Source organism: Streptomyces vilmorinianum, assembly GCF_005517195.1.
Lineage (GTDB): Bacteria > Actinomycetota > Actinomycetes > Streptomycetales > Streptomycetaceae > Streptomyces > Streptomyces vilmorinianum.
This window is the reverse complement of record NZ_CP040244.1, coordinates 6514917-6627681: the sequence shown is the minus strand read 5'-3', so window position 1 is coordinate 6627681 and position 112765 is coordinate 6514917. Positions and strand designations below refer to the sequence as shown.

General features: G+C 72.0%; 104 protein-coding genes and 4 pseudogenes (2 of these 108 only partly in view). 51 read left to right on the top strand and 57 right to left on the bottom strand.

Going from position 1 to position 112765, the window contains the following annotated elements; all coding sequences use genetic code 11:
• The 3 genes from FDM97_RS30650 to FDM97_RS30640 all read left to right on the top strand — a co-directional run.
• On the top strand, positions 1 to 188 hold the final stretch of the coding sequence (locus FDM97_RS30650; RefSeq protein WP_137993733.1) for a hypothetical protein. 976 nt of this gene lie to the left of the window's left edge; only the last 188 of its 1164 coding nucleotides appear in the window; its start codon lies off the left edge, out of view; its stop codon occupies positions 186 to 188.
• A gap of 132 nt (positions 189 to 320) precedes the next feature.
• The gene (locus FDM97_RS30645) at positions 321 to 962 is read left to right on the top strand and encodes a class F sortase (RefSeq protein ID WP_137993732.1); all 642 of its coding nucleotides are present in this window, start codon (positions 321 to 323) and stop codon (positions 960 to 962) included.
• Positions 963 to 996: 34 nt separating this feature from the next.
• Complete coding sequence (locus tag FDM97_RS30640) at positions 997 to 1638, top strand: PH domain-containing protein (protein WP_137993731.1); 642 nt, start codon at positions 997 to 999, stop codon at positions 1636 to 1638.
• 32 nt (positions 1639 to 1670) lie between these two features.
• Here FDM97_RS30640 and FDM97_RS30635 read toward each other — a convergent pair whose 3' ends face one another.
• The 4 genes from FDM97_RS30635 to FDM97_RS30620 form a co-directional block, all read right to left on the bottom strand.
• Positions 1671 to 2855, bottom strand: a complete 1185-nt coding sequence (locus FDM97_RS30635) for a hypothetical protein (protein WP_137993730.1) — start codon at positions 2853 to 2855, stop codon at positions 1671 to 1673.
• Between the two features lie 162 nt (positions 2856 to 3017).
• A complete protein-coding gene (locus FDM97_RS30630) occupies positions 3018 to 4670 on the bottom strand; it encodes a phospho-sugar mutase (protein WP_137993729.1) in 1653 nt (550 codons plus the stop codon).
• Between the two features lie 168 nt (positions 4671 to 4838).
• On the bottom strand, positions 4839 to 5642 hold the full coding sequence (locus FDM97_RS30625; RefSeq protein WP_137993728.1) for a purine-nucleoside phosphorylase: 804 nt from the start codon (positions 5640 to 5642) through the stop codon (positions 4839 to 4841).
• Positions 5643 to 5823: 181 nt separating this feature from the next.
• Entirely contained in the window at positions 5824 to 6261 is a 438-nt protein-coding gene (locus FDM97_RS30620) for a gamma-glutamylcyclotransferase (protein WP_137993727.1), read from the bottom strand.
• A gap of 195 nt (positions 6262 to 6456) precedes the next feature.
• On the opposite strand from FDM97_RS30620, the gene FDM97_RS30615 reads away from it, so the two are divergent.
• Both FDM97_RS30615 and FDM97_RS30610 read left to right on the top strand, forming a co-directional pair.
• Complete coding sequence (locus FDM97_RS30615; protein WP_137993726.1) at positions 6457 to 7896, top strand: NAD(P)H-quinone dehydrogenase; 1440 nt, start codon at positions 6457 to 6459, stop codon at positions 7894 to 7896.
• A 202-nt stretch (positions 7897 to 8098) separates the two neighbouring features.
• Positions 8099 to 9031: a DeoR/GlpR family DNA-binding transcription regulator gene (locus FDM97_RS30610; RefSeq protein ID WP_254705983.1), complete on the top strand. Its 933-nt coding sequence runs from the start codon at positions 8099 to 8101 to the stop codon at positions 9029 to 9031.
• A 4-nt stretch (positions 9032 to 9035) separates the two neighbouring features.
• On the opposite strand, the gene FDM97_RS30605 is transcribed toward FDM97_RS30610, so the two are convergent.
• The 3 genes from FDM97_RS30605 to FDM97_RS30595 form a co-directional block, all read right to left on the bottom strand.
• The gene (locus tag FDM97_RS30605) at positions 9036 to 9485 is read right to left on the bottom strand and encodes a hypothetical protein (protein WP_137993724.1); all 450 of its coding nucleotides are present in this window, start codon (positions 9483 to 9485) and stop codon (positions 9036 to 9038) included.
• 20 nt (positions 9486 to 9505) lie between these two features.
• Complete coding sequence (locus FDM97_RS30600) at positions 9506 to 10051, bottom strand: TetR/AcrR family transcriptional regulator (protein WP_137993721.1); 546 nt, start codon at positions 10049 to 10051, stop codon at positions 9506 to 9508.
• A gap of 73 nt (positions 10052 to 10124) precedes the next feature.
• Positions 10125 to 11879 (bottom strand): acetyl/propionyl/methylcrotonyl-CoA carboxylase subunit alpha, encoded by a 1755-nt coding sequence (locus FDM97_RS30595; protein ID WP_137993719.1) that lies wholly within the window; start codon positions 11877 to 11879, stop codon positions 10125 to 10127.
• 363 nt (positions 11880 to 12242) lie between these two features.
• On the opposite strand from FDM97_RS30595, the gene FDM97_RS30590 reads away from it, so the two are divergent.
• Positions 12243 to 12668: a hypothetical protein gene (locus FDM97_RS30590; protein ID WP_137993718.1), complete on the top strand. Its 426-nt coding sequence runs from the start codon at positions 12243 to 12245 to the stop codon at positions 12666 to 12668.
• Positions 12669 to 12686: 18 nt separating this feature from the next.
• Here FDM97_RS30590 and FDM97_RS30585 read toward each other — a convergent pair whose 3' ends face one another.
• The 4 genes from FDM97_RS30585 to FDM97_RS30570 all read right to left on the bottom strand — a co-directional run bounded on the left by FDM97_RS30585 (position 12687) and on the right by FDM97_RS30570 (position 15551).
• Positions 12687 to 13292: a Maf family protein gene (locus FDM97_RS30585; RefSeq protein ID WP_137993717.1), complete on the bottom strand. Its 606-nt coding sequence runs from the start codon at positions 13290 to 13292 to the stop codon at positions 12687 to 12689.
• Positions 13293 to 13404: 112 nt separating this feature from the next.
• Positions 13405 to 13533 (bottom strand): morphogenic membrane protein MmpB, encoded by a 129-nt coding sequence (gene mmpB / locus FDM97_RS36925; protein ID WP_137993716.1) that lies wholly within the window; start codon positions 13531 to 13533, stop codon positions 13405 to 13407.
• A gap of 186 nt (positions 13534 to 13719) precedes the next feature.
• Positions 13720 to 13932: an acyl-CoA carboxylase epsilon subunit gene (locus FDM97_RS30575; protein WP_137993715.1), complete on the bottom strand. Its 213-nt coding sequence runs from the start codon at positions 13930 to 13932 to the stop codon at positions 13720 to 13722.
• A 17-nt stretch (positions 13933 to 13949) separates the two neighbouring features.
• Positions 13950 to 15551: an acyl-CoA carboxylase subunit beta gene (locus FDM97_RS30570; RefSeq protein ID WP_137993714.1), complete on the bottom strand. Its 1602-nt coding sequence runs from the start codon at positions 15549 to 15551 to the stop codon at positions 13950 to 13952.
• A gap of 133 nt (positions 15552 to 15684) precedes the next feature.
• Here FDM97_RS30570 and FDM97_RS30565 point away from each other — a divergent pair, with 133 nt between their 5' ends.
• From FDM97_RS30565 to FDM97_RS30550, 4 genes are all read left to right on the top strand, one after another.
• Positions 15685 to 16536, top strand: coding sequence for a biotin--[acetyl-CoA-carboxylase] ligase (locus tag FDM97_RS30565; protein WP_137993713.1), 852 nt, complete (start codon positions 15685 to 15687; stop codon positions 16534 to 16536).
• 171 nt (positions 16537 to 16707) lie between these two features.
• Complete coding sequence (locus FDM97_RS30560; protein ID WP_137993712.1) at positions 16708 to 17847, top strand: adenylate/guanylate cyclase domain-containing protein; 1140 nt, start codon at positions 16708 to 16710, stop codon at positions 17845 to 17847.
• Between the two features lie 105 nt (positions 17848 to 17952).
• A complete protein-coding gene (locus tag FDM97_RS30555) occupies positions 17953 to 18741 on the top strand; it encodes an enoyl-CoA hydratase/isomerase family protein (protein ID WP_137993711.1) in 789 nt (262 codons plus the stop codon).
• Between the two features lie 89 nt (positions 18742 to 18830).
• Positions 18831 to 19946 carry a GGDEF domain-containing protein gene (locus FDM97_RS30550; RefSeq protein WP_137993710.1) on the top strand — a complete coding sequence of 372 codons (1116 nt, stop codon included), beginning with the start codon at positions 18831 to 18833 and terminating at the stop codon, positions 19944 to 19946.
• 46 nt (positions 19947 to 19992) lie between these two features.
• Here the strand turns inward: FDM97_RS30550 and FDM97_RS30545 are convergent, their stop codons facing one another.
• Positions 19993 to 20721: a DUF6333 family protein gene (locus FDM97_RS30545; RefSeq protein ID WP_137993709.1), complete on the bottom strand. Its 729-nt coding sequence runs from the start codon at positions 20719 to 20721 to the stop codon at positions 19993 to 19995.
• Positions 20722 to 20871: 150 nt separating this feature from the next.
• Here FDM97_RS30545 and FDM97_RS30540 point away from each other — a divergent pair, with 150 nt between their 5' ends.
• Together FDM97_RS30540 and hutH are read left to right on the top strand one after the other, a co-directional pair.
• Positions 20872 to 23178: an LPXTG cell wall anchor domain-containing protein gene (locus FDM97_RS30540; RefSeq protein WP_254705808.1), complete on the top strand. Its 2307-nt coding sequence runs from the start codon at positions 20872 to 20874 to the stop codon at positions 23176 to 23178.
• Positions 23179 to 23372: 194 nt separating this feature from the next.
• A complete protein-coding gene (gene hutH / locus FDM97_RS30535; protein ID WP_137995123.1) occupies positions 23373 to 24914 on the top strand; it encodes a histidine ammonia-lyase in 1542 nt (513 codons plus the stop codon).
• A gap of 63 nt (positions 24915 to 24977) precedes the next feature.
• On the opposite strand, the gene FDM97_RS30530 is transcribed toward hutH, so the two are convergent.
• Entirely contained in the window at positions 24978 to 25238 is a 261-nt protein-coding gene (locus FDM97_RS30530) for an LAETG motif-containing sortase-dependent surface protein (protein ID WP_137993708.1), read from the bottom strand.
• 109 nt (positions 25239 to 25347) lie between these two features.
• Here FDM97_RS30530 and FDM97_RS30525 point away from each other — a divergent pair, with 109 nt between their 5' ends.
• Entirely contained in the window at positions 25348 to 25719 is a 372-nt protein-coding gene (locus FDM97_RS30525) for a hypothetical protein (RefSeq protein WP_137993707.1), read from the top strand.
• A gap of 193 nt (positions 25720 to 25912) precedes the next feature.
• Positions 25913 to 27181: a L,D-transpeptidase gene (locus FDM97_RS30520; protein ID WP_137993706.1), complete on the top strand. Its 1269-nt coding sequence runs from the start codon at positions 25913 to 25915 to the stop codon at positions 27179 to 27181.
• A gap of 62 nt (positions 27182 to 27243) precedes the next feature.
• On the opposite strand, the gene FDM97_RS30515 is transcribed toward FDM97_RS30520, so the two are convergent.
• Positions 27244 to 28116, bottom strand: a complete 873-nt coding sequence (locus tag FDM97_RS30515) for a helix-turn-helix domain-containing protein (RefSeq protein WP_137993705.1) — start codon at positions 28114 to 28116, stop codon at positions 27244 to 27246.
• Between the two features lie 129 nt (positions 28117 to 28245).
• Between FDM97_RS30515 and FDM97_RS30510 the strand changes: the two genes are divergently transcribed.
• From FDM97_RS30510 to FDM97_RS30495, 4 genes are all read left to right on the top strand, one after another.
• Positions 28246 to 29316: an NAD(P)-dependent alcohol dehydrogenase gene (locus FDM97_RS30510; protein ID WP_137993704.1), complete on the top strand. Its 1071-nt coding sequence runs from the start codon at positions 28246 to 28248 to the stop codon at positions 29314 to 29316.
• Positions 29317 to 29381: 65 nt separating this feature from the next.
• Positions 29382 to 29729, top strand: a complete 348-nt coding sequence (locus FDM97_RS30505) for a DUF1330 domain-containing protein (RefSeq protein ID WP_137993703.1) — start codon at positions 29382 to 29384, stop codon at positions 29727 to 29729.
• Between the two features lie 151 nt (positions 29730 to 29880).
• The gene (locus tag FDM97_RS30500; RefSeq protein ID WP_137993702.1) at positions 29881 to 31869 is read left to right on the top strand and encodes a DUF11 domain-containing protein; all 1989 of its coding nucleotides are present in this window, start codon (positions 29881 to 29883) and stop codon (positions 31867 to 31869) included.
• Positions 31870 to 31971: 102 nt separating this feature from the next.
• Positions 31972 to 32181, top strand: coding sequence for a CGNR zinc finger domain-containing protein (locus FDM97_RS30495; RefSeq protein ID WP_432816262.1), 210 nt, complete (start codon positions 31972 to 31974; stop codon positions 32179 to 32181).
• 2 nt (positions 32182 to 32183) lie between these two features.
• Here the strand turns inward: FDM97_RS30495 and FDM97_RS30490 are convergent, their stop codons facing one another.
• Positions 32184 to 33095 carry an NAD(P)-dependent oxidoreductase gene (locus FDM97_RS30490; protein ID WP_137993700.1) on the bottom strand — a complete coding sequence of 304 codons (912 nt, stop codon included), beginning with the start codon at positions 33093 to 33095 and terminating at the stop codon, positions 32184 to 32186.
• Positions 33096 to 33144: 49 nt separating this feature from the next.
• Between FDM97_RS30490 and FDM97_RS30485 the strand changes: the two genes are divergently transcribed.
• On the top strand, positions 33145 to 33501 hold the full coding sequence (locus FDM97_RS30485; protein ID WP_137993699.1) for a winged helix-turn-helix transcriptional regulator: 357 nt from the start codon (positions 33145 to 33147) through the stop codon (positions 33499 to 33501).
• A 125-nt stretch (positions 33502 to 33626) separates the two neighbouring features.
• Here FDM97_RS30485 and msrA read toward each other — a convergent pair whose 3' ends face one another.
• The 4 genes from msrA to FDM97_RS30460 form a co-directional block, all read right to left on the bottom strand.
• Entirely contained in the window at positions 33627 to 34289 is a 663-nt protein-coding gene (gene msrA, locus FDM97_RS30480) for a peptide-methionine (S)-S-oxide reductase MsrA (protein WP_137993698.1), read from the bottom strand.
• A 123-nt stretch (positions 34290 to 34412) separates the two neighbouring features.
• A complete protein-coding gene (locus tag FDM97_RS30470; protein ID WP_175439441.1) occupies positions 34413 to 35531 on the bottom strand; it encodes a hypothetical protein in 1119 nt (372 codons plus the stop codon).
• A 101-nt stretch (positions 35532 to 35632) separates the two neighbouring features.
• On the bottom strand, positions 35633 to 37246 hold the full coding sequence (locus FDM97_RS30465; protein ID WP_137993696.1) for a M48 family metallopeptidase: 1614 nt from the start codon (positions 37244 to 37246) through the stop codon (positions 35633 to 35635).
• 206 nt (positions 37247 to 37452) lie between these two features.
• Positions 37453 to 38562 (bottom strand): hypothetical protein, encoded by a 1110-nt coding sequence (locus FDM97_RS30460; RefSeq protein WP_137993695.1) that lies wholly within the window; start codon positions 38560 to 38562, stop codon positions 37453 to 37455.
• 73 nt (positions 38563 to 38635) lie between these two features.
• On the opposite strand from FDM97_RS30460, the gene FDM97_RS30455 reads away from it, so the two are divergent.
• Positions 38636 to 39790, top strand: coding sequence for a cystathionine gamma-synthase (locus tag FDM97_RS30455; protein ID WP_137993694.1), 1155 nt, complete (start codon positions 38636 to 38638; stop codon positions 39788 to 39790).
• A gap of 67 nt (positions 39791 to 39857) precedes the next feature.
• Here the strand turns inward: FDM97_RS30455 and FDM97_RS30450 are convergent, their stop codons facing one another.
• From FDM97_RS30450 to FDM97_RS30440, 3 genes are read right to left on the bottom strand one after another with little or no spacing between them, the layout of a single operon-like run.
• Entirely contained in the window at positions 39858 to 40109 is a 252-nt protein-coding gene (locus FDM97_RS30450; RefSeq protein WP_137993693.1) for a hypothetical protein, read from the bottom strand.
• Positions 40106 to 40567 (bottom strand): sigma factor-like helix-turn-helix DNA-binding protein, encoded by a 462-nt coding sequence (locus FDM97_RS30445; RefSeq protein WP_137993692.1) that lies wholly within the window; start codon positions 40565 to 40567, stop codon positions 40106 to 40108. The genes FDM97_RS30450 and FDM97_RS30445 overlap by 4 nt, the downstream gene beginning before the upstream one ends.
• A gap of 45 nt (positions 40568 to 40612) precedes the next feature.
• The gene (locus FDM97_RS30440) at positions 40613 to 41125 is read right to left on the bottom strand and encodes a MarR family winged helix-turn-helix transcriptional regulator (RefSeq protein WP_175439293.1); all 513 of its coding nucleotides are present in this window, start codon (positions 41123 to 41125) and stop codon (positions 40613 to 40615) included.
• 167 nt (positions 41126 to 41292) lie between these two features.
• On the opposite strand from FDM97_RS30440, the gene ilvA reads away from it, so the two are divergent.
• The 3 genes from ilvA to FDM97_RS30425 all read left to right on the top strand — a co-directional run bounded on the left by ilvA (position 41293) and on the right by FDM97_RS30425 (position 44523).
• Positions 41293 to 42522, top strand: a complete 1230-nt coding sequence (gene ilvA, locus FDM97_RS30435; RefSeq protein ID WP_137993690.1) for a threonine ammonia-lyase — start codon at positions 41293 to 41295, stop codon at positions 42520 to 42522.
• Between the two features lie 124 nt (positions 42523 to 42646).
• A complete protein-coding gene (locus FDM97_RS30430) occupies positions 42647 to 43678 on the top strand; it encodes an ATP-binding cassette domain-containing protein (RefSeq protein ID WP_137993689.1) in 1032 nt (343 codons plus the stop codon).
• Positions 43675 to 44523 (top strand): ABC transporter permease, encoded by an 849-nt coding sequence (locus tag FDM97_RS30425; RefSeq protein WP_137993688.1) that lies wholly within the window; start codon positions 43675 to 43677, stop codon positions 44521 to 44523. The genes FDM97_RS30430 and FDM97_RS30425 overlap by 4 nt, the downstream gene beginning before the upstream one ends.
• Positions 44524 to 44534: 11 nt before the next feature.
• Here FDM97_RS30425 and FDM97_RS36920 read toward each other — a convergent pair whose 3' ends face one another.
• From FDM97_RS36920 to FDM97_RS30405, 4 genes are all read right to left on the bottom strand, one after another.
• The gene (locus FDM97_RS36920; RefSeq protein WP_175439292.1) at positions 44535 to 46520 is read right to left on the bottom strand and encodes a protein kinase domain-containing protein; all 1986 of its coding nucleotides are present in this window, start codon (positions 46518 to 46520) and stop codon (positions 44535 to 44537) included.
• A 323-nt stretch (positions 46521 to 46843) separates the two neighbouring features.
• Positions 46844 to 49222 (bottom strand): protein kinase domain-containing protein, encoded by a 2379-nt coding sequence (locus FDM97_RS30415; protein ID WP_254705807.1) that lies wholly within the window; start codon positions 49220 to 49222, stop codon positions 46844 to 46846.
• Positions 49223 to 49344: 122 nt separating this feature from the next.
• Positions 49345 to 49842: a transcription elongation factor GreA gene (gene greA, locus FDM97_RS30410; protein WP_137993686.1), complete on the bottom strand. Its 498-nt coding sequence runs from the start codon at positions 49840 to 49842 to the stop codon at positions 49345 to 49347.
• A gap of 190 nt (positions 49843 to 50032) precedes the next feature.
• Positions 50033 to 50434, bottom strand: coding sequence for a DUF4307 domain-containing protein (locus FDM97_RS30405; RefSeq protein WP_137993685.1), 402 nt, complete (start codon positions 50432 to 50434; stop codon positions 50033 to 50035).
• 97 nt (positions 50435 to 50531) lie between these two features.
• On the opposite strand from FDM97_RS30405, the gene mca reads away from it, so the two are divergent.
• Entirely contained in the window at positions 50532 to 51413 is an 882-nt protein-coding gene (gene mca, locus FDM97_RS30400; RefSeq protein WP_137993684.1) for a mycothiol conjugate amidase Mca, read from the top strand.
• Entirely contained in the window at positions 51406 to 51636 is a 231-nt protein-coding gene (locus FDM97_RS30395; RefSeq protein WP_137993683.1) for a hypothetical protein, read from the top strand. The genes mca and FDM97_RS30395 overlap by 8 nt, the downstream gene beginning before the upstream one ends.
• 87 nt (positions 51637 to 51723) lie before the next feature.
• Here FDM97_RS30395 and FDM97_RS30390 read toward each other — a convergent pair whose 3' ends face one another.
• Entirely contained in the window at positions 51724 to 54939 is a 3216-nt protein-coding gene (locus FDM97_RS30390; RefSeq protein ID WP_137993682.1) for a tetratricopeptide repeat protein, read from the bottom strand.
• A 277-nt stretch (positions 54940 to 55216) separates the two neighbouring features.
• Between FDM97_RS30390 and FDM97_RS30385 the strand changes: the two genes are divergently transcribed.
• A complete protein-coding gene (locus tag FDM97_RS30385) occupies positions 55217 to 55609 on the top strand; it encodes a rodlin (protein ID WP_137993681.1) in 393 nt (130 codons plus the stop codon).
• A 142-nt stretch (positions 55610 to 55751) separates the two neighbouring features.
• A pseudogene (locus FDM97_RS30380) lies at positions 55752 to 55910 on the top strand (DUF255 domain-containing protein); the annotation flags it as partial.
• A 177-nt stretch (positions 55911 to 56087) separates the two neighbouring features.
• On the opposite strand, the gene FDM97_RS30375 reads toward FDM97_RS30380, so the two are convergent.
• From FDM97_RS30375 to FDM97_RS30355, 5 genes are all read right to left on the bottom strand, one after another.
• Positions 56088 to 56621, bottom strand: a complete 534-nt coding sequence (locus FDM97_RS30375; RefSeq protein ID WP_137993680.1) for a hypothetical protein — start codon at positions 56619 to 56621, stop codon at positions 56088 to 56090.
• A gap of 26 nt (positions 56622 to 56647) precedes the next feature.
• Positions 56648 to 58630 carry a hypothetical protein gene (locus tag FDM97_RS30370; protein WP_175439291.1) on the bottom strand — a complete coding sequence of 661 codons (1983 nt, stop codon included), beginning with the start codon at positions 58628 to 58630 and terminating at the stop codon, positions 56648 to 56650.
• Positions 58627 to 59790 carry a 5'-methylthioadenosine/S-adenosylhomocysteine nucleosidase family protein gene (locus FDM97_RS30365; RefSeq protein ID WP_137993679.1) on the bottom strand — a complete coding sequence of 388 codons (1164 nt, stop codon included), beginning with the start codon at positions 59788 to 59790 and terminating at the stop codon, positions 58627 to 58629. The genes FDM97_RS30370 and FDM97_RS30365 overlap by 4 nt, the downstream gene beginning before the upstream one ends.
• Entirely contained in the window at positions 59790 to 60533 is a 744-nt protein-coding gene (locus FDM97_RS30360) for an NUDIX hydrolase (RefSeq protein ID WP_137993678.1), read from the bottom strand. Before FDM97_RS30360 ends, FDM97_RS30365 begins: the two co-directional genes overlap by 1 nt.
• 460 nt (positions 60534 to 60993) lie before the next feature.
• Positions 60994 to 61560 (bottom strand): Uma2 family endonuclease, encoded by a 567-nt coding sequence (locus FDM97_RS30355; protein ID WP_137993677.1) that lies wholly within the window; start codon positions 61558 to 61560, stop codon positions 60994 to 60996.
• A 197-nt stretch (positions 61561 to 61757) separates the two neighbouring features.
• Between FDM97_RS30355 and FDM97_RS30350 the strand changes: the two genes are divergently transcribed.
• Complete coding sequence (locus tag FDM97_RS30350) at positions 61758 to 63791, top strand: thioredoxin domain-containing protein (RefSeq protein ID WP_137993676.1); 2034 nt, start codon at positions 61758 to 61760, stop codon at positions 63789 to 63791.
• A 4-nt stretch (positions 63792 to 63795) separates the two neighbouring features.
• Here the strand turns inward: FDM97_RS30350 and FDM97_RS30345 are convergent, their stop codons facing one another.
• Positions 63796 to 64845 (bottom strand): LCP family protein, encoded by a 1050-nt coding sequence (locus FDM97_RS30345; RefSeq protein ID WP_137993675.1) that lies wholly within the window; start codon positions 64843 to 64845, stop codon positions 63796 to 63798.
• Between the two features lie 152 nt (positions 64846 to 64997).
• Between FDM97_RS30345 and FDM97_RS30340 the strand changes: the two genes are divergently transcribed.
• Positions 64998 to 65201, top strand: a complete 204-nt coding sequence (locus FDM97_RS30340; RefSeq protein WP_137993674.1) for a hypothetical protein — start codon at positions 64998 to 65000, stop codon at positions 65199 to 65201.
• Positions 65202 to 65400: 199 nt separating this feature from the next.
• Positions 65401 to 65634: a chaplin gene (locus FDM97_RS30335; RefSeq protein WP_137993673.1), complete on the top strand. Its 234-nt coding sequence runs from the start codon at positions 65401 to 65403 to the stop codon at positions 65632 to 65634.
• 59 nt (positions 65635 to 65693) lie between these two features.
• Here the strand turns inward: FDM97_RS30335 and FDM97_RS30330 are convergent, their stop codons facing one another.
• Entirely contained in the window at positions 65694 to 66953 is a 1260-nt protein-coding gene (locus tag FDM97_RS30330) for an NAD(P)-binding domain-containing protein (RefSeq protein WP_137995119.1), read from the bottom strand.
• Positions 66954 to 66967: 14 nt separating this feature from the next.
• Positions 66968 to 68266, bottom strand: coding sequence for a carboxylate--amine ligase (locus FDM97_RS30325; RefSeq protein ID WP_137993672.1), 1299 nt, complete (start codon positions 68264 to 68266; stop codon positions 66968 to 66970).
• Between the two features lie 157 nt (positions 68267 to 68423).
• Here FDM97_RS30325 and FDM97_RS36675 point away from each other — a divergent pair.
• Positions 68424 to 69548 (top strand): annotated as a pseudogene (locus tag FDM97_RS36675) (glycoside hydrolase family 26 protein); the annotation flags it as partial.
• Positions 69549 to 70228: 680 nt separating this feature from the next.
• Here FDM97_RS36675 and FDM97_RS30315 read toward each other — a convergent pair.
• From FDM97_RS30315 to FDM97_RS30275, 9 genes are all read right to left on the bottom strand, one after another.
• Positions 70229 to 71371 (bottom strand): GNAT family N-acetyltransferase, encoded by a 1143-nt coding sequence (locus FDM97_RS30315; RefSeq protein WP_137993670.1) that lies wholly within the window; start codon positions 71369 to 71371, stop codon positions 70229 to 70231.
• Entirely contained in the window at positions 71368 to 72048 is a 681-nt protein-coding gene (locus tag FDM97_RS30310) for a YveK family protein (RefSeq protein WP_137993669.1), read from the bottom strand. The genes FDM97_RS30315 and FDM97_RS30310 overlap by 4 nt, the downstream gene beginning before the upstream one ends.
• A 7-nt stretch (positions 72049 to 72055) precedes the next feature.
• Entirely contained in the window at positions 72056 to 73189 is a 1134-nt protein-coding gene (locus FDM97_RS30305) for a glycosyltransferase (RefSeq protein ID WP_137993668.1), read from the bottom strand.
• Positions 73190 to 73195: 6 nt separating this feature from the next.
• Positions 73196 to 73891: a polysaccharide deacetylase family protein gene (locus tag FDM97_RS30300; RefSeq protein WP_432816261.1), complete on the bottom strand. Its 696-nt coding sequence runs from the start codon at positions 73889 to 73891 to the stop codon at positions 73196 to 73198.
• On the bottom strand, positions 73860 to 75518 hold the full coding sequence (murJ, locus tag FDM97_RS30295; protein ID WP_137995118.1) for a murein biosynthesis integral membrane protein MurJ: 1659 nt from the start codon (positions 75516 to 75518) through the stop codon (positions 73860 to 73862). Before murJ ends, FDM97_RS30300 begins: the two co-directional genes overlap by 32 nt.
• Positions 75519 to 76143: 625 nt before the next feature.
• Complete coding sequence (locus FDM97_RS30290; RefSeq protein WP_137993666.1) at positions 76144 to 77460, bottom strand: O-antigen ligase family protein; 1317 nt, start codon at positions 77458 to 77460, stop codon at positions 76144 to 76146.
• The gene (locus tag FDM97_RS30285) at positions 77460 to 78917 is read right to left on the bottom strand and encodes an exopolysaccharide biosynthesis polyprenyl glycosylphosphotransferase (RefSeq protein ID WP_137993665.1); all 1458 of its coding nucleotides are present in this window, start codon (positions 78915 to 78917) and stop codon (positions 77460 to 77462) included. The genes FDM97_RS30290 and FDM97_RS30285 overlap by 1 nt, the downstream gene beginning before the upstream one ends.
• On the bottom strand, positions 78914 to 80068 hold the full coding sequence (locus tag FDM97_RS30280; protein ID WP_254705806.1) for a glycosyltransferase: 1155 nt from the start codon (positions 80066 to 80068) through the stop codon (positions 78914 to 78916). The genes FDM97_RS30285 and FDM97_RS30280 overlap by 4 nt, the downstream gene beginning before the upstream one ends.
• Position 80069: 1 nt before the next feature.
• Positions 80070 to 81146 (bottom strand): DUF3344 domain-containing protein, encoded by a 1077-nt coding sequence (locus FDM97_RS30275; RefSeq protein ID WP_137993663.1) that lies wholly within the window; start codon positions 81144 to 81146, stop codon positions 80070 to 80072.
• A 391-nt stretch (positions 81147 to 81537) separates the two neighbouring features.
• Here FDM97_RS30275 and FDM97_RS30270 point away from each other — a divergent pair, with 391 nt between their 5' ends.
• The 3 genes from FDM97_RS30270 (at position 81538) to FDM97_RS30260 (ending at position 83349) form a co-directional block, all read left to right on the top strand.
• Positions 81538 to 81777, top strand: a complete 240-nt coding sequence (locus FDM97_RS30270; RefSeq protein ID WP_137993662.1) for a chaplin — start codon at positions 81538 to 81540, stop codon at positions 81775 to 81777.
• 258 nt (positions 81778 to 82035) lie between these two features.
• Complete coding sequence (locus FDM97_RS30265; RefSeq protein ID WP_137993661.1) at positions 82036 to 82833, top strand: hypothetical protein; 798 nt, start codon at positions 82036 to 82038, stop codon at positions 82831 to 82833.
• Between the two features lie 249 nt (positions 82834 to 83082).
• Positions 83083 to 83349, top strand: coding sequence for a hypothetical protein (locus FDM97_RS30260; protein ID WP_137993660.1), 267 nt, complete (start codon positions 83083 to 83085; stop codon positions 83347 to 83349).
• Positions 83350 to 84075: 726 nt separating this feature from the next.
• Here FDM97_RS30260 and FDM97_RS36670 read toward each other — a convergent pair.
• A complete protein-coding gene (locus FDM97_RS36670) occupies positions 84076 to 84591 on the bottom strand; it encodes a hypothetical protein (protein ID WP_137993659.1) in 516 nt (171 codons plus the stop codon).
• Positions 84592 to 84625: 34 nt separating this feature from the next.
• Between FDM97_RS36670 and FDM97_RS37160 the strand changes: the two genes are divergently transcribed.
• From FDM97_RS37160 to FDM97_RS30245, 3 genes are all read left to right on the top strand, one after another.
• A complete protein-coding gene (locus FDM97_RS37160) occupies positions 84626 to 84736 on the top strand; it encodes a hypothetical protein (RefSeq protein ID WP_432816260.1) in 111 nt (36 codons plus the stop codon).
• A 203-nt stretch (positions 84737 to 84939) separates the two neighbouring features.
• The gene (locus FDM97_RS30250; RefSeq protein ID WP_254705805.1) at positions 84940 to 85416 is read left to right on the top strand and encodes a hypothetical protein; all 477 of its coding nucleotides are present in this window, start codon (positions 84940 to 84942) and stop codon (positions 85414 to 85416) included.
• Positions 85417 to 85707: 291 nt separating this feature from the next.
• Positions 85708 to 85974 carry a chaplin gene (locus tag FDM97_RS30245; protein WP_137993657.1) on the top strand — a complete coding sequence of 89 codons (267 nt, stop codon included), beginning with the start codon at positions 85708 to 85710 and terminating at the stop codon, positions 85972 to 85974.
• Positions 85975 to 86043: 69 nt separating this feature from the next.
• Here the strand turns inward: FDM97_RS30245 and FDM97_RS30240 are convergent, their stop codons facing one another.
• Complete coding sequence (locus tag FDM97_RS30240; protein ID WP_137993656.1) at positions 86044 to 86910, bottom strand: tyrosinase family protein; 867 nt, start codon at positions 86908 to 86910, stop codon at positions 86044 to 86046.
• Positions 86894 to 87283 (bottom strand): tyrosinase family oxidase copper chaperone, encoded by a 390-nt coding sequence (locus FDM97_RS30235; protein ID WP_137993655.1) that lies wholly within the window; start codon positions 87281 to 87283, stop codon positions 86894 to 86896. Before FDM97_RS30235 ends, FDM97_RS30240 begins: the two co-directional genes overlap by 17 nt.
• Before the next feature lie 150 nt (positions 87284 to 87433).
• Between FDM97_RS30235 and FDM97_RS30230 the strand changes: the two genes are divergently transcribed.
• The 3 genes from FDM97_RS30230 to FDM97_RS30220 are packed head-to-tail and all read left to right on the top strand — an operon-like array spanning position 87434 to position 89603.
• Entirely contained in the window at positions 87434 to 87937 is a 504-nt protein-coding gene (locus FDM97_RS30230) for a DUF5949 family protein (RefSeq protein WP_137993654.1), read from the top strand.
• A gap of 21 nt (positions 87938 to 87958) precedes the next feature.
• Entirely contained in the window at positions 87959 to 88603 is a 645-nt protein-coding gene (locus FDM97_RS30225; RefSeq protein ID WP_137993653.1) for a vitamin K epoxide reductase family protein, read from the top strand.
• A 1-nt stretch (position 88604) separates the two neighbouring features.
• Positions 88605 to 89603, top strand: coding sequence for a glycoside hydrolase family 26 protein (locus FDM97_RS30220; RefSeq protein ID WP_137993652.1), 999 nt, complete (start codon positions 88605 to 88607; stop codon positions 89601 to 89603).
• On the opposite strand, the gene FDM97_RS30215 is transcribed toward FDM97_RS30220, so the two are convergent.
• Positions 89569 to 90183 (bottom strand): TetR/AcrR family transcriptional regulator, encoded by a 615-nt coding sequence (locus FDM97_RS30215; protein WP_137993651.1) that lies wholly within the window; start codon positions 90181 to 90183, stop codon positions 89569 to 89571. The genes FDM97_RS30220 and FDM97_RS30215 overlap by 35 nt on opposite strands.
• On the bottom strand, positions 90180 to 90872 hold the full coding sequence (trhA, locus tag FDM97_RS30210) for a PAQR family membrane homeostasis protein TrhA (RefSeq protein ID WP_137993650.1): 693 nt from the start codon (positions 90870 to 90872) through the stop codon (positions 90180 to 90182). The genes FDM97_RS30215 and trhA overlap by 4 nt, the downstream gene beginning before the upstream one ends.
• A gap of 196 nt (positions 90873 to 91068) precedes the next feature.
• On the opposite strand from trhA, the gene FDM97_RS30205 reads away from it, so the two are divergent.
• Positions 91069 to 92892: a phosphoenolpyruvate carboxykinase (GTP) gene (locus tag FDM97_RS30205; RefSeq protein ID WP_137993649.1), complete on the top strand. Its 1824-nt coding sequence runs from the start codon at positions 91069 to 91071 to the stop codon at positions 92890 to 92892.
• Positions 92893 to 93074: 182 nt separating this feature from the next.
• Here FDM97_RS30205 and FDM97_RS30200 read toward each other — a convergent pair.
• Positions 93075 to 93341 (bottom strand): annotated as a pseudogene (locus FDM97_RS30200) (hypothetical protein); the annotation flags it as partial.
• A gap of 7 nt (positions 93342 to 93348) precedes the next feature.
• Positions 93349 to 94245, bottom strand: a pseudogene (locus tag FDM97_RS30195) (vWA domain-containing protein); the annotation flags it as partial.
• A 104-nt stretch (positions 94246 to 94349) separates the two neighbouring features.
• Between FDM97_RS30195 and FDM97_RS30190 the strand changes: the two are divergent.
• Positions 94350 to 94763: a hypothetical protein gene (locus FDM97_RS30190; protein ID WP_137993648.1), complete on the top strand. Its 414-nt coding sequence runs from the start codon at positions 94350 to 94352 to the stop codon at positions 94761 to 94763.
• A 55-nt stretch (positions 94764 to 94818) separates the two neighbouring features.
• Here the strand turns inward: FDM97_RS30190 and FDM97_RS30185 are convergent, their stop codons facing one another.
• The gene (locus FDM97_RS30185) at positions 94819 to 95211 is read right to left on the bottom strand and encodes an SCO4983 family protein (RefSeq protein WP_137993647.1); all 393 of its coding nucleotides are present in this window, start codon (positions 95209 to 95211) and stop codon (positions 94819 to 94821) included.
• Positions 95212 to 95293: 82 nt separating this feature from the next.
• The gene (locus FDM97_RS30180) at positions 95294 to 96505 is read right to left on the bottom strand and encodes a pyridoxal phosphate-dependent aminotransferase (RefSeq protein ID WP_137993646.1); all 1212 of its coding nucleotides are present in this window, start codon (positions 96503 to 96505) and stop codon (positions 95294 to 95296) included.
• 188 nt (positions 96506 to 96693) lie between these two features.
• On the opposite strand from FDM97_RS30180, the gene FDM97_RS30175 reads away from it, so the two are divergent.
• The 3 genes from FDM97_RS30175 to mptB all read left to right on the top strand — a co-directional run bounded on the left by FDM97_RS30175 (position 96694) and on the right by mptB (position 100975).
• Complete coding sequence (locus tag FDM97_RS30175) at positions 96694 to 97122, top strand: hypothetical protein (RefSeq protein WP_137993645.1); 429 nt, start codon at positions 96694 to 96696, stop codon at positions 97120 to 97122.
• Between the two features lie 350 nt (positions 97123 to 97472).
• The gene (locus FDM97_RS30170; RefSeq protein WP_137995116.1) at positions 97473 to 99506 is read left to right on the top strand and encodes a bifunctional polysaccharide deacetylase/glycosyltransferase family 2 protein; all 2034 of its coding nucleotides are present in this window, start codon (positions 97473 to 97475) and stop codon (positions 99504 to 99506) included.
• Positions 99507 to 99517: 11 nt separating this feature from the next.
• Positions 99518 to 100975, top strand: a complete 1458-nt coding sequence (gene mptB / locus FDM97_RS30165) for a polyprenol phosphomannose-dependent alpha 1,6 mannosyltransferase MptB (protein WP_175439288.1) — start codon at positions 99518 to 99520, stop codon at positions 100973 to 100975.
• A 94-nt stretch (positions 100976 to 101069) separates the two neighbouring features.
• On the opposite strand, the gene FDM97_RS30160 is transcribed toward mptB, so the two are convergent.
• Both FDM97_RS30160 and FDM97_RS30155 read right to left on the bottom strand, forming a co-directional pair.
• Complete coding sequence (locus FDM97_RS30160; protein WP_137993644.1) at positions 101070 to 102644, bottom strand: N-acyl-D-amino-acid deacylase family protein; 1575 nt, start codon at positions 102642 to 102644, stop codon at positions 101070 to 101072.
• A gap of 13 nt (positions 102645 to 102657) precedes the next feature.
• A complete protein-coding gene (locus tag FDM97_RS30155; RefSeq protein ID WP_137993643.1) occupies positions 102658 to 103947 on the bottom strand; it encodes an alanine racemase in 1290 nt (429 codons plus the stop codon).
• A gap of 175 nt (positions 103948 to 104122) precedes the next feature.
• Between FDM97_RS30155 and FDM97_RS30150 the strand changes: the two genes are divergently transcribed.
• From FDM97_RS30150 to FDM97_RS30140, 3 genes are read left to right on the top strand one after another with little or no spacing between them, the layout of a single operon-like run.
• Positions 104123 to 105292, top strand: coding sequence for a sugar kinase (locus tag FDM97_RS30150; RefSeq protein WP_284440305.1), 1170 nt, complete (start codon positions 104123 to 104125; stop codon positions 105290 to 105292).
• Positions 105289 to 106038, top strand: coding sequence for an IclR family transcriptional regulator (locus FDM97_RS30145; RefSeq protein ID WP_137993642.1), 750 nt, complete (start codon positions 105289 to 105291; stop codon positions 106036 to 106038). The genes FDM97_RS30150 and FDM97_RS30145 overlap by 4 nt, the downstream gene beginning before the upstream one ends.
• The gene (locus FDM97_RS30140) at positions 106035 to 106445 is read left to right on the top strand and encodes a RidA family protein (protein WP_137993641.1); all 411 of its coding nucleotides are present in this window, start codon (positions 106035 to 106037) and stop codon (positions 106443 to 106445) included. The genes FDM97_RS30145 and FDM97_RS30140 overlap by 4 nt, the downstream gene beginning before the upstream one ends.
• 54 nt (positions 106446 to 106499) lie before the next feature.
• On the opposite strand, the gene FDM97_RS30135 is transcribed toward FDM97_RS30140, so the two are convergent.
• Entirely contained in the window at positions 106500 to 107837 is a 1338-nt protein-coding gene (locus FDM97_RS30135) for a M14 family metallopeptidase (protein ID WP_137993640.1), read from the bottom strand.
• A 90-nt stretch (positions 107838 to 107927) separates the two neighbouring features.
• On the opposite strand from FDM97_RS30135, the gene FDM97_RS30130 reads away from it, so the two are divergent.
• A complete protein-coding gene (locus FDM97_RS30130; protein WP_137995114.1) occupies positions 107928 to 109181 on the top strand; it encodes a serine/threonine-protein kinase in 1254 nt (417 codons plus the stop codon).
• A 60-nt stretch (positions 109182 to 109241) separates the two neighbouring features.
• Here the strand turns inward: FDM97_RS30130 and FDM97_RS30125 are convergent, their stop codons facing one another.
• Positions 109242 to 110945, bottom strand: coding sequence for a chitinase (locus tag FDM97_RS30125; protein WP_137993639.1), 1704 nt, complete (start codon positions 110943 to 110945; stop codon positions 109242 to 109244).
• Positions 110946 to 111300: 355 nt separating this feature from the next.
• On the opposite strand from FDM97_RS30125, the gene FDM97_RS30120 reads away from it, so the two are divergent.
• Both FDM97_RS30120 and cpaB read left to right on the top strand, forming a co-directional pair.
• Positions 111301 to 112185, top strand: coding sequence for a hypothetical protein (locus tag FDM97_RS30120; protein WP_137993638.1), 885 nt, complete (start codon positions 111301 to 111303; stop codon positions 112183 to 112185).
• Positions 112186 to 112272: 87 nt separating this feature from the next.
• Positions 112273 to 112765 carry the 5' portion of a Flp pilus assembly protein CpaB gene (gene cpaB / locus FDM97_RS30115; protein WP_137993637.1) on the top strand. Its footprint extends 221 nt past the window's final position, so only the first 493 of its 714 coding nucleotides appear in the window; it begins with the start codon at positions 112273 to 112275; its stop codon lies beyond the right edge, outside the window.

Genomic DNA, 112765 nt, shown 5'->3' with positions numbered 1-112765 from the left:
CCTCCGCAGGCCACCAGAACACGCAGACCACCGTCGTGCCCAAGGGCGGCGTCGCGGCCGGTGCCGAGGTCGGCAACGGCACGGACGACACGGCGCTGATCGTGGCCGGCGCGGGCGCGGCCTCCGTCGCCGCCGCGGGCCTCGGCTTCGTCGCGCTGCGCCGCCGCACCGCCGGCGCCCGCGGCTGACCCGCGCCCGCGCCCGCACCCGCACCACCCACCCACCCCTGCCATTGACCCGAGCAGGCGCACCACCCCACCCCAGGGCCGGCCGTCGCACACCCCGTGCGGCGGCCGGCCACACCCCGTTCGGAGCCGCCCGTGAACCGCCGTACCGCCCCCGCCCTCCTCGCCGCCGTCACGGCCGCCGTCGCCGTGGTCGCGCTCGCGGGCTGCGGTGCCGAGAGCGCGCCGCCCCAGACCGCGACCCCGCCCGCGAAGGTGTCGCCGACCGCCGCGCCCGCCCCGACGGCGCGGCCCGCCGCCACGCCCCTGCCGCGCTCCACGCCGGTCCGGGTCCAGCTGCCCGCCGCCGGCGTCGACACCGGCCCCACCGGCCCCGTCCTGGAGCTGGGCCTGGCCGCGGACGGCACGGTCGAGGTCCCCTCAGAGGCGGACGCCGAACGCATCGGCTGGTACGACAAGGGCGTCACGCCCGGCGAGACCGGCCCCGCGATCCTGATCGGCCACTTCGACACCGCGCGCGGCCCCGCCGTACTCAAGAACGTCGCCAAGGTCCGTGTGGGCGACGAGATCACCGTCACCCGCGCCGACGGCACCACCGCCGTCTTCCGGGTGCGCGAGCTGGAGCAGGTGGACAAGAAGACGTTCCCGACGCAGAAGGTGTACGGGGACACCCCGCGGCCCGAACTGCGGCTGATCACCTGCGGGGGAGAGCTGGTCGACGGCCACCGGCCCGACAACATCATTCTCTACGCCGACATGGTCACCCGAGCCGCTTGAGCCGAGCGCCGGGCGCTGAGGCAGAATCGGCCGCATGACGACCCCCGAGCCGCCCCAGCCGTCCGACGAGCCGGCCTCCGCCGACCGCGTCTTCCGTTCGAACTCCGGGATCGCGGGCGGCGTCCTGCTGCTCGGCCTCACCGCCTGGTTCTGCGGTGACGCGATGATCAGGGGCGAGGGCCGCACGCCGTGGCTGGCCCTGGCGGGCCTGCTGCTCGTGGTGCCGCTCGTCGTGGCGTTCACGGTCCGGCCCGCGGTGTACGTCAACGAGGACCGGCTCCGGATCCGCAACCCCTTCCGGTACATCACCCTGCCCTGGGCCGCGGTCGCCGACGTGCGCGCCGGCTACTCCAGCGAGGCCTTCACCCGCGACGGGGCCAAGTACCAGCTCTGGGCCGTCCCCGTCTCGCTGCGCCAGCGCAAGAGCGCGGCCCGCCGCCAGGCGCGCGCCGCCCAGGACGACCCGCACGGCCGCACCTCCGTCTCCGCCGACGTACGGGACTCCAAGTCCCGGCTCGCCCCGGCCGACCAGACCATCGCCGACCTCCGCGACCTCGCCGAGCACTGCGGCTCCCGCCCGACCGCCCAGGGCGAGCCGCAGGTGCGCTGGGCGTACGAGATCATCGCCCCGGCGGTGGCCGGGCTCGTCCTCATGGTGATCCTGCTGGCGGTCTGACCCGGCGGTCGGCAGCCCGCGTCAGGGAGGGCTCACGGCGGCCCCGGCCAGACCAGGAGCATGTGCCCGCCCAGCCACGCCGAGGACAGGGCCGCGCCCGCGAGCACCAGGGCCGCCACATGGCGGCGGGCCCGGCAGATCGCGAGCGCCGGCGGCAGCAGCAGCGGGAAGGCGGGCAGCAGGAAACGGGCGCGCGGGAAGTACACGCCCCCGCTGCCGAGGACCACCAGGAGCAGCACGCCCGCGAAGACGAGCAGAGGCAGCGGCTGGCGGTCGGCGACACAGAGCGGGAACAGCGCCGCGGCGGCGATCAGCACGAGCGAGACGACGACCAGGAACAGCTGAGGATCCTGGGCGTAGACGAGATGGGCGCGCAGCCGCCGCAGGGTCACCGCGCCGCCGTCCCATTCGTTGCTCCAGGCCTTCTGGACCGCGAAGTAGCCGTCCCAGCGGCCCAGTCGCAGCCCCACCCAGCCGACGTAGCCCAGCCAGCCCAGCGGGGCGGCGAGAGCGGCGGCGAGCGCCGGCCGGCTGCCGCGCCGCGCGGCGAGGAGCCCGGCGACGCTCACCGCCGCCGCGACCGCGACACCGGTCGGCCGGGTCAGCCCCGCCGCGACCGCGAGAGAGGCCGCCCACGCCCAGCGCCCGTCCAGGGCCGCGTACAGCGCCCAGGCGGCGAGCGCGGTGAACAGCGACTCCGTGTACCCCATCCACTGGACGGCGGCCACCGGCAGCGCGCCCCAGAGCACCGCGAGGACCGTCCCCGCCCGGCGCCCGTACAGCCGGTCCCCGACCGCGAAGACGCCCCAGGCGGCGGCCAGCGAGCAGAGCACCGCGAGGACGAGACCGACGGAGGCGCGCGAGCCCGGGGTGACGGCCGCGAACGCCTTGACGAGCGCCGGGTAGAGCGGGAAGAAGGCCATGATCCGGTGGCCGCCCGGTTCGCCGGGCTCGGGCTCGTACCCGTGGTCGGCGATGGCGAGATACCAGCGCGAGTCCCAGGAGGTGGCCAGCGTGGGCCAGACGCCGTGCCCCTGCAGATGCACCCAGCGCGTGATCACCAGGAGCCCCAGGAGCCGCACGCCGACATAGCCGAGCAGCGCGGGCGCCGCGTGCCGCAGCGCGCCGCGCACCCGCTCCGGGAGATCCGCGCGGCGCGGGGACGGCAGTCCCCGCGAGGCGGGGACGGTCGGTCGGGCGGTCAGGACCGGGGGCACTGCGGCGGCTCCAGGGGCGCTCGGCGGGATACCGGGGTCACCCTGGCCCGGACCACCTGATCGCGGGACGCGCGTTACCTCCGTTGCCGTACCGAATTCACCCGTACGGGAATGCCGTGAGGCCCGTACGGAACCGTTTCCGTACGGGCCTCACAGGGGGTACTACAGGCCGGCGGCGGCCGACAGGTCCCGCTTGATCGCGGCGAGGATCTCGGCGCCCTTCGCACGGGCCGTCGCCAGCTCGCTCGCGTCGGCGACCGGGACGACGACCTCCAGGTAGCACTTGAGCTTGGGCTCGGTGCCGCTCGGGCGGACGATCACCCGGGCCTTGTGCTCGCCCTCCAGGTAGTAGCGAAGACCGTCCGTCGGGGGCAGCGACTCCGTGCCCTTCGTCAGGTCCTCGGCCGAGGTGACCGTCAGGTCCGCGAGGTGGACCGGCGGCCGCTCGCGCAGCGCGCTCATCGCGTCGGCGATGACGCTCAGGTCCTCGACGCGCACCGACAGCTGGTCGGTGGCGTGCAGCCCGTGGGCCACGGCCAGGTCGTCAAGCAGATCCGTCAGCGTACGGTCCTGCTCCTTCAGCTCCGAGGCCAGCTCGGCGACGAGCAGCGCGGCCGTGATGCCGTCCTTGTCGCGGACGCCCTCCGGGTCGACGCAGTAGCCCAGCGCCTCCTCGTAGCCGTACCGCAGGCCGTCCACGCGGGCGATCCACTTGAAGCCGGTCAGCGTCTCCTCGTGGCCGACGCCCGCCGCCTCGGCGATCCGGCCGAGCAGCGAGGACGACACGATCGACTCGGCGAACACGCCCCGCGCCCCCTTGTGCACCAGGTGCGCGGCGAGCAGCGAGCCCACCTCGTCACCGCGCAGCATCCGCCAGCCGCCCTCGACGGCCGCGTCCGGCACGGCCACCGCGCAGCGGTCGGCGTCCGGGTCGTTGGCGATCACGATGTCGGGGTCCACGGCCCGGGCCGCCTCGAAGGCGAGGTCCATGGCGCCCGGCTCCTCCGGGTTCGGGAAGGCGACCGTCGGGAACGCCGGGTCCGGCTCGGCCTGCTCGGCGACGAGCGCGGGCGGCGGGAAGCCGGCGCGGGCGAAGGCGGCCGTCAGGACGTCCTTGCCGACGCCGTGCATGGCCGTGTAGACGGTCCGGACGCTCCGCGGGCCGCCCGGGGTCAGGACGGCGTCCGTACGGGCCAGATAGGCCTCCAGGACCTCGTCGCCGAGGGTCTCCCAGCCTCCCTCAGGGCGCGGTACGTCGTTCAGCGAGCGGACCGCGTCGATCTCGGCGGCGATCTCCGCGTCGGCGGGCGGCACGATCTGCGAGCCGTCGCCGAGGTAGACCTTGTAGCCGTTGTCGCGCGGCGGGTTGTGACTCGCGGTCACCTCGACACCGGCGACGGCACCCAGATGCCTTATGGCGTACGCGAGGACGGGCGTCGGCAGCGGGCGGGGCAGCAGGGCCGCGCGCAGTCCGGCGCCGGTCATCACGGCGGCGGTGTCGCGGGCGAAGTCGGCCGACTTGTAGCGGGCGTCGTAGCCGATGACGACGAGCCCTCCCTCCTGGCCCTTCGCCTTGAGGTACGCGGCGAGACCGGCGGCGGCCCGGATGACGACCGAGCGGTTCATCCGCATCGGTCCCGCGCCCAGCTCGCCGCGGAGACCGGCCGTGCCGAACTGCAGCGTCCCGGCGAAGCGGGCGGCGAGCTCGTCGGTCTCACCGGCCTCGATGAGCTTGGCGAGCTCCTCGCGGGTCTCGCTGTCGGGGTCCTCGGCGAGCCAGGTCCGGGCCTGGGCGATGAGGTCGTCCTGCGTCACGGTGTGTGCCTTTCGGAGGTACGGGCGGGAGGGTGCGGGCGGGGTCGGCGCCGGTGCCGCTGCGCGGAGCCTTCCCCCACCCCGCCCCTTCCCGAAACTGGGGGCGGGCCCCCAGACCCCCGTACGGCTCCGGCCGTGTCCGGGGTCCGGGGCCGAGCCCCGGTCACATCAGATGCGGTCGAGGACCCGCGTCAGGAGCTCACCCATCCGCGCCGCCGAGTCGCGGCCCGCCTGGAGGACCTCCTCATGGTTCAGCGGCTCGCCCGACAGGCCCGCCGCCAGGTTGGTGACGAGGGAGATGCCCAGGACCTCGGCGCCCGCCTCACGGGCCGCGATGGCCTCCAGGACGGTGGACATGCCGACCAGGTCGCCGCCGAGCACGCGGACCATGTTGATCTCGGCCGGGGTCTCGTAGTGCGGCCCGGGGAACTGCACGTAGACGCCCTCTTCGAGGGTCTCGTCGACCTCCTTGCACAGCGCGCGCAGCCGCGGCGAGTACAGGTCGGTGAGGTCCACGAAGTTCGCGCCGACGATCGGGGAGGCGGCCGTCAGGTTGAGGTGGTCGCTGATCAGGACCGGCTGGCCGGGGCGCATGCCCTCGCGCAGACCGCCGCAGCCGTTGGTCAGGACGACGGTCTTGCAGCCGGCGGCGACGGCGGTGCGCACGCCGTGGGCGACGGACGCGACGCCGCGGCCCTCGTAGAAGTGCGTGCGGCCGAGGAAGACCAGGGCGCGCTTCTCGCCGATCTTGTACGAGCGGATCTTGCCGCCGTGACCCTCGACGGCCGGCGGCGGGAAGCCGGGGAGCTCGGTCACCGGGAACTCGGCCTCGGGCGCGCCGAGCGCGTCGACGGCGGGGGCCCAGCCGGAGCCCATGACCAGGGCGACGTCGTGGTTCTCGACTCCGGTCAGCTCGCGAAGACGCGCGGCTGCGGCCTCGGCGGCCTCGTACGGGGTGGCAGTTGCGTTCACTGACTCTCTCGCCTCGGGGAGGGGGGTCCGAGGGGAGCCCCGGACGGATTTCCTACGCGCAGAAGCGTAGCCCGAGAATTCCTACGCGCGTAGATGACGATGCTGACGGACATGCGATCGTTGTCTTGTCGTTTCCCACGAACGGCGCGGTGAGGCGCCCGCGCGACCCGCGACCGAGACCTCAGCACGGACGCTTGCGCAGCTCCATCACGTAGTCGTGCGGCGCGCCCGCCGACTCGGCCGCGTCCGCGACCTCGCCGAGGTAGCGCGCGGACGGCAGCCCGCCCTCGTACGCGTTCAGGACGTACACCCAGGCCGCCTCCTCGCCGTCCAGGGTGTGCACCCGTACGCGCATCCGGCGGTAGATGTCGAGGCCGACACCTTCCCAGCGGTCCATCGAGTCCTCGTCCATCGGCGCGATGTCGTAGAGCGCGACGAAGACCTGGGAGCGCGGGGCCTCGACGATCGTGGCCAGCGCTCCCTCCCAGCCCATCTGCTCGCCGCCGAAGGTCAGCCGCCAGCCGTTGAGCCAGCCGGTGCCGCGCAGCGGGGAGTGCGGGGCGCGGCGGGACATGAGCCGCGCGTCGAGGTTGCCGGCGTACGCGGCGTAGAGCGACATGGGATCGAGGGTACGGGAGGGGAGAGCGTGCACGCGGAAGTCCGAGGTGGGGCCGTATGGAGGCCCCGGCGAGAGCGGGCCCCGGGCGTACGGGACAATGGGGTACGCACTTGAAGCGTGCGGGACAATGGCGTACGCACTGCATCCCAGCGGGGGGACTCCCCGGCAGAACGAGAGCGCGAGGCGTAGATCCCAGTGACCCGGATCGTGATCATCGGCGGCGGACCCGGCGGATACGAGGCTGCCCTGGTGGCCGCCCAACTCGGCGCGGAGGTGACCGTCGTCGACTGCGACGGCCTCGGCGGCGCGTCCGTCCTGACCGACTGCGTCCCCTCGAAGACCCTCATCGCGACGGCCGAGGTGATGACCACCTTCGACTCCTCGTACGAGGAGCTGGGCATCATCGTCGCCGACGACACCCCGCCGCTGGAGCAGGCCGCCCGCGTCGTCGGTGTGGACCTCGGCAAGGTCAACCGACGGGTGAAGCGCCTCGCGCTCGCCCAGTCCCACGACATCACCGCCTCCGTCACCCGCGCCGGAGCCCGCGTCCTGCGCGGCCGCGGCCGGCTCTCGGGCCGCCAGTCCGTGGACGGCTCCCGCCAGGTGATCGTGACCGCCGCCGACGGCTCCGAGGAGTCGCTGACCGCCGACGCCGTGCTGATCGCGACCGGCGGCCACCCGCGCGAGCTGCCCGACGCCCGGCCCGACGGCGAGCGGATCCTGAACTGGACCCAGGTCTACGACCTCAAGGAGCTCCCCGAGGAGCTCATCGTGGTCGGTTCCGGTGTCACCGGCGCCGAGTTCGCCGGCGCCTACCAGGCCCTCGGCTCCCGGGTCACCCTCGTCTCCTCCCGCGACCGGGTGCTGCCGGGCGAGGACCCCGACGCCGCCGCCGTCCTGGAGGACGTCTTCCGCCGCCGCGGCATGAACGTCATGGCCCGCTCGCGCGCCGAGTCCGCCAAGCGCGTCGGCGACCGGGTCGAGGTCACCCTCGCCGACGGCCGGGTCATCTCCGGTACGCACTGCCTCATGGCGGTCGGCGCGATCCCGAACTCGGCCGGAATGGGTCTGGAGGAGGCCGGCGTCCGACTGAAGGACTCGGGCCACATCTGGACCGACAAGGTTTCCCGTACCTCCGCCCCCGGCGTCTACGCGGCCGGTGACGTCACCGGCGTCTTCGCGCTCGCCTCGGTGGCGGCCATGCAGGGCCGCATCGCGATGTACCACTTCCTCGGCGACGCGGTGGCCCCGCTGAACCTGAAGACGGTCTCCTCGAACGTCTTCACCGACCCGGAGATCGCGACCGTCGGGTTCACCCAGGCGGACGTGGACGCGGGCAAGATCGACGCCCGGGTCGTCAAGCTGCCGCTGCTGCGCAACCCGCGCGCGAAGATGCAGGGCATCCGGGACGGCTTCGTCAAGATCTTCTGCCGCCCGGGCACCGGGATCGTGGTCGGCGGCTGTGTCGTCGCCCCGAAGGCGAGCGAGCTGATCCACCCCATCTCGATCGCGGTCGACAACAATCTGACGGTCGAACAGATCGCAAACGCTTTCACCGTGTACCCCTCCCTGTCGGGCTCGATCGCGGAAGTGGCACGGCAGTTGCACACCCGAAAGACGGCGGGCGAGGGCTGACCCGCCCTCCCGCCTGGGAAGATCTGGACAACCCCCGGCAAGGCGGGGCATAGATCGATCAACGACGGGGCCTCCCATACCACTTGGGGGCCCCGTCTGTGCGTATCTTCTGCAATTCGGCGCATAGTGCTGAAAAGTATCCCTGGGTGGGGTTACTGTCAGTTTCGTGTTCGCTGCAGAACGTCGTCAGTTGATCCTCGAAATGGTGCGAGCCAATGGGGCCGTGTCGCTCCGTGAGCTCGCCCGCGTCGTCCAGACCTCAGAAGTGACCGTACGGCGAGACGTGCGGGCACTGGAGGCAGAAGGACTCCTCGACCGCCGGCACGGCGGTGCGGTACTGCCGGGCGGTTTCACGCGAGAGTCCGGCTTCCCGCAGAAATCCCATCTCGCGACCGCGGAGAAGACGGCCATCGCCGACGTCGCCGCGAGCCTCGTCGAAGAAGGCGAGGCCATCGTCGTCGGCGCCGGGACGACCACGCAGGAGCTGGCCCGCCGGCTCGCCCGCGTGCCCGGCCTGACCGTGGTCACCAACTCCCTGCTCGTCGCCCAGGCGCTCGCCCACGCCAACCGTGTCGAGGTCGTCATGACCGGTGGCACGCTGCGCGGTTCGAACTACGCGCTGGTGGGCAGCGGGGCCGAGCAGTCCCTCCAGGGGCTCCGGGTCTCCCGCGCCTTCCTGTCCGGCAGCGGCCTGACCGCCGAGCGCGGCCTGTCCACGTCCAACATGCTCTCCGCGAGCGTGGACCGGGCGCTGGTGCAGGCGGCGGCGGAGGTCGTGGTCCTGGCCGATCACACCAAGCTCGGCACCGACACCATGTTCCAGACGGTGCCCACGGACGTGATCACGCGGCTGGTCACCGACGAGCCCCCGGCGCACGACGACCGGGCCGCGACGGAGCTCCAGGCGCTGGCCGACCAGGGCGTCCAGATCGCGGTGGCCGGTACGGGCGCGGGTGCGGGGGCCGGTGGTGACGCGGTCCCCCCGGGCGGCCGCCAGCGCCGTGACCTGCCGCTTCCCGGGCAGCGCGGTCGCCACCCGGCCGGTCAGTTCCGTGGTGCCGCGACCGCCGCGCTGAGCGCCGAGGCGATGGCGCCGGAGCGCACGGCACGGGTCGCGGACATGCGCCGCCGCTGAGCACTCAGCGCGCGCTGTACGGGACGATCGCGGCGGAGACGTCGTCGTCGGTCGTGATGTCCCGGCGGCCGCGCGCGAAGTGCGACGCACCCTCGACGAAGGCGTCGAGCCGCAGGGTCGTGACGGACTCGTCGCCGTACGGCGGTGTGTCCGGGCCGATCCGGTATCCGGTACGTATCACCTCGTCGTCCGGCCCGTTGTGGTCGACGGAGGCGAAGCCGGTCGTCCCGACGTCCCACGTGCCGCTGATCCGGAGGTCGTAGCGGATCTCCAGGAGGCCGGGACCGGGGCAACTCCAGTGGAACCGGCCGATGCCGAGCTCCGAGCTGATGCTGTCGAAGCGGCTCCAGCCGCGCCCGTCGGGCAGGAAGTCGAGCTCGCTCGTCTCCATCGCCCCGACGTCGAAGGGGCCGCTGTACCAGTGGCCGAACAGCCGCTCGTCGAGAATCGTCATGCACCGATTCTTCCGGAACGTCAGGCCTTGAGGCCCCGGAGGGTGAGTTCGAGCAGCCGGTCCGGCAACTCCGTGTCGTCCGGGCACTCTTCGGCGGCGAGCGCGATGGCGTTGGTGAGCTGCATCAGATCGCCGGTCGACACCTCGTCACGGACCGTGCCCGCGTCCCGGGCGCGGGACAGCAGGATCTCGCCGGCCGCGCGCAGCGGCAGGCTGCACGGCGCAAGGGCCGAACTCTCGTCCTGCGAGGCCGACATGAGCGCCCGGGCGAGCCCCCGGTACTCACTCGCATGAGTGATCAGGGAGCGCAGCCACTCCACGAGGGCCGGACACGGGTCGTCGGCCTCCGCCAGCTCGCGGCCCCGCTGGAGCAGCGCGCCCAGGGCCTCCTGGAAGACCGCGTTCATCAGCGCGTCACGGGTGGGGAAGTGCCGGTAGAGCGTCCCGATGCCGACCCCCGCGCGGCGGGCGACGTCCTCAAGGGAGGCGTCCGTGCCGTGCTCCGCGAAGGCGGCCCGGGCCTCGGTCAGCAGCCGCTCGTGGTTGCGGCGCGCGTCGGCACGCATGGGGGCTCCTCGGTTCGGCGAAGGGCCCGCAGGCGGTGTGCCTGCGGGCCCTTCCCAGCGTACAAACGGGTCGTCAGTCCTTGATCTCGCAGATCGCGGCGCCGGAGGTGACGGAGGCGCCGACCTCGGCGGAGAGGCCCTTGACGGTGCCGGAGCGGTGCGCGTTGAGGGGCTGCTCCATCTTCATGGCCTCCAGGACGACGATCAGGTCGCCCTCCTTGACCTCCTGGCCCTCCTCGACCGCGACCTTGACGATCGTGCCCTGCATCGGGGAGGCGAGGGTGTCACCGGAGGCGGTGGGGCCGGACTTCTTCGCGGCGCGGCGCTTGGGCTTGGCGCCGGCGGCGAGTCCGGTACGGGCCAGGGTCATGCCGAGCGAGGAGGGCAGGGAGACCTCCAGGCGCTTGCCGCCGACCTCGACGACGATGGTCTCGCGGCCGGACTCGTCCTCCTCGGCCTCACCGCCCGCCGGGGCGAACGGCTTGATCTCGTTGACGAACTCGGTCTCGATCCACCGGGTGTGGACCCGGAACGGGTCCGCGGTGAAGGCCGGGTCGACGACGACGGCCTGGTGGAACGGGATGGCGGTGGCCATGCCCTCGACCTTGAACTCCGCGAGCGCACGCGCGGCGCGCTGCAGGGCCTGCTCGCGGGTGGCGCCGGTGACGATCAGCTTGGCGAGGAGGGAGTCCCAGGCCGGGCCGATCACGGAGCCGGACTCGACACCGGCGTCGAGGCGGACGCCGGGGCCGGTGGGCGCGTTGAAGGTGGTGACGGTGCCGGGGGCGGGCAGGAAGCCGCGGCCCGGGTCCTCACCGTTGATGCGGAACTCGATCGAGTGACCGCGCACGGCGGGGTCGTCGTAGCCGAGCTCCTCGCCGTCGGCGATGCGGAACATCTCCCGTACGAGGTCGATGCCGGTGACCTCTTCGGTGACCGGGTGCTCGACCTGGAGGCGGGTGTTGACCTCGAGGAAGGAGATCGTTCCGTCGAGGCCGACGAGGAACTCCACCGTGCCGGCGCCGACGTAGCCGGCCTCCTTCAGGATGGCCTTCGACGCCGCGTACAGCTCGGCGTTCTGCGCCTCGCTCAGGAACGGGGCCGGGGCCTCCTCCACCAGCTTCTGGTGGCGGCGCTGCAGGGAGCAGTCGCGGGTGGAGACGACGACGACGTTGCCGTGCGAGTCGGCCAGGCACTGGGTCTCGACGTGACGGGGCTTGTCGAGGTAGCGCTCGACGAAGCACTCGCCGCGGCCGAAGGCGGCGACGGCCTCGCGGACGGCGGAGTCGTACAGCTCCGGCACCTCTTCGAGGGTGCGGGCGACCTTCAGACCACGGCCGCCACCACCGAACGCGGCCTTGATCGCGATCGGGAGGCCGTGCTCCTGGGCGAAGGCGACGACCTCGTCGGCGCCGGAGACCGGGTCGGGGGTGCCGGCCACCAGCGGGGCGCCGGCGCGCTGGGCGATGTGACGGGCGGCCACCTTGTCGCCGAGGTCGCGGATGGCTTGCGGCGGCGGGCCGATCCAGGTCAGGCCCGCGTCGATGACGGCCTGGGCGAACTCGGCGTTCTCGGAAAGGAATCCGTAGCCGGGGTGGATGGCGTCGGCTCCGGAGTCCTTCGCGGCCTGGAGCACCTTGGCCATGTCCAGGTAGCTGGCGGCCGGGGTGTCACCGCCCAGGGCGAACGCCTCGTCGGCCGCGCGGACGTGCAGAGCGTCCCGGTCCGGGTCGGCGTAGACGGCTACGCTCGAGATCCCGGCATCCCGGCAAGCACGGGCGACACGGACAGCGATTTCGCCACGGTTGGCGATGAGCACCTTGCGCACGATGGCTCCCTCCTTGAAACAAGCTGAGTTTAGGGACTGCCGACACGGCCTTTCGACCCGTCCCCAGTGGTGAGCTTGCCCACACGGAGCGTGATGCGAGGCCTGCTCGGGTCGCGAAATCCCTTGTCGTACCACGGTACGCAGGGTTCCTTTACGGCACAGTAGCTCCGAGGTGTGGCGCAGGTCTCTGTTCCGGCGACCAGTCGCCGAACGGGTTTCTTTGTGGAGTCCCTACGAATGGCTCAATGATTCTTTGCCGCCCGGTCCTCCCGCGCAGACCCTTGTCCGAAGGTTTACCCGTTAGTAGCCTTCGCGCTGTCGTTCATACCGTTGGTAACAGCCGTATTCAGGGGGGTGGCCGAGGTGGCCCGCAGACCGATAGCGCTCGTGACGGCGGCGGTGCTGTACCTGGAGGCGCCGGGCATCGTGGCGATCAACGCCATCATGGCGGGGTTCGTCGAGGCCCAGTCGATGTCCCTCGACGGACTCGACCCGGACGCGATGGTCACCGGCACCTGGGCGCTCGGCATCGTCTCCGGCCTCCTGCTCGCCCTCTGCGCCACCGTCGCCCTGATCGCCGGCATCCGCGACAAGAGCCCCGGTCGCGCGGGACGGGCCCTGCTCATCGGCTGCGCCGTCGTGCACGGGCTGCTCGGCGCGGTGACGATCGGGCTGATCGGCTGGGGCGCGTTCGCGTTCATGACCGTCGTGCTCGGCCTGATCGTGCTGACCCTCGTGGCGTACGGAAAGGGCACCGACGCCCTGGAGGAGGCGACGGCGCCCGCATAGGAGGGACGAGGCGGTCGCTCAGTCCCACAGGTCCGTGATGGAGATCCCCAACTTGCCCAGCAGGGTGCGCAGCAGGGGCAGCGACAGGCCGATCACATTGCCCGGGTCCCCGTCGATGCCGTCGATGAACGGCGCCGAGCGGCCGTCCAGCGTGAACGCGCCCGCCACGTGCAGCGGTTCGCCGCTGGCCACGTACGCGGCGATCTCGGCGTCGGTCGGTTCGCCGAAGCGGACCACCGTCGAGGCGGTCGCCGACTCGTAGCGCTTGGCCGCCGTGTCGTACACGCAGTGACCCGTCTGGAGGATGCCGACCCGGCCGCGCATCGCCTTCCAGCGCGCGGTGGCCTCCTCGGCGTCCTCCGGCTTGCCGAGCGCCTGCTTGTCGAACTCCAGGACCGAGTCGCAGCCGATGACCAGCGCGCCGAACGCCTCGGGCTTGGCGGCCACATGGGCGGCCTTCGCCTCGGCGAGCGCGAGGGCGAGCTCGGCCGGGGTCGGGGCGTGCACCTTGTCCTCGTCGACGCCGCTCACGATCACCTCGGGGGCGAGTCCGGCCTGCCGCAGCAGTCCGAGACGGGCGGGCGAGGCGGAGGCGAGCACGACACGGCGGCGATCAGCAGTCATGGGGGAAGCGTATCCAGTACGGGCGCTCCCGGGCGCCAGGCCCGATCGGCCGCCCGTCATGTCCGTGCGGGCCGGATGTCCGTGCGGGCCGGATGTCCGTGCAAGCCGGATGTCAGTGCAGACCGACCACGAACATCGCCACCACCATCGCCAGGGCCAGCAGGACCGACGCGCGCCGCAGCATCACCTGCGTGTCGCGCATCTCCTTCGGCGGCTCGTTCTTCGGGTCGGACCAGAGCATGCCCCGATCCTGCGCGCGGGACGGCCGGGGCGCCTGAGTACGGGTACTCAAGCGCCCCGGTACCGATGGACTAATTCCGCATGACCCGGTGATCCGGTGATCCAGTGACCCGGTGACCCGAAAGGTGACGGGTACGCGAAAGGCCGGCCCCCCCCGCACACGGGGTCCGGCCTTTCCGGTGTCTGCTTACGCGGGCCAGTAGGAGCGCGCCCAGGAGCGCGGGCCCGGGCGGGGCCGCACCGAGCGGGCGATCCTGGCCGGGTCCGACCAGCCCTCCGGGACCGCCGGGCCGCCGCCGGCAGCGGACGCCGCCGCCGTCGCCGCGGCCCGCGCCTGGACCACCGCCAGTGCGGCGGCCAGCTCCTCCGGGGTCGGGTTTCCTCGTACGACCTTGATCACAGCGACTCCTCAGGTCCTTACAGGGGGATGTTGCCGTGCTTCTTCGGAGGCAGGGATTCCCGCTTCGTCCGCAGCTGACGCAGGCCCTTCACGATCTGCGGGCGGGTGTCCGACGGCATGATCACGCCGTCGATGTAGCCGCGCTCGGCCGCCGTGTACGGGTTGAGCAGCGTGTCCTCGTACTCCTGGATGAGCCGCGCCCGCTCCGCCGCTGCCTCGTCTGCGTCCTTGGCAGCCTCGATCGTCCGCCGGTGCAGGATGTTCACCGCGCCCTGCGCGCCCATGACCGCGATCTGCGCGGTCGGCCACGCCAGGTTCAGGTCGGCGCCCAGGTGCTTGGAGCCCATGACGTCGTACGCGCCGCCGAAGGCCTTGCGCGTGATGACGGTGATCAGCGGGACGGTCGCCTCGGCGTACGCGTAGATCAGCTTGGCGCCCCGGCGGATGATGCCGCCGTACTCCTGGTCCACACCCGGCAGGAAGCCCGGCACGTCCACGAAGGTCAGGACCGGGATGTTGAACGCGTCGCAGGTACGGACGAACCGCGCCGCCTTCTCGGAGGCGTTGATGTCCAGGCAGCCGGCGAACTGCATCGGCTGGTTGGCGACGACACCGACCGGGAAGCCCTCGACCCGGCCGAAGCCGGTCAGGATGTTCGGCGCGAACAGCGCCTGCGTCTCCAGGAACTCGCCGTCGTCGAGGACGTGCTCGATGACGGTGTGCATGTCGTACGGCTGGTTCGCGGAGTCCGGGATCAGGACGTCCAGCTCGCGGTCCTCGTCCGTCACCTCGGTCTCGGCGACCTCCGGGAAGGCCGGCGCCTCGGAGAGGTTGTTCGACGGCAGGTACGACAGCAGGGACTTGACGTACTCGATCGCGTCCTTCTCGTCGCCCGCCATGTGGTGCGCGACACCGGACGTGGTGTTGTGCGTCCGGGCGCCGCCCAGCTCCTCGAAGCCCACGTCCTCGCCGGTGACCGTCTTGATGACGTCGGGACCGGTGATGAACATGTGCGAGGTCTGGTCCACCATTACAGTGAAGTCGGTGATCGCGGGGGAGTAGACCGCGCCGCCCGCGCACGGGCCGACGACCAGGGAGATCTGCGGGATCACACCGGAGGCGTGGGTGTTGCGGCGGAAGATCTCGCCGTACATGCCGAGGGCCATGACGCCCTCCTGGATGCGGGCGCCGCCGGAGTCGTTGATGCCGACGACCGGGCAGCCGGTCTTCAGCGCGAAGTCCATCACCTTCATGATCTTCTGACCGAAGGTCTCGCCCAGCGCGCCGCCGAACACCGTGAAATCCTGGGAGAAGACGGCGACCGGGCGGCCGTCGACCGTGCCGTAGCCGGTGACGACACCGTCTCCGTACGGGCGGGTCTTCTCCAGACCGAAGGCGGTCGACCGGTGCCGGGCCAGCTCGTCGAGCTCCACGAACGAGCCCTCGTCGAGCAGCAGCTCGATCCGCTCGCGCGCGGTCAGCTTGCCCTTCGCGTGCTGCTTCTCCACGGCACGCTCGGAGCCGGCATGGGTGGCCTCGTCAATACGGCGCTGCAGATCCGCGATCTTGCCCGCGGTCGTGTGAATGTCGATTTCTTGTGGCTGTACCGACTCGGACATCGGGATGCGGCTCCCTGCCTGGTCACGGGGGTTCGTTGGCTACGAATGGGCTACTGCTGGGCTACTGATCCGTAGGGTATCGACGCCGATACGGTTCGGCACTGCGGTCTTTGCCACACCTAGTCTGGCTTGCATGACGTCCTCTCATGGCTCAGGAGGGCCCTGGTCCGACCTGGACCGGCCCCCGCTCAACGCCGCCGCGCTGCGCCGCGCGCTCGTCTTCCCCGACGGTCTGTGGACCTCGCTCGACGTGGTCGCCACGACCGGCTCCACCAACTCCGACCTGGCCGCGCGCGCCGACGAGCTGCCCGAGGGCGCGGTGCTCGTCGCCGAGGAGCAGACCAAGGGGCGCGGCCGCCTCGACCGCAGCTGGGTCGCCCCCGCCCGGTCCGGGATCTTCGTGTCCGTGCTGCTCAAGCCCGACGTGCCGGTGCACCGGTGGGGGTGGCTGCCGCTGCTGACCGGCGTCGCCGCGGCGACCGGGCTCGCGAAGGCCGCCGGTGTGGACCTCTCCCTCAAGTGGCCGAACGACCTGCTGGTTTCGGTCGGGGGCGAGGAGCGCAAGACGGGCGGCATCCTCGCCGAGCGGGCGGGCGAGGACGCGGTCGTCGTCGGGCTCGGCATCAACGTCACCCTGCGTGAGGACGAGCTGCCGGTCCCCGCGGCCGGCTCCCTCCTCCTCGCGAACGCGATCTCGACGGACCGGGACACGCTCGTGCGGGGGGTCCTGCGGTCCCTGGAGCACTGGTACGGGGAGTGGGTGCGGGCGGACGGCGACCCGGTGGCCTCGGGCCTGCAGGCCACGTACGCCGCGGGCTGCGCGACCCTGGGCCGGCGGGTGCGGGCCGAGCTCCCGGGCGAGCGGATGCTGGAGGGCGAGGCGGTGGCCCTGGACGGCGACGGCCGCCTGGTGGTGGCGACGGAGGGCGGCGGTACGGAGGCGGTCGCGGCGGGCGACATCGTCCACGTACGCGCGGATTCGTAGAACCGCCGTACGGCGGTGGTGGGCATCGGTTCCGCCCTTGGCGGAACCGATGCCCGCAACCCCTGGGGACGCCGTAACGGCGTGAGCTGGCACACACCTGTCGTATCGTGGAGCGCGATCCAGGCGACAGATCGGCAGGGCAGTGGGCAGGGAACGGGCAGGAGGCGGCCGGTGACCGTCGACGACGCACGGGGCGGCGGCGAAGCCGAGCCGCCGGCGTACCCCACCCCTCACCATGTGGTCGACCACACGGCGGAGCCGAGCGTCGACCCGCTGGCGATCCGCCTCGAACAGCTCATCCTCGGCGCCGACCGCCGCTACACCCCCTTCCAGGCCGCCCGCACCGCCGGTGTCTCCATGGAGCTCGCGTCCCGCTTCTGGCGCGCGATGGGCTTCGCCGACATCGGCCAGGCCAAGGCCCTGACCGAGGCCGACGTGCTCGCCCTGCGGCGCCTCGCCGGTCTGGTCGAGGCCGGGCTGCTCAGCGAGCCGATGGCGGTCCAGGTCGCCCGGTCCACCGGGCAGACGACCGCGCGGCTCGCCGAGTGGCAGATCGACTCGTTCCTGGAGGGGCTGACCGAGCCGCCCGAGCCCGGCATGACCCGTACCGAGGTCACGTACCCCCTGGTCGAGCTGCTCCTGCCCGAGCTGGAGGAGTTCCTGATCTACGTCTGGCGCCGGCAGCTCGCCGCCGCCACCGGCCGGGTCGTGCAGGCCGCCGACGACGAGGAGATGGTCGACCGGCGGCTGGCGGTGGGCTTCGCCGATCTCGTCGGCTTCACCCGGCTGACCCGCCGGCTGGAGGAGGAGGAGCTCGGCGAGCTGGTCGAGGCGTTCGAGACGACCTGCGCCGACCTGGTCGCCGCGCACGGCGGCCGGCTGATCAAGACGCTCGGCGACGAGGTCCTGTACGCCGCCGACGACGCGGGCACGGCCGCCGAGATCGCGCTGCGGCTCATCGAGACGCTCAGTCACGACGAGACGATGCCCGCCCTGCGGGTCGGCATCGCCTTCGGCACGGTGACGACCCGCATGGGAGACGTCTTCGGTACGACGGTGAACCTCGCGAGCCGGCTCACCTCGATAGCGCCCAAGGACACCGTCCTGGTCGACGGGGCGCTCGCCGAGGAGCTCACCCGTACCGGCGACGCGCCCGTATCGGAGACCCAGGCGGCCGAGGAGGCGGCGCGGGCCGAGAAGGAGGGCGAACAGCCCCCGACGTACCGCTTCGCGCTCCAGCCGATGTGGCAGCGCCCGGTACGTGGTCTCGGCGTCGTGGAGCCCTGGCAGCTGAGCCGCCGTCCGACTTAGGGGGTGCCGTGCGGACCAGGCCGGGCTCGCGTGCCCTGGCACGCACGGCGCCCCCTAAGATCCCGGTGAACAGTCGTTAACAGCCGTTAACCGGGAGGGCGTCACATGTCCGAGCAGCGCTTTGGTGAGTTCGTCGCGGTCCGCAGGGAGGGATTCGTCGCCGAACTCGTCCTCGACCGGCCCAAGGCCATGAACGCGGTCTCCTCCGAGATGGCCCGCTCCATCGGCGCTGCCTGCGACGCGCTCGCCGCCGACGCCTCGGTACGGGTGACGGTGCTGACCTCCTCCAACGACCGCGCCTTCTGCGTCGGCGCCGACCTCAAGGAGCGCAACTCCTTCACGGACGCGGAGCTGGTCCGCCAGCGCCCGACCGCGCGCGGCGCGTACACGGGCGTCCTTGAGCTGCCGATGCCGACCGTCGCCGCGGTGCACGGCTTCGCGCTCGGCGGGGGCTTCGAGCTGGCGCTCGCCTGCGATGTGATCGTGGCGGACGCGACGACCGTGGTCGGGCTCCCCGAGGTGTCGGTGGGCGTGATCCCCGGCGGCGGCGGTACGCAGCTGCTCCCGCGCCGGGTGGGCGCGGCGCGCGCGGCGGAGCTGGTCTTCACGGCGCGGCGGGTGAAGGCGGTGGAGGCCCGGGAGCTGGGCCTGGTGGACATCCTGGAGGAGGACGCCCGTACGGCAGCGCTCGAGCTGGCCGGTCGGATCGCGGCGAACTCGCCGGTCGGGCTGCGCGCCGCCAAGCGTGCGATGCGGCTCGGGATGGGCCTCGACCTGCGGGCCGGCCTGGAGGTCGAGGACGCGGCGTGGCGGTCCGTGGCGTTCTCGGGGGACCGGGCGGAGGGTGTCGCGGCCTTCAACGAGAAGCGGAAGCCGCAGTGGCCGGGCGAGTGAGGGCCCTGGGTCGGGGCCTCGTCGGCGCGATGTGACTTTCTGTGACGCCCCACGAGCTAAAACGGGCAAAACCTCCCTAAGCTGGAGGAATGGGAGAGTATGTGCGGTTGCGGGCCGTAGTGGCGCTGGCGCAGGCGATGGCGGCGGCGCACACCCCGCGCGAGTTCTGGCGGGCGGCGGCGCTCGGTGCCCGCGACGGCCTCGGCGGGACCTTCGCCGCACTGTCGGTCTGGGAACGGGACCGCGGCCGGCTCAAGGTGCTGGTGAACGCGGGGGAGCGCGCCGTGGGGGAGGAGGAGTTCCCCGACGCGGAGACGTACCCCGTGCACCAGTTTCCGGAGATCACCGAGTTCCTGCACGAGCAGTGGGCGGGCGGCGGCGAGCCGGACGCCTGGGTGGAGACGGTGGGCGACCGCGTCCCGACCGGCCGCGTCACCGGCCTGCGCAGGCGCGGGCGCGGCTGCTGCGTGGTCGCGCCGATCGTGCTGCACGGGCGGGCCTGGGGCGAGCTGTACGTGGCGCGGCCGGCCGGGGCGCCGGTCTTCGACCGCGACGACGCGGACTTCGCGGCGGTGCTCGCGGCCGTGGTGGCGGCGGGCATCGCCCAGGCGGAGCGCCTGGAGGAGGTACGGAAGCTGGCCTTCACCGACCCGCTGACCGGCCTCGCGAACCGGCGCGCGGTCGACACCAGACTCGACGAGGCGATCGAGCGCTACCGCGCGGACGGCTCCGTCGTGAGCCTGGTGGTCTGCGACCTGAACGGCCTGAAGCGGGTGAACGACACCCACGGCCACGCGGTGGGCGACCGCCTGCTGGAACGGTTCGGCTCGGTCCTCTCACGCTGCGGGGCGATGCTGCCGGGCGCCCTGTCGGCCCGGCTGGGGGGCGACGAGTTCTGCCTGCTGTCGGTCGGCCCGACCTCGGACGAGGTGGTGGCGGTCGCGGACGAGCTGTGCGTACGGGCGGGCGAGCTGGAACTGGGCGAGGGCGTCGCGTGCGGCGTCGCCTCGACGGGCGACCCCATCGGCCCGGTCAAGTCGGCCCGCCGCCTCTTCCGCCTCGCGGACGCGGCCCAGTACCAGGCGAAGGCGGCCCGCTCGGCCAAGCCGGTCGTGGCGGGCCGCGACGGCACCGTGATCCGCCTGGCCGACGCCCCGCCGGGAGCCCGCGACCGCAGGCGCTTCCGGGACGCGCCGCCGGTGTAGGGCGGCGGAAGAGCCGTACCTGCGAGGACCTTCGGACGAAGGCCCTTCAGTCGTGGATCCAGTTCTCTTCCATCAGATCCGTGGCGGCGTGGGTGTGGCGCACGCGGAACACCGAGGTCCTCACCCTCCGCCGCCTCCAGGGGCGGTGCGGTCCCAGGATCAGTTCCCCGAGCCCGCCCCAGTAGGTCGAGCTGGGGTCGTCCGGGTCGTACGTGACGTCGGCGTCCTTCATCATCTGCGCCGTCACGCCGCAGGCGTCCAGAACGGCCCGCGGGTCACCGCCCAGCGTCCACCGTGACACGTCGCCCTCGACGGGCCAGCCCTCGGAGTGCACCGGCTCGAAGCCCGGAACCACCCACGCCGCCTCCTCGTGGGTCTCGCCGCGGTCCACCGTCGCCCCGCCGATGATCTTCGCCCCCGGGAACCGTTCCGCAAGTGCGCTGACCTGCTCCAGTACCGGCCATGAGTTTCCCTCGTCCGCCAAGGCGGGATCCGAGATGCCGATCACGTTCCCCCACACCCCGACCTGGATCCAGTCCAGATCGTCGCGGGTGTCGAGCGAGAAGCCGGCGCTGATGTTCCGTTCGCCGTGATACTCCAGCACTTCGTCGATCGTCCCGAACGACGCGGCGAACTCCCGTGCGCGCTCAGGGTCGTTGGGCGGCCACTCCTGTGAGTCGTCCGGGAACGGCGGCAGTACCACCGTGACCGTGTAATGCCCCGACCCTCGCACCTCCGCCTGCGGCGGGCACGTCCAATAGCTGCTCTCCGTCATGACCGCCACCGTAACCGCACAATCCCTCGACGCGATCTCCCGTGCGTACGTGGCGAGTTGGTGCCTAGGCTGGCACAGCCGGCGTCAACGACCACGGGGGCCACTGACGATCCGGCCCATCACATCCTGGGCCCCCCAGGAGAATTCGAAGTGAACCGATCCATGCGGCTGCCTCGACGGCGCGCCTGGGCCCACGGCATCCTCGCCCTGGCCTGCGCCTCCGTCATGGCCTTAAGCGGTCTTCCGTCCCTCGACAGCGCGGAGGCCGCGCCGGCGCCGCTCAAGCCCGGCAAGCGCTGCGACGAACTGTTCGGACTCAAGGGCACTCCCACCAAGAGCCTTCCGCAGGGTGATGCCTCGCGCGTGAAGGACCTGTGGGACCAGTACGAGTACGTGAACCCCGGCATGGAGTTCGACGGGCTCAACCCCACCCAGGCGGAGCTGGACGCCGCCGGAAAGGACTACAAGAAGTACGGGCACGACGACCCGCGCCGTATCTACGCCCGGTTCAACGCCCAGAAGCGGTGGAAGGACTTCGACTCCTACCTGATCAAGCAGTACATACCCAACCAGGGCAACGACCCGCGCGGGGACGCGTTCGAGAAGAAGGTCGTCAAGGAGATGGGCCTGACCGGCCCGGACTGGATCTGCCAGAAGGAGGTGTACTTCACCGATCCCGACACCGGCGAGCGTCACAAGCGGGTCCTGGACGCCTACAACAAGAAGACCCGCGAGATCGTGGAGATGAAGTCCAACGGCAAGCCGGACGGATCTCAGAAACCTGCCGACAAGGCGTGGGCGAAGCACAGGGGCTGGAGCTCCTACAAGTACACCTTCGTCTTCGGTGAAAAGCAGGAGAGCGACGCCCGCACCTTCATGAAGGAGATGAAGGAATCGGCGGGCAAGGACGCGCTGGGCCGTGAGCGGGTGCGGGCGTACAACTTCCACTCCGACCACAAGCCGCAGGCTCCCAGGGGCACGGAGAACGGCCCCTACCGTCGCAACGACCCGTTCCTGTCCAACGGCGCGGGGAAGAACACCGGCTCCCGTGGCGGCGGCAACGACCTGATCAGGCAGTCGCCGGCCACGCCGAAGGACCTCAAGGAACAGCTCGACCGGATCAAGGCGAACGACCCCCAGGGCAGGATGCCCAAGGGCCCCGGCGGCATCGACTTCTCCACCCTGGACCTGCGCTATGTCGGCAAGCCCGTCAAGGGCGAGGGCCTGAACTACGCGTTCTCCGCGAAGCATGTCGACGACGAGTACGCGGCCGGCTGGGGAGGGCGGGAGAAGGCCCAGCTCATCTCCGACAGCTTCTTCACCTGGCTCGCCCTCGACCCGTCCACGTTCTGGGTGAACCTGAATCCGGACGAGCCGAACAGGATCATGGACGCCAAGTTCGGCAAGACCGACGCCGGCCGGGTTCTCCTCGAAGCCGACTTCCGGCTGAAGCACGACCTGTACGGGGCCATGGACCCCAAGACCGACCGTGGCAAGCGGTTCTGGGACACCCTGCCGCGACGGAACGGTGCCCCCTGCCTGCACGCTCTGCGGGCCTGGATCGAGCCGGAGACCGCCGTGGTGCGCGAGCAGGACGGCGGGATCCACATCCTCGACACTCCGCTGAAGCTCAACACCGTCCCGCAGGACTTCGACGCCGACCCCGGCAAGGGCTGCGATCTGACCGAGGCGGAGAAGAACCACGCCGACCGCATGCTCGACACGTGGATCACTCCCTACGTGACCGAGCAGATCAACAACGCCCCGCAGTACGCGGACCTTCGCCGGGTCTTCACCGCGCGGGTGGCGGCCGAGTGGATCCGCCAGCAGGACGCCAAGACGCCCACGGACTACCGCGAGATCATCAACAGTGGTGACGTGTCGAAGTGGCCCCTGCGCGCCCCGAACCAGGACTGGACCCGCGAGGGGATCTTCAACCAGTACGTGAAGATCTTCAAGGAGGGCGAGTTCACGTACGAGTGGTCCAACGGAACCCAGACCTACGTCTACACGGTCGGCGGGGTCGACTACTCCAAGGCCCCGAAGCGCAACCTGGACCCGGTGCGTTTCCGTACCGAGCACCGCTACAAGCCGCGCACCGCGGAGTTCGCCGTCGGGCAGATGACCGAGGACGCGGACAAGGACGGCTTCGTGATGCTCGGCGGAAACACCTCCGGCAAGTCCACGGGTGGTGACGTGCCGACGCCCACCCCGACGCCGACGGACGAGCCGACGGACAAGCCGACCGACTCCCCGTCGACACCCACGCCGTCCACCCCTCCGTCGGGCGGCAACGACGGCAAGCCCACCCCGCCCGCCAAGGACCCGGACGGCGACCTCGCCGACACCGGATCCGACACGCCGGTCGGCCTCATCGCCGGCATCGCCGCGGCCCTCGCGGCAGCAGGCGCGGCGCTGATGTGGTGGAAGCGCCGGCGCAAGGTCACCGCCGGCTGATCGGTCGACTCCACCCTCCAGGCACACGACAGCGGCCCCGCACCCACACCACGGGTGCGGGGCCGCTCGCGTCGCCCTGATGGCGAGGGCCCCTCGCCGGCGCCGAGTGGCAGCCCGGTGAGCCGCGTAAGGGGTCGTCCGCCGGTCGGCTAGTGACATGTTGGGATTCAGTCCGTAGGCTGCTGAATATGGATATGCACTCAGTCGTCCTTGGCACGTCCGGAACCACCTTCCAGGACGTCATCGACGTCGCCCGTCACGGCGCCCGCGTCGAGCTGTCCGGCGAAGCGCTGCAGGCGCTCGGCGACGCGCGGGCCGTCATCGACGCGCTGGCCGCCAAGCCCGAGCCGGTGTACGGCGTCTCGACCGGGTTCGGTGCGCTTGCCACGCGGCACATCAGCCCGGAGCTCCGCGCCCAGCTGCAGCGCAACATCGTCCGCTCGCACGCCGCCGGCATGGGGCCGCGCGTCGAGCGGGAGGTCGTGCGCGCGCTGATGTTCCTGCGGCTCAAGACCGTCGCCTCCGGGCACACCGGCGTACGGCCCGAGGTCGCGCGGACCATGGCCGACGTCCTGAACGCCGGCATCACGCCGGTCGTGCACGAGTACGGCTCCCTCGGCTGCTCCGGCGACCTCGCGCCGCTCTCGCACTGCGCCCTGGCCCTCATGGGCGAGGGGGACGCCGAGGGGCCCGACGGCACCGTGAAGCCCGCCGGTGAGCTGCTCGCCGCCGCGGGGATCCAGCCGGTCGAGCTCCGCGAGAAGGAGGGCCTCGCCCTTCTCAACGGCACCGACGGCATGCTCGGCATGCTGATCATGGCTCTCGCCGATCTCGACACGCTCTACAAGTCCGCCGACATCACCGCGGCCCTCTCCCTCGAAGCCCTCCTCGGCACCGAGAAGGTCCTCGAGCCCGAGCTGCACGACATCCGCCCGCACCCGGGCCAGGGCGCCTCCGCCGCCAACATGCTCGCCGTGCTCAAGGGCTCCGGGCTCACCGGCCACTTCCAGGAGGAAGAGGCCCCGCGCGTCCAGGACGCGTACTCCGTGCGCTGCGCCCCGCAGGTCGCCGGCGCCGGCCGCGACACCATGGCCCACGCCCGCCTCGTCGCCGAGCGCGAGCTCGCCTCGGCCGTGGACAACCCCGTGGTCCTCAGGGACGGCCAGGTCCGCTCCAACGGCAACTTCCACGGCGCCCCCGTCGCGTACGTCCTCGACTTCCTCGCGATCGCCGCCGCCGACCTCGGCTCCATCGCCGAGCGCCGCACCGACCGGCTCCTCGACAAGAACCGGTCCCACGGCCTGCCGCCCTTCCTCGCCGACGACGCCGGCGTCGACTCGGGCCTGATGATCGCCCAGTACACCCAGGCCGCCCTGGTCAGCGAGATGAAGCGGCTGGCCGTCCCGGCCTCCGCCGACTCCATCCCGTCCTCCGCCATGCAGGAGGACCACGTCTCCATGGGCTGGTCCGCCGCCCGCAAGCTGCGCACCGCGATCGGCAACCTCAACCGGATCCTCGCCGTCGAGCTCTACGCCGCCACCCGCGGCATCGAGCTCCGCCGCGGCCTGACCCCCGCCCCCGCCTCCCAGGCCGCCATCGAGGCCCTGCGCGCGGCCGGTGTCGAGGGTCCGGGCCCGGACCGCTTCCTCGCCCCCGATCTGGAGGCCGCCGACGCCTTCGTACGCGCGGGCAAGCTCGTCGCGGCCGTGGAGCCGGTCACCGGACCCCTGGCGTAACGGGAGAGATCACCAAGGGCCGCCGCCCCACACGGGGCGGTGGCCCTTCGTCGTCGTCCGGTGTCAGTGGACCCGGCCGCCGCGTCTCATCGCCAGCGTCACGAATCCCGCCCCCACCACCAGGAAGCCCGTCCCGCCGATCAGATACGGCGTCGTGTCCGGGCTGCCCGTCTCCGCCAGGCGCGTCTCGGCGGCCTCGCGCTCCGCCTGCGTCGTCGTGACCCGTTGCTCGTCGGTCGCGTTCGCGGACGGAACGAACCACAGAGCGAAGAGCAGCGTCCCGGCCGCCGTAGCGGTCAGCAGCGGGCGTCGAGCGACGGACACGGAGATTCGATCCCCCTTGCGGAAACCGCGAATTGGTAGGAGTGCCGATGCTAATGAACACAGCGGGTCGCGGGAAAGTCGAGAGCCCGGGCCGCCTACGCTCCGTCGTATGAGCACTTCCGAGACATCACGTTATGTACGGCTTCGGGTGGACGTCGTCCTGGAGATCGACGGCCCCGAGGAGCTGACCGAGGCGGCCGTCGGCCGGATCGACGCCGACGAGTACATGCCGGAGGACGAGCGCGTGCACGCCCGCTCCGCCGTACGCGAGGACAGCGCCGAGGCCCTGGCCTATCTCATCGAGCCGTTCGACCTCGTCAGCGAGGTCCCCGGGATCGAGCTCGTCCAGGCCTCCTGGAGCAGCGAGGAGGTCGAGTACGACCCCGATGCCCAGGAGTGGGACCTCGACGAGGAAGATGGGGACGAGGACGACGCGGACGACGCGGACGACGAGGAAGAAGACGACAGAGCACCGGTGTAGCAGCGCATCTGCCCTGCTCGGAGCCCCGGTACGACGTCCCGTGCCGGGGCTTCCCCCTGTACGGGAACCGGAGGCACCGCACGGGCGTGTCGATCAGTGGTGCCCCAGTGGTGTTCCCCACAATCCCTCCGGTTCCGGAACCGGGCGGGGTCTCATGGATGTTCAGGCAAGTGTTGGCAGGGATCAGGCGACGATGGAGAAGCGTGTGATGACGGACGGCAAGCGCCGCAAGAGCCTGGCGGCCGCGGCCGCGGTGCTCGGTGGCGTATTGGTGCTCTCGGCGTGCAGCGGTGGGGACAAGGGCGGTGCCTCCGACAGTTCCGCGTCGCCACAGTCACAGGCTCAGGTCGACGAGGCCGCGGCGCAGAAGACGTCGAAGGCCCAGATATCCATCGAACCGAAGAACGGCGCCGACAACGCCTCGATCAACAACGCCGCCAAGGTCACGGTCGCCGACGGCACGCTGACCGAGGTGACGATGACCACCCAGGACGGCGAGAGCGTCAAGGGTGAGATGTCGGCGGACAAGCTGAGCTGGAAGCCCACCGAGCAGCTCAAGCGCGCGACCGTCTACAAGATCGCCGCCACTGCCGTGGACGCGGAGGGCCTGGAGGCGCACGAGAACTCCTCCTTCACCACCGTCTCCCAGGCCAACAGCTTCATCGGCAACTTCACCCCCGAGGACGGCTCCACCGTCGGCGTCGGCATGCCGGTCTCGATCAAGTTCAACAAGGCCATCACCGACAAGGCCGCCGTCCAGGGCGGCATCACGGTGACCTCCAGCAGCGGCCAGGAGGTCGTCGGGCACTGGTTCAACTCCCAGCGCCTCGACTTCCGCCCCGACGACTACTGGGCCGAGGGCTCCACCGTCACGCTGAAGCTGGACCTCGACGGCGTCGAGGGCGCGAAGGGTGTCTACGGCGTCCAGCAGAAGACCGTCACCTTCAAGATCGGCCGCAACCAGGTCTCCACCGTCGACGTCGCCGCCAAGACCATGACGGTCAAGCAGGACGGCAAGACGATCAAGACCATCCCGATCTCCGCCGGCTCTCCGGAGAACCCGACCTACAACGGTCAGATGGTGATCTCCGAGAAGTTCAAGGAGACCCGGATGAACGGCGCCACCGTCGGCTTCACGGACGACGACGGCAAGGGCGAGTACGACATCAAGGACGTCCCGCACGCCATGCGGCTCTCCACCTCGGGCACGTTCATCCACGGCAACTACTGGGGCGCCGACTCCGTCTTCGGCTCCGTGAACACCAGCCACGGCTGCGTGGGCCTCAACGACGTCAAGGGCGCCGGCGACCCCAACCAGATGGCCGCCTGGTTCTACGACCGCTCGATCGTCGGCGACGTCGTGATCGTCAAGAACTCCAAGGACAAGACGATCGCCCCCGACAACGGCCTCAACGGCTGGAACCTGAGCTGGGCCGACTGGAAGGCCGGCTCGGCGGTCTGATCCGTACCCGGACGTACGTACGACGGAAGCGGCCCCCTCGTCCGACGAGGGGGCCGCTTCCGTCACTTCCGTACGTCTACGTCCACGGCCTCGTCCACGCCCCACTGCGCGAGGAGCCGCAGCGCGTCCGCCGAGGGCGTCCCCGGCTCCGCGTGGTACGTCACGAGCACCAGGTCCGGGTCCGCGCCCGCCACCTTCAGGCTCTCGTAGCCGAGCGTCATCTCGCCCACCAGCGGATGCCGCAGACGTTTGGTCCCGTGCCCCTTGTCGGCGACCGTGTGCGCCGCCCACAGCGAGCGGAACTCCTCGCTCTTCACCGACAGCTCGCCGACCAGCGCGAGCAGCGCCGGATCGTCCGGGTAGCAGCCCGCGTACAGCCGCAGCACGCTCACCACCTCGGTCGCCTTGCACTCCCAGTCGAGGTAGAGATCGCGGGCGTTCGGGTCGAGGAAGACCATCCTCGCCATGTTCCGCTGCTCCGGCTCCATCGCCGCGAAGTCGCCGAACAGCGCCCGGGCCATCCGGTTCCACGCCAGGATGTCGAGCCGGCGGCCCACGACGAACGCCGGAAAACCGTCCATCGAGTCCAGCAGGTGCATCACCCCGGGCCGCAGCTGCTGGGGCCGGGTGATCGCCGCCCGCTGCTTCTTCTTCACGGTCGGCTTCGCCAGATGCGTCAGATGCGCGCGCTCGGTGTCGCTCAGCCGCAGCGCCCGCGCGATCGCGTCCAGGACCTCCATGGACACGTTGCGGCCGTTGCCCTGCTCGAGCCGGGTGTAGTACGCCACGGACACCCCGGCCAGCTGCGCGAGCTCCTCGCGGCGCAGCCCCGGGACGCGGCGGTGGCGCCCGAACTCGGGCAGCCCCACGTCCTCGGGCTTCAGCCGGGCCCGGCGCGAGCGCAGGAATTCGCTGAGTTCGGAACTGAGGTCCATGGATCCCCAGTATCCCCGGTCGTACGACGCGGTGGACGGCTGTTCCTGTCCCTGCCAGTGGTAGGCACGCTGGACGTAGGCAGAGCAGAGGCCTGGGTACTCCGCGCGGGGCCAGGCAGGCTTGCCGCCATGACCACGAACGTTTCCGCCGTATCCGCCGTATCCGCCGTACCCGCTTACGCGGCACCCGCCGCCAACGCCCCGCTGGAGCGCACCACCGTGCCGCGCCGCCCGGTCGGGGAGCACGACGTCCTCATCGAGATCAAGTACTCCGGCATCTGCCACTCCGACATCCACCAGGCGCGGAACGGCTGGGGCGAGGGCATCTTCCCGATGGTGCCGGGCCACGAGATCGCCGGAATCGTCACCGAGGTCGGCTCCGGCGTCACCCGGCACAAGGTCGGCGACCGCGTCGGCGTCGGCTGCTTCGTCGACTCCTGCCGTGAGTGCGACTACTGCGGGCAGGGCCTGGAGCAGTACTGCGTCAAGGGCGGCACCGGCACGTACAACGCCCTCGACAAGAACGGAGAGCCCACCTACGGCGGCTACTCCACCCACATCGTCGTCGACGAGAACTACACCCTGCGCATCCCGGACGGCATCGCGCTCGACGAGGCCGCCCCGCTGCTCTGCGCCGGCATCACCCTCTACTCGCCGCTCGCCCACTGGAAGGCCGGCCCCGGCAAGAAGGTGGCGATCGTCGGCCTCGGCGGCCTCGGTCACATGGGCGTCAAGATCGCCCACGCGCTCGGCGCCGAGGTGACCGTGCTCAGCCAGTCGCTGAAGAAGCAGGAGGACGGCCTCAAGCTGGGCGCCGACCACTACTACGCCACCAGCGACCCGGAGACCTTCACCCGGCTCGCCGGCTCCTTCGACCTGATCATCTCCACCGTCTCGGCCCCGCTGGACTTCGGCGCCTACCTGAGCCTGGTCAGGACGGACGGCGCCCTGGTGAACGTCGGCGCCCCCGAGGAGCCGATCGCGCTCAACCTGTTCTCGCTGATCGGCGGCCGCAAGACCCTCGCCGGCTCGATGATCGGCGGCATCGCCGAGACCCAGGAGATGCTCGACTTCTGCGCGGAGCACGGTCTTGGCGCGGAGATCGAGGTGATCCGCGCCGACCAGATCAACGAGGCGTACGAGCGGGTGCTCACGAGCGATGTGCGCTACCGCTTCGTGATCGACACGTCGACGATCTGAGCCGCCGCCGGGGCATGACGTGCGGGGTAATCGACCCGTACGGCATGTCCCGGCACGCTTGCGTCATGACCGCATACGCCATCGGAAACCTGCACCCGAAGCCCGTCCTCGACGACGAGGTCCTCACCTACATCGAGCGCATCCAGGCCACCCTCGACCCCTTCGGCGGCCGCTTCCTCGTGCACGGCGCGCCCGAGCGCGAGGTCCGCGAGGGCGCGTGGCCGGGCGCGCTCGTCATCATCGGCTTCCCGTCGATGGACGAGGCGCGCGGCTGGTACGACTCCGCCGCCTACCAGGAGCTGGTCCCGCTGCGCACCCGGCACATGACCGGCGACGTGCTCCTCATCGACGGCGTCGCACCGGGCTACGACCCGGCGGCGACGGCGGCGCTGCTGCGGCAGGCACGGCCCTGACGCCTACGGTTCGCCCCGGTGATCGAACCCTCACCCCTGGGGGTGGAGCCTCGCCGTCCAGTAGGCGCAGTCCGTCCCGCCGTGCCCCTGCCGGCCGCCACCCTCCCAGAAAGCTGTGGCCCCCAGGTTCCGACGGACGGAGTGGTCACGCATGCCCCTGAAATCCCCATGGCACCGGGCCGGGCGCGCCGGCGCGGTGAGCGCCACGGCCCTGGCGCTCGTCCTGAGCCTGCCCGCGGCGGCGACGGCCGCCCCCGGTGACCTGGACCCCGCCTTCGGCGGCGACGGCAGGGTCGTCACGGACCTGGGCGGCTACGCGGGCGCCGAGGGCATGGCCGTACAGCCCGACGGCAGGATCGTCACGATCGGCTACGGCTACTCCAGCGAGACCTCCGGCGACTTCACGCTGACGCGCTACAACCCCGACGGCAGCCTGGACACGACGTTCGGCGGCGACGGCATCGTCACCACCGACTTCGGCACCGACAACGACGAGGGCCGGGCGGTCGCCCTGCAGCCCGACGGCAAGATCGTCGCCGTCGGGGGGTCCACCAACTGGGGCGGCAACGGCGCGTGGGCGGCGGCCCGCTACCACCCCGACGGCAGCCTGGACACCGGCTTCGGTGACGGCGGCAGGGTGCTCACGGAGATCGACGTCGACGCGATCGAGACCGCCGAGGCGGTGGTGGTGCAGCCCGACGGCAGGATCGTCGCCGGCGGGGCGAGCTTCGGGGTGTGGTCGTTGGTGCGCTGGGACTCCTCCGGTGTCCCGGACCCGAGCTTCAGCGGAGACGGCATCGTCACCACCACTTTCGGCACCGGTTGCTGTCACGGGGTCAACGACCTGGCGCTGCAGCCCGACGGCCGGATCGTCGCCGCCGGGCGCGCGGAGGGACTCGCCCTGACCCGCTACCACGCCGACGGCAGCCTGGACACGAGCTTCGACGGCGACGGCAGGGTGACCACCGGCACCGGATCCGCCGAGGGCGTGGCGCTGCAGTCCGACGGCCGGATCGTCGCCGCCGGCAAGGACGGCAACGCCTTCCTGGTCACGCGGTTCACCACCACCGGGGCCCCGGACACGAGCTTCGACGGCGACGGCAGGGTCACCACCGCCTTCGGCCCCGAGGACGGCGGCGCCGCGGACGTGGCGCTGCAGTCCGACGGCAGGATCGTCGCGGCCGGCCACTACGGCAGCGACTTCGCGCTGACGCGGTACAACACCGGCGGCAGCCTGGACCCGGACTTCGGCGGCGACGGCAGGGTGACCACCGACTTCGGCGGCCCCGACGACCAGGCCGCCCAGGTGGCGCTGCAGTCCGACGGCAAGATCGTCGCCGCCGGACTCGCCGGTACCGCCTACAGCTTCGAAGCCCACCGCGGCCTGGCCCGCTACCTGGGCGGTGGCGGCAGCGAGCCGCCGGCCGGCGTGGACGTGTCGGTGACGAAGACCGGGCCCACCGCGGTCAGCATCGGCGACACCGCCACGTACACCGTGCGCGTGACGAACAACAGCACCACGACCATGGCGACGAACGTCCAGCTCACCGACACCCTGACGGGCACGGCCACCATCCTGTCGGCCACCACCAACCGCGGAACCTGCACCCTCGCCCCGGGCCGGGTCACCTGCGCGATCGGTTCGCTCACCGCCGCCGGCACCTCCGGCGCCACCGCCACCGTGACGATCGTCGCCGAGCCCTCGCGCACCGGCACCCTCACCGACACCGCGACGGTCACCGCCACCCAGACCGACCCCCTGACGAGCAACAACACGGCGACCCGCACCACCACGGTGAACAACAACCGCGGCTGCACCATCATCGGCACCAGCGGCAACGACACCCTCAACGGCACCTACAACAACGACGTGATCTGCGCCCTCAGCGGCAACGACATCATCAACGCGAGCTACGGCAACGACACCGTCCACGCCGGGCCCGGCAACGACCGCGCCGACGGCAACGCCCACAACGACACGCTCATCGGCGGCCCGGGCAGCGACACGCTCTTCGGCAACTACGGCAGCGACACCCTCAACACCGTCGACGGCGTCGCCGGCAACGACACCGCGAACGGCGGCTACAACACCGACACCTGCACCACCGACACGGGCGACACCCGCATCAGCTGTCCGTGACCGGTACACCCGGAGGCCCGGGGCCCGGAGTCGTGGGACTCCGGGCCCCGCGCCGTTCTCCATGTCCTGGCCGACGCGCTCGCAGAGCGCGTCGGTCGTCCCGTGGACCATCGTCAGCGTCTTGTACCCCGCCGGGTCGACCTCCACCTCCCGCTCCTCGCCACGGCCCGCGCCGCCGCCGACCTCCTCGCCGACCCGCGCCGCCTCACGGTCCGCGGCTGCCCGAGCGACGACTGCGGCCGGCTCTTCCTCGACGCGAGCGGCCGCCGCGGCTGGTGCTCCCTTGCGACCTGCGGCAGCCGCCGCGCGTAGGACTACTCCCGGGTGCCGCCCACCCGCGCCTGCCGCCCCAGTACGTCGGCCACCCGCAGGAACCCGTCGGCTCCGTGCCCCAGCCCGACGACCCGGCGCGCCAGCCCTTCGGCCGCCCGCATCACCCCCGCGTCGATGCCGTGCCGCTCCGAGGTGTGCACGATGTGGGCCATGGACGACACCGCCGAGGTGATCGGATTGCCCTCCCCGGAGAACGTGCCGGCGGCCATGTCCTCGGCGCCCTCCTCGAAGATCGGCGGCAGGATCGCGCCGATCCCCTTGGCGAACGGCGCCAGCTCCCGCGGGCTGATCCCCTCGGCCTGCGCCACGGCCAGGGCGTGCGCGTAGCCCGCCATCGCCGTCCAGAAGATGTCGAGCAGCGCGATGTCGTAGGCCGCGGCCCGGCCGACCTCCTCGCCCAGGTGTGTGTGCGTACCGCCCCACGTCCCGAGAACGGGCTTGTGGCGCCGGTAGACCTCCTCCGGGCCGCTGTACAGGAAGACGGCGCCGGGCGTCCCGATACTGGCCGCGGGGGTCATGATCGCGCCGTCCAGGTAGCCGATGCCGTGCTCGGCGGCCCACGCGGCGGTGTCCCTCGCCCGGTCCGGGGTGTCCGCGGTCAGGTTCACCACGGTCCGCCCCTTCAGCGCCGCGGTCACCTCCTCGCGCCGCAGGACGGCGTCCGCCGCGTCGTAGTTCACGACGCACACCACGACGAGCCCGCTCGCGGCGACGGCCTCGACGACGGAGCCGGCCCCGGCCGCACCCCGCTCGACGAGGTCACGGTCCCTGCCCGGAGTGCGGTTCCAGACGGTCGTCCGCACCCCCGCGTCCAGGAGGGTTCCGGCCAGGGCGCGGCCCATGGGGCCCAGTCCGAGCACGGTCACGGCAGACTCTTGCGTGTACGACGACATGCCTCAACTCTCCTTGCGGCAACGACGAATACGAATAAATAGGACGGAAATGACGCGCAGTCGTGCCACGGACGTGAACACGTGTGGAGTGACCGCCGCGATCGCGGTGATCGACGGCAAGTGGAAGACCGCCCTGCTCTGGGCCCTGGAATCGGGCCCGCACCGCCCCGGCGAACTGCGCCGGCGGCTGCCGGGTCTCAGCGAGAAGGTACTGACCCACGCGCTTCGCGAGATGGAGACCGACGGACTGGTGCATCGCGAGGTGTACGACGTCCTGCCCCTGAAGACCGTCTACTCCCTGACCGGCTTCGGCCGCGAACTGTCCGAGGCGCTGGCCCCGTTGGCCGACTGGGGCCACCGACGCCTCGACATGCTCGCGGAGGAACAGGCGCGGCAGGCCCGCTGACGTACCTCCCTCGGTGCTCTCCCTGCCGTCGCGCCTCACCGACCGCGCACCACCAGATTCGCCGCACAAACGGCCGCCGACAAGTACCCACAAAAAGGTGGGTACTTGTCGGCGGCGCGCTGTCGTCAGCCGTCGGCGCGGGCGACACCGATCGGGCAGGAGACGCCCGTACCGCCGATGCCGCAGTACCCGGCCGGGTTCTTGTCGAGGTACTGCTGGTGGTAGGCCTCGGCCGGGTAGAAGGCACGGCCCTCGGCCGGGAGGATCTCGGTGGTGATCGTGCCGTAGCCGGAGCCCGTCAGGACCTTCTGGTACGAGACGCGGGAGGCCTCGGCGGCCTCGGTCTGCTCGGGGGAGTGGGTGTAGACCGCCGAGCGGTACTGGGTGCCGACGTCGTTGCCCTGGCGGAAGCCCTGGGTCGGGTCGTGGGACTCCCAGAAGAGCTTGAGCAGCTGCTCGTACGAGACCCGCCGCGGGTCGAAGACGACCCGGACGGCCTCGGTGTGGCCGGTGAGGCCCGAGCAGACCTCCTCGTACACGGGGTTCGGGGTGATGCCGCCCTGGTAGCCGACCAGCGTCGTCCAGACGCCCTCGGTCTGCCAGAACTTGCGCTCGGCGCCCCAGAAACAGCCGAGCCCGAAGTCCGCGACCTCAAGCCCCTCGGGGTACGGGCCGAGCAGCGGGTTGCCGAGGACCGTGTGGCGCTCGGGCACCGTGAACTCGGGCTCGGGGCGTCCGCGCAGGGCCTGCTCGGGAGTGGGGAGGACGGGGGTGCGTGACAGGAACATGCGATCTCCTCGGGCGGTGGGCGTTACGCACAACGCCCGGGGCCGGGGAGGGATTCCCCCCGACCCCGACCCCGACCCCGACCCCGACCCCGACCCCGACCCCGACCCCCTCGGCCCCCGGGCTCAGGCCCCCGACCCGTTGGCCACGCACTCGTCGCGCATCCGGCAGAACTCCTCCGCCGCGTTGCCCCGGTAGCGCCACGGCAGGAACGCGCCCACATGGCCGTCCACCAGGCGGAACTGCTCCAGCGCCTCGTCCCACCGCTCCTGCAGGTACAGGTAGTACGCCAGCAGGTGCCGTACCTCCGCCAGCCGCGGGTGGCCCGGGTCGGCCGCGGCCACGTCGGCCAGGATCGCGTCGACCGTCGCGAACATCTCGGGTGTGCGGTCCACGTCGGCCGAGTCCGAGTCGTCGTGCTCGAAGTGCGCGATCAGCGGGAAGACCGACAGCAGGCTCCCGGCCGGGGCCTCGGCCGCCGCCCGCACGCCGAACGCCCGGGCGAGCGCCTCCGAGCCGCGCCACTTCGCGCACCAGAACTGCATCGCCGAGAAGTGGGCCTCGTAGTGGTGCGGGGCGCGGCTGGTGATCTCCTTCCAGATCCGGTGCATCTCCTCGTGCGGGTGGCCGAGGCCGAGCGCTGTCCAGATCTCGGCCACGTACGGGACCGGGTCGCCCTCCGGCGCCAGCGCCGCGGCGCGCGTGTGCTCGTCGCGCGCGCGGAGCAGGGTGCGGCGGAAGCCTTCGAACTGTTCGTGGGTCGTGGACGACGCGCGCTTCGCGCCCCGGATCTTCCACGCCAGGAGCACCGTGCTGCGCGCCCGTACGAGCGCCGCGGCCGGATCGTCGGGGCGCGCCGCCTCCCACGACAGGAGCCAGGCGTCGTCCTCGGCGGCCAGGTCGGCCAGCTGCTCGCAGAAGTGGCTCCGGCGCTCCCAGTCGCGCTGCGCCGCCGTTCCGTCGAGCAGCGTGGCGGCAGGCTGCCAGTCGCCCGCCTTGGCGGCCGCCAGGGCGACGGTGAGCGCGGGCTCGTGCGGCGCGGGGAGTTCGGTGTTCTGGCGCGCGGGGGGCCGCAGACCCAGCGCGGCGACCCGCGCGGCCACCTCCTCGGCGGCGGCCTCGGCCTCCGGGTCGGAGCGCAGGCCCTCGATGGTGCCCTGCACGATCGCCTTGAGGAAGTACAGCCCGAGGGCCAGCACGCCCAGGACGAGGGGGGCCAGGACGACCCACAGGATGATCACGATGACTGCCTTCGGATGTTCGGAGGTTCGGAGGTTCGGATGTTCGGAGGTTCGGGGGGGGCGGGGGGTGGGGGGACGGCCGAACGGGTGTCTCGGTGGATGTCTCAGGGGGTGCGCACAAGCATGCGCAGAGGGGCGGTGTCGGGGCGGTCCGCGACCGCCGCGTCCAGGGCCGCCGGCAGTTCGTCCTCGTAGCCGGGCGGCATCCGCAGACTCGCCGGGCCCGACCAGGACAGCCGCCAGCGCGCCCGCCCGTCGTCCGTGAGCACGCCCGTCACCAGCAGGGACAGGCCCCGCCGCAGCACCGGCCGGGCGAACTCGCGGGCCGCGCGGCCGGTCGCGGCCTCGGCCTGCTCGGACTTCGGGAGCCGGTCGGTGATCTGCCGGACCTTCCCTGCGTCGATCGCGTCGAGCAGCGCGTCCAGGGAAGCGGTCCCGGCGCCCGTCCCGCCCTCGGTCCCGGCGACCTCGGCCGTCGCCCGCCGTATCGGCTCCGCCTCGCGGGCGAAACGCGCGGTCATCGACTCGTGCACGAGGTCCGGCCACTCCAGCCGGAGCATCCGCTGGGCGTCCTCGGTGAGCGAGACCGCCTCCACCGCGGCGAGCGAGGCCTCCGGCGCGGCGAGCAGGGAGAGCGAGGGGAGCGACGGGCGCGCGCCGAGGCCGTCGTCGGGCAGGGCCTCGAGACGGGCGACCCGCTCGGCCAGGGGCGGGTGGGAGTCGTACGGCGAGGCGGGCCGGGTCGGCAGGTCCTGCCGCAGCTCGTCCAGCTCCTCGGAGCGCGCGGCCAGCAGATGCCGTACGCCGCCGAACACCTCGCCGTGCGGCGGCAGCAGCCCGAACTCGGCGCCCAGCATCGCGTACGAGTCCAGGTAGAAGCCGTTGGCCTGCTCCACGGCGGCGATCTCGCGCAGCGCCGACGCGGTCGCGTCCCGGCCGGCGATCCGGGCGGCCGCGAGGTCGGCGGCGAGCTCCTGCCGGCGTGAGTCGGCCTGCGTGGCCCGCAGCGAGAACCGCCCGTAGGCGGTGTAGATCTTCGCCATCGTGCGGAACGTGAAGCCCACGCCGGTCGTGTCGATCTCCCGGGCCGTCCTGCCCTTGGCGAGCCGCTTCGCGGCCTTCTTCTCCTGCCGTGCCCGTTCCTTGGCGACCTTCCCGCCCGCCTTCCGCTCGAAGTGCGCGACGGTCCGTTCGACCTGGACGCGGCCACGCGCGGGGATGGCGGAGAGCCGGGTGTCGGCATGCGTGTAGTGCCCGAACTCATGGGCCAGGACGGCCCGGAGCTGTGCCTCGGAGAGTCCGGCCATGAGCGGAAGGCCCAGGTAGAGGCGGCGCCTGCCGCCGCGCAGGCCGAGGAGCCGGGAGTCCTCGCTGACGGCCGCGTTCACCTCGGCGGTCAGCCGGATCTCGTCGGGCCCCCGGGTGCCGACCTCTCCGGCCAGCTCCCGCACGGCCTGCCAGAGCCGCGGCTCGTCCGCCTCGGTGACGCGCACGCCCCCGGCCGCCTCGTCCTCGGGGGTGCGCAGCATGAGCATGCCGCGGATGACGGGGACCGCGAGGACGCCGGTGACGAGGTAGAGCTTGAGGGCCCAGAGGCCGGGGGCCCAGAGCGTGGCCGCCCAGTCGATCGCCCCGAGCAGGGCGAGCATGACGAAGCCGAGGAGATGGAAGCCGGCGAGCAGCACGAGGGCGCGCAGCGCGCGCAAGGAAGCGCCCATTGGGCAGAGTCCCCCCACGGGAAGGGTGTGATCGTTCGAGCTGTGGGGGGAAGCGGAGTATCACCCATGGACGCGTGTGCCGTCCACATACATCCGCCGGCGGCCCCGCGGGACGCGCGAAAGGCCGCCGACCTGGGCACGCGTACCGCCGGCCACGTGGGCGGCGATACGACTCGTACCGCCGGCCACGGAGGCGCCCGTGGCCGCTAGCGCGGCAGCGTCGCCGGGCTCCCGCCGTTCGCCTCGTACCCGGCCACCGCCAGGTTCCGGTACACCGTGTACTCCGCGGCCGGGTCCGCGTTCAGCGTCCACGGCAGCGCGCCCACGTGGCCGTCCACGTGCACCAGTTGGTGCATCGCCTCGCTCCAGCGCTCGGCGCGCACCAGGAACAGGACGAGCAGATGGCGGACATGGGCCAGCATCGGATCGTCGGGGCGGGCCGAGTGGACCGCGTACAGCGCGCCCTCCATCGCCTTGGAGACCACCGCGGTCCGGAAGAAGTCCTGGACGAGGACGATCTCGGGCAGGTGCTCGTAGACCGCGAACAGCGGCAGCGCGGCGAGCAGCGAGCCGTGCGGGGCGCGGGCCGCGGCCGCCGTCGCGAAGCGGTCGGCGTCCTCGCGCGAGCCGTGCCACTTCTCGCACCAGAAGTGCAGGGCCGCCAGGTGGGCGCCCATGTGCTGCGGCGCCCGGTCGATGATCTTCGCCCAGACCTGGTCGAACTCCTCGTGGCTGTAGCCGAGTCCACGGGCGACGGCGAGCTGGACGATGTACGGCACGGGGTCGCCGGGGGCGAGCAGCGCCGCCTCCTCGCTCACCTTGCGGGCCTCTTCGAGGATGATCCGGAAGTCGTCGGTGCCGGCGGCGGACGAGCGCCACGCCTGCTGCACCAGGAACTCGGCGTGCACGGCGGCACCGCCCGGGTCCTTGGGCGAGTCCGCGCGCCAGGCGCGCAGCCACGCTCCGCCCACGCCGGGCTTCCGCTGGAGCTCCAGCGAGGCCGCGCCCGCGAACGCCTGCACGCGCTGCCAGCGGACCTCGCCCTCCTTCTCCGTGGCGGCGAGCAGCTGCGAGGCCGCCCGCCAGTCCTGGGTCGCCTGGACCACGTCGAGGACGTCGAGCAGATCCTGGTCCGGCCCCGGCATCCGTACGTCCTGCTCCTCCTGGCGCAGGAAGCCGTACGCCTCCGGGTCGGCGGCGTCGGGCGCACCCGGCGCCACCTGGCGGATGCCGACCCCGCCGCGGCGGCGCCTCACGTACGGGGCCACGACCGCGACCAGCAGCGCGACCGCCATCAGGAACCAGAGAATCTCCATGTGTCCATTGTCCAGGACACCCGGTGAGACGATGGGCGGCGGGGGACCGCGCTCAGGACTACGCTCCTGACACATGAGCGACGAGCACATCCACCAGAGCTTCGAGACCCGCGCGATCCACGCGGGCAACACCGCCGACCCGCTGACCGGCGCGGTCGTCCCGCCGATCTACCAGGTGTCCACCTACAAGCAGGACGGCGTGGGCGGGCTGCGCGGCGGTTACGAGTACAGCCGGAGCGCCAACCCCACCCGTACCGCCCTCGAGGAGAACCTCGCGGCGCTGGAGGGCGGCCGGCGCGGACTCGCCTTCGCCTCGGGTCTCGCCGCCGAGGACTGCCTGCTGCGGACGGTCCTCTACCCCGGCGCCCATGTGGTCATCCCCAACGACGCCTACGGTGGCACCTTCCGGCTCTTCGCCAAGGTCGTCCAGCGCTGGGGTGCGGACTTCTCCGTCGCCGACACCTCCGACATCGAGTCCGTGCGCGCCGCGATCAACGAGCGTACGAAGCTGATCTGGGTCGAGACCCCGTCGAACCCGCTGCTCGGCATCACCGACATCGCGGCCGTCGCGGACGTGGCCCGTACGGCGGGGGCGAAGCTGGTCGTCGACAACACCTTCGCCTCGCCGTACCTCCAGCAGCCGCTGTCGCTCGGCGCGGACGTCGTCGTGCACTCGCTGACCAAGTACATGGGCGGCCACTCGGACGTCGTCGGCGGCGCGCTGGTGACGGCCGACGAGACGCTCGGCGAGGAACTGGCGTACCACCAGAACGCGATGGGCGCGGTCGCCGGCCCGTTCGACTCCTGGATCGTGCTGCGCGGCATCAAGACGCTCGCCGTCCGGATGGACCGGCACAGCGAGAACGCGACCAAGGTCGCGGAGATGCTGACCCAGCACCCGAAGGTCACCCAGGTCCTCTACCCGGGGCTGCCGGAGCACCCGGGCCACGAGATCGCCGCGAAGCAGATGAAGGCCTTCGGCGGCATGATCTCCTTCCGCGTCGTGGGCGGCGAGGAAGCGGCCGTCGAGGTCTGCAACCGCGCGAAGCTCTTCACCCTGGGCGAGTCCCTGGGCGGTGTCGAGTCCCTGATCGAGCACCCGGGCCGGATGACGCACGCGAGCGTGGCGGGCTCGGCCCTGGAGGTCCCGGCCGACCTGGTCCGGCTCTCCGTGGGCATCGAGAACGTGGACGACCTGCTGGCGGACCTGCGCCAGGCGCTGGGCTAGTCACGTCCCGCCGGGCGCTCCCGCGCGGGGCGCCCGGCGGCATCCGCCCCACCCCGCCCGATCAGCCTCAGAAGCCTTCGAGCGGTGGTGTGGTCCCCGCCGGCGGCACCTCCCAGGGCCGTACGACCGAGGCCCACACCGCGAACGCGATCACCGCGACGACCAGCAGCACCCAGCCCGCCCGGCGCACCGCCCGGTCCCGGTTCAACAGCCGGGTCCCGCGCTCCACGGCCCGCGCGGCCAGGTCGCCTGGGACCTGCGGGCGCGGGCTCTCCAGCATCCGCCGGACCTCGTCCTCCCGCTGCTCGTACCGGCTCATGAGGCGATCCTTCCCTGCCGGTCCCGCAGCGCCGAAACGGACCGGGCGCACAGGGCCCGGATCCGGTCCTCGGGCAGCCCGAGCAGGGCCGCCGTCTGCTCCTCGGCCACACCCTCGTACAGCCGCAGCACCACGACGAGACGCTCCTGCGGGCTGAGCGCGGACAGGATGCCGCCCCGGCCGCGCTGGTGCCGACGCGCGGTGCGGGCGAAGCGGGTGGCGAGGTCGGCGCGGGTGAGGTCGTACGGATCCTCGCCGCGCAGCCGGTCCCACTGGGCGTAGGTGTGCGCGAGGGAGGCGGTCAGCAGCGCCTGGGCGCGGGGGTTGCGCGCCCGGGTCTCGGCGGTGAGCAGCGTCGCGGCATGCAGCAGCCGTCCCGCCGCCCCCGCCACGAACGCCTCGAACTGCCGGGTGCGGGAATGCGGTTGGCCCTCCCGGCCGTCCTGTCGATCTCCCACGTCCTCATATGAGGACAGGGCGCGGCCCAGGTCAAGAGGTCGGCGTCAGCCGGATGCGGACTCCGTGTCGGTGGCGGGCGGCAGCCCCGACTGGCGTGCGGACAGGGCCGAGTTGAAGCGGGTGAGCAGCGTGCAGAACGACTCGCGCTCCTCCGCCGTCCAGCCCTCCGTCACCTGCGCCATCAGCTCGCGCCGCGAGGCGCGGACCTCCTCCAGGCGGGCCAGGCCGCGCGGGGAGAGCTGGAGCACGACCGCGCGCCCGTCCTCCGGGTGCGAGGTGCGCTTGACCAGGCCCGTGTCGACGAGCGGGGCGACCTGGCGGGTGACGGTGGAGGAGTCGATGCCCATGCCCGCCGCGAGCGCCTTGACGCCCATCGGCCCTTCCTGGTCGAGCCGGTTGAGGAGCAGATAGGCGGCGCGGTCCATCGAGTTGCGGAGCTGCCCCGTGCCGCCGAGACGGGTCTGTTCGGCCCGGCGGGCGAAGACGGCCACCTGGTGCTGGAGGGCATCGAGGAGACCGGGGTCAAGCTCAGTCGTCATGTCCTGAGATGTGGGCATGGCTGTGGGGGCTCTCTCGTGCGGTGGTCGGTTGGTGGGGGACAGAGTACGCGGACCCGCGGGGGTCCGTACCGGCCCTGCACGAACCGGATCGGACGCCCGTTCTCAAGGCGGCCCCGGGCGGCCCCGGGCGGCCAGGGGGCTGGTGAGCTGCGAGACTTGCTGTCATGAGCTTCCGTCGGCCAGACCCCTTGCACCCGCTGATCCTCGACGATGTGCGCGGGGCGCAGAAGATGCTCTCCGGGGTGGCCCGAGTGACCGCGATGGAGGGCAGCCGCTATCTGTCCTCGCTGGTCGGAGCCCCGGTCCACCTCAAGTGCGAGAACCTTCAGCGCACGGGCTCGTTCAAGCTGCGCGGGGCGTACGTACGGATCGCCGGGCTGCGGCCCGAGCAGCGCGCGGCAGGGGTGGTCGCCGCCTCCGCGGGGAACCACGCGCAGGGCGTCGCGCTGGCCTCCGCGCTCCTCGGCGTGCACTCCACGGTCTTCATGCCGGTCGGCGCCCCGCTGCCGAAGGTGGCGGCGACCCGGGAGTACGGCGCCGAGGTGCGGATGCACGGCCATGTCGTGGACGAGACCCTGGCGGCGGCCGAGGAGTACGCGGCGGAGACGGGCGCGGTCTTCATCCACCCCTTCGACCACCCGGACATCATCGCGGGGCAGGGCACGGTCGGCCTGGAGATCCTGGAGCAGTGCCCGGAGGTCCGCACGATCCTCGTGGGCGTCGGCGGCGGCGGGCTCGTGGCCGGCATCGGACTCGCGGTGAAGTCGGTCCGCCCCGATGTGAAGGTCATCGGCGTGCAGGCCGAGGGCGCGGCCGCCTATCCGCCCTCGCTCGCCGCCGGCCATCCGGTCGCGATCGAGTCGCCGGTGACGATGGCCGACGGGATCAAGGTGGGGCGCCCGGGCGACGTACCGTTCGCGATCGTCAGGGAGTTCGTCGACGAGGTCCGTACGGTCTCCGAGGACGCGCTCTCCTCGGCGCTGCTGCTCTGCCTGGAGCGGGCGAAGCTGGTGGTCGAACCGGCCGGCGCGAGCCCGGTGGCGGCGCTCCTGAGCGACCCGAAGGCGTTCCAGGGCCCGGTGGTCGCGGTCCTCTCCGGCGGGAACGTGGACCCGCTGCTGCTTCAGCGCATCCTGCGCCACGGCATGGCGGCCGGGGGCCGCTATCTGAGCCTGCGGCTGCGGGTGACGGACCGGCCGGGCGCGCTGGCGACGCTGCTCGCGGTGCTGACGGTGGTGGACGCGAACGTGCTCGACGTGAGCCATGTACGGACGGATCCGCGTCTGGGTCTGACGGAGGCGGAGGTCGAGCTGCACCTGGAGACGAAGGGGCCGGAGCACTGCGAGGAGGTCGCGGCGGCGCTGCGGGACGCGGGGTACGTGGTGATGGCGTAGCGGCCTTGTGGGTCGCGATGTATCGCGTGAGCGTGTGGGCCGGGTCACGGAATTCCCGGGCGGCTCCCGCCCCTCAAAACTAGACTTGGGCGAAAAACGCCCGAAATCCCCTGGGAGAACCCACATGCCAGGCGCGATATATGCCGAAGGTCTGGTGAAGACCTTCGGTGACGTACGAGCTCTGGACGGCGTGGACCTCGATGTACCCGAGGGCACGGTCCTGGGCCTGCTCGGCCCGAACGGCGCGGGGAAGACGACCGCCGTACGCGTGCTGACGACGCTCCTCCAGCCGGACAGCGGCAGGGCCGTCGTCGCCGGAATCGACGTACTGAGGAACCCCGACGAGGTGCGGCGCTCGATCGGCCTGTCCGGCCAGTTCGCGGCCGTCGACGAGTATCTGACCGGCCGCGAGAACCTCCAGATGGTCGGCCGGCTCTACCAGATGAACGCCAGGCACGCGAAGCGGCGGGCGGACGAACTCCTCGATCGTTTCAACCTCACCGACGCGGCCGACCGCACCGCCAAGACGTACTCCGGCGGCATGCGCCGCCGTCTCGACCTCGCCGCCGCCCTCGTCGTCTCGCCGCCCGTGATGTTCATGGACGAGCCGACGACCGGCCTCGACCCCCGTAACCGCCAGGCGCTCTGGGAGGTCATCCAGGAACTCGTCGCGGGCGGTACGACGCTGCTCCTGACGACGCAGTACCTGGAGGAGGCCGACCACCTGGCCCACGACATCTGCGTCATCGACCACGGCAAGGTCATCGCCCGCGGCACCTCGGACCAGCTCAAGGCCCAGACGGGCGGCGAGCGCGTGGAGTTCGTCGTCCACGAGCCGGAGATGATCGACCCGGCCCGCGGCGTCCTCGCCCGCTACGGCCTCGCGGGCCTCGGCCACGGCGAGGTCACGGTCGAGGCCCACACCCGCAAGCTGACCGTCCCGGTCACCGGCGGCGCCAAGCTGCTCGCCGAGGTCATCCGCGACCTGGACACCGTCGGCGTCGAGATCGACGACATCGGCCTGCGCAGGCCCACGCTCGATGACGTGTTCATCTCCCTGACCGGCCACGCGGCCGAACAGGCCGAGGAGGAGAACGCGGAGGCGGCGGACGCGCAGCGCGGCGGCCGCAAGCGCGCGAAGGAGGCGGCCGAGTGACCACAGTGACGGACGCCGTCGCGACGCCCACACGGTCGCGCGGCCCGATCGCCCAGTCGATCGGCGACTCCCTGGTCGTCGCCCGGCGCAACCTCATCCGTATGACCCGGATCCCCGAGATGATCATCTTCGGGCTGATCCAGCCGATCATGTTCGTGGTGCTGTTCAGCTACGTCTTCGGCGGCTCCATGACCATCGGGGGCACCACCGACCCGGCCGTCTACCGCGAGTTCCTGATGGCCGGCATCTTCGCCCAGACCGTCACCTTCGCCACGGCCGGCGCGGGCGCGGGCATCGCCGACGACATGCACAAGGGCCTCATCGACCGCTTCCGCTCCCTGCCGATGGCCCGCGGCGCTGTCCTCACCGGCCGCACCCTGGCCGACCTGGTGCAGACGGCCCTCACGGTCGTGGTCCTCGCGATCGTCGCCCTGATGGTCGGCTGGCGCGTCCACGAGGGCATCCCCAAGGCGCTCGCCGCCTTCGCCCTCCTGCTCCTCCTCGGCTATGCCTTCTCCTGGATCGGAGCCCTGATCGGCCTGTCCGTGCGGACGCCCGAGGCGGCGACCTCGGGCGGACTGATCTGGCTCTTCCCGGTCACGTTCATCTCGATCGCGTTCGTGGACTCCAGCCAGATGGCCTCGTGGCTGAGGCCCATCGCCGAGTGGAACCCGTTCAGCGCGACCGTGCAGGCCTGCCGCGAACTCTTCGGCAACCCCGGCGTCTCGACGTCCGACGCGTGGCCGATGCAGCACCCGGTCTGGGCCTCGATCCTCTGGTCGGTCCTGATCATCGTGGTGTTCAGGACGCTGGCGGTACGGAAGTACCGCTCGGCGACCGCCTAGGGCAGGTAGGCCTAGGGCAGGTAGGCGGAGACCACCAGGCCGTCGGAGAGGGCGAGGAAGACCGCCCCTCCGGCGGCCAGCACCTCGGCGGAGGCCGTCGGTGTGAAGTCGTCCGGAAGCGCCGCGGTGAACTCCTCGGGGCGGACGGACGGCCCGGCCACCGGGATGGCGTTGACCTCGTGCTTCCCGCCCGCCAGGACCTGGTCGCCCACGAAGTACACACGATCCGCGTGCCCACGGGAGACATGCAGGTCCGTGCGCCACCGTTCGCGGCCGCTCGCCAGGTCGTAGGTGACGACGGTCCCGCCGTCGTGCACGAGGGCGACGACGCCGTCCGCGTTCACCGCCGGGCCGGCCGACGGCGACGTCCCCTCGCCGAGCGTCCGCACCGTCTTCAGCGTCCGGGAATCGAGGACGGCGACGCCGCCCTCCTGCCGGCCGGAGCAGAGCACGCTCTCCTTGTGGACCGTGACCTTCCCGCAGCCCCCGGCTCCCCGCGCCGCCACCGTGCCCGTACGGGCGTCCAGCGCCACCGGCACGTTGTCGACCGGCACGAACACCCGGCCCCCGGCGGCCACCGGCTGCTCCGGCAGGGCGTCGAGCGGCGTCCGCCACAGCTCCTGGGCGCGCCCGCCCTCCAGCTTCGTGGCGGTGACAAGACCGGTCCGCTCGTCCGCGACATCGACGTACGTGGAGTAGAGGACCCCGCCGAGCAGATCGGTCCCCTTCACCGCCCACTCCTTGCCGGGCGCCGGGAGCTGTCCGCGTTCCTTCCCGTCCTTCAGCCCGTACGTGATCACCCCGTCCGGCCCCGTGATGTGGACCGCGTCCCCCGTCACGGCGGGGTACTGGGGAGCGGAGCGCGGCGCCTCGCCCCGGCCGGGCACCGACCACACCTTCTCGCCGTCCGCCGCGCGCAGACCGACGGCCGCGCCACCGGACCCCGCGCAGACGAGGACCTCGGGGGAGAGGGCACAGGCGCCCATGCCCGCGTCGACCTCCCGCTGCCAGGGCGACCAGCCCGCCGGCCGGGACGTACGGGCCTCGCCGACCGCGCCGAAGTCGCCCGTGTGGCCCTCACCGCCGTACGGCAGGACGACCTGGCTCAGCGTGGCCGGCTGCGCGGTTCCCGTGCCGGGACCGGCCGAAGGGCCGCTCGCGCCACCCGCGCCGCCCGTCGAACTCCCCTGCCCACCGGACCGGTTGACCATCACCACGCCCACGGTCGCCGCCACGGCCACCGCGACGGCCCCCGCCACGATCCGCCCCCAGGGCCTGCGCCGGACCACCGGATCGGGCACAGCGGGCCGGTAGCCCGCCGCCGTGGGGGAGTACGGCACCACCGGAGCGACCGTCGGCAGGTCCGCCACGCCCGCGCCCGAGGCCGCCGCCTCACCGGTCCGGCGCGCCGCGTCCCCGTACTCCGCGAGCAGGGACAACACCCCGCCCGGCCACGGAAACACCTCCGGGACCGCCTGGCCGCCGAGCAGCCCCACCAGCTCCGCCGCCGAAGGCCGCTCCGCCGGGTCGAGCCGCAGACACCGCTCCACCACCGGCCGCAACTCCGCCGGCACACCCGACAGTTCGGCGTCGGCCCGGCTGATCCGGAAGATCACCGCGGCCATCTCGTCGTCGTGGAACGGCCCGCGCCCACTCGCCGCGAACGCGAGCACCGCGCCCAGACAGAAGACGTCCGAGGCGGGCACCACCGCCCGGCTGCCGACCAGATGCTCCGGTGACATGAACCCCGGCGAGCCGACCACGAGCCCCGTCGAGGTCAGCGCCGTCGCCTCGAAGGCCTGCGCGATACCGAAGTCGATCAGCTTCGGACCGGCGGCGCCGAGCAGCACGTTCGCGGGCTTCAGGTCCCGGTGCAGCACTTGCACCCCGTGCACCGCGTCCAGCGCCCGCGCGAGGGCCGCACCCAGCGCCCGTACCGCCGCGACCGGCAACGCCCCGGACCGTACGACGGCCTCCGCGAGCGAGGGTCCCGGCACGTACTCCGTCGCCAGCCACGGACGGCCGCGTCCGCGTCGGCGTCCACGAGCCGCGCCGCGTACGGGCTGCTCACCGCCCGCGCCGCTGTGATCTCGCGCCGGAAGCGGGTCCGGAAGTCCCCGTCGACCTCCAGGTCCTCCCGGACGGTCTTCACCGCGACCATCCGGTACGGATCGGCCGTCGGCTCGTCCGCCCGGCACGCCAGATGAACCTCGCCCATGCCGCCCGCGCCCAGCCGGGCGAGCAGCCGGTAGGGGCCGACGAGGCGCGGGGGCTGCCCGGCGGGCAGTGCTTCCAGCACGGAAGTCGTCCTTTCGATGCGCTACTTGGGAAGCTCGACGGAGGAGACGACACCCTGGTCGTACACGATGTGCGCGATCCCGCCGATGGGAAGGACCTCGGGCGCACGGATCATGTCGGCGAAGGGCGTCTCCATCGCGGCCTCCTTCGCCGCGCGCGGCCCCGGTGCCCCGGGCACCGGAGTGACCTTGAGCCCGGCGGGGCCGCCGTTCCGGCCGAGCCGCACGGTGTAGAGGGCGGAGTAGTCGGCGTACACCACCTGGTCGCCCGCGAGCAGCGGCCCCGACCAGTCCTGCTCAAGACCGGCGGGCGCCGCCTTCGCCGCGTACGAACCGAGCTGGTTGCCGTCCTTCGGGTCGTGGATCTTCAGCCCGCGGTCGAAGCCGATGACGGCCTTCGCGCTGATCACATCGGGGCGCAGCCGCCGCACGGGGGCGGGCAGGCTGCCCTTCGACGCGAGCGTGCCCGCGTCGAGGAGATGCAGCCGCTGCTCCTCGTCGGCGGTGTACGGGACGGTGACGCAGTACGCGGCGGCACCGAGGACCCGCAGCGTCTCGCAGCTCTCGGCGTCCTTGTCGGCCTGACCGAGCAGGGTTCCGGTCTTCGCCTCGTACGCGAGGAGACCGCCGTCGCTGAGGGCGTACACCGTGCCCTTGGCGTAGGCCACGGGATCGAAGTCCCGAATCTCGACGCGGGGGATCGCGGCGTTGGTGAGCTCCTTGGACCACAGGCGCGCGCCGTCGGCGAGGGAGAACGCGGTCATGCCCACCCGTGTCGTGGTCGGGTCCTGCGTCGTCTTCGTCGCCGCGAAGACGATCCCGTCGGCGACGATCGGCCTGCTGCTCACGCCCTGTGCGCCCCAGGCCTCCTTCTCCCAGCGGACCGTGCCGCTGCGGGCGTCGCGCACCTGGAGCCGGTCGCCGGAGGCGAGGACGGCCACCGTGTCGTGCACGACGGGACGCGCCGTGTCGCCGGCGATGAAGACCCCGCCCGTCGGTCCCACGTAGCTGAGGTCGTCCCGCTCGTCCTCGACGAGGTCGGCGTCCCACAGCTTCCTGCCGCTCGCGGTGTCCAGCGCCTCGTACCGCCCGTCGGTCGTCCGGCACACCAGCACCGACTCCCCGGCCGAGCACCCGAACGCGGGCGCGGTCAGCTCGGCCCGCCACGGCTTCCAGCCGGCCGGCCGCTGGGCCGCGTTCTGCGGTACGACTCCGGAGGCGTCGGCCAGGCCGCGGTCGTCGACGCCCGGGATCCGGGGGCCCGAGGCGGGCGGGGCGGCTGCGCCGGGAGTCTGCTTCCTGCCCTCCTGCGGCCACAGCAGGTACGTCCCGAGCCCGCCGCCCACGACCGCGAGGGCCACCACGGCGGCGATCAGCCCCCGGCGGCGCTTCCTGGGAGGTGCGGGCGTCACGGGCGTCACGGGTGCCACCGGCGGCATGGTCGGCAGCTGGTGGACCCCCGGCGCCTCCGGCGGGGTGGCGGGCATCTCCACCAGCGGACCCCCCGCCGCCACCAGCTGCGCGAGCTCCCTCCCGTACTCCCCGATGTGCTCCCGCACGCTCTCGGGCCACGCGGGCCGTCGTTCCCCGCCGCTGTCGCCGGCGAGGAGCGACACGAGCCGCTCCGGGGCCGGCCGGGCCGCCGGGTCGGCGCTCAGGCAGGCGGCGACGACGTCCCGCAGCTCGTCCGGGACCCGGCTCAGGTCCGCTTCGGCCTGTGACACGCGGTAGAGGACGGCCGCGACGGGACCGTCCCCGAAGGGGTCCTCGCCGGTCGCCGCGTAACAGAGCAGCGAGCCCAGGCAGAACACGTCCGAGGCCCCGGTGACGTGGCGCGCCCCCGTCACGTGCTCGGGCGACATGAAGGACGGGGTGCCGACCATCATCCCGGTCGCCGTCATCGTCGTGGCGCCCTTGCTGCGGGCGATGCCGAAGTCGATCAGGCGCGGTCCGTCGACCGACAGCATGACGTTGCCCGGCTTGAGGTCGCGGTGCAGGACGCCGGCGGCGTGCAGGTCGGCCAGCGCGCGGGCGATTCCGGCGCCCAGCTCCCGTACGGTCGCCACCGGCAGGGGACCGCCCCGCCGCACGGCCTGGGACAGGCTGGGCCCTGGGACGTACGCCGTCGCGAGCCAGGGCACCTCGGCGTCGGCGTCCCCGCCCACGGGGGCGGCGGCGTACGTGCTCCGCACCATCCCCGCGACCTTGATCTCGCGCCGGAAGCGGTCGCGGAAGGCGGGCTCGTTCGCGACGTCGCGCCGTACGGTCTTCACGGCCACGAACGAACCGTCGCCCGGCGCCCGCCCCAGGAACACCTCGCCCATACCGCCGGCGCCGAGCCGCGCCAGCACGTCGTACGGTCCGATCTGCCGTGGCGCGCCCTCGCGCAGCGGTCCCAGCACCCGTCATCCCCCTCGTGACACGACGTCAGACAGCCCGCATCATTGCATGTGCATGCAAAGCGAAGGGCCGGACCCCCGAGGGGTCCGGCCCTGTCACGAAAGGCGGTGCGGAAGTCCGGTCGTCAGCCGGTGTACGGCTTGGCGCTGAGGATCTTCACCGTGGCCTTGTTGCCGTTCGGCAGCTCGTACTCGGCGTCCTCACCGGCCTTCTTGCCGTTGACGCCGACGCCGAGCGGGGACTGCGGCGAGTAGGTCTCGATGTCGCTGCTCGCGTACTCGCGCGAGGCGAGCAGGAAGGTCATCGTGTCGTCCTCGTCACCGTCGAAGGCGATCGTGACGACCATGCCGGGCGCGACGACGCCCTCGTCGGCCGGAGCCTCGCCCACCTTGGCGTGCTCCAGGAGCTGGGTCAGCTGGCGGACCCGGAGCTCCTGCTTGCCCTGCTCCTCCTTGGCCGCGTGGTACCCGCCGTTCTCGCGCAGGTCTCCCTCCTCGCGCGCCGCGGCGATCTTGGCGGCGATCTCGGTTCGCGCGGGACCAGACAGGTACTCCAGCTCGGCCTTGAGCTGGTTGTACGCCTCCTGGGTGAGCCAGGTGACGTTGTCGCTGGTCTGGGTCACAGGTGCTCCTCGTAGGTACTGGGAATACAAAGCATCGCCCTACCCAGAAGGATTGTCCTTCCTGGGCGGGCGAAACCACGAGCCTAACAATTAGTGGCGGAAAGGGGGAGGACATAAACCACAGGGATGACGTCACTCCTGGTCAGCGCGGGAACCGGGGCTCGACACGCCGCCCGGTCCCTACCCAGCGCTACTGAGCGGTACACCCCACGAGCTCGGCGCTGGTCGCCCTCGCGGTCGTACGGATGCTCACCACGCGGTCGATCCGGGCGGCCGCCTCGTCGAAGCGGACGTCCTTGCGGCCGACCTCGGCCCCGTCCTCGGAGCGCGAGCGCAGGGTGCAGACGCCCGTGACGTCGGTGTCCTTGCGCACCTCCAGGTGCACCTGGACCTCGGTGTCGCTCACCACGTCGAACTTGATCGTCTCGGCGCTGATCCTGCTGTCGACGACGTAGTGCCAGCCGAACCAGCCGAACATTCCGAGGAACAGCACACCGAGCACGCCACCGGCGATCTTGAGCTTGCGGTCGGCGCGCTCGTCCGCGGAGCGGCCGTAGCGCCCCTCGGGCAGCTGCTCTCGCACCGCGCTCATGATCGTTCCTCTCGACGCCGGGACAGCGGAATTTTCCGTCCCCCGGTTCCGTCACTATAGAGACCTGCCTCCGCGACGAATCACTGAGGATCGAGTCTTGACTGAGCAGCTGCGACTGATGGCCGTTCACGCCCACCCCGACGACGAGTCGAGCAAGGGCGCGGCCACGATGGCCAAGTATGTGTCCGAGGGGGTGGAGGTGATGGTGGTCACCTGCACGGGCGGCGAGCGCGGCTCCATCCTCAATCCCAGGCTCCAGGGCGACGCCTACATCGAGGCGAACATCCACGAGGTGCGCCGCAAGGAGATGGACGAGGCCCGCGAGATCCTCGGGGTCGAGCAGGAGTGGCTGGGCTTCGTCGACTCCGGTCTGCCGGAGGGCGACCCGCTGCCGCCGCTGCCCGAGGGCTGCTTCGCCCTGGAGGACGTGGACACGGCGGCCGGCGAGCTGGTCCGCAAGATCCGCTCGTTCCGCCCGCAGGTCATCACGACCTACGACGAGAACGGCGGCTACCCGCACCCCGACCACATCATGACCCACAAGATCACGATGGTGGCCTTCGACGGGGCGGCGGACAAGGACAAGTACCCGGAGGCCGAGTTCGGCCCGGCCTTCCAGCCGCAGAAGCTCTACTACAACCAGGGCTTCAACCGTCCCCGCACGCTCGCCCTGCACGAGGCGCTGCTCGACCGGGGCATGGAGTCCCCGTACGGCGAGTGGCTGGAGCGCTGGAAGGAGTTCCAGCGCGCCGAGCGCACGCTGACGACGTACGTCCCGTGCGCCGAGTTCTTCGAGATCCGCGACAAGGCCCTGATCGCCCACGCGACCCAGATCGACCCCGACGGCGGCTGGTTCCGGGTCCCCATGGAGATCCAGAAGGAGGTCTGGCCGACGGAGGAGTACGAGCTCAGCAAGTCGCTGGTCGATACCTCCCTCCCCGAGGACGACCTCTTCGCGGGCATCCGCGACAATGCCTGACATGAGCGCACACCTGGCACTGACCCAGCTTGTCCCCTTCGCCGCCGAGCTGGACAAGAACAAGGTGACCCCCGGCGTCCTCGGCTTCGTCGTCTTCGCCGTGATGGCCGTGGGCGTCTGGATGCTGATGAAGTCGATGAACCGCCACATGGGCAAGGTCTCCTTCGAGGAGGCCCCGGACCCGAAGGCGGCGCAGACCGCCAAGCCGGCCCCGCAGGAGTAGCGGCCCCGCGCCGCAGGCCCAGGGCCCCGAGATCTCTCGGGGCCCTGCGGGCCGTCCGCCCCCGGTCACGCCCCCGTCACGCCCCGGTCACGCCACCTCCACCGGCACCCCCATCACCTCCCGCGCGTGCCGGTTCGGCACCATGCCGAGGTCCCAGGCCTGCCAGCCCGCGTCGAGCTGGACGCCCCGCTCCAGGACCAGGGCGTACGCCTCCGCGCAGTCCTCCAGCTTGCCGTCCCGGGTCGGGTGGCGGTCCGCGAGGAGCCGGGTCAGTTCGTCCCGGGCCGCGGCCGTGCCCGCCTCCACGCCGCCCGGTGAGGCGTACGGGAGCAGCGTGCAGCTCAGGAAGCGGGCCCAGTCGGCGCCCCGCCGGTCGCCGTACGAGAGGAAGAGCCCGGTCGCCTCACCGCACAGCTCCAGGGCCTGCGCGGCCTTGCCGTTCCCGGCGTCGACGATCGCCAGCTCCAGACAGGTCCAGGCCTCGCCGTGCGCCACGCCGATGCGGTGGAAGTCCGCCCGGGCGTCCACCAGGAGCTGACGGGCGAAGCCGGAGTTGCGCAGGTTGCCGGTCTGGGCCGCGCGCTGGTCGCGGGTGACCCGGCCCGAGTGGTGCCGCGCGCAGGCGAGCCCGTACACGTCCCGCATCCGGGAGAACATCGTGCGCGCCCGCTCCAGCTCCCGTACCGCCTGATCCAGGTCGCCGCGCTCCTCAAGGGCGTGCCCCAGGTAGTACAGGGTCCACGCCTCGCCGCGCGCGTCCTCCTGGTCGCGATGGCGGGCGAGGGCCTGGCGCAGGCCGTCGACCGCGGGCGCGACCTCGCCCTCCACGAGCCGGGCGCGGGCCAGCTGCGTCAGCGCCCACGCCTCGCCGCGCCCGTCCCGGGTACGGCCGTACTGGTCGAGCGCCTGGCGCAGCTCCGCGTCGGCGCGCTCCACCTCGCCCATGCGCAGACACACCTGCCCCAGCTGGAAGTGCGCCCAGGCCTCGCCGTGCAGGGACTCGCTCTCCCGGTGCAGCTCCAGGGCCGAGCGCAGCAGGGTCAGCGCCTCCGCCAGGTTCGCCCGGTCCCGCTCCACCGCCGCGAGGGCGTGCAGCGTCCAGCCCCGGTCGGCGGCGAGCGAGTCCGGCTCCTGGAGCGCCAGGGCCTCGCGCAGTTTCGCCGACGCCTCCGCCAGATTGCCCTGGTGGTGCAGCGTGATCCCCAGCGAGCAGAGCGCGAGCGCGGCCCCCGCGTCCTGGTGCGCCTCCTGGTAGAGGGAGACCACCGAGGTCAGCGTGGTGCGCGCCTTGTCGAGCTCGCCGAGCTGCCGGGCCGCGATACCGGTCCGCCACTGCACCGACCGGGACAGCAGTCCCTGCCCGACGGCGTCGGTCAGCTCGTTGATCTCGCCGAGCCGGTACAGGTCGCCGCGCAGCAGGCAGTAGTCACAGAGCGCGCCGAGCAGATTCAGTACCGTCTGCTGGTCGACGCCCTCGGCGTGCCGCAGCGCCGCCGTGATGAAGCTCGACTCCTCGTCCAGCCAGCGCAGGGCCGCCTCCAAGGACCCGAAGCCATGGCCGTCGAACCGGTCCGCGCGGGTCGACATCTTGCCGTCGACCATCCGGATCACCGCGTCCGCGAGCTCCGCGTAGTTCTGGATCAGCCGCTCCTGCGCCGCCGCGATCTCCGCCGCGTCCTCCTCCTCGAGGAGCCGGACCGCCGCGAAGCCGCGCACCGAGTCGTGCAGCCGGTAGCGCTCTCCCCGTACGTGGTCGAGGAGACCGGCCCGGGCGAGCTCCGCGAGCAGCCGCGCCCCGTCCTGTCCGCTCCCGCCGAGCAGCGCGCCGGCCGCCGCCGCGCCCAGCGAGGCCCGCCCGGCCAGCGCGAGCCGGCGCAGCAGCTGCCTGGCGTCCTCCTCCAGATCGGTGAAGTACCGTACGGAGAGCGCCCGTTCGAGCGGGGCCGGACCCCAGCCGGGCCGGTCGAGCAGATGCGCCAGATCGCTCATCGAACGGCGGCCGAGGCAGGAGCCGGCGACCCGCAGCGCCAGCGGCAGCCCGCCGCACAGCTCCCGGATCCGCTCGAAGGCCTCCGAGTCGTACGGGCCGGGGTCGGGCGCCCCCGCCGCCTCCCGCAGCAACTCCTCCGCGCCCGCCGCGTCCAGGGCCGCCACCGGCAGCCGGTGCACGGACGCCGGCACCTCGTCCCCCAGGTCAAGGGGCTCCCGGCAGGTGACAAGGACGAGGCTGTCCGAGCGCTCCGGAAGGAGCGTACGGACCTGCTCCGCCTCCACCGCGTCGTCCAGGATCACCGTCACCGGCAGCCCGGTCAGATGCTGGTGGTACAACTCCGCCAGCCTGCGGACCTGTTGCTCGGCCGATGACCGCTCGCGGAACAGCAGCTGCTCGCGCGGCGCGCCCAGCCGGTTCAGCAGATGCAGCAGCGCCTCCCGGGTCGACAGCGGCTTCTCACCGCGGGTCCCGCCGCCCCGCAGGTCCACCACGCACGCCCCGCGGAACTGGTCGCGCAGCGCGTGCGCGGCCCGTACGGCGAGAGTCGTGCGACCCGAGCCCTGTTCCCCGTACAGCATCACGACCGTCGGCCGGGTCTGTGTCGACGCCCGCCCCGTCTGCACCCAGCGGGTGATCTGCGCCAGTTCGGCTCGCCGCCCGGTGAACGGCCCAGCCGGATCCGGCAGATGGCCGAACGACTGCTCCAGGACCGTCCGCCGGCGGGCCGCCGCGCTGCGGTCCGCGCCGCGCAGCTGGGCCACGACCTTCTGCGGAGGTTTCTGCGCGCTCGCGAGCAGCACCCGCTGCTGGTCGAGGAACGGCCGCACGCCCCGTACCTCCAGCGTCGTCAGCCACTGCAGCCGCAGCTGCTCGGGCCCGCCCGGCTGCCCCAGGGCGCCCGCCCTGCGGTGGGCGGCGGGCCAGTGCCCGGCGGTCGCCTTCAGCACGGTCGCCGCCGCGCCCGCCACCGCCACCACGGCCCCGGCGCCCAGCGCCGTCCCTGCCGTCGTGCCGAGCGCCAGGTCCGCCCCGAAGGCGGCGGCCGCCGCAACGGCCGAGACCAGTAAGGGAGTTCCCGCCGTCGGCCCGCTGAATCGCTCTCTCAACGGCTGCCGTCCGGCCTCCGCCTCCTCCAGAGCCCGCAGATAAGCCGCGTACTCCTCGCTCGCACTCGCCGCCATGGTGTCCAGCGCGGCCCGGCCGCGGGCGAGGAGAGCCGTGGAGTCGACGCGGCCCCCGGAGCGCCGCACCTCCTCCTCCACGGCGTGTGCCAACAGCCGTTCGGCTTCGGCCCGGTGGCTGTCCCGCATGTGCGTCCCCCTCCGAGAGCTTCCGCATGACGCGCACAAGTGTCCTGCCGGACGCGCGTCGGCGCGAGGGAGCCGGGCGATCGACCCCGCAATCACGGGGCCGTGCCGGGACGGCGGGCAGGCCGAACGTCTGCCCCTCGACCCCGCGTCCGATGGCGTTCATCTGCCGAATACCGCATCCGGGTGATGCCCCGGAACCAATCCTCTCGGCGGCAGTTGATCAGCATGCTTCGGTAACGGAGCATTCCAGGGCCCTCCAGCTCAAGAAGGAAATCTCGTGATCAAGAAGGTTCTTGCCACGGCGGCAGTTGCGGCCTCCGTCGTCGGTATGTCGGCTGCCACGGCGTCTGCGGCCGGGGACGACGGCAACAGCTCCAACGTCATCGGCAACACGTCGAAGCAGTCGATCGGCAGCAACCACACCGGTGGCTACATGAGCCCGAACTTCGGCCTCATCAACGGTGGCGTTCTGCACTGCTTCGACATCCAGAAGCTCCAGGCTCAGGTCCCGGTCGGCGTCATCGCCGTCCCGGTCGCCGTCCAGGACGTTCTGGGCAACGACATGTCGAACCAGACCTGCACCCAGAACTCCACGCAGCAGACTGGCGACGACCCGCTGGCGAACGTTCTGAGCGAGGTTCTGTCCGGCAACGGGAACGTCGGCCGCTGACGCCACCAGTTCCTCGGAGCGGCCCCGCTCCTCGCAGAGCCAGTGCGAGGAGCGGGGCCGCTTCCCGTATCACTGCCCCGTTCGTGCGCCGCCCACCCGTGGCGTATGGGCGGGGCTTCGCCGTGTGCGCGAGGATGGGGGCATGCCGAACCGACTGGCCCATGAGACGTCCCCGTACCTCCTCCAGCACGCCGACAACCCGGTCGACTGGTGGCCCTGGTCGGCGGAGGCCTTCGACGAGGCACGCCGACGCGACGTTCCCGTGCTGCTCAGCGTCGGTTACGGCAGCTGCCACTGGTGCCAGTGAACTCGCATAAGGCGGTAGCCCTGAGCCTGAGTACGCCCGCCCGGGTTGAAGATCAACAGGTCGATTCGATCGAGTGGGCGCCCGACCAGTCCGTCGACATTCGCCAGAGCCCCGGTCAGCCCACTGCGTGCGGCCGGAGGTGTCGTACTCGTGCCCGGCGAGGGCCTGGTGCTACCGCTCCGTACGGCGCAGGAACTGCCAGCCCAGTACGGCCAAGGCGAGCGTCTGCCCGAGAGAAGCGAGCGCGAGCAGGGGCTGAACGACGGGAGAGCACCAGAACGCGGTCGTGCAGACCATGGGCAGGACCAGGTACGTGAACAGGTCCACCGTGGTCTGGAGCCGCTTGCGCATGGTGCGGCCCGCAACGTTGCGGTGGTAGATCTCCCAGCCGAACACTGCGTCGTGGGCGGAGGTGAGGTCCCCCAGGCGTGGTCCCAGCCGGTCGCGGACGTAGTGGCCGATCGCCGAGATCTTCTCGTCGTTGACCAGGTAGGTCCAGCCCAGGATCAGACAGATCGCGGGGACGGCTAGCAGCAGTCGGGACTCTCCGCTCTGGGCGGTGATCGCCACAACCGCAGTGGCCGCGGCGAGCGTGAAGTAGAGCAGGTTGTCGCGGAACCCTATGCGAGTCTTCTGTTCCTCTTTCAGGCGGTCGTACTCGGCCAGCAGGATCTTGCTTTCGGTGACGTCATCCGTGGAGGTCACAGGCACCCCTATGCTCGAGTTCAGGATCAGCCGGCGATCTGGAAGGGCGCCAGGCCGTCGGGGCCGTGCCGTTCGATCCAGCTCTTCCCGTCCGCCGCTATCCCCTCCAGGAGACGGAAGGTGTGGGGGGAGCCGGCCGCGCTGAGGTTGATCTCGGAGATTTCCTGGGGATTCTCGGTCGGCGCCAGTTGATGGGCGTCGGCGTCCTTGACGCGGATCTTCCTCGCCGGTCCGTTGGTGAGGAAGAGCTCCAGGTCGTAACCGACGTCGGCGTTCTCCGTCACCTGCACGGAGGCCAGCGCGTCGAACCGGTAGTTGCTCCGCTGCTCGTTCCTGCGCGTTCCGTCGGAGAAGTTGAACTCGGAGCTGATCTCGCGGATACCGTCCTGGGTGAACAGGAACAGGCGGAACACGTAGTGCGAGTACCGCCATGGGCCGCCTCGGACCCGGCCACGCTTGTAGGAAGGACCCGGGGCCACCAGGATGGTGTGGGTGATCAGGTCGCGCCAGGTGAGCCGGTGGTGCCGGAGTGCCTCATCGACGAACGAAGTCTTGTCGCAGGTGAGCCAGGTCTCCATCTCCTGTTCACTGGGGCGCTTCTCGTCCAGGAACGACTGCCAGCGCTGGTAGGCGATCTGCCGTGCGGTCAGTTGTTCGAGGTACTCCTGAGTCTCCCGGTCCAGCCGGCGCTCTTCACGCCGGACCTCCAGCCACCGGGAACCGGTCGCGTGCCCGGACCAGACCGCACCGAGCACGGCCAGGAACGCCCACAGAGGCCGAGGTTGGGCGGCACCGGTGGCCGCTGTGCCGAACGCGGCGAGAGCCGCGACGCCGAGAACGGCGAGGGCCGCCACGGCCAGGGCCTTCGTCCTGCCCGAAGTCTGATCCTGGCGGTGTCGATCGAACAGGGTGCCGTTGTTGTGACGATCTCGGGCGTCCTCGGCGAGGTACCGGATCAGCCAGTCGACCCGCTCCACACCGATTCGGCTCTCCCGGTAGAGGTCTGAGATCTCGGCGGCGAGGCCGCTGCGGATCTGAACCGTGTGGGCGAGCCAGGCATCCGAGGTGAACCCATGAGGCCTGCGAACGCTGAAGTAGTGATCGAACGAATGACGGACGCGCTTGGTGAACCCGTCCTCGGTGAAGGCGGGATCGCCCGGGTGCGGGACGTGGGCCTCGGCCGTGAGGCCCGGCCTGGGCTCCCGGCCCCACCACCGGATGCCGAAGTGGGCTGCGGTCAGGCCCGCGCCGAGTGCCACCGGTAACTCGACGATCGCCTGGGCCGGATCCGCGATCAGTGCCAGGGCCCAGAGGAGCGCGCTGCTGATGACGAACAGGACCGCTCTGACAGGGAGGGCCGCCTTGGCCGCGGCAGCGGTGCTCGGGCGGGGCCGAACGGCCCGCGCCCCGATGGGGGTGGGTGCGAAGTAGGCCCAGACCCGCTGGACCCGGTCGTTGCCGAAGCGCTCCGCCCTGGCCTGTCCGAGGGTCTCCTCCCACAGGTCGTCCTTCAGCCCTCCGGTGAGTATGACGTCGAGGTGGCGGAGGATCGCGTCGTGCTGGCGGTGCGGTAGGTCCTGCAGCTGCTTCAGCACAGGACCGGTCTCGCTGCCGGTGGTGCTGAGTACCGCCAACAGGTCGAAAGTGACGCGCAGGGCTTCCTTCCACTCGTCCTCGGCGTAGGTTCGCACGAGCCTGGAGGCGTAGCGCAGCCGCTCGACCTCTTCGGTGGTCAGGTCGTGGTGGGTACGTGCGCTGAGCATGGCGAGCACCCAGTGGAAGCGAACCTCCGTGCCGTCATGCCCGTGGACGATCGCATCAGTGATCATTTCGCGGGCCCGGCTGGGGACGCCGTCCTCCAGGAGCCTTACGCCGACCCGGTACTTCTCTTGCGGCGAGGCGTCCGGGTGGACGAAGTAGATGGTGGAGTCATGCACGGTCTCGGCCTGGATCCCGATGGTGGAGTTGTACGCGGCCGAGCTGTACGCGGCACCGTCGTTGTGGCTCATGCCAGGTCACCGGGCGCGGCAACCAAGGGAGCCAACGTGGCCACCAGCGCGGGGTACTCCGCGACCAGACCGCGCAGCCTCTTGAGCGTCATGACCGTCCGCTTCGACGATTCAGGGGTGCGCTCCCTTGCCGACCGGAGAGCGGAGTCCAGGTCGGTCAGGGCTTCCCGGTAGCTGTCCTCGTCGAGAGCGCCCTCGTTGCGGTGCCACCCCAGCTGATCGCGGAAACCGTTCAGTTCCGTGATCAGGTCCGTCGGGCTGGATGCCTTCGAGGACGTGTTCATGTGGACACTGCTACCTGTGACTGAGCCGGCCATGATGCCGACGGTGCTGTTGTGGGCGGTGTTGCTGACGTTCCGGTCGAACCGGTCGGCCGAACGGGCCCTGTCGTCCTGCGGCATCGCGTCCTCCTTCTGCTCGCCCACCAGTTCCACGGCCAACCGGATGGCGAACGCCGCCGCGTTCGCTGCGGCCCGCGGCTGCCAGTTGCGGTCCTCCGAACTGGTCTTCGTGCCGTCCGCCCGGTCGCTGATCCCGCGGACGATGGCCACCGGCGCTCCGCTGAGATGGCCGGCCTGGGCCACGCCGGCCGCCTCCATCTCGATGGCGAGCGCGTCGTTGTAGTGCTGCCGGATCCACTTCGCCTCGGCCGAGATCCTTGAGTTCTGGACGATCTCGCCGGCGGCGATCGCCCCGAAACGCACCTGCGGTCCGTCCTCGTGACCGGGTGTGGGGTCCGCCCAGTCGTTCAAACGGGCCAGGTGCGAGGCGAGCTGGCTGATCCCGTGCGGCGCTTCCCACACCCGGGGACGGGCTTTGAGCCCGTCGTCCTCGCTGGTCCCGCCGTGATAGGCGTACACGTGTGACGCCATCACCACGTCACCCAGCCTGGTGGCATCCCACAGGGCGCCTGCGACCCCGACGAACAGCACGGCCACCGGTGAGAACTCCTGGATCGCACGTTCGGCGATCACCGCGGCGGAGTGGTTCCCCTTGTTCGTGAGGCCGAGTGCGACGCGGCACGATGTGCCCCGTACGGTTCCCACCTCGAACCGGGTACCGCGCTCATGGCGATGTACCAGAAGATCCGCCAGCCTCTGGCGCACGGATTGATATTCAAGATTGAGGGCGGTGAGAATCACCACTGGGCTCTTCGGCATTACTCCTCTTCCCCTCTCGTGTTCTCTTCCGTCGCAGATGGCGCAGGTCGGATCAGCGGTGGGAACAGCACGGTTCTCGGGCCGGCCCGGTACAGCCGTGCGGGTCGTCCTCCCGTGGTCCTGCGGTCCGTGCCGACGGGGACGATGAATCCCTTCGCGGCTTGGACCTTCCGGTAGAAATTGCGGGTGTCGAGTGAGGTGCCCCAGACGGCCTCGTACACCTGCTGCAGCTCTGCGATAGTGAAGCTCTCCCCGCAGAACGCGGTGGCCAGTGCCGAGAATTCGATCTTGGTGCGCGCGCGTTCGATCCCGTCCGTGGCGATTCGATGGTGATCGAAGGCGAGGGTCGCATCGCCGGACAGGACGGCTTCTGCGGGAATCCACGCGGCATCGGTGGCATCCGTCCCCGCGACAGGGTCGGGCAGGCCCGGCGCGATCGCCAGGTGAGCGACGGAGACGACTCGGCCCCGTGGGTCGCGGCCCGATCTTCCGTACACGGCGAGCTGTTCAAGGTGCACCCAGCCAGCGGTCAGGGCCGTTTCCTCACTCAGTTCGCGGTGAGCGGCGTCCAGGATCTCCTCACCATCGTGGCTGAGGAATCCCCCTGGCAGCGCGAGCATGCCCCGGAAGGGGTCTTCGCCCCGCTTCACCAGGAGGACGTGCAGACGACTGTCGCGCAGCGTCAGGATCACGAGATCGACCGTCAGTAGGACAGGAGGTGGTGACCATGCGTCATCTTGCATGTCCTGCAAGGTACTTCAGTTACTGTCACTTGCACAAGAAGTGGGGTGTTGGGATCGATGCACCGCTCGACCTCGTGGCCCTGGCGCGCATGGATGGTCAACTGGTGGTCGAGCATGTCAGCTCGTACCTGCCTGCAGTCGCGGTTCCAGCCTGCGACTGGCGCGCTAGTGGAATCGATGGCAAGACGGGGCAGTCGTAGCCCGTTCGCGTCGATGAACCGCAACCGGATGCCGAGACCTGGGTCAGTTTCGTAGGTAGGTGCCCCGGCGGTGCGATCTTCCGTCAACGTGACCTTGATCAGTTCCTGACCGGGCACGGCTAAACGATCGCTTACGAGCTGGGATGGCATCCGCAGGTGGTGCATCTGGCTCGGAGGCGGGGAATGTTCCGATCGGTCCGCGAACAACGACTAGCCGAGCGCTATCGGTCAGCTGTCGAAAGCGGGAGACCTCTCCGCCCTTACATGACCCCAAGATCGGCTGTGATGGAGAAAGGCGCGGTGGCCTTCACCGTGCCGGTGAACATCTCGCCGTCCCTGTAAGTCCTGGTGGCGGGGTCGAGCACGTAGGTGTAGACGATCGGGACCCCGGTGGCGGCCTGCTCGACCCGCCAGTAGAAGGGGATGCCGGCCTTGGCGTACTGGTCCACCTTCACGATCCGGTCGGTGGTCTCCGAGCCGGGCGACACGACCTCGACGACCAAGAGCACGTGCTCGGGTCGGGTGGGCGTGAGATCGATGGTCTCCGCCCGGTAGACGATGACGTCAGGGCGGCGGTTGGTGAGCGGAACGTCCTGCAGTCGGACGTCGAAGTCCGTGTCCGCGTTCCAGTCCGGGCCTGCGGCTGCGTCCAGAGCATTGGCGAGGATCCGCGCCAGCCGGTTGTGCCGCTTCGAGGCGCTCGGGCTCACGACGACCATCCCGTCCACGATCTCGATGCCGGCGCACTGCTCCTCGGACCAGGAGTCGTACTGCTCCGCGCTGATCTGCGAATGCATCCACGCGGGCGCCACCATCTCGGCGGTCATGGTGTACCTCCTTCGAGGAGCCGCGGCAGGTCCGGTTCTGCTCCGCCCAGCCTACTGTTCCGAGGTGCCGGGTCGCCCGACTCGGAAGGGGAAGGAGTCGCCCACCACGTGATGGCGCACAAGTGCAATTCGGCCAAGTGGGGCGGGCTCGCCAGGGTTTCACCGGCCGCGCGAGGCGCTGTGAGAGGCTGGGGCGTATGAACCGGTTGGCTGGTATGACCTCGCCTTATCTGCTTCAGCACGCCGACAATCCGGTCGACTGGTGGCCGTGGGGACCCGAGGCGTTCGAAGAAGCGAAACGGCGCGATGTACCCGTTCTGTTGTCAGTCGGATACTCTGCGTGTCATTGGTGTCATGTGATGGCCCACGAGTCCTTCGAGGACGACACCACCGCCGCCTACGTCAACGAGCACTTCGTCGCCGTGAAGGTCGACCGCGAGGAGCGCCCCGACGTCGACGCCGTCTACATGGAGGCCGTCCAGGCGGCGACCGGACAGGGCGGCTGGCCCATGACGGTCTTCCTCACCCCCGACGCCGAGCCGTTCTACTTCGGTACGTACTTCCCGCCCGAGAGCCGGCACGGCATGCCCTCCTTCGGCGATGTCCTCGACGGCGTCTCCCGCGCCTGGACCGACCGCCGTGACGAGGTCGGCGAGGTCGCCGGGAGGATCGTCAAGGACCTGTCCGCCCGGTCCCTCGCGTTCGGCGGTGAGGGCGTGCCCGGCGAGGAGGAGCTGGCCCAGGCGCTGCTCGGCCTCACCCGCGACTACGACAGCCGCAGCGGCGGCTTCGGCGGCGCGCCCAAGTTCCCGCCGTCGATGGCGCTGGAGTTCCTGCTCCGCCACCACGCCCGCACCGGCTCCGAGGGCGCGCTGCAGATGGCCGCCGACACCTGCGAGGCGATGGCCCGCGGCGGCATCTACGACCAGCTCGGCGGCGGCTTCGCCCGCTACGCGGTGGACCGCGAGTGGGTCGTCCCGCACTTCGAGAAGATGCTGTACGACAACGCCCTGCTGTGCCGCGTGTACGCGCGTCTGTGGCGGGCCACCGGCAGCGACCTGGCCCGCCGGGTCGCCCTGGAGACCGCGGACTTCATGGTCCGCGAACTGCGCACCCCCGAGGGCGGCTTCGCCTCCGCGCTCGACGCGGACTCCGACGACGGCACGGGGAAGCACGTCGAAGGCGCGTACTACGTATGGACACCGGAGCAGCTGAGCGCCGTCCTCGGCGAGGAGGACGCCCACTACGCCGCCTCGTACTACGGGGTCACGGAGGAGGGCACGTTCGAGGAGGGCGCCTCCGTCCTCCAGCTCCCGCAGGACGCGGGTGTCGCCGACGCCGACCGGATCGCCTCGATCCGGCAGCGCCTGCTCGCCGCCCGTGACCGGCGCGAGCGTCCCGGCCGCGACGACAAGATCGTCGCCGCCTGGAACGGCCTCGCGATCGCGGCCCTCGCCGAGACCGGCGCGTTCTTCGACCGCCCCGACCTGGTCGAGCGGGCGACGGAGGCCGCCGACCTGCTCGTACGGCTCCACATGGGCGAGGGCGCCCGGCTCTTTCGCACCTCCAGGGACGGCAAGGCCGGCGCCAACGCCGGGGTCCTGGAGGACTACGCCGATGTCGCCGAGGGCTTCCTCGCGCTCGCCGGCGTCACGGGCGAGGGGGTCTGGCTGGAGTTCGCGGGCTTCCTCCTGGACATCGTCCTCGACCAGTTCGTCGCCGAGGGCGGGGCGCTGTACGACACGGCCCACGACGCCGAGCCGCTGATCCGCCGGCCCCAGGACCCCACCGACAACGCGACCCCCTCCGGCTGGACGGCCGCCGCCGGAGCCCTGCTCTCGTACGCCGCCCACACCGGCTCCGAGGCCCACCGCGCCGCCGCCGAGGGCGCGCTGGCCGTGGTCAAGGCCCTGGGGCCGCGGGCACCCCGGTTCATCGGCTGGGGCCTGGCCACGGCCGAGGCCCTCCTCGACGGGCCGCGCGAGATCGCGGTGGTCGGTCCCGATGGCCCCGGCGGCGACGACCGCGCCCGCGCGCTGCACCGGACCGCGCTGCTGGCCGCCGCCCCCGGCGCGGTCGTCGCCTTCGGCGCCCCGGACAGCGAGGAGTTCCCGCTGCTGAAGGACCGTCCGCTGGTGGACGGGGGAGCCGCCGCGTACGTCTGCCGGCACTTCACCTGCGACGCGCCGACGACGGACCCGGCCGAGCTGGCCCGTACGCTCTCCCGCTGAGCGACTACGGGCAGACGAGCGAGGCGCCGCCGGCCGGCCGGTAGTCGCCGAGGCCCTTCGGGATGGTGCTCGTCGATACGGGGCGCGCCTTGGGCAGCGGCCGGTCGGCGCGCACTGCCTTGAAGATCTCGGCCGCGTGCTCCTCGTCCCAGGCGACCGTGGACCCCACGCCCTGGACGACGGGGTTGAAGGCGCGGACCGGCACGGTCGCGAACTCCGTGCCGGCGGGGGTGACGTTCCGCAGCCGCGCGGCGAGGGTCAGCATCTCGGTCACGGACAGGGAGCGCTCGGCCTTCGCCGTGCCGCGCAGGGTCGAGGCCAGCAGCCGCAGCCCGGCGGGGTCGCCGACCAGGTCCGCCCGGATCGTCTTGAGGGTGTTGGCCACGAACTTCTGCTGCTTCTGCATGCGGCCGAAGTCCATCTTCCCGTCCGCGCGCCGCGAACGTACGTACTGCAGCGCCTCGCCGCCCTGGACGTTCTTCGTCCCCGGGGCCAGGTCGAGCCCGGTGGCAGGGTCCTTGAGCGGCTCCTCGGTGCAGATCGGCACGCCGCCGTCGATCCGGTTCACGCCGTCGATGAAGCGACGGAAGTCGATCTCGAGATAGCGGTGGACGGGGGTGCCCGTCATCCGCTCGACGGTCTCGATGGTGAGCGCCGGCCCGCCTTCCGTGTGAGCCGCGTTGATCTTCGCGGCGTGCGGGGCGTGCACCGCACCCGTCCGCCTGTCGATGTGCTGGACGGGGAACTCGGTGAGCGAGTCGCGGGGCAGACTGACCGCGCTGACCCGGTCGTTGGCGGCGGAGACGTGCACGAGCATCATCACGTCGGTGCAGTCGCAGCCCTTGCCGCCGGCGTGGTACTTCTTCAACTCCGCCGCCGAGAGGCCCGCCCGGCTGTCGACCCCGACCACCAGGATGTTGAGTCCGTCCTTGGGGTACGGCAGGGGCGGGGCCCCGGCGAGCGCGCCGGAGCCGAGCGCGCCGGAGCCGAGGGCGACGAGCGCCGCCGAGACGAGCAGCAGCCGTCGCGGCCGCGGGAATTTCCTGACGGACACAGGCACTCACCACCGAGGCTCGGAAACAGAATGCCCGAACGGTATGCCGCGGACGGTCGCACACAGGTTCGCGACGCGACCCGGGCCGGTCGAATCACTCTCCTGCGGGGTCTGTGAAATGATGCGGGAACCGCATCGGATGGGAGGGGAAGATGGCACCCGACCCCGGGAAATGGGAGCGGCTGGCCTTCATTCCGAAGAGCCGTTATGTGGCGGACCCGCCACCTGCCGACCGGGGCCCGTTCCCCGTCTACTCCTCGCTGGTCCAGCAGTGGGCGATGGCAGGTCGCACCGTGCCGGGGCTGCCGGACCGCGAGTGGGAGCGGCTGATCTCGATGCCGGTCTGGCCGCGCTGAGCCGCGTTCCGCCGAACGCGCGGCGTCTGGCGGAATTCGCCCGACGCGATGGAGTGAAAACCGCCCGTCGGACGATCGACCGGTTTCCTTTTCGTGGCACGGTCGTTGTGATGTGTGCGGCGGAGATCGGACGCTTGAATGCGTCCGAGATTCACGAAATCCGTGGAATTCCGTCCGCCGCGGAAAGGACTTAGACGAAATGAAGTGTAAGAAGGCTGCGGTCGTCGTCGCCGGTCTGTTCATGGCCCTGGGTGCGGCCGCCCCCGCGATGGCGGACGCCGACGCGCACGGTGCGGCCATCGGTTCGCCGGGCGTGCTGTCCGGCAACGTGGTCCAGGTTCCGATTCACGTGCCGATCAACGTCTGCGGCAACACCGTGAACGTCATCGCGGCGCTCAACCCGGCCTACGGCAACGTCTGCGTCAACGCCTGACGGGTCGCTCAGGGCCGGTCCCGCGGAACGTCCACGACGCCCCGCGGGACCGGCCTTTCTCATGCCCGGGCGGCCGGCGTCCGCTCCTCGCCGGAGCGCGGACGGCCGACCGTGCCCCGGCCCGTCGCCCGCAGCCGCTGCCGCACACCCCGCACGAGGCGCCCTGCGGTGTAGCCGGCACCGAACACGAACCGCATCGAGGGACCGTACGAAGGTGCCGTGAGCAGCCCCGCGAGGAAGAGCCCCGGCCAGGAGGACTCGAACAGCGCCCCCACCTCCGGCGCCCCGCCCGCGCCCACCGTGCGCAGCGAACCCCGCAGCCCCGGCGCGAGAACCCCGGCCCTGCCCAGGCTCGGTGTGAAGCCGGTCGCCGCGATGACATGGTCGGTCTCCAGGACGGTCGTCCCGCCGCCGGGCCCGGTCACCTCGAGCCGCAGCCGCTCGTCGGCGGTCGGGGCCGCCGAGACGATCCGCTGCCCGAGGCGTACGTCGGTGACGGCCGCGAACCGCTCGCGCAGCCACCACGCGCCCGCCGGGCCGAGCGCCGAGTCGAAGATCCGCTCCCGGGTCCGTGCCGGCAGCCGCCGGAAGAGGCCGGGCGTGTCCGCGTACAGCCGGTTGTGCCAGCCGCAGCCCAGGCCCGTGTGCGGGGCGCGGAGCGACTGCCACGGGCCGCGGTCGAGGGCCGGCGGGAGCGTGTTCCAGTTCAGCCGGTCCGAGCGGGCCAGGATCCGGGCGTGCGCGCCCTGTTCGGTGAGGATCGCGGCGGTCTCCAGGGCGGCCTGGCCGGCGCCGACGACCGTGACGTCCTGTCCCGCGAAGCCGTCCAGCTCGCCGTGGTGGCTGCTGTGGGTGACGTACCGGCGCGGCAGCTCGCGCAGGGGGCCGGGGATCTCCATGAACGGCAGGACGCCGACGGCCAGCGCCACCGTCCGCGTACGGAGGGTCTCGCCGTCCTCCGTGACCACCTCGAAGCCCTCGGAGTGCGGGGCGACGGAGGTGATCAACCGCTCGTCGAGCGCGGGGACCGCCTGACGGGCGAACCAGTCGCCGTAGTCGGCGAAGAAGCCGACGGGCAGCGGGACGCCGTGCTCGGCGCGGACGCCGCGGGTGGCCGCGTAGGCGTCGAGTCCGTACGCGCCGCGCGGGTCGGAGAGGTGGGAGGCCCACGGCTCGGACTTCAGGAACATGCCCGAGGGCATGGCGTGCCAGGACTCCATCGGGCGGCCGAAGGTCCGCAGGTTCAGCCCGTGGGCCGCCGCGTGCGCGGCCACGGACAGTCCGTAGGGTCCGGCTCCCACAATCACCAGGTCGTACATCGTGCCTTCCGTCTTCATCGTCGGTTCATCTGCCGGGAGGGGGTACGGGCCGCCGGGGGCGCCACGGGCGTCACCGCGCGCGGGCGTCGGCCGGACCCGAGAACAAGTCGACGGATCGTCACCAGCCCCCTGCGCAGGGCGTGGGAGAGCCAGGCGCGGGCCATGGCGAGCGCGGGCGCGAGGTCGTCGGCGGCGAACCAGGCCGTCTCGGTCCGCCCTCGCGAGGCGCCGGGCTCCGCCGCGTACCGCCTGCGGGGAGAGGCGAGCACGGACAGCGCCGCGTAGTTCTCGACCACGAACCGGCGGCCGTACGAGGGGGAGTGCGCCGGGACGGGGCGTCCGGTGAGGTCCAGGTGCATCGCGCGGACGACGTCGAGCCCGCCCGCGTCCGCGAAGAGCCGGAACTGGGCGCCGGGCCGCGGGTTGAAGTCGAGCAGGTGGTACGCGCCGGTGGAGCGGTCGAGGCGGAAGTCCAGGTCGAACACGCCCCGGTAGCCGAGCGCGGCCAGCAGCTCGCCGGCCGTCCGCTCGATCACCGGGTTCGCGGTCCAGCGGCCGACGGCCGTGAGCCCGGCCCCGTCCGGCCACGACCGCTCCTTGCGCCCGGTGGCCCCGGCCGAGCAGCGCCCGGCGGAGTCCGCGTACCCGTGGAAGAACCAGTCCAGGTCGCGCCCCGGCGGCAGGAGCCGCTGGAGCAACAGGCGGCTGCCGGCCTCGGGCGTACGGGCGTACAGCTCACGGACCTCGGCGAGCGAACGCACGATCGAGGTACTGCGCAGCCCGCTGCCGGCCGGGAGCAGCCAGGGGCGGCTCCACTTGGCGACGACCGGCAGCCCGAGCGACCAGGCCAGCGCGGCAGCCTCGTCGGCGCTGTCGGGGATCTCGGTACGGGGGTGGGGGAGGGAGAGCGCACGGCAGGTCTCCGCGAGGGCGGCCTTGTCGGCCACCCGCGCGAGCTGCTCGGACGACTGCTCGGGCAGGAGGTAGCGGCCCGTCAGCTCGGCGCGGGCGGCGGCCAGGGCGAGGGCGCTGACGTCGTCCAGGGGCACCAGGAGCGCGGGGGCGGCGGCCATCTCGTCGGAGAGCCGCAGCAGGAGGCGGGCGAGGTCGGCGGGGGAGGCGGTGGCCGGACGCAGATGGACGCCGTGGACGTAGCGGGAGCGGGCGGCCGGACTGGTGAGCGATTCCAGGACGGCGTGGACCGGAATGCCCGCTCTTCCCAGGGACCGCGCGGCGCCGAGCGTGCCGTGATGAAAAGGGTTCCGGTCGAGCCGCACGAGCACGGCGGGGACGCGGGTGTCAAAGCTCGGCACGGCATGTCCTTGATCTCGGGTGCCCCAACTGGGCGATGAAATACACCAATGGACTACTGATCAGATCGGAGCCGAGTTCACGGTCGGCTTATTAGGAATACTTTCTGAGTATCGGATTGACGGATCATCAAGAGGCGCAGAGAGTGAAGGAGTGGCCATGGCCAACCGAAAGCGGAGAACGTCGAGAGCCTGGCTGGGGGTGTTCACCGCAGGTCTCCTCGCATCGGGTTCGGTCGTGCTGTCCTCGCCGGCTCACGCCGCCGAATCCGTAACGACCCGGGACCCCGCTCCGACTCTGTCCACCGCACTGGGCGCGTTCCTCCAGTCGGGACCGGAGGGTGTCGGCCGGATCGGTCAGCTGGAGCGGTGGCTCGGCGGGCAGGAGCTCCGGGTCGGCCACACGTACCTCCCCGGCGACCTCTGGTCGAACATCGAGAGCCCTCCGGGCTTCCTGGACGCCTGGGCGAAGTGGCGCAACGAGCGGGCCGACCGGCTGTTCGTCCTGAACGTGCCGATGCTGGAGCGGAACGAGGCCGGGGTCTCGGACTACGAGGTCCGCCGCCAGCTCCAGCTCGGCGCGGCGGGGTACTACGACCATCACTTCCGGACGCTGGCCGAGCGGCTGGTCGGCCTGAAGGCGAACGACACCGTCATCGTCCTCGGCTGGGAGATGAACGGCACGACGTACACCCATCGGTGCGCGCCGGATCCCACGGCCTGGAAGAAATACTGGACCCGGATCGTCACCGCGATGCGCTCCGTTCCCGGAGAGAAGTTCCGCTTCGACTTCAATCCGAGCCGGGGGAGGGACGCCATTCCGTGGACGGAATGCTATCCGGGTGACGACGTGGTCGACATCATCGGCATGGATTCGTACGACCAGCCGCCGGGCTCCAGTTTCGACCAGCACGTCAACGAGCCGTACGGGCTGCGGAAGCAGGTGGAATTCGCGGCCGAGCACGGCAAGGAGATCTCCTATCCGGAATGGGGACTCTTCCGGAACGGGGACAACGCCGTCTACATGCGGCGGATGCTCGAATGGATGAACGAGCACAAGCCGCTGTATCACACGATCACGGACTACTGCCCGCACGGCGTCTGGCAGTGCGACGACAACCCGAAGTCGTCGCAGGTGTTCCGGCAGATGCTCGCCGGCCTCGAGCCGGATGCTCCGGAGGTACCGGAGGTTCCCGAGGAGCCGACGGAGCCGACGGAGCCGACGGAGCCGACGGAGCCTGAGGTTCCCGAGGTACCGGAGGTTCCCGAGGAGCCGACGGAGCCGGACTTCCCCGACTTCCCCGACTTCCCCGAGTTCCCTGAGATCCCTGAGATCCCTGAGATCCCTGAGATCCCCGAGATCCCCGAGGTGCCTGAGGCTCCCGACGAGCCGACGGAGCCCGATGAGCCGGAAGAGCCCGTGGAGCCCGAGGAGCCGATGGAGCCGGATGCTCCCGAGGTCCCCACAATCCCCGAGCCCAAGCCGGAACCGAAGCCCGAGCCCAAGCCGGAACCGAAGCCCGAGCCCAAGCCGGAGCCGAAGCCCGAGCCGAAGCCCGAGCCCAAGCCCGAGCCCAAGCCCGAGCCGAAGCCCGAGCCCAAGCCCGAGCCGAAGCCCGAGCCCAAGCCCGAGCCCAAGCCGGAACCCAAGCCCGAGCCGAAGCCCGAGCCCAAGCCGGAACCGAAGCCCGAGCCCAAGCCGGAACCCAAGCCCGAGCCGAAGCCCGAGCCCAAGCCCGAGCCGAAGCCCGAGCCGAAGCCGGACTGCTGGACCGTGAACCTCGGTTCGTGGGTCGAGAGCTGGATCGGCGGACCCGTCTGCGTTCCCACGGGGAAGGTCGACACCGTGGACAAGAGCGACATCGTCAGCACCAGCGACGGCTGGAAGGAGATGCTGAACGGCGTCTGGCCCTTCTGACCTCCCAGGTCACCGAAGAAGTCGCCCCCCCACGGCGGCGGAGGAGCTCATCCTCCGCCGCCGTTCGTCCGTCCCGGCAGCCGGCTCACCGCCCGCCCCACCCAGGCCCGCTCCCGCGTCTGCCGGGCCGCCCAGCGCCGCCCGTTCGCCGCGCCCGCCCGCAGCCACAGCAGTGGAGCCGTACCCGGCCCCGCCGCCAGTATCAGCCGCTGGTTCGGGACGGTCTCCGGCCGCCAGTGCTGCTTGTACGGTTCGGTGCCCCGCAGCATGCTCAGCGTGGCCCGCCCGCTCGCGCTGGTCTCCCGGGCCCCGTGCCGCAGCAGCATCGTCGCCACGTCGATCTTCCGCGCGCGCAGCACGGGATCCGCCCCGTACAGATACCCGCCCGCGAGCCGCGGCGACATCAGTGTCAGATCGGCCGCGACGACGTCACCGGCGAGCCGGAACTCGGTCACCCGCGCGTCCCCGCACTCGACCATCGGCCGCACGGCCCGCGCCAGATGCTGCGCGAACCGGTCGCTGGTGTGCTCCACGGTCACGCCCCGCCCCTGCCACTGAAGCTGATGGAGCTTCAGCAGCCGTTCGAGGGCGGCCGGCACCTCCTCACCGGTCACGATGTGCTCGTCGATGCCGAGCGCGTCCAGCTTGCGCAGTTTGGCGCGCACCCGCTGGGCCTTCCCCGACGGGATCCGTTCGAGCAGGGCGTCCATCGGCACCGCGGGCAGCTCCAGGCAGAGCGAGTCGGCCAGCCGCCGGCGCGGGCCGCGCCAGCCGGCGAAGACCCGCTCCGCCGCCGCCCCCGGCCGCACCTCGCGCAGATCGATCACCGCGCCCCGGGCCGCCCGCGCCAGCGCCCGGGCCAGCGCGGGCGCGGCCTGCGGGCACGCGTCGTCGAGCAGGACGTCGGTGAAGTCGGTGATCGCGCCGCCGAGCTGGGTGAGGACCGGGAGCGGGCCGCGGGCGCGCATCAGGGGCGCGGCGGCGACCAGTTCGCCGTCCTCGCGCCGTACGAGCACCACGCGCAGCGCGCCCGGCGTCCCGTACGAGACCCACCAGGAGTGCAGCCAGGAGTGGGACTGGAACGGGGTGGCCGTCGAGCAGCGGGCGTACAGCGACGCCCACCGCGCGCCGAGCCGGCCGAACTCCGCTCCGTCCCGGCAGATCTCGCTCCTCAGGCCGCCCGCCGTCACACCGCCTCCGGTTCCGGCTGGTGCGCCTGGGCCGCCGGTCCGGGCACCGCGGCGGCCGCGGAGGGCTGCCGCGAGTGCCGGGCCTCCGCGCGTGCCGAGCGCGCGGGTCGCACCAGCAGCGCCAGGCCGCCGAGCAGCCCGCCCGCGCAGCCGCCGACCAGCGCCGAGAGCGGGGCGGAGGGGGAGACCGGGTCGGTGGGCTTGGTCGCCCGGGAGAACTGGACGACCTTCACACCCGTGTTCGCCGCGGCGTGGGTGCTGTCGAGGACCAGGGCGCGGGCGACGCCGTCCGCCATGGAGACGGCCTTGCCCGGCTTGGCCGACCGTGCGGTGATGGCGATCATCGGCGCGTCGGGCGAGGTGGCCGCCTGCACGCTCGAACGCAGCGTCTCGGCCGGGACCCCGGCCCACACCTGCGCGTCGCCGGTCACCGCGATGTCGGTGGCGACCCTTCCGTACGCCTGGGCGAAGCCGAGGGCGGCGGCCGGGTCGGACTTCTCGCCGGGGACCACGATGACGTAACTCGTGGCCGCGTACTGCGGGGTCTTCAGGACCCCGTAGCCGCCGCCGAGCGTGGCGCCGATCAGCACGGAGGCGGGCAGCACCCACCAGCGGCGGGGCCTGCGCAGAGCCTTCAGGAGGGGCGAGCGTTGCAAGGGCAGTGTGCTGGAGCTCATGGGTGTCTCACTTCGCGAGGAGAGGGGTGCCGTGGACGGCCTGTTCGTAGAGGGACATCAACTGCCGTGCGCTGTGGGCGATGTCGTAGCGGTGGGCAGCGGCGGGCTGCGGCAGCCGGGCGAGGCGGGCGTCCCGGATGCCGCCCAGCGCCGAGACCAGTTCGGGTACGGACGCGCCGATCCGCCGGGCTCCCGGGGCCGCGTCGGGCGGCAGGTCGTCGATCGCGGGGCAGGCGACGTACAGCGCCGGAAGCCCGGCGGCCAGCGCCTCGACGACCGCGAGCCCGAAGGACTCGTCGGGGGAGGTGGAGACGAAGACGTCCATCGCGGCGAGCAGCGCGGGCAGTCCGGGGCCCTGCGAGGTCACCGACGGCGGGTCCTCGCAGGCGCCCGCGAGGAGCACCCGGTCGGCCGCACCGCACGCGCGGGCCAGGCCGAGCAGACGCGCGCGCTCCTCGCCCTCGCCGACCAGCAGCAGCCGTGCCCCGGGCATCGCCGCCACGGCCCGGACGAGACGGTCGAACCGCTTTCCCGGGACGAGGCGTCCCACCCCGCCGACGACGAACGCGTCCTCCGGCAGACCGAGCACCGTTCTTGTCATCCGGCGCGCGTCCTCGTCGTAGCCGAACCGCGCCCGTTCGATGCCGTTGGGGACGACATGGACACGGGAGGGGGTCACGCCCCACTTCTCCAGCCGACGCGCGACGCTGGGCGAGACGGCGACCGTGCCGGTGCCCAGCCGTTCGGTGGCGAGATAGAGGGCGCGGGTGCCGGCGGAGAGCGGCCTGCCCTCGATCTGGGTGTCGCCGAGCGAGTGCTCGGTGGCGAGGACCGTACGGACCCCGGCGAGGCGGGCGGCGATCCTGCCGTACACACAGGCCCGGTACAGGTGGGTGTGGACGAGGTCGTACCGGCCCCGGCGGACGATCCCCGCGAGCCGGGGCAGCGCGCCGAGGTCCCGGTTGCCGGCCATGCCGAGATGCGCGACCGGGACCCCGTCGGCCTCCAGACCGCGGGCGACCGCGCCCGGGTTGGTGAGCGTGACGACCTCGCTGCGGACGGGCAGATGGCGCAGCAGCAGTCGCAGTTGCTGCTCGGCGCCGCCGATGCCGAGTCCGGTGATGATGTGCAGGACCTTCACGGGGCCTCAGACCTCCGCGCCGGCGGGCCAGCGGCGGCGCAGCGGGTGCAGGGCGCGCTTGGCGGTGAGGCGCCAGGAGCTGTCCTGTTCGCCGACGTGGATGCGGGGCAGCGCGTGCGCGCAGGTCAGCGGGCCGGGGGCGATGGCGCAGCCGTAGCGGTACCCGGCGTCCTTCACGGCCTGGATCACGCGGGCGTCGACGTCTCCGTACGGGTAGCAGAAGCCGTCCACCGGCGTACCGGTGATCTCCCCCAGCAGCTCGCGGCTGCGGCGGGTCTCCTCGGCGAGGGTCAGGTCGTCGACGGACGGGAGCGAGACGTGCCGCAGGCCGTGCGAGCCGATCTCCATGCCGGCCTCGGCCGCGCGCAGGATGCCGTCCTCGGACAGCAGGGGCTTGCGCGGGCCGTTGCCGTCCCAGGCGTTCTCGCCGCCGATACGGCCGGGCAGGACGTAGACGGTGGCGGTGAACGCGTGGCGGCGCAGCAGCGGGAGGGCCGAGTCGAGGAAGTCGGCGTACCCGTCGTCGAAGGTCAGGGCGACCAGCCCCTTGGCGCGGCCGGCGGCGGTCGCGGCGAGCAGCTCGCGCACCGAGACTCCGCGCAGGCCACGGTCGTTCAGCCAGTGCAGCTGCCGGGCGAAACGCACCGGCGAGACCGTCACCTGGTACGGATCATCCGTGGCGTCGGCGATCGAGTGGTACATCACCACCCACGGGGGCGGCTTCGGCAGCAGTCGGCGAATCGCGGCGGTGCGGGGCGCCGTGGCAACGGGCATGGGCGAGCCTTCGTGATGCGGTACGGGTGAGGGGCGGGATGTCCGGCGCACGGGCGGCGCAGGCGACGAAGAGCAGGAAGACGGAGACGGTGACCAGGCTCGCGACGGCGAGGGAGAGGACCGCGTTGCCGATCAGGAACGAGCAGAGCCAGCCGGCGCCGGTGGCCCAGGCGGCGGCGGTGGCCAGCCGCAGCGTCCCCTCGCCGAGGTAGCGGATACGGACCGGGATGGACTGGCGGCGGGCGCCGAGCAGCATCAGTACGGCGGTCAGCGTGATCCCGAGGGCGTTGGCGGCGGCGATGCCGACGGCGCCCCACAGCCGAGCGCCGGCGACCCCGGCGACGGCGGTGACGGCGAGTCCGGCGGCCATGGCGGCGGCCGGGTACCAGAGGGGGCGCGCGGCCGAGAAGTAGCAGCGGACCAGGGTGCCGACCATCGTCTGGCCGAGCAGGCCGAGGGCGTAGACGCGCATCACGGCGGCGGTCGCGGCGGTGTCGGCGTGGTCGAACGCGCCGCGCTGGAAGAGGACTTCGACGATCTGCGGGGCGGCGGCGATCACGATCGAGGCGCCGATGAGGACGACGACGGCGGCGAGCAGCAGATCCCGTTCGACGCGGCGGCGCGCGCCGTCCGTGTCGCCCGCCGCCATCGCGCGGGCGACGACGGGGAAGCTGACCGTGCAGAGCATCAGGGAGAGGATCATCGGCATCTGCGCGACCTTCTGCGCGTAGTTCAGATGCGAGATGGCGCCGGCGGGGAGGGGCGAGGCGAGGAAGCGCTCGATGAGGATCTGGGACTGGCGGGAGACCGTGAAGGCGATGACCGGGGCGATGAGTCCGAGGAAGAGGAGCCGGCCGTCGCCCGTGGCGGCCGGCGCCTCCTTCGGCGTCGCCGGCGCCGGCCGCTGGCTGCGCAACTCCCGGAGGAGGTACGGGGCTTGGACCGCGACCATCAGCACGCCGCCGACGGCGACCCCGGCGGCGGCCGCCCGTACGCCGAAGGGCTCGCGCAGCACCACCATCGTGCCGATGATCCCGATGTTGTACGCGACGTAGATGGCGGCCGGCGGCAGGAAGGAGCCGTGGGCGCGCAGGGCGGCCGAGCAGTAGCCGGCGAGGGCGAAGGTCAGGACGCAGGTCGCGGTCAGCCGGGTGCAGTCGACGGCGAGCTGCGGGTCGGGAAGACCGGGCGCGAGCGCGGCGACGAGCAGCGGCGCGGCGATGACGAGGAGCCCGGCGAGGGCGCTCACGGTGAGCGCGAGCCGGGGGAGCGTGGAGCGTACGAGGGCTCGGACGGCGCCGCGCCGGGTCAGGGCGCGGCTGAACGCGGGCACGAGGATCAGCGCCATCGCGTCCTCGATGAGCAGCGTCGAGGCGAACTCCGGCACGGTCCAGGCGACCAGGAACGCGTCGGTCTCCGCGCCGGCGCCGAAGAGCTGCGCCAGGATCTGATCCCGCACGAGCCCGAGCACCGCCCCGGCGGCGGTCAGCCCCGCGGTCACGGCCGCGGCCCGCACGAGAAACCCCCCGGCCCCGGCCCGCCGCACGCGCGCCATACTCCGCCCGTCGGCCCCGCCCTGCGGGCCGCGGGCGGTGCCCGGCCCGGTGACTCCCGGCCGGGCGCCGTCCGCGACCGGAGGCCGCAGCGTGTCCCGCCCTGCGGGCTGCTCGGCCGGCGCCGTGGGGGTGGCGGTCCCGGCGGGGCACGGCCGTTCCGTCGGCGCGCGGCCCGGCGTAGCCGCGGCCTGCTCGGCCCACGCGGTGGGCGTGGAGGTCCCGCCCCGCGCCGCGGCCGCCCCGGCGGAGGCGCCGTACGGCGTGTCCGAAACGGGCTGCGGGCTGCGGGCGGTGGCCGGACCGGGGGCTGACGGCCGGGCGCTGCCCCCGGCCGGAGCCCCCAGCGCGTCCCGCGCCGCGCCGGTCCCGGCGGAGTCGGCGTAGGGCGTGCCGGCCACGGCCGGAGGCCGCAGCTCGTCCCGCCCCGCGGGCTGTGCGGTCCACGCCGGAGGTGGGGCGGTGCCGGTTCGGAGGGTGGTGGGTGGGGCCGGGGTGGTCGTGCCTGCCCAGCGCCAGAGGGTGTCCTGGTCGGACGGGGGTGGGGACCAGGGGTCCCGGGGGGTGGCGGGTGGGGCGGGCGGGGCGGAGGCCGTGTCCGTGGACTCCGGCTCACCGGCCCAGGGGTCACGCACGTTTCACCCCTGCCAGCGACCACCAGGCCGCGAGGCCGAGCACGACCGACATCAGGACCGTCGAAGGGCCGCCGATGTCCGCGTAGAAGAAGTCGATGAGCTGCCACGACAGCAGCCCGATCGCGACCAGCGCGCAGTCCGCGCCCCGCGCCCGCCCCCGCAGCGCCCCGGCCAGCAGCGCCGCCCAGCTGCCCGCGAGCGCGAGGAGGCCCACCAGGCCCTGCTCGCTGAGCACGAGCAGGTACATGTTGTGCGGGGAGAGCAGCGGCTGGCGCTGGAACGCCGCGCCCGCGCCCGCCGTGTCGCTGCCGGACGACAGCGCGAGCGAGGCGTTCGAGTCGCGGTACGCAGGGAAGCCCTTCAGCCCCACCCCCGTCAGCGGATCCGAGCGCCACATCCGCCCGGCGGCCGCCCACATCGTGTACCGGTCCGTCACCGACTGGTCCGGCGCGCCCGCCACCTGCGTGATGCTGGTGACCCGCTCCTTCACCATCGCCGAGCCGACACCGAACCCGCCGACCAGGACCACCGCCAGCGCGCCCACCACGAGCGCCACCCGCGCCGCCCGCCGCAGCCCGGAGAGCACGAGCTGGATCGCGATCGCGAGGACCGTCGCGATCCACGCGCCCCGGCTGAAGGAGAGCACCAGCGGCAGGAACAGCAGACCGGCGCAGACCAGCGCCGCCGTCCGCGTCCGGCCGCGGCCGCTGCCCAGCGCGATCCCGGTGACGACGACCAGACCGTACGAGACGACCGTCGCCATCCCCATCACATCGGTCGGCCCGAACGTCCCCACCGCCCGGATGTCCTCGCCCATGTACGACGCGCCGGTCCCGGTCAGGTACTGCACGACCCCGACCGCGCCCTGCACCAGCGCGAGAGCGACCAGCGCCCAGGCCACCACCGCGAAGTCCCGCCGGTCGCGGATCACGAGCAGCACGGCCGCCGGGACGAGCACGAAGATCTGTACGTAGCGGGCGACACCCGGCAGGCTCGCCGCCGGATCGTTCGAGGTGATCGCCGCGACGCAGATCCCGAGCACCGGCAGACCGAGCACGACCGCGGCCGCACGGGTCAACGGCCGGGCCCCGCTGCGCAGCACCCGCACCAGACAGATCAGCACGAGCAGCCCGGAGGCCGCGTCCGCGATCGTCCCCGTCCCCCCGGTGCCGCCCTCCGCGCCGCCGGCGGACGGGACGAGCAGCAGCGCGATCACCGCGAGCACCGGAGAGAGCGCGCCGGCCCGACGGGCCCAGGCGCGCACCTCGGGACGGATCGCGGGTACCGCCACCGCCGTCGTCGTCGTCATCAGCTTCCCGCCGGTCGGACCAGGCCCGCCGCGGTCCGCAACAGAATGCGGACGTCCTGCCAGAGCGACCAGTGGTCGATGTAGTGGTTGTCGAAGCGGCAGCGATCCTCGATGGAGGTGTCGCCGCGCAGCCCGTGCACCTGCGCCAGGCCGGTGAGCCCGACCGGCATCCGGTGGCGGTCCGCGTACCCGGCGTGGATCCTGCTGAACTGGGCGACGAAGTACGGCCGTTCGGGCCGCGGCCCGACCAGGCTCATGTCCCCGCGCAGCACGTTCCACAGCTGCGGCAGCTCGTCCAGCGAGCTCCGCCGCAGAAAGCCGCCGACCGCGCTCATCCGCCGGTCGTTGGCCACGCTCCACCGCGTCGCCGACTCGGTCTCGTCGGCCGGGCGCAGCGTACGGAACTTCAGCAGCGTGAACAGACGCCCGTTCTGCCCCACCCGCTCCTGGCGGAAGAGCACCCCGGGCCCGTCGGCGAGCCGCACCGCCAGCGCGCACAGCAGCAGGACGGGCAGCGCGAGGGCGAGCGCGGGACCGGCCAGGACCACGTCGAGCGCGCGCTTCGCGGTCAGCCCGCGCCGCTCGCCCAGCGGGACGACACGCCGGCAGGCGTACCCCCACAGGTGGTCGCCCATCGCCCCGTCCCGCGAGCGGCCGCCCACGCGCCAGGTCGTGCAGCCGTAGTGCTGAAAGAGCGTCAGCAGGCCGCTGTCGTCGGTCAGGAACACCGCGTCGCGCACGGTGTTCTGGATGACCGCCCGGTGGATCTCCTCCGTGGTGGTGAGGACCGGAAGGCCGGGCTCCCCGGCCGGCTGCGGCGTTCCGCCGTCCGGCCGCGCACCGACGATCCCGACCGGCCGGATGCCGTACTCCGGGTGCTGCGCCGCCGCGGCCGCGAACCGGCGCGCCGCGGCGAGCCCGCCGACGACCAGCGCCGAGCGCGGATGCGCCCGCGCCGTACGGCGCCTGCGGGCCTGCACCGCGCCGCGGCCCAGGCACACGGCGGCGACATGCACGCCGTACGCGGAGCAGAGCGCGACCGGGCCGATCGCCAGGCCGGGCGTGTACGCGGCGACGACGGCCGCCGCGACACACCAGGCGACCCCGGCGCGGGCGGCGAGCGCGGGCAGCTCGTCCAGTACGGAGGTGAGGGCACCGGACCGGTGGAGACCCGCGTACCCGTTGAGGACGAGGACGCACGCGGCGACCATCAGGAGCAGCCGGATCTCGTGCTGCGGCTCGGGCAGCAGCGCGGCGGCGAGCAGCACGGCCAGTGCGTCGGCCGCGATCAGCGGTACGGCGGCGAGCCGCGGCCGCGCGCGGCGGCGCGGTGGCAGCGCCAGCCGGTCCGGCGCACCGCGCTGCGGTGCGAGGGAGGCGAGTCCGGGGACAGGGCCCTGGACCGCCGAGGGCCAGGGGCCCGGTGAAGGAGGAACGCTGGTGCTTTCCGTAGTCACGGCGAAATCGGCTCTCTGTGCTCGGTGCACCGCACTCCGGCCAGCTCGCGGTACACGTCCGCGACGGCCGCGCCGGTGCGCCGCACATCGAATCTGCTGAGTACGTGGTCGTGGGCCTCATGGCCCAGGGATCGCCGCAGCTCCGGCCGGCCGAGAAGGCGGCCGACGGCGGCGGCGAGGGCGGCCGGGTCCTCGGGCGGGACCAGGCACAGGGGTTCGTGGCCGGGCGGCAGGCTCTCGCGCGCCCCGTCCACATCGCTGACCACCACCGGCCGGCCGCTCGCCATGGCCTCCAGGGGCGCGAGCGCCATGCCCTCCCAACGGGAGGGCAGAACGACCAGATCGGCCGCCCGGTACCAGGGCGCGGTGTCGTCGACGGCGCCGGTGAACCGCACCGACGGCGGGGCGGCGGCCCGCAGCCGCGGACCGTCCGGGCCGTCGCCGACCAGGACGAGCCGGGCCGTGGGGACCTGCGCGAGGACGGCGGGCCAGGCGGCCAGCAGGACGTCCTGCCCCTTCTGGCGGCAGAGCCGTCCGACACAGACGACGGTCGGCCCGTCGTCGGTCGCGACGTGAGCGGTGTTCTCCGCGGTCTCGGTGGTGAACCGCGACACGTCCACGCCGTTGTGGATGACGGACCAGGACGCCCGAACGCCCGCCTCCTCACCGGTGCGCCGCTCGGCCTCGCTGACGCAGACGATCCGCCGCGTCCAGCGCGCCGCCCAGCGCTCCCAGCGCCGGGCCAGCGCGCCGACCGTTCCGTCGACCGCCTCGAAGGACCAGGCGTGCGGCTGATACACCGTCGGAATCCGCCCGCGCAGGGCCAGTCGGGCGCACAGCCCGGCCTTGGCGCTGTGCGCGTGGACCAGGGCGGGACGGACCGTACGGATCAGCCGTGCGAGGTCGCGGGTCTCCCGGACCAGCCGCGGGCCGGGGTCGCGCCCGGCCCGCCACGCGAACAGGCCGGCGCCCTCGGCCTGGACCGCCGCGGCGAGCGGGGTGCCGGGCGGGCAGGCGACGGCTACCCGCATCCCCGCGCCGAGCTGGGCGCGGACCAGGTCGACGACGACCCGGGCGACCCCGCCGTCACCGGGCTGGACCGCGTGCAGAACGGCGAAGGAGGAGGAATGTGATTCTCGTGGGGACAGCACGTCAGCGCCGGACGTCCGCCTGGAGGAAGAGCGCCCCGAGCCAGACGGTGTCCTGCCGGGTACCGAAGCGGACGTGGAAACGGTCGGCTCCATGGCGCAGCGCACCCCCCAGATCGAAGACGTCGGAGTCGTACCCCAGGGTGTTCTGATGAGCGGGAAGTCGTTCGATCCGACCGGCTCCGAAATCGGTGATGCTGGAGTTCATCACGTCGTCCGCGGAATTGGCGGAATCGGAGAGCAGGACGCTCTTCGAGCGTCCCGTTTCCACCGCGAGGTAATCCCCGGAAGTGCCCCGGTCACCGTCATAGGCGACCATGCCGAGTTGTCCGGCGGAGCCCTTCGCAATAGCGGTGTCGCTGAGCGGGACCCGCATCGTTCCGGTGCGCGGGTCCAGGGTTTCGAAGCCGTCCCAGAGCGTCAGCGTGCGCAGCGGCTCCTCGGCGTTCTCGTACGCGACGACGAGCGTCCAGCCGCCCCAGCCGCCGACCGCCGAACTGCCCATCGCCACATTGACCTGGGCGACGGTCCACAGTCCGGACCCGGCCGAGCGGACGAGTTCGGTGACGTCCGCGGACGCCTGGAAGGCGTCGGCGCCGTCCGCCGTGCGGTGGCCGATCGTGGAGTCCGCCAGAACCGCCTTGTACTGGCCCCCCGGTTCGGCGACGAGGACCCGGCCGTTGTCCTTGGGCGGCTTCTGCTCGCCGACCCGCAGGTTGCCGCCCCAGTAGAGCCGGGCGTAGGTGACCCGGGAGCCTTCGGGGATCGGTACCTCGGCGCTGCTGGAGTTGTACGTGTTCGGGTCGGTGTCGACGTCGACGTACCCGATGGCGGCGTCGTCGTTGCGCGTCCCCGCGCCCTTGACGTCCGTGGCGTCCGCGGCGGCCGTGGCCGAGGTGTTGGCGGCGCGGACGATCCCGCCGTGCTGCACCGCGTGGTACCGCTGCGCGAAGGGGACGCGGGGGGTTTCCTTGGGCTGGGGCGCGGCGGCGGAGGCGGCCGGCAGCGCGGCGGACAGAGCCGCACACGACAGGGCGCACAACAGGCCGCGGCGCACAGCATGAACCGCTGAATTCCGCATACAGGTTCTCCGCTTTGATGAGAGAAGCAAAGGAACACCCGTGAAGACCGGGAGAGAGGAAGCTGTCGGCCGTGCGAAAAGGATGAACGCGCGGCTGGACCGGAAGCAACGTTCGGGAACGTTATAACCCCAACGCCGGGCGATAGTAAGCATTAGATGCTCACAAACGCTAACTCCCGTATCCGTTCGGCAGGTTCCTCGTTGTGCGTGTTGCGCCAATCCCGGCTCAGTCGCCCAAACGGCCCTCCTATGGCCCAAAGATCGGTTGAACGTCACCCGTTCGGGAGAGCAACCGATGAAATGGAGCCGCGTTGTTGAGGGAGCCGGACGAAACCGTCCGCGCCGACCGTCTGGTCTGAGTCGTCTGCAATCGATCGAGGAGCGCTTCTCCATGTCCCGTATCGCGAAGGCCGTAGTCCTGTCCGTGGGTGTCGCCGCATCCGTCGCGGGTGCCACCGGTGTCGCCGCGGCCGACTCGCTCGCCGAGGGTGCGGCCGTGCACTCCCCCGGCGTCCTGTCCGGCAACCTCGTCCAGGTCCCGGTCCACGTGCCCGTCAACGTCTGCGGCAACACCGTGAACGTGATCGGCGCCCTGAACCCGACCTTCGGCAACAGCTGCGCCAACGTCTGATCTCGCACGCCGGATCGTGGTCCTTCCGAGGCCGGCGCGCCGCCCCGTCCAGGGTGCGGCGCGCCGGCCTTCCGCTCGTTCGGACGCACCCATGTGCGCCGTTCGGTGCAACGGCGTACGCCCCTCGGAGGAGCAGGTCAGAGCGGTGGATTCACTCGAACGGTGGGATGGCTCTCCGTAGCCCTCCCGTTGCGGAGCGCTATTCCCGCAGGCACGGTGGCGGAGAAGTTGTCCGACGCATCCGGAAAAGGAACATTCATGCGTCCCCTGGCCTCAAGCCGCCTCACTGTCCTGGCGATATCCGCCGCCATCACCTTCGGTACGGCCGCACCCGCCGTCGCCGACGTACACGAACCGTCCCGCGCGGCCTCCGTGACCGCGCGAGCTCCCCTCCCCGACGCCACGGCGCTCCTCGCCCAGGCCGAGGCCCTCGGGAAGCTGGGCTCGGTGCTCGATCCCGTCACCGAACTCCTCGCCGCCGCGCTCAAGGCCGACGACGGTCAGCTCCCCGCCGCGGACGTCGAAGCGCTCAAGGCGAAGATCACCTCGGCGATCGACGCCGCGAAGGGCGCCGCTCCGGTGCCGGCCCCCGAGACCCCGGCCGTCGAGGCGCCGGCCGTCGAGGCGCCCGCGGTCGAAGCGCCCGCCGTGGAGGCCCCGGCCGTCGAGGCGCCCGCTGTCCAGGCGCCGGCCGTCGAGGCTCCCGCCGTGGAGGCTCCGGCGCTCCCGGTGTCGGCCCCGGCCGCGGCCGGTGCCAAGTCCGCCGTCGGCAAGGCGGCGCCCGCCGATCTCGTGGGCGACGCCCTGGCCACCGTCGAGAAGGCGGTCGCGGGTCTCCTCGCGGCGGTCACCTCCGGCGATGCGGCCGGTGTCGTGCCGCAGGTCACCGCGACCCTGACCTCGCTGGTCAACATGGTCGTGGCGACCGTGCTCGGCAGCGGCCTGCCCGCGCCGGACCTCGCGGGGCTGCCCGCCCTGCCGGCGCTCCCGAAGCCCGACCTGCCGGTCGAGGCGCCTGTCGAACTGCCGGTGAAGCCGCCGCTGCCCGTCAGGTAGCCGCAGTACCGCCACGCGCGCCGTGCCGCCCAGCTCTCCGTCGGGCGGCACGGCGCGCGCGCATTCGATCGGCAAATAGGACCGGCTCACGTCATTCGGGTGCAGTATCGAGAAATCCTTCCTCCCGGAGTTTCCGGGGAGCGCACGCCTCGTTACAGAAAGTGGAACGACGTGCAGGAATCGCTCAAGAGGCCTGCAGGGCAAGCGACTTGCTTGCAAAACGAAGCGATAGAGGAAGGACTCTCTCCTATGAAGCCCACCAAGGTTGCCGCGGTCGTCGCCGGTTCTGTGATGGCCCTGGGTGCCGCGGCGCCCGCCATGGCAGCCGAGCCGATGGCGACCCCCTCCAGCCTGAACGGTGGTCTCGGGGCACTCACCAGCCAGGGGCTGAAGACGGACGCGCTGAGCAGCACCACGGACGGCTCCGTGGTCAAGACCGTGCAGGACACCGCGAACCAGCTGAACAAGGCCGGTGAGAGCGCGCCGCTGCTCGGCGGTCTCCCGCTCGGCGGCTGACACTCGCTCAGCAGAACCGCCCCACCGCGTACTTCCGCGGCGCGGGCGACCGCGTCGACGCGGTCCCGACCCTCCTGGATCGAAACCCTCGCTCCGCCCGGCCTCGGCGGACGCTCTCACCGGCACCTGCCGCTACCCATAGTGATCGGCTGATCGAATGATTTTCTGATCAGCTGCCGTGTGGTCCCGGCTTTCCGCAGCGTGCCGTTCTTAGGCTCTCGCCAACCCCCCACGGAAGGTTGGCCCATGAGAGACCGAGGACGGCAGTGCTCGACCTCGCGCCGCGGTCTGCGGCGTATCTGCCCGGTGTCCCTGAGCCCTACGTTCCGTAACGAGTTCGTCGTCGACTGACGTACTCGGTGCGTGGACAGGCCGGTCGGAGCGAGGGGGGTCCCCGCCGGTCTCTCCCTTTCTCCAGAGGAAGAGCGGTATGCGATCCATCATCAGCCGGAAGCTGCTCACTGCCGCGGCCGCGACGGGCATCCTGTCGCTGACCGGAGGCTTCGCCATCGCGGCGAACTCCACGGGTGGTACGGGTGACTCACCCGCCCCCGGCACGGGCAACCATCTTCAGATCCCCCTTCCCGAGAACCTGTGCGGCGAGCACCACATGGAGCTCGGCGACCTCTGTGCCCCGGGCAAGGACGAGCCCGACGGCTACGGGGACGGCGACGGCCCGGACCACCCGGGGAACCCGGACCACCCCGGCAACCCGGGCCATCCGGATCACCCCACGCAGCCTCCGCACACGAAGCCGCCGACGACGCAGCCTCCGCACACGAAGCCGCCGACGACGCAGCCTCCGCACACGAAGCCTCCGCACACGAAGCCTCCGCACACGAAGCCGCCGACCACCCCGCCGCCGACGACCCAGCCGCCGACGACGAAGCCGCCGACCACCCCGCCGCCGACGACCCAGCCGCCGACGACGAAGCCGCCGACCACCCCGCCGCCGACAACGCAGCCGCCGACGACGAAGCCGCCGACCACCCCGCCGCCGACGACCCAGCCGCCGACCACCCAGCCTCCGCACACGAAGCCTCCGCACACGAAGCCGCCGACGACGAAGCCGCCGACCACCCCGCCGCCGACAACGCAGCCGCCGACGACGAAGCCGCCGACCACCCCGCCGCCGACGACGCAGCCGCCGACGACGAAGCCGCCGACCACCCCGCCGCCGACCACCCAGCCGCCGACCACCCAGCCTCCGCACACGAAGCCTCCGCACACGAAGCCGCCCAAGCCCGAGCTCCCCGACACCGGTGCCAGCGATACCGTGGTGATGGGCGCCGCCGCCGGGAGCGCCGCCCTGCTGATCGGTGGAACCGTCGTGTACCTCCGGGCGGGCCGTGCCGCACGAGCCGGACGGTCTGAGCGCCGACACTGACGCTCCACACTGACAAACCGTCAATCATGGCCCCCGCCGTCACCGGTGGGGGCCTTCGGCGTTGCTGCACACAGGCGAATTTCGCGACGTTCCGTCCGGAGGGCTCGTTCTCAGAGCACAGCACCACCGCACCGTCGACAACTGCTCTGAAGGGCGTGTACGCAGTCATGAATCTGCGATCTCAAGCCGGCATGGGAATCCTCATGACCGCTCTCGCCTCCGCGGCCATGGCCTCCCCCGCCGCAGCCGCCGAGGCACCGGTGATCGTTCCGCTCCAGGGTCTGGAGCCGGTGATCCCGATGGACGCCCCCTCGGTGGCCACCGGGGTCCCCCTGCCCGTGCCGGGTGGGCCCACCGGCTTCCACGAGGGGCAGTCCGGCGTGCTGCCGGACGTCAGCCTGCCGCGGGTGCCGATCGCCAGCACCCTCCCGGAGACCGTCATCGCCGCCCCGCTGCCCGAGGTCATCGAAGGCAGCGAGCCCGGCAAGGCCCTGTTCACCACCCCGCGCTCGCCCCTGAAGGCGGCCACCCCGGGCGCGACGGTCGGCAACCCGGTCGTCGCTCCGCGCGGTGACCGGCTCGGGCTGCCGGACCTCGCCGTGCCGCAGGTGGGCGTCCTCGCCCCCGCGGTGAGCGGTGCGCTGGACTCGCAGCTGGGTCTGGCGCAGCCGACGGCCTGACCGCGTTCTTTTGTACGACCAATGGCCCGGCGGGTGAAGACACGATTCTTCCCCGCCACCCGAGGGGTCGTTGCTCGTTGCAACAGAAGGCTGGTCGCATGGCCGTGGCCCGCAGATCCCCGGTTCGCTCCGTCGTATCCGACGGCGGGCGCACCACCGGTCTGCGGGCCTTGCTCTCACTATTTTCGTCCCGTCCGGCCTAAAGGCCGTGACTCGTGCGCCAATTCGGCGTTGAACGGGAGCGTGGCCGTGATTCTCGCGGTCGCCTTTTCCACGTCCAAGGAGTTCTTGATGTCTCGCATCGCGAAGGCTGCCGCTGTCCTCGCCGGCACGGGTGCCGTTGCCCTCAGCGGAGCCGGCATGGCCGTCGCCGACTCGGGCGCCGAGGCTGTCGCCGCCCACTCGCCCGGTGTCGGCTCCGGCAACGTCGTCCAGGTCCCGGTCCACGTCCCGGTCAACCTCTGCGGCAACACCGTCACCGTCATCGGCCTGATCAACCCGGCGTTCGGCAACTCCTGCGCGAACGTCGACGGCCACAACGGTGGCTACGGCGGCTGATCCCCCCTCGCAGCACGGAGCGGCCCCCCGGCACACCGGCCGGGGGGCCGCTCCTCTGCGTGGGTGCCCCTACGCGTACCGGTAGATGCCGCTGTGGTCGAGCATCTCGGCCGGGGTGATGTCCCAGGGCCCCATCTTCTCGTCACGGGCGGCGATCCTGCGGTACTGCGACTCGCCCAGCTGCGGGGGGTCCGTGGGCAGATAGCCGGCCTGTGGGTAGCGCTGCTGCCAGCGCGACCAGACCAGATCGACGAAGGAGTGGTGGAGCCAGAAGACCGGATCGTTGACGGAGGCGCCGCCGAGCATCAGCCCGCCGACCCAGCGGTGCACCCGGTTGTGGATACGGAAGCGCTCGTTGCCGCGGCCCGGGGCCCAGCCCTCGATCGCGTTGCGGAACCCCGTCGTGCTCGTGGAGTTCCAGGGCTCCACGTCGTACACGGTCTCCTTCATCACCTCGTCGAGCTGGGCCTTGGTCGGCAGCGTGATCGGGTCACGGGGGCGGCCGAAGTCCCTGGTCAGGAAGCGGCCTTCGGTCATGCCGTGCTTGACGGTCCAGCGTCCGCCCGCGTACGCGAACGGGCCGGTCATCACCTGGAGGTCGTCGCGGCGCCCGTTGCCGCCCATGAAGTCGTCGTTCCACAGGGAGGCGGCCGGGGTGTTGTCCTGGGTCCAGTCCCAGTACGGCACGGTCACGGTCCGGTCGATCTTGCGCAGCGCCCGCTCGAACTCCAGCAGGAACTTGCGGTGCCAGGGCAGGAAGCTGGGGGTCATGTGGGCCACGCGGAGGCGTTTGTCGCCGTCGGCGACGTAGTAGTCGATGTGCGTACGGACGAAGTCGTCGTACGTCCCGCTGCGCTTGAGCTCCAGGACCGCCGCGACGAACTTCTTCCGCTCGGCGCTCGTCAGGTCGCGCTGGTTCTTACGTGTGTACGCCACGCGGGCTCCCTCCCGGGTGGACGCCGTGGGCGGCGGCGAAGCGGGTCAGCGGGGCGGACCCCAGCTCGTCCACGGCCGCGCGGGTGGCCGCCAGCGGCGTCGGATAGGTCTGGTAGTGGTCGATGGGGGTGAGATAGCCGCCGTCGGCGCAGCGCATCAGATGCAGCGGCCTGCCGTCGACGAGGACTTCCGGCACGCCCGCGGCGCCGGCGCGGGCCTGGATGCGGTGTCCCCCGTACATCTCGTCGAAGACCACGACGGAGGGCTCTTCCGAGCCCGGCGTGGTGGCGATCCGGGCCAGTGCACCGCCGGTGAAGGCGGCGACGGTCAGGGTGAAGAGGGACCGCAGTGCGACGCGGCGCGGGACGATCATGAGTGATCTCCTGGTGGTCGGCAATTGCCCTCTGGGCACAACGATGGAAACGCGACTTCGTTCCGGGGGATATGGCAGCGGGATGAATGTCGGCCGATCGGGTGAATTCGGCGCGGGGTGGTGGCTGTTCGGCCACTAGCATCCGGATTCATGACCTCTTCCAACGTCGTTTCCGAGGCGCGCAGCGATTCTCCGCTGGGAACGCTCACCGTCGTTCCGTGGACCATCGGACCCACCGACGATTCGCCCGTCACTCCTTTTCTGATGGTCTACTCGCTCGGGGACGGCCGTGACGGCCCCGAGGCCGGTGAAGAAGCGATGCGGGCAGCCCTGGAGGGCATGGGCCTGCCGCTCGGGGACCGGGTGGTCGACGCCTCGGAGGAGCGCGCGACCGGCGCGCATCTCCTCGTCGAGGCCCAGCAGGCCGTGCTCACCCTGCCGTTCATGAAGGTGCAGTGCCCGGTGCCGGCGGAGTGGGAGGCGGCCGCCAAGGAGAGCGGGCACGCGTACCTCATCTGCTCCGTGCGCCCCTGGCCCGACGCCGTGCCCGGCGAGGCCCTCACGGAGGAGCGCCTGAAGGCCTTCGTCACCGACGACGCGGTCGTGGGGGCCGCGGCGCACGTCCTGCTGCCGGTACGGCGACTGCAGGGCTGAGCGGAGAGGGGGCGCGGCGTCATGGCGACGGTGAACGTACGGGGCGGGGTGCCGGGGCAACGGCAGGAGGAGGCCCGGGAGAGCGTCGGGACGTTCGGCGCGAGCCGGGCCCTCGCCCTGCTGCTTGTGATCACCGGGGCGGCCGGGGTGCTGGCCGGGTGGGTCATCACGCTCGACAAGTTCCACCTCCTCGAGGACCCGGGCTTCCAGCCCGGGTGCAGCCTCAACCCGGTCGTGTCCTGCGGCAGCATCATGAAGAGCGAGCAGGCGGCGGTGTTCGGCTTCCCGAACCCGATGCTCGGTCTCGTGACGTACGCGGCCGTCGTCGCCGTCGGCGCCGGGCTCCTCGCCGGGGCCCGTTACCGCGGCTGGTTCTGGCTCGGGCTGAACGCCGGGATGCTGTTCGGCGTCGGCTTCTGCACCTGGCTGATGTACCAGTCGCTGTACGAGATCAACGCGCTCTGCCTGTGGTGCTGTCTGGCCTGGGTCGCCACGATCGTCATGTTCTGGTACGTCACCTCGCACAACGTGCGCACAGGTGTCCTGCCGGCGCCCGGCGGACTGCGGACCTTCCTCGGCGAGTTCACCTTCGCGCTGCCCGTCCTGCACATCGGGATCATCGGGATGCTGATCCTGACCCGATGGTGGGACTTCTGGACCAGTTGACGTGACCCTCCTCTCCTGGCCGCGGGCAGCACTGATCGTGCTGCTCGCGGCCGTTCTCGCGCTCGTCCTGCCGAACGACCGGATCGCGCCCGGTGGCCGGTCGCCCGAAGCCGTACCGGAGCGGCTGACCGTGCCGTCCGGCTTCTTCACCGGCTCCGACGAGACCGGGGTGCGGCGGATCGCCGAGGTGCAGCGCTGGCTGGGCGGCGCGACGCTGACCGTCGGGCACACGTATCTTCCGGGCGACCGCTGGTCCAACATCGAGGGCCATCCCGCGCTCTTCGAGCCGTGGGCGCGGTGGAAGGAGGAGCGGCCGGGGCGGCTCTTCGTGCTGAACGTGCCGCTGCTCGACCGCAGCGAGGAGGCGCTGCCGGACGCCGAGGTGCGGGCGGGGCTGCGGCGCGGGGCGGCGGGGGCGTACGACGGCCACTTCCGCACGCTGGGGGAGCGGCTCGTCGCGCACCGGCTCTCCGACGCCGTCCTCGTCCTGGGCTGGGAGATGAACGGCACCACCTACAGCCATCGCTGCGGGCCCGACCCCGAGGCCTGGAAGGCGTACTGGAAGCGGGTCGTGGGGGTGCTGCGGGAGGTGCCGGGGCAGCGGTTCCGCTTCGACTTCACCGCGAGCCGGGGGCGGGACGCGGTCGAGTGGCCGCGCTGCTACCCGGGCGACGCGTACGTCGACATCATCGGGATGGACGCCTACGACCAGCCCGAGGGGCTCGGCTTCGAGGAGCAGGTGGCGGAGGACTTCGGGCTCGCGCACCATGTGCGGTTCGCGGCGGCGCACGGCAAGCCCGTCTCGTATCCGGAATGGGGTCTCTTCCGCAACGGTGACAACCCCGCGTACGTACGGGGGATGCTCGACTGGTTCGCGCGGCACCGGCCCGTCTACCAGACGTTCACGGACTACTGCCCGCACGGGGTGTGGGGATGCGCCGACAATCCGGAGTCGGGCCGGGTCGTCAGGGGAGCGCTCGGAGCGTCAGGCCGCCCTTGAGGACGTCGACCGTCCGGTCGAGGAGCGGGACGAGGTCCTCGGGCCGCCGTCCGTGCGCGGCCCAGTGGACGGTGGCCTCGCGCAGGGCGCCGAGGACCGCGGCGGTGAAGACCCGTACCTCCAGGTCGTCGGCGGCGCGGCCGGTGCGTTCGGCGATCGCGTGGGCCAGGAGCCGGCCGCTCTCGGCGGTGGTCTCGGTGAGCCGGGCCCGTACGGCCGGGATCTCGGCCACGAGACGGGCCCGCAGCAGGGTCTCCTCCGGCGCGTCTGCCAGGGCCGCCGTCACCGCGTCGAGGACGACCGCGCGCAGGGACTCCAGCGGCTCCTCGCCGGCGGGGCGGGCCCGCAGCCGGGCCTCCATGAGGGCGTCGGCCTCGTCGGTGAGGAGGATGTCCTCCTTGACGGGGAAGTAGCGCACGACGGTGGAGGGGGAGACCTCGGCCGCCTCCGCGATCCGGTCGACGGTGGCCGCTTCGTACCCCTGCTCGGCGATCAGCCGGTAGGTGGCCTGACGGATCGCGGCGCGGGTCCTGAGCTTCTTGCGCTCGCGCAGGCTGAGGGGTGGGGGCGGCTCGCTCACGCGGTGTAGGCGACCAGCGAGATGCCGACGTAGTGGACGATGAAGGCCGCCAGGGTCAGCGAGTGGAACACCTCGTGGAACCCGAACCAGCGGGGGGACGGGTTCGGCCGCTTCATGCCGTAGATGACGCCGCCCGCGCTGTAGAGCAGTCCGCCGACGATGACGAGCACGAGGACGGCGATGCCGCCGGCCCGCATGAAGTCGGGCAGGAAGAAGACGGCGGCCCAGCCCATCGCGATGTAGCAGGGCGTGTACAGCCAGCGAGGGGCGCCGACCCAGAAGACACGGAAGGCGATGCCGGCCGCGGCCGCGACCCAGACCGCCCACATCAGCGGCCGCCCGGTGGAATCGGGGAGGAGCAGCAGCGTCAGCGGGGTATAGGTGCCCGCGATGATGAGAAAGATATTGGCGTGGTCCAGGCGCCTCAGGACGGCCTCGCCGCGCGGTCCCCAGTTGCCGCGGTGGTAGAGCGCGCTGATGCCGAAGAGCAGGCAGGCGGTGAGGACGTACACGCCGCAGGCGATCCGGGCGCGGGGCGAGTCGGAGAGGGCGACCAGCGTGAGGCCCGCGACGATCACGGCGGGGAACATCCCGGCGTGCAGCCAGCCTCTCAGCCGTGGCTTGATCGGATGCGACGGGTGGGACGAGGTGTGCTCTATCCGGGTCACGTCCGGGACGGCTGAAGTCATGAGCCGAATGCTACCTACGCGCCCGTAGGTCCCGGACATGAGTGGCGATGCTCACGTGTGCGGCCCTCTGGACATATGGGCGCGGGCATCGGATGATCAAATGAGTGTGGTCGGCACCGGATGAGCGGCTACGAAGCATCCGGGTCGCAGCCCCCACGGGGCAGACATCTAAAAAACCCCTCATCAAGGAGCAATCGTGGCGCGCGACAACGCGGCTCCCACCACCGTCCCCACCCAGCACCAGGAACTGGTCGCCTGGGTGAACGAGATCGCCGAGATCACGCAGCCGGACAACATCGTCTGGTGCGACGGATCCGAGGCCGAGTACGAGCGCCTGTGCGAGGAGCTCGTCGCCAAGGGCACGTTCAAGAAGCTCGACCCGACTCTGCGCCCGAACTCCTACTACGCCGCCTCCGACCCCTCCGACGTCGCGCGCGTCGAGGACCGCACCTTCATCTGCTCCGAGAAGGAAGAGGACGCGGGCCCGACCAACCACTGGAAGGCCCCGGCGGAGATGCGCGACATCTTCACCGGTGAGCAGGGCGTCTTCCGCGGCTCGATGAGGGGCCGCACCATGTACGTCGTGCCCTTCTGCATGGGCCCCGTCGGCTCGCCGCTCTCCGCGATCGGCGTCGAGATCACCGACTCCGCGTACGTCGCCGTCTCCATGCGCACCATGACCCGCATGGGCCAGGCCGTCCTGGACGAGCTCGGCACCGACGGCTTCTTCGTCAAGGCCGTCCACACCCTGGGCGCCCCGCTGGAGGAGGGCCAGGAGGACGTGCCGTGGCCCTGCAACACCACCAAGTACATCTCGCACTTCCCCGAGTCCCGCGAGATCTGGTCGTACGGCTCCGGCTACGGCGGCAACGCCCTGCTCGGCAAGAAGTGCTACGCCCTGCGCATCGCGTCCGTCATGGCGCGTGACGAGGGCTGGCTCGCCGAGCACATGCTGATCCTCAAGCTCACCCCGCCGCAGGGCGAGTCCAAATACGTCGCGGCAGCCTTCCCCTCCGCCTGTGGCAAGACCAACCTCGCCATGCTGGAGCCCACGATCTCCGGCTGGACGGTCGAGACCATCGGCGACGACATCGCCTGGATGCGCTTCGGCGAGGACGGCCGCCTCTACGCGATCAACCCCGAGGCCGGCTTCTTCGGCGTCGCGCCCGGCACCGGCGAGCACACCAACGCCAACGCCATGAAGACGATGTGGGGCAACTCCGTCTTCACCAACGTCGCGCTCACCGACGACGGCGACGTGTGGTGGGAGGGCATGACCGAAGAGGCGCCCAAGCACCTCATCGACTGGAAGGGCAACGACTGGACGCCGGAGTCCGAGACCCCGGCCGCCCACCCCAACGCCCGCTTCACCGTCCCGGCCGGGCAGTGCCCGATCATCGCCCCGGAGTGGGAGGACCCGAAGGGTGTGCCGATCTCGGCGATCCTCTTCGGCGGCCGCCGCGCCACCGCGGTCCCGCTGGTGACCGAGGCGTTCTCCTGGCAGCACGGTGTCTTCCTCGGCGCGAACGTCGCCTCCGAGAAGACCGCCGCCGCCGAGGGCAAGGTCGGCGAGCTGCGCCGCGACCCCTTCGCCATGCTGCCGTTCTGCGGCTACAACATGGGCGACTACATGGCCCACTGGGTCAAGGTCGGCGCGAACGCGGACCAGGCCAAGCTGCCGAAGATCTACTACGTGAACTGGTTCCGCAAGAACGACGCGGGCAAGTTCGTGTGGCCCGGCTTCGGCGAGAACAGCCGCGTCCTGAAGTGGATCGTGGAGCGCCTGGAGGGCAAGGCCGAGGGCGTCGAGACCCCGATCGGCATCCTGCCGACCGTCGAGTCCCTCGACACCGACGGCCTGGAGCTGCCGGCGGAGGACCTGGAGTTCCTGCTCAAGGTCGACCGCGACGTCTGGCGCGAGGAGGCCGCCCTGGTCCCCGAGCACCTGAACACCTTCGGCGACCACACCCCGAAGGAACTGTGGGACGAGTACCGCGCGCTGGTCGAGCGCCTGGGCTGATCCCGCACCTCAAGACTCGTGGCGGGTCGCCCCGAACACCGCCCTGACCAGTGGGGTCACGAACGGCTCGTCACGATGCACACCGGTCCCCCGAAGCCCCCTCACGGCTTCGGGGGCCGGTGTCTTTCCGTACGCCCCTCCAGATAGGCGGTGTGGGTGTGCTGGCGGATCGCTTCCGCGTGGCCGGCCGCGGCGGGCGGCAGCTCGACCTCCGTGAGGTAGGCGCGCAGGGTCGCGAGGTCCGTCCGCAGGGCGTCGAGCTGCTCCGCCGCGTCCGGGAACGCCGGGGCGGGCGGGCGCTCGGGCGGGGCGAAAAGCGCACCGGCGCCGTACAGGCCCGCGACGACCACCGGCCACAGGGAGCCGGCCGCGCCGGTGAGGGTCAGCGCGAGGCCCACGAGCCCGCAGGCGCTGCCGGTGAGGTTCTTGCGGGATTCCAGGTACCGCAGGACCGGGTCACTGATAGCCACGGATCTCCTCGAACGCTCCGTCCAGCGAGCCCGTGGTGGCGTCGAAGAGCCGGCCGCCGGTCAGGGTCGCGATGTGGTCGAGCTCGGCGCGGTCGGAGTCCCCGAAGAGGATCGGGAAGACCGGTGTCCGCTGCCGCGCGGCCGGCAGGGACCGATAGAAGGCGTCGAACGCGGCGGCCGGTTCGCCGTCCGTGTTCTGACCGTCCGTCATCAGCACGATCGAGGTGAACGCGTCGCCGCCGTCCGCGGTGCCGAGGTGGGCGTACGCCTCCTGGAGACTGGAGTAGATCGCGGTCCCGCCGGAGGCGGACAGGGCCCCGGCGTCGGCGCGGATCGCGTCGAGAGCGGTCTTCGGGGAAGCCGGGTCGACGGTGTGCGTCCGGACCTCCGCGGCCTTCACGGACGAGCCGAAGGGCATCAGGGTGACCACCTCGCGGTCCCGGAAGTCCCCGGTCAGCTCGGCGAGCGCCGACTTCAGCCGGGTGAGCCGCTCGCCCGCCATGGAGCCGGAGGTGTCGAGGACGTAGACGGTACGGGACGGGCGGCGGAGCTTGTTCTCGTACGCGTCGAGAAGGCCGTCGGCGACGGAACGGCTGCCGGGGAAGGGCAGTTCGCGGCGCTGGTCGGCGGCGAGCGGCTCCGCCAGGCGCACACCGGGGACGACGGGGCGGCGCAGGGTCCGGTCGGTGATCAGCTGCTGCGCGGAGGGGGTGCGGAGATGGGCGGTGAGGGTCGCGGCCGCCTGCTTAGCCTCCGGGCTCGCGGAGGTGAGCAGGGTGAAGGGGTAGTCGGCGGTGACGACGCCGTCGACGGGACGGACGACCGTGAGCTTCTCGCCCATGGTGAGGAGCACGGACTCGTAGTTGATCAGCGCGTCGACCTCCACATTTCAGGGGGAGTTGGGCGGGCGGCGGGTGAAGGGCCGATCCCGGTACCGAACCGGACGGCGCTGTACCGTGTGGGCCGTCCCGGAGGAGGGGGTGGGGGATGCCGCGTTGGGCGGTCGTTCTGCTGGTGGTGGCCGGGGCGCTGATCGTGCTGACGCCGGTCGCCGTGCTGGGCGGATATGTCTACGTCTACGGGAAGGTCCACGAGGGCATGCGGTTCCCGTCGGAGGACGTGACGGTGGCGCGGTGTGCGCTGGACCCGGTCTCGCGGCGGCCGGTGGCCGAGCTGGCGGTCACGAGCGAGGCGTCCCGGCGGGGGAGTTACACCGTGACGCTGGAGTTCCAGGACGCGAGCGGGGGTGTGCGGGAGACCGGCACCGCGTATGTCGAGGACCTGCCCCGAGGCGCCTCGGAGCGGGCCGTGATCGTCGGGGCGAAGCCGTTCGGTGACGGCGTGCCGGAGTGTGTGGTCGTGGACGCGGAGTTCCTGGCGACGAGCCCGCGGACGCCGTAGCGGGAGGTGGGTGGCTCCCGGTCCGTGCTCCTTCGCGGCGCGCGGACCGGGGCCGTCAGGGGGCGCTGACCAGCTTGGAGGGGGTCAGGGCGGCGGTGTGCGCGTCCATGCGCTCGGCGGCGAGGATCGCGGCGGCCGTGTCGGCACGGGAGGCGGCGACGAGCAGCGCGCGGCCCGCGAGGGCGTGGGCGCGTCGGTGCAGCGACTGCGGGTCCGAGCCGCTCAGGCCGGCGTGACGGGCGGGCGGCGCGCCGCGCAGCCGTGCCACCTGGCGGGCGATGAGCTCGCCCGCCGCCGTGTCGCCCAGCTCGTCCGTGACGGCGAGCAGGGCGGAGAGATGCCCGGCGAGCTGGATGTCCAGCTCCTCCTCGCGGGAGCGGTGCGGATACGCGTTCCGGTCGTCGTCGGCCATCCGGTGGACCGACTTGGTGCGGATCGGTTCGTACATGGGGACGGCCTCCTGCGGTAGCTCTGGAGCCATCCTAGCTTAGATTCAATCTAAAGTTGAGAGCTGTCCGGGAGTGCCGGGGTCACGGCTGGCTGTAGCCGTCCAGGAAGTTGCCGATCCGGGTCACCGCGTCCGCCAGGTCCTTGGCGTTGGGGAGTGTGACGATCCGGAAGTGGTCCGGCTCGTGCCAGTTGAAGCCGGTGCCGTGCACGACCATGATCTTCTCGGCCCGCAGCAGGTCGAGGACCATCTGGCGGTCGTCCTTGATCTTGTAGACGGCCGGGTCGAGGCGCGGGAAGAGGTACAGGGCGCCCTTCGGCTTCACACAGGTCACGCCCGGGATCTGTGTGAGCAGGTCGTACGCCACGTCACGCTGCTCCAGCAGGCGCCCGCCCGGCAGTACCAGGTCCTCGATCGACTGCCGGCCCTGCAGGGCCGCGGCCACCGCGTGCTGCGCCGGCATGTTGGCGCACAGCCGCATGTTGGCGAGGATCGTCAGTCCCTCGATGTACGAGGAGGCGTGGGCCTTGGGGCCGCAGACCGCGAGCCAGCCGGAGCGGAAGCCCGCGACCCGGTAGTTCTTGCTCATCCCGTTGAAGGTGAGGACGAGGAGATCGGGGGCGATCGCGGCGGTCGGCGTGTGCGTCGTGCCGTCGTAGAGGATCTTGTCGTAGATCTCGTCCGAGCAGACCACCAGATTGTGGCGGCGGGCGATCTCCGTGAGGGAGCGGAGCATCTCGTCGTCGTAGACGGCGCCCGTCGGGTTGTTCGGGTTGATGATCACGATCGCCTTGGTGCGGTCGGTGATCTTCCGCTCGATGTCGGCGAGGTCCGGCATCCAGTCCGCCTGCTCGTCGCAGCGGTAGTGCACCGCCGTGCCGCCCGCGAGGGAGACCGAGGCCGTCCACAGCGGGTAGTCCGGGGCGGGGACGAGCACCTCGTCGCCGTCGTCGAGCAGCGCCTGCATCGACATCTGGATCAGCTCGGAGGCGCCGTTGCCGAGGTAGATGTCCTCGACGGAGAGCGGGATGCCCTTGGTCTCGTAGTGGCTCATCACCGCGCGGCGGGCGGACAGCAGGCCCTTCGCGTCGCCGTAACCGTGCGCGTCGGCGAGGTTGCGCAGGACGTCCTCGAGGATCGCCGGCGGGCACTCGAAGCCGAAGGCGGCCGGGTTGCCGGTGTTGAGCTTGAGGATGCGGTGACCCGCAGCTTCGAGCCGCATCGCCTCTTCGAGCACCGGGCCCCGGATTTCGTAACAGACGTTGGCGAGCTTCGTGGACTGGATCACCTGCATGTCGTGAGCTTACGGCGGTGTGCGGCCGGGCGCCTCGTGTTTTGGGACACGTCGGGCGGAACGGGTGAGGGGCCCCTTTGGGGAAAAGGTCTCGTGAAGCTCCGGAGTGGATCTTGAAAAGCTCGGGCGGATGCCCGGAATGTGACCTGGCTCGCTCCGGGACGCCTCAATCCTTACAATCCGCCGCCATGAGCCACCAGGACAACAGCGTCTTCGTCGACGCCTCGGGGCGACGGGGTCGCGTCATGAGGTGGGCGGCCGCGGGTGTCGGTGTCGCCTGCCTCGGGTTCCTCGCCGTGGTCGTCGCCGGGACCTTCGGCGCCGGACCGGCGAACGGACCGCTGCCCTGGGTGGACGCCGAGCGGCCGGCGGCGCCCACGCTGATCCAGACGGACCCCTCCGGCGGCGCGGGCGGCGACTCCGACGACGCGTCCGCGACGCCGTCGAAGCCGACCGCCTCGCCGAGCGCGAGCACCACGGCCCCGCGCCCGAGCGACACCACCAAGGCACCCGATTCGTCCGCGCCCACGACCGCGGCGCCGACGGCCACCTCCGGCACGGACACCGCTCCCGGAAAGGCGGGCAACGCCCCCGGAGCCACGAAGCGGCCGAAGTGACGGGCGGCCGACGCGCGGGCCGGCGCGGACGACGCGGCGCCGGGCGGGGGGACGCGGCGGGGGTGCCGGTCGCGCCGGACGCGCCGGACGCGGCGGGCTCGGCGGGCGCGCCGGTGGGGCCCGGGGGGCATGACGGGTACGGGTACGGGTACGAACGCGACGCGTACGAGCGCGACGCGTACGACCAGTACCACGGTGGGGGCGAGGCGTACGGGCAGCACGGCGGGTACCCCGCCCACGAGGCCCCGGGCGGCTACGCGGTCCCGCCGCCCCGCGCCGAAGGCCCCCGCCGCGCACCCGCCGCGCGGACCCGGCACGCGCTGCGGCGCGATCCGCGGGCGCACTGGCTGGTGCTCTGCCTGACCCTGCTCGTCGCGGCGACCGCGCTCGTCTTCGCCGGGTACGGGCGCCACGAGATCGCGGCGACGGACGCCCCCGACGCGCGCGCCTGCGAGCGGGCCGGCGCGGACGTCCGCGCCGGCGGCCCCGTCCTGCGGTTCGACGGGAGCGGCCGCACGCACAGCGCCACGCCCCGCCCCGGCTTCGTCGCCCTCACCTACGACGGCGGCCCCAGCCCCGACTGGACCCCGCGACTCCTCGACGTACTCGGCGCCCGCGGCGCCAAGGCCACCTTCTTCGTCACCGGCGCCGACGCCGCAGCCCATCCCGACCTCGTCCGCAGGATCGTCGCCGAGGGCCACGAGCTCGGCTCGCACACGTACACCGACGCCGACCTCGCGCAGGTCGCCGCCCCGCGCGCCGCCCTGGAGCTGTCCTTCACCCAGAACGCCCTCGCCGGCTCGGCCGGCATCGGCACCCGGCTCCTGCGCCTCCCGCACACCGCGACCGTCGACAAGCTCTGCCACGACCAGTGGGAGGCGGGCCGCGGCGCCGCCGCGTCCGGCTACCTCCTCGTGACGGCCGACGGCGATTCCGTACGGCAGTACACGGGATCGCCACAGGCCGTGCGGGAGACGGAGCGGCTGCTCGCGCAGCCGGGCGCCGCGCCTGGCGGCTCCACCACCTACACCTCCGTCGGCGACGCGCTCGGCCTCTCCGACACCACGTACACCGTCTCCTTCCTCGCCGAGTGGAAGGGCGCGGCCGTCATCTGGGCGCAGCAGCTCTCCCGCGCCTTCGCCGACACCATGACCGGACTGCTCGTGCTGGCCGGTGCCATCACCGCCGTACGGCTCGTCATGCTGATCGGCGTCGCCCGGCTCCACGTCCGCCGCACCCGCGCCAAGCGGCGCCGCGGGGCGCCCCGGCTGCCGCCGGTCACCGAACCGGTGTCGGTGCTCGTCCCCGCGTACAACGAGGAGGCGGGCATCGAGGCGACCGTCCGCTCGCTGCTCGCCTCGACCCACGAGTACCTCCAGGTCGTCGTCATCGACGACGGCTCCACGGACCGGACCTTCGAGATCGCCGAGTCGATCGACGACCCGCGCGTGATGGTCGTCCGCCAGCCCAACTCGGGCAAGGCCGCCGCCCTGAACACCGGGCTCGCCTGGTCGCACTTCGACATCGTCGTGATGATCGACGGCGACACCGTCTTCGAGCCGGACGCCGTCCGCAAGCTGATCCAGCCGCTCGCCGACCCGCGCGTCGGCGCGGTCAGCGGCAACACGAAGGTCGGCAACCGGCAGGGCGTGCTCGGCCGGTGGCAGCACCTGGAGTACGTCATCGGCTTCAACCTCGACCGCCGGATGTACGACGTCCTGGAGTGCATGCCCACCGTGCCCGGCGCGATCGGCGCCTTCCGGCGGGACGCGCTCACCCGCGTCGGCGGGGTCAGCGAGGACACCCTCGCCGAGGACACCGACCTGACGATGGCCCTGTGCCGGGACGGCTGGCGGGTCGTGTACGAGGAGTCGGCGATCGCCTGGACGGAGGCGCCGTCGACGGTCCGGCAGCTCTGGAAGCAGCGGTACCGCTGGTGCTACGGCACCCTCCAGGCGATGTGGAAGCACCGCCGCGCGGTCGTCGAACGCGGCCAGTCCGGCAAGCTCGGCCGCCGCGGTCTGCTCTACCTCCTGCTGTTCCAGACGGTGCTGCCGCTGCTCGCGCCGCTGGTGGACGTCTTCGCCGTGTACGGCCTGCTGTTCCAGGACGCGGGGCAGGCGCTCGCCGTCTGGCTGGGCTTCACGGTGGTGCAGGTCGGGACGGCGCTGTACGCGCTGCGGCTGGACCGCGAGCGGTTCGAGCCGCTGTGGACGCTGCCGCTGCAGATCTTCGTCTACCGGCAGCTGATGTACCTCGTCGTGGTCCAGTCCGTCGTCACGGCGCTGCTGGGCAGTCGGCTCCGCTGGCACCGGACGCAGCGCGCGGGGACGGCGGCGGAGACGCTGGAGCGGACCGGGGCGGGCGGCGGGCAGGGCCTGTAGGTTTGCCCGTCATGTGGGTTGTGAGTGCCTCCGGATGCCGGTGGCTGGGCGCGGGCGGTTCGCTCGCCGTCGCCGTGGGCGGATGGGCGGCCGGGACGCTTCCGGTGCGCGAGCCGTGGGGGCTGTGGGAGCCCCGCGGATCGGCGCTGACGGTGGCCGGTGCCGTCCTCGCGTACCTGGGGCTGACGCTGCTCGTCGCGGCCTGGTGGCGGTACGGGGTGCTGCTCGCGCGAGGCGTGCCGGGCGTACGGGGCGTGCGGGGCGTGCCGGACGGTGTGCTCGGCACCCTGGGGTGGTGGACGGCACCGCTGGTGTTCGCCCCGCCGCTCTACAGTGCCGACGTCTACAGCTACATCGCCCAGGGCGCCATGGTCCTGGAGGGGTATGACGTGTACGGGGCGGGGCCGTCGGTCCTGGGCCCCGGGGACCTCGGCGCGGACGCCGCCGCGAGCGTCGGCGGGCACTGGACCGAGACACCCGCGCCGTACGGGCCCGTCTTCCTCGTCCTCGCGCAGGCCGTGGTGACGCTGACGGGCGGCGAGATCGTGCCGGCCGTGTTCGGGATGCGGCTGATCGCGCTGGGCGCGCTCGCGCTGATCGTGTGGGCCGTGCGGGGGCTGGGAGGCGGCGGCGGAGCGCTCTGGCTGGCCGTGCTCAATCCGCTGCTCCTGATCCACGTCGTCGGGGGGATGCACAACGACGGGCTGATGATCGGGCTCATGCTGAGCGGCGTGCTGCTCGCGGTCCGGGGGCGGTGGGTGCTGGGGAGCGTCCTCGTCGGGCTCGCGATGATGGTCAAGTCGCCGGCGGCGGTGGCGCTGCTGTTCATCGGCGTGATGATCGCGCGGCGGGACGGCGGCGGCGTACGGGGTGTGGTGAAGGGATTCGCCCTGCCGGGGCTCGTGGCGGGCGCGGTCGCGGCGGGTGCGACGGTGCTGGCAGGGACGGGCTTCGGGTGGCTGCGGACGCAGAGCGTGGCCGGGACCATTCACACGGCGCTGTCGGTGACCAGTGATGTGGGCCTCGGCCTCGGGCTGCTGTTCGGCGACGACCCCGAGCCGGTCAAGGGCGCGGTGCAGACGCTGGGGCTGCTGGCGGCGCTGGTGATCATCGGGGCGCTGGCGTGGCGGGCGTGGAGGGGGCGGGTGGATCCGGTCCTCGGGCTGGGGGGCGCGCTGGTGGTGCTGGTGGCGCTGTCGCCGATGGTGCAGCCGTGGTACGTGCTGTGGGGGGTGGCGGTGGTCGCCGCGGTCGGCTGGCGCGGCCGTCTTGGGCAGCTGCTCGCGGTCGTCTCGGCGGCGCTCGTGTACGAGACGGCGCCGTCGGGGCACACGCCCGCGTATGGCTTCGCGCTGGCGGGGGCGGTGTTGGTGCTGGGGCTCGTGTGGATGCGGCGGGAGCCGTGGGGGCGGTCGGTTGTGGGCACCGCCCCCGTGGCGGACGGGCACATGGAGCGGACGCGCCCGTAAGGGCGCCGTCCCGTGTGCCCACCCGTCCCTCCCCCTAGGACTTCGTCCTGGGGGACCCCAGCGGGACGATTGCCCACAACGGGCGGGGGACGCGCTAGGCCCGCCGGACCGACCTTCCCGCCAGGGTCGCCGTCCTCTTGCCGTCCTCGATCACGAACCGGCCGTCGATCAGGACGTGGGGGATGCCCACCGGGGGCGTGCGTGGGGCGGCGTAGGTCGAGCCGGCCGCCACCGTCGTCGGGTCGAAGAGGACCAGGTCGGCGCGGTAGCCCTCGCGGATCAGGCCGCGGTCGGGGAGGCGGAGGCGGGCGGCCGGGCGGGAGGTGAGGTGGGCCACGCACTCCTCCAGGGAGAGGACGCCCTCCTCGCGTACGTACGTCCCCAGGTACCGCGGGAACGTGCCGTACGCGCGCGGGTGCGGCTTGAGGCCCTGGAGGATGCCGTCCGAGCCGCCCGTGTGGACGCGGTGGCGCATGATCGCGCGGACGTTGTCCTCGTGGCCGACGTGCTGGAGGATCGTCGAGCCGAGCCGGTCGGCGAGCAGCAGGCGGCGCGCGGTGGCCCAGCCGTCCAGGCGGCGGCCCACGGCGTCCGCGAGCCCCGGGTCGGACACCCCGGAGACCTCGATCGTGTCCCACGCGACCGGCACCCCGTGGCAGCCGTCCGAGCCGACGACCTCCAGATGGTGGCGGACGCGCTCCGCCGTCGCGTCGTCCGCGAGCCGGGACAGGATCGCCTCCGGCCCGCCCTCGCTCGCCCAGCTCGGCAGCAGCGCCACCAGCGTCGTACAGCCGGCGGTGTACGGGTACGTGTCGAGGGAGATGTCCGAGCCACCCTCCAGGGCCTCGTCCAGGAGGGCCAGGAGATCGGGCGCCTTCCCCTCGTTCACGTCGAAGTTCATCGTCGCGTGGGCCAGATGGAGCGCGCAGCCGGCCTCCCGGGTGAGGGCGACCATCTCCTCGTACGCCTGGAGCGCACCGGCGCCGTACGAGCGGTGGTGCGGGCAGTAGTAGCCGCCGTACCGCGCCACGACCCGGCACAGCTCGGTGAGTTCGGTGTCCGGGGCGTACATGCCGGGCGTGTAGGTGAGGCCGGAGGACATGCCGACCGCGCCCTGTTCCATGCCCTCGGCGACGAGCTGCCGCATCCGGTCGAGCTCGGTCCGCGTCGCCGGGCGGTCGTCCCAGCCGACCGCGTACATCCGGACCGTCCCCTGGGGGATGAGGTAGGCCGCGTTGACGGCGACGCCGCGGTCGAGACGGTCCAGGTACTCGCCGACCGTGCGCCAGTCGACGTCCACGTCGGATCCGTCGCCGTTCCAGCCGGTGATCGCCCGGCGGACCTCCGCGAGCGTGCGGTCGTCGACCGGCGCGTACGACAGGCCGTCCTGGCCGAGGACTTCGAGGGTCACGCCCTGCGCGGCCTTCGCGCTGTGGTCCGGGTCGCGGAGCAGCGCGAGGTCGCTGTGGGCGTGCATGTCGATGAAACCGGGGGAGAGGACCAGGCCCTCGGCGTCGACCGTGCGCCGGGCGGTGGGTCGCTGACAGCCCGCCGCCGCGCCCTCCTTCACGATGGCGGCGATCCGTCCGCCGTCGACGGCCACGTCGGCGCGGTACGAGTCCCCGCCGGAGCCGTCGACGACCTCCGCGTCACGGAAGACGAGATCCATGGCCCCGTTCCTCCTAGAAGAACGTACGGATGTAGTCGACGACCGTGCCGTCCGCCTCGACCAGCGGGATCAGCTGCCACTTGTCGAAGCTGGTGCAGGGGTGGGACAGGCCCATGCCCAGCCAGTCGCCGACCTCGATCTCGGCCTCGGGCGTCGTCTCCAGCCAGCCGTGCTGGTCGGACAGAGCCGTGACGGTGATGCCGGTGGCCGGCCGGACCTGGCCGTCACGTGCCGAGCGGACCACCTGTGCCTCGGGGAGGTGGAGGTCGTACGCGGCGTCGCGCTTGCCCGCGTTGGTGAAGGCCTGCTCGGGGGCGGGGCGCGAGACGACCTGTGCCCAGAGCCGGAACGCGGGGTGGAGCGCGCCCTCCTCGGGGACCCGGTTGAAGGGCGTGAGGTTCCGGTACTGGCCGTCGTCGTGCGAGACGTAGGCGCCGGAGCGCAGCAACTTCAGGACGGGGAGGGAGAGTTCGGGGATCTCGGCGAAGACGTCCGCGACCACGTCGAACCATTCGCTGCCGCCCGCGCTGACGATGATCTCCTCGATCCCGGGGGAGAAGCGGCCCGCCTTGTCGAAGTCGGCGGCGAGGGAGACCAGCCGGTGCACCCAGGCGCGGACGCGCTCGGGGTCGGCCCGCGGGACCGGGGCCTCGTAGCCGGCGACGCCGACCAGGCGCAGGGTCGTGGTCGCCGCGACGGCGTCGGCGACGGCGGTGCAGTCGGCCTCGGTACGGGCTCCGGTACGGGCTCCCTCGCCGGCGCCGAGCTCGACGACGACGTCCACGGGGCGGCGGGCCCCGGCCTCGGTGAGGGCCGCGTCCATCAGCTCGACCCCGCGCACGGAGTCGACGTAGCAGACGAAGCGGAAGTCCGGGTCGGTGTCGAGCTCGGAGGCCAGCCAGCGCAGGGCCGTCGCGTCGACGAGCTCGTTGGCGAGGAAGATCCGCGCGATGCCGTGGGCGCGGTAGACGCGGGCCTGGTGGGGGACGGCGGCGGTGATGCCCCAGGCGCCGTACTCCAGCTGGCGGTCGAAGAGCTGCGGGGCCATGCAGGTCTTGCCGTGCGGGGCGAAGGCGAGGCCGTGGCGCTCGGCGTAGGTCTCCAGGAGGCGGAGGTTGTGCTCGACGGACTCGGCGGAGAGGGCGAGGACGGGGGTGGTGAAGCCGCCCGTGAAGAGGTTGCGGCGCTGGGCGGCCAGCTCGCCGACCGTCAGGCCCTCGGCGTCCGGGGGCAGGGCCTTGAAGCGGTGGTCGACGCGCTCGTCGGCCAGCTGCGCGGTGGCCTTGTGGGCGGCGGCGGGCATGGGGACCTCCTGGTGCGGTGCGTGCGGTGCGGTACTCGTGCAGTGCATTATGAGGTGTTGCAAGATGTGCAACAGTCATTGCGTATGCCGCTGACTGCTGTCTAACATCCGGGCGAGCGCGGGGTCAACGGACCCGCATGATCCACAGATCCACAGATCCACGAGGAGCCCGAGAGTGACCGGAAACCCGCCCGTGGACGCGTCACCCGTCGACGTCGTCTGCCTCGGCGAGTCCATGGTCACCTTTCTGCCCAGCCGGCCCGGCCGCCTCGCCGACGTCCCCTCCTTCACCCGCGCCATCGGCGGCGCCGAGTCCAACGTGGCCTGCGCGCTGGCCGCGGCCGGGCACCGCGTGAAGTGGGTCGGGAGGGTGGGGGCGGACGGCTTCGGCGACCACCTGGTCGAGGCGATCGGGGCGTACGGGGTCGATGTGTCGGCGGTCGCGCGGGACGCGGGGCGGCCGACCGGGGTCTACTTCCGTACCGCGACGGACCGGGCGGCCGAGGAGCACGAGGTCGTGTACTTCCGGGCGGGCTCGGCCGCCTCGGCGATGTCGCCCGCGACCGTGCCGTACGAGTCGGTCGCGGAAGGGCGGATCCTGCACCTGTCCGGGATCACGGCGGCGCTGTCGGACGACTGCCTTGCCCTGATGCGGGAGTTGACCGCGTCGCGCCCGGACCGCCGTCGGCCGCTGGTCTCCTTCGACGTCAACTTCCGGGCCGGGTTGTGGCGCGAGGGCGGGGCGGAGGGGGCGCGCGTGCTTCTGGAGCTCGCGCGGGGGGCGGACCTGGTGTTCGTGGGGGAGGACGAGGCGGAGGAGGCGTGGGGGGTGGCGGGGCCGGAGGCGGTGCGCGAGGCCCTGCCGGAGCCGCCGGTCGTGGTGGTGAAGCGGGGGGCGCGGGGTGCGGTCGTCTTCGAGCGCCGCGCCGGCTCCTTCCCCGCCCGGCCCCTTCCCGAACCGGGGGCTCCGCCCCCAGACCCCCGCACCTCAATCTCCCCCTACGCCCTGCGGCGTGGGGGGACCCCCAGCGGGGCCGGATATGACACCGTCACCGACGTCCCCGCCCCCCGCGTCGACGTCGTCGCCCCCGTCGGCGCCGGGGACGCGTTCGCCGCCGGGTTTCTGTCCGGCACCCTTCGCGGGCTCGACGTCACCGCGCGCGTCCGGCACGGGCACCTCATGGCCGCCGCCGCGCTCACCGTCCCCGGCGACCTCGCGACCCCGCCGCCCACCCCCGTACACGCCGACCGGCTCGTCGCCCTGGACGACGAGGGCTGGGGGAGACTTCACCTCGGCCCCGGCTGGACGCGGACGGGGCAGGACCAGGAGGTACGTACGTCATGAGCCAGACCGTCGACCGCGCGCTCAGCATCCTGCCGCTGCTCGCCCAGGGCCCCGCCGACCTCGGGCAGGTCGCCGACCGGCTCGGGGTGCACAAGTCCACCGCCCTGCGCCTGCTGCGCACGCTGCACGAGCACGGGCTCGTCTTCCGCCAGCAGGACCAGCGCTACCGCCTCGGCGCCCGCCTCTTCGCCCTCGCCCAGGAGGCCGTCGAGAACCTCGACATCCGCGAGATCGCCCACCCCCACCTCGCCGCGCTCAACGAGCAGACCGGGCACACCGTCCACCTCGCGGTCCACGAGGAGAACGAGGTCCTCTACATCGACAAGGTCGAGAGCCGCTACCCGGTCCGGATGTACTCGCGCATCGGCAAGCCGGTCGCGATCACCGTCGCCGCCGTCGCCAAGCTGCTGCTCGCCGACCTCCCCGAGCCCGAGCTGCGCGCCCTCGCCGCCAGGCTCGACTACCCCATGTACACGCCCCGTTCGACCCCGAACGCCGCCGCCTTCCTCAAGGAACTGGCGACCGTACGCGAACAGGGCTGGGCCACCGACCTCGGTGGCCACGAGGAGTCCATCAACTGCGTCGCGGCGCCCGTCCACGGCCCGGACGGCCGCGTCGTCGCCGCCATGTCGGTCTCCGCACCGAACGTGATCGTGACCGCGGAGGAACTCCTCACCCTGCTCCCGCTGGTGCGCCGTACCGCCGACGCCATCAGCCGTGACTACTCAGGCAAGGACCAGGCATGACAGAGAAGATCGCGCTCACCCCCGCCACGCACACCACCCCGCCCGCGAAGTTCTCGCACGGCGTCAGGAAGGGCGACATCCTGCAGGTCGCCGGCCAGGTCGGCTTCCTGCCCGCCGTCGAGGACCGGCCCCCGACGCCGGCCGGTCCGACCCTGCGCGAGCAGACCCTCCAGACCTTCGCCAACGTCAAGGCGATCCTGGAGGAGGGCGGTGCGAGCTGGGACGACGTGATGATGATGCGCGTGTACCTCACCGACGTCGACCACTTCGCCGAGATGAACGAGATCTACGACGCGTACTTCGAGGAGCAGGGCCTCAAGGCCCCCGCCGCGGCCCGTACGACGGTCTACGTCGGCCTCCCCAAGGGTCTCCTCATCGAGATCGACGCCCTGGCCGTTCTCGGCTGAGGCCGCCCGGTACGACGGAGGGCGCCCCGGGAACCCCAGGGCGCCCCGTCGGCGTCAGGCGGTGCAGTACTGCGACCCCTTGCCGATCGAGCGGTACATGCAGTCGGCGTTCTCCAGGAGCTGGAGCACGGCGTCCCTGTTGCGGCTCGTCTCGCGCTCGATCACCTCGTCGGGCGGGTAGAAGCCGCCGTTCCAGGACGAGGTCGGATACATCTCGAAGGTGTACCCGAAGATCTTGTGCGCACCCCACAGGTAGTCGTCGATCGACCCGTCCGTGATGTAGAGGTCGCTCGACTGCTCCGGGGTGTAGCCGTTGCTGGCGGCCATCTTCTGCCCCACCGTGGCGAACGCGTCCCGGTCGTCCTGGGTCATCCCGGTCGTGGTGTTGGCCGTGGTGTAGCCGAAGGGCCAGAGCACCAGCTCGCTGTACGTGTGGAAGTCGATCGCGGCCTTGATCTGCTGCTTGCCGCCCACCACGCGCGAGCGGACGAAGTCGGCGACGACCTTCACCTCGGGGGCGGACTCGGGGGCGGCGCCCCGGTACGTCGAGGAGCTGAAGGAGCCCGAGGAGCCGCCGCAGCAGCCCCACTTGTAGTCCCAGTTCCGGTTCATGTCCGTACCGATGTACGAGGAGCCGGAATTGGGCTGCCGGTTCTTGCGCCAGCTGCGGTAGGAGCCGGAGGCGATGTCGTACTCGCCGCCGTCCGGGTTGAGGTCCGGCACGATCCAGATCTCGCGGCTGTTGACGAGGTTCGTGACCCGGGAGTCCGACCCGTAACCCGCGCCGAGCTCGCGCAGCAGGTACAGCGCCATCTCGACGGTGAGGTGCTCGCGGGCGTGCTGGTGGTGGGTGAACAGGACCTCGGGCTCGGCCTCGTCCGTGCCCACGTTGTCGCTGATCTTGATGGCGACGATGTCCCGGCCCTGGTACGTCTTGCCGATGACGCGCTTGTTCATGATGCCCGGGTACTGGGCGAGGCGCTGGTCGATCTCCGCGTTCATCTCGGCGAAGTTGTGGTAGCGCGAGTCGGCGGAGGGGAAGTCGAGCGGGCCGACCGTGGTGCCCGCCCCCGAGCGGTCGGGCGGGGCCGGCAGAGCGGTGACCTTGTAGCCGAGGGCCTTGACCTTCCTCAGCTGCTCGGCGTTGGCGCTCACCACGACCGACCGGGCGTCGACCTCGTCCAGCGAGACTCCGGTGGCGGCGAGTGCGGTACGGGCGGCCACGGTGGAAGGCCCGGCGACCTCGTACTGCCGGATCACCTCCTCGGCGGCGGCGGCCGGCGCCGGGTCGGCCCCGGCGGGTGTCGCGTCGACGGCGAACGGCGTCGCCACGGCGAGCGCGAGAAGAACCGCGAGGGCGGCGGACCTTCTTCCGCGAATACGAAGTCGCATGCTGTCTCCTGGGTGGGGAGTGTGGGGGTGTGCGACAAACTGGTGCGGGTGTCCGGGCACATCGTCGAGCCGTGGCATGCACCGGTCAAGATGTCGAGTTCGGCCATACTGTCCCGCGTGGGGACGCTGATCGGTACGTACGAGATCGAGCACAAGCTAGGCGAAGGCGGCATGGGCACCGTGTATTTGGCGCGCTCGCGCGGCGGACGGGCGGTCGCGGTCAAGGTGGCCCGGCCGGAACTCGCCGCCGACCCGGCCTTCCGGGCCCGCTTCCGCGCCGAGGTCGAGGCCGCCCGCACGGTCGGCGGCTTCCACACCGCCCAGGTCGTGGACGCCGACCCCGAGGCCGACGCGCCCTGGCTCGCCACCGCGTACATCCCCGGTCCCACCCTCGCCGGCCTCGTCGCCACCGAGGGGCCCCTCCCCGAGCGGCGGCTGCGCGGACTCGGCGCCGCGCTCGCCGAGGCTCTGGAGGCCATCCACGCGTGCGGACTCGTCCACCGCGACCTCAAGCCCGGCAACATCGTCATGGCGGCCGACGGCCCCCGGGTCCTCGACTTCGGCATCGCCCGCGCCCTGGAGTCCACCCGGCTCACGGCCACCGGGGCGGCCTTCGGGACCCCCGGCTACCTGGCCCCCGAGCAGGCGCTCGGCGAGGAGGTGACCGGGGCCGCCGACGTCTTCGCACTCGGCGCCGTCCTCGTCGCGGCGGCGGGCGGACGGCCCTTCGGGGGCGGGACCCCGATGGGCCTGATGTACCGCACCGTCCACGAGGACCCGGACCTGTCGTCGGTCCCGGCGGGGCCGCTGCGCGAGCTGGTGGCCGCCTGCCTGGCGAAGAACCCCGAGGACCGGCCGACACCGGGCCGGATCCTGGACGCGCTGGCGTCGGAGGCGGCTGAGCCGGCGGACGCCCCGGCCCCGGACGCCCCGGCTCCGGACGCCCCGGCTCCCGCCCGCACCCCGACCCTGATCGCGGCTCCGCGGGTGCCGGCGGATGTACGGGACGCGGTGCCCGCCCCCGTACACGACGCGCCGCTCCCGCCGATGCCCGTCGAGCCTCCGCCGCCCGTCCCCGCGCTCATCGCCGCCGACGGGGAGTGCGGCGTCGTCGTCGGCGCCGAGGGGATCACCTTCGAGCTCTTCGGCGAGGAGGCCGACTTCGACTGGAGCGAGATCGGCTCGGTGGCGTACGAGGCCGGCCGCCTGGGCCGCCGGCTGCACGTCCGCATCACGCTCTACGACGGCAGCGTCTACGCGTGTGACGTCAACGGCCGGGCCGCGCGCGTGCGCGAGTGGATCGAGCAGCTGGAGCACGTACTGGAACGGTGCATGCCCCGGTGAGAACGGCGGCAGCGCCGCCGGGGGAGCGGCGGCGCTGCTTCTCGGATCTCCCCGGAACGGTTACGGGAGGTTGTGGACGTGCGGTCCGACCGCGTTGGACCAGGCGTTCCCGGCCGTCGCGTCCCAGTTGGTCGACCAGGTCATCGCACCGCGCAGGCCCGGCCAGGTCTGCGAGGGCTTGAAGGAACCGCAGTTGGTGCCGCGCGCCAGGCAGTCCAGCGCGTTCCTCACGATCGACGGGTCGACGTAGCCGCTGCCCGCGCCCCGGGTCGAGGCGGGCACGCCGAGCCCGACCTGGGAGGCGTCGAGGCCGCCCTGGAGCTGGATGCAGGCGAGCGCGGTGAGGAAGTCCACCGAGCCCTGGCTGTACACCTTGCCGTCGCAGCCGAGCATCGAACCGCTGTTGTAGTACTGCATGTTGACCACCGTGAGGATGTCCTTCACGGCGAGCGCGGTCTTGAAGTACTCGGTGCCGGTGTTCTGCATGTCGATGGTCTGCGGGGCCATCGTCAGCACCATCGACGAGCCCGCCTTGGCCGACAGCTGGCGCAGCGCCTTGGTCAGGTACGTGGAGTTGATGCCGTGCTCCAGGTCGATGTCGACGCCGTTGAAGCCGTACTCCTGCATCAGGGCGTACGCGCTGTTCGCGAAGGCGGTCGCGGAGGCGTCACTGTTGATCGTGACGTTCCCCTTCTCGCCGCCGACCGAGATGATCACGGACTTGCCCGCCGCCTTCTTGGCCGCGATGTCGGCCTTGAAGTCGGCGACCGAGGCGTATCCGACGGCCGGGTCGAGGTTGAAGACGATCTGGCCGGGAGTGGCGGTGGAGTCGGCGAAGGAGACGGCGATGATGTCGTACTGCGCCTGGACGTCCCGGAGCTTCTGGACGGTCGCGCCGTTGTCGAAGTTCTGCCAGTAGCCGGTCAGGGCGTGCTTGGGGACGGCCGGGCCGGGGCCGGGGTCGGTGACCTCGCTCGTCGTCGCGGAGACGGTGGCGGACTTGGCGGACTCGCCCGCCGTGTTCGTCGCGGAGACCTGGAACTGGTACGTGGTGCCGGCGGCGAGCCCCGTCACGGTCGCCGAGGTGCCGGAGACCGACTGCGCGAGCGTGCCGTTGCGGTAGACCTTGTAGCCGGTGGCGCCCGAGACCGCGTTCCAGCTCAGCGCGACGGAGGACGAGGTGACCGTGCCCGCGGCGAGGCCCGCGGGAGTCGCCGGGACGACCGGGTCGGGGTCGGTGCCGCCGCCCCCGTCGGGGCCGAAGACGGAGACGTCGTCGACGTATATCGGGGCCTGGCCGTACCAGCCGTGGGTGTAGACGGTCACCGACGTGGTGTTCGCGCCGGTGGTGAAGCTGGTGGTCAGCTGCTTCCAGGAGGAGCTGTCCGGGGTCCAGGTGGAGACGTCCGTGGTGCCGGTGCCGCTCGCGCCGAGGTACGCGTACCCGCCCTGCACCCACGCGCTCAGCGTGTACGTCGAGTTGGGCTTGACGGTGACGACCTGGGTGCACCTGGCGTTGTCCTGGCCGGCCGGCGTGGCCTTGAGGGCGCCGGCCCCTGTGCGTACGGGCGAGGAGACGGCGGTGCCGCTGCCGGCGGAACAGGTCCAGTTGGCGGTGCCGGACTCGAAGCCCGCGTTCTTGGCCACGTTGACGTCCGCGGCCTGGGCGGTGCCGGCGCCGCCGACGAGGACGAGGCCGGAGCCGACGGCCAGTGCCAGGGCGCCGCCGATCCATCTGCGCGCGCGTGTGGTGGTGCGGTCCACTTGCTGCCTCCGGTGGGGGAGTCGGGGGTCTGGAGGGGTCGGGAACGGTGGCCACCGCTGGGGCTGCAATCTGGTCCAGACCAATTGAGTTGTCAAGACCTGTGGAGGGAAGGCGAGTTGACGCGTGGGCCCTGGGGCCCAGGTCCGGGCCCACCGTCAGACCCACGGCAGGACCCACGGCGGGGCCTATGTCAAGGCCCACGGCAAGGCCCAAGCGGGCCCAGAAATCTCCTGGCGCTTGGCGGATTGTGTGTTCACCAGCCCACGGGTCGTGGATAAAGTGCAGAGGCACCGCGCTGTGCAGTAACGCAGTGAACGCAGTGAGTCATGGGGACATGGGGACGGGGAGCCCGACGTGCCGACAGCGATCGCGGTCACCAGTGCCGACCTGGTGCTGCCACCGACCGACCAGCAGACGCCCACGGCCGCCGTCCTGCCCGCGCCCGAGACCCAGCCGCTGGCCTCCGCCGTCGCCGACCTGCAGCTCCTCCTCGACCGGTACGGCTACGTGATCGTGGTCTGCCCGTCCTCCGTGCCGACCGCGACGGAGCGGCGCCTGTACGCCGTACGGTCCCTCCTGGAGAGCGACCGGATCGCCCTGGTCAAGACCGATCTGCCGCCCCTCGGGACCGCCGTACTGGCCCGGCAGCTACGGCAGTTGTCCGTCTGCGACTTCAGCCCCGGTGTCGTCGCCTCGGCCGCGCGGCTGCTCGCCCACTACATCTACGCCGGGGCCGTCCTCGGCTCGGTGGCCAAGCTCGACCGCGTACCGGTCAGCCTGAAGTCCCACCTCAAGGGCTGGATGCCCGGGGCCCAGTTCGCCGTGCTCGCCGGGCCCGTCCCGCAGCTCGTCAGGATCGCGCCGGGCGCCGAACCGCCGGCCGGACCCGAGTTCGCCACCCAGCTCGTCCTGGCCCGAGGACAGCTGCAGACCGAGTGGCCCACCGCCACCCTCGCCCCGCGCTGGCAGGTCCAGGCCGTGCAGGAGGCGCCGCTGCCCGCCGAGTCGCCGCGCTGGTGGGGGACGGGCCGGCTGGTGGAGTTCGCCGCCTACCTGCCGGACATCGCCGTCCTGTACCAACTGGTCTCCTCCGTACGGCGCGAGACCTGCCACTGGTGCCGGATGGAGTTCATCGGCGACCGCTGCGGCTTCTGCTCCGCCCCGCTGCCGACCGCCGCCGCGACGGAACCCCGGGCGCTCACGGCCGGGAACCACGCCTCCGCGGCCCGTGTCCCGTAGCCCGGGGCGGTCCGGACCCCGGCCCTCTCCTTCGTCAAGCGTCCCCTGTCCACCGAGTCACACGTCTCCGATCGAGGTTGTACGGCAATGAACTCCCGCCAGCGTCGTGGCGTCCTTCTTCTTCTGCTGTCGGTCCTGTGTGCCCTGGGCGCCTTCGCCGGTGTCCTCTCGGTGATCGGCGACGTGAACTCCAAGGTCGGACCCGAGGTGACGGCGTACCGGATCAGGAGCGACGTGGCGCCCTACACCCCGCTGAGCGCCGGACAGTTCCAGAAGATCTCGATGCCCGAGCGCTGGCTCTCGGCCAACGCCGTCACCGACCTCGCGCAGGTCGAGGGAAAGATCGCCGTCACCACGCTCCGGGCCGGATCCCTGCTGCAGACCGACATGATCGTCAAACGCCCGGCGCTCCAGCCGGGCCAGCAGGAGATCGCCATCATGATCGACGCCGCCACCGGGGTCGCCGGCAAGATCACCCCCGGCGCGACGGTCAACATCTACGCCACCTTCGCCGGCGAGAAGAACGGCCGGCCGGCCCAGTCCAAGGTCATCGTCAGCAACGCCCGCGTCCTCGACGTCG

Bases quoted from the DNA above. Each gene is read 5' to 3' on its own strand.
- FDM97_RS30640 (WP_137993731.1), top strand. From the start codon at position 997: ATGACGACCCCCGAGCCGCCCCAGCCGTCCGACGAGCCGGCCTCCGCC.
- FDM97_RS30620 (WP_137993727.1), bottom strand. From the start codon at position 6,261: ATGTCGCTCTACGCCGCGTACGCCGGCAACCTCGACGCGCGGCTCATG.
- FDM97_RS30610 (WP_254705983.1), top strand. From the start codon at position 8,099: ATGGTGCGAGCCAATGGGGCCGTGTCGCTCCGTGAGCTCGCCCGCGTC.
- FDM97_RS30605 (WP_137993724.1), bottom strand. From the start codon at position 9,485: ATGACGATTCTCGACGAGCGGCTGTTCGGCCACTGGTACAGCGGCCCC.
- FDM97_RS30600 (WP_137993721.1), bottom strand. From the start codon at position 10,051: ATGCGTGCCGACGCGCGCCGCAACCACGAGCGGCTGCTGACCGAGGCC.
- FDM97_RS30585 (WP_137993717.1), bottom strand. From the start codon at position 13,292: ATGACTGCTGATCGCCGCCGTGTCGTGCTCGCCTCCGCCTCGCCCGCC.
- mmpB (WP_137993716.1), bottom strand. From the start codon at position 13,533: ATGCTCTGGTCCGACCCGAAGAACGAGCCGCCGAAGGAGATGCGCGAC.
- FDM97_RS30570 (WP_137993714.1), bottom strand. From the start codon at position 15,551: ATGTCCGAGTCGGTACAGCCACAAGAAATCGACATTCACACGACCGCG.
- FDM97_RS30565 (WP_137993713.1), top strand. From the start codon at position 15,685: ATGACGTCCTCTCATGGCTCAGGAGGGCCCTGGTCCGACCTGGACCGG.
- FDM97_RS30555 (WP_137993711.1), top strand. From the start codon at position 17,953: ATGTCCGAGCAGCGCTTTGGTGAGTTCGTCGCGGTCCGCAGGGAGGGA.
- FDM97_RS30550 (WP_137993710.1), top strand. From the start codon at position 18,831: ATGGGAGAGTATGTGCGGTTGCGGGCCGTAGTGGCGCTGGCGCAGGCG.
- FDM97_RS30545 (WP_137993709.1), bottom strand. From the start codon at position 20,721: ATGACGGAGAGCAGCTATTGGACGTGCCCGCCGCAGGCGGAGGTGCGA.
- hutH (WP_137995123.1), top strand. From the start codon at position 23,373: ATGCACTCAGTCGTCCTTGGCACGTCCGGAACCACCTTCCAGGACGTC.
- FDM97_RS30525 (WP_137993707.1), top strand. From the start codon at position 25,348: ATGAGCACTTCCGAGACATCACGTTATGTACGGCTTCGGGTGGACGTC.
- FDM97_RS30520 (WP_137993706.1), top strand. From the start codon at position 25,913: ATGGAGAAGCGTGTGATGACGGACGGCAAGCGCCGCAAGAGCCTGGCG.
- FDM97_RS30515 (WP_137993705.1), bottom strand. From the start codon at position 28,116: ATGGACCTCAGTTCCGAACTCAGCGAATTCCTGCGCTCGCGCCGGGCC.
- FDM97_RS30510 (WP_137993704.1), top strand. From the start codon at position 28,246: ATGACCACGAACGTTTCCGCCGTATCCGCCGTATCCGCCGTACCCGCT.
- FDM97_RS30505 (WP_137993703.1), top strand. From the start codon at position 29,382: ATGACCGCATACGCCATCGGAAACCTGCACCCGAAGCCCGTCCTCGAC.
- FDM97_RS30500 (WP_137993702.1), top strand. From the start codon at position 29,881: ATGCCCCTGAAATCCCCATGGCACCGGGCCGGGCGCGCCGGCGCGGTG.
- FDM97_RS30490 (WP_137993700.1), bottom strand. From the start codon at position 33,095: ATGTCGTCGTACACGCAAGAGTCTGCCGTGACCGTGCTCGGACTGGGC.
- FDM97_RS30485 (WP_137993699.1), top strand. From the start codon at position 33,145: ATGACGCGCAGTCGTGCCACGGACGTGAACACGTGTGGAGTGACCGCC.
- msrA (WP_137993698.1), bottom strand. From the start codon at position 34,289: ATGTTCCTGTCACGCACCCCCGTCCTCCCCACTCCCGAGCAGGCCCTG.
- FDM97_RS30465 (WP_137993696.1), bottom strand. From the start codon at position 37,246: ATGGGCGCTTCCTTGCGCGCGCTGCGCGCCCTCGTGCTGCTCGCCGGC.
- FDM97_RS30460 (WP_137993695.1), bottom strand. From the start codon at position 38,562: ATGGAGATTCTCTGGTTCCTGATGGCGGTCGCGCTGCTGGTCGCGGTC.
- FDM97_RS30455 (WP_137993694.1), top strand. From the start codon at position 38,636: ATGAGCGACGAGCACATCCACCAGAGCTTCGAGACCCGCGCGATCCAC.
- FDM97_RS30450 (WP_137993693.1), bottom strand. From the start codon at position 40,109: ATGAGCCGGTACGAGCAGCGGGAGGACGAGGTCCGGCGGATGCTGGAG.
- FDM97_RS30440 (WP_175439293.1), bottom strand. From the start codon at position 41,125: ATGCCCACATCTCAGGACATGACGACTGAGCTTGACCCCGGTCTCCTC.
- ilvA (WP_137993690.1), top strand. From the start codon at position 41,293: ATGAGCTTCCGTCGGCCAGACCCCTTGCACCCGCTGATCCTCGACGAT.
- FDM97_RS30430 (WP_137993689.1), top strand. From the start codon at position 42,647: ATGCCAGGCGCGATATATGCCGAAGGTCTGGTGAAGACCTTCGGTGAC.
- FDM97_RS30405 (WP_137993685.1), bottom strand. From the start codon at position 50,434: ATGAGCGCGGTGCGAGAGCAGCTGCCCGAGGGGCGCTACGGCCGCTCC.
- FDM97_RS30395 (WP_137993683.1), top strand. From the start codon at position 51,406: ATGCCTGACATGAGCGCACACCTGGCACTGACCCAGCTTGTCCCCTTC.
- FDM97_RS30390 (WP_137993682.1), bottom strand. From the start codon at position 54,939: ATGCGGGACAGCCACCGGGCCGAAGCCGAACGGCTGTTGGCACACGCC.
- FDM97_RS30370 (WP_175439291.1), bottom strand. From the start codon at position 58,630: ATGAGCCACAACGACGGTGCCGCGTACAGCTCGGCCGCGTACAACTCC.
- FDM97_RS30365 (WP_137993679.1), bottom strand. From the start codon at position 59,790: ATGCCGAAGAGCCCAGTGGTGATTCTCACCGCCCTCAATCTTGAATAT.
- FDM97_RS30360 (WP_137993678.1), bottom strand. From the start codon at position 60,533: ATGCAAGATGACGCATGGTCACCACCTCCTGTCCTACTGACGGTCGAT.
- FDM97_RS30355 (WP_137993677.1), bottom strand. From the start codon at position 61,560: ATGACCGCCGAGATGGTGGCGCCCGCGTGGATGCATTCGCAGATCAGC.
- FDM97_RS30350 (WP_137993676.1), top strand. From the start codon at position 61,758: ATGAACCGGTTGGCTGGTATGACCTCGCCTTATCTGCTTCAGCACGCC.
- FDM97_RS30340 (WP_137993674.1), top strand. From the start codon at position 64,998: ATGGCACCCGACCCCGGGAAATGGGAGCGGCTGGCCTTCATTCCGAAG.
- FDM97_RS30335 (WP_137993673.1), top strand. From the start codon at position 65,401: ATGAAGTGTAAGAAGGCTGCGGTCGTCGTCGCCGGTCTGTTCATGGCC.
- FDM97_RS30330 (WP_137995119.1), bottom strand. From the start codon at position 66,953: ATGTACGACCTGGTGATTGTGGGAGCCGGACCCTACGGACTGTCCGTG.
- FDM97_RS30310 (WP_137993669.1), bottom strand. From the start codon at position 72,048: ATGAGCTCCAGCACACTGCCCTTGCAACGCTCGCCCCTCCTGAAGGCT.
- FDM97_RS30300 (WP_432816261.1), bottom strand. From the start codon at position 73,891: ATGTACCACTCGATCGCCGACGCCACGGATGATCCGTACCAGGTGACG.
- murJ (WP_137995118.1), bottom strand. From the start codon at position 75,518: ATGGCGCGCGTGCGGCGGGCCGGGGCCGGGGGGTTTCTCGTGCGGGCC.
- FDM97_RS30290 (WP_137993666.1), bottom strand. From the start codon at position 77,460: ATGACGACGACGACGGCGGTGGCGGTACCCGCGATCCGTCCCGAGGTG.
- FDM97_RS30275 (WP_137993663.1), bottom strand. From the start codon at position 81,146: ATGCGGAATTCAGCGGTTCATGCTGTGCGCCGCGGCCTGTTGTGCGCC.
- FDM97_RS30270 (WP_137993662.1), top strand. From the start codon at position 81,538: ATGTCCCGTATCGCGAAGGCCGTAGTCCTGTCCGTGGGTGTCGCCGCA.
- FDM97_RS30265 (WP_137993661.1), top strand. From the start codon at position 82,036: ATGCGTCCCCTGGCCTCAAGCCGCCTCACTGTCCTGGCGATATCCGCC.
- FDM97_RS30260 (WP_137993660.1), top strand. From the start codon at position 83,083: ATGAAGCCCACCAAGGTTGCCGCGGTCGTCGCCGGTTCTGTGATGGCC.
- FDM97_RS30250 (WP_254705805.1), top strand. From the start codon at position 84,940: ATGACCGCTCTCGCCTCCGCGGCCATGGCCTCCCCCGCCGCAGCCGCC.
- FDM97_RS30245 (WP_137993657.1), top strand. From the start codon at position 85,708: ATGTCTCGCATCGCGAAGGCTGCCGCTGTCCTCGCCGGCACGGGTGCC.
- FDM97_RS30235 (WP_137993655.1), bottom strand. From the start codon at position 87,283: ATGATCGTCCCGCGCCGCGTCGCACTGCGGTCCCTCTTCACCCTGACC.
- FDM97_RS30230 (WP_137993654.1), top strand. From the start codon at position 87,434: ATGACCTCTTCCAACGTCGTTTCCGAGGCGCGCAGCGATTCTCCGCTG.
- FDM97_RS30225 (WP_137993653.1), top strand. From the start codon at position 87,959: ATGGCGACGGTGAACGTACGGGGCGGGGTGCCGGGGCAACGGCAGGAG.
- trhA (WP_137993650.1), bottom strand. From the start codon at position 90,872: ATGACTTCAGCCGTCCCGGACGTGACCCGGATAGAGCACACCTCGTCC.
- FDM97_RS30190 (WP_137993648.1), top strand. From the start codon at position 94,350: ATGCCGCGTTGGGCGGTCGTTCTGCTGGTGGTGGCCGGGGCGCTGATC.
- FDM97_RS30185 (WP_137993647.1), bottom strand. From the start codon at position 95,211: ATGTACGAACCGATCCGCACCAAGTCGGTCCACCGGATGGCCGACGAC.
- FDM97_RS30180 (WP_137993646.1), bottom strand. From the start codon at position 96,505: ATGCAGGTGATCCAGTCCACGAAGCTCGCCAACGTCTGTTACGAAATC.
- FDM97_RS30175 (WP_137993645.1), top strand. From the start codon at position 96,694: ATGAGCCACCAGGACAACAGCGTCTTCGTCGACGCCTCGGGGCGACGG.
- mptB (WP_175439288.1), top strand. From the start codon at position 99,518: ATGTGGGTTGTGAGTGCCTCCGGATGCCGGTGGCTGGGCGCGGGCGGT.
- FDM97_RS30160 (WP_137993644.1), bottom strand. From the start codon at position 102,644: ATGGATCTCGTCTTCCGTGACGCGGAGGTCGTCGACGGCTCCGGCGGG.
- FDM97_RS30155 (WP_137993643.1), bottom strand. From the start codon at position 103,947: ATGCCCGCCGCCGCCCACAAGGCCACCGCGCAGCTGGCCGACGAGCGC.
- FDM97_RS30145 (WP_137993642.1), top strand. From the start codon at position 105,289: ATGAGCCAGACCGTCGACCGCGCGCTCAGCATCCTGCCGCTGCTCGCC.
- FDM97_RS30140 (WP_137993641.1), top strand. From the start codon at position 106,035: ATGACAGAGAAGATCGCGCTCACCCCCGCCACGCACACCACCCCGCCC.
- FDM97_RS30135 (WP_137993640.1), bottom strand. From the start codon at position 107,837: ATGCGACTTCGTATTCGCGGAAGAAGGTCCGCCGCCCTCGCGGTTCTT.
- FDM97_RS30130 (WP_137995114.1), top strand. From the start codon at position 107,928: ATGTCGAGTTCGGCCATACTGTCCCGCGTGGGGACGCTGATCGGTACG.